General features: G+C 38.7%; 77 protein-coding genes. 24 read left to right on the plus strand and 53 right to left on the minus strand.

All coding sequences use genetic code 11. From position 1 onward, the window contains the following. Positions 1–55: 55 nt before the first annotated feature. Entirely contained in the window at positions 56–652 is a 597-nt protein-coding gene (locus tag H5180_RS10815) for a phospholipid-binding protein MlaC (protein ID WP_145241007.1), read from the minus strand. Between the two features lie 238 nt (positions 653–890). Here H5180_RS10815 and H5180_RS10820 point away from each other — a divergent pair, with 238 nt between their 5' ends. Both H5180_RS10820 and H5180_RS10825 read left to right on the plus strand, forming a co-directional pair. Further along, positions 891–1,433 carry an acyloxyacyl hydrolase gene (locus tag H5180_RS10820; RefSeq protein WP_145241009.1) on the plus strand — a complete coding sequence of 181 codons (543 nt, stop codon included), beginning with the start codon at positions 891–893 and terminating at the stop codon, positions 1,431–1,433. A gap of 54 nt (positions 1,434–1,487) precedes the next feature. Then, on the plus strand, positions 1,488–1,634 hold the full coding sequence (locus H5180_RS10825; RefSeq protein ID WP_145241011.1) for a DUF2897 family protein: 147 nt from the start codon (positions 1,488–1,490) through the stop codon (positions 1,632–1,634). A gap of 39 nt (positions 1,635–1,673) precedes the next feature. On the opposite strand, the gene metE is transcribed toward H5180_RS10825, so the two are convergent. Next, positions 1,674–3,947, minus strand: a complete 2,274-nt coding sequence (gene metE, locus H5180_RS10830) for a 5-methyltetrahydropteroyltriglutamate--homocysteine S-methyltransferase (protein ID WP_182734936.1) — start codon at positions 3,945–3,947, stop codon at positions 1,674–1,676. Between the two features lie 289 nt (positions 3,948–4,236). Between metE and H5180_RS10835 the strand changes: the two genes are divergently transcribed. Then, the gene (locus H5180_RS10835) at positions 4,237–5,124 is read left to right on the plus strand and encodes a LysR family transcriptional regulator (protein WP_145241014.1); all 888 of its coding nucleotides are present in this window, start codon (positions 4,237–4,239) and stop codon (positions 5,122–5,124) included. Positions 5,125–5,176: 52 nt separating this feature from the next. Further along, complete coding sequence (locus tag H5180_RS10840) at positions 5,177–5,941, plus strand: ElyC/SanA/YdcF family protein (protein ID WP_149982829.1); 765 nt, start codon at positions 5,177–5,179, stop codon at positions 5,939–5,941. A 34-nt stretch (positions 5,942–5,975) separates the two neighbouring features. On the opposite strand, the gene H5180_RS10845 is transcribed toward H5180_RS10840, so the two are convergent. Continuing rightward, on the minus strand, positions 5,976–6,728 hold the full coding sequence (locus H5180_RS10845) for a Nif3-like dinuclear metal center hexameric protein (RefSeq protein WP_149982830.1): 753 nt from the start codon (positions 6,726–6,728) through the stop codon (positions 5,976–5,978). Positions 6,729–6,878: 150 nt separating this feature from the next. On the opposite strand from H5180_RS10845, the gene H5180_RS10850 reads away from it, so the two are divergent. Then, positions 6,879–7,250: a hypothetical protein gene (locus tag H5180_RS10850; protein ID WP_145241020.1), complete on the plus strand. Its 372-nt coding sequence runs from the start codon at positions 6,879–6,881 to the stop codon at positions 7,248–7,250. 33 nt (positions 7,251–7,283) lie between these two features. Here the strand turns inward: H5180_RS10850 and H5180_RS10855 are convergent, their stop codons facing one another. Further along, positions 7,284–7,757 carry an HPP family protein gene (locus tag H5180_RS10855; RefSeq protein WP_182758210.1) on the minus strand — a complete coding sequence of 158 codons (474 nt, stop codon included), beginning with the start codon at positions 7,755–7,757 and terminating at the stop codon, positions 7,284–7,286. Positions 7,758–7,856: 99 nt separating this feature from the next. On the opposite strand from H5180_RS10855, the gene H5180_RS10860 reads away from it, so the two are divergent. Next, positions 7,857–8,438, plus strand: a complete 582-nt coding sequence (locus tag H5180_RS10860) for a TetR/AcrR family transcriptional regulator (RefSeq protein ID WP_182734937.1) — start codon at positions 7,857–7,859, stop codon at positions 8,436–8,438. A 47-nt stretch (positions 8,439–8,485) separates the two neighbouring features. Here H5180_RS10860 and H5180_RS10865 read toward each other — a convergent pair whose 3' ends face one another. The 7 genes from H5180_RS10865 to H5180_RS10895 form a co-directional block, all read right to left on the minus strand. Continuing rightward, complete coding sequence (locus H5180_RS10865; RefSeq protein WP_182734938.1) at positions 8,486–11,668, minus strand: amidohydrolase family protein; 3,183 nt, start codon at positions 11,666–11,668, stop codon at positions 8,486–8,488. A gap of 106 nt (positions 11,669–11,774) precedes the next feature. Next, a complete protein-coding gene (locus H5180_RS10870) occupies positions 11,775–12,599 on the minus strand; it encodes a M90 family metallopeptidase (protein ID WP_145241028.1) in 825 nt (274 codons plus the stop codon). A gap of 142 nt (positions 12,600–12,741) precedes the next feature. Continuing rightward, positions 12,742–13,974, minus strand: coding sequence for a M23 family metallopeptidase (locus tag H5180_RS10875; protein ID WP_182758211.1), 1,233 nt, complete (start codon positions 13,972–13,974; stop codon positions 12,742–12,744). A gap of 168 nt (positions 13,975–14,142) precedes the next feature. Beyond that, complete coding sequence (locus H5180_RS10880) at positions 14,143–17,037, minus strand: ligand-binding sensor domain-containing diguanylate cyclase (protein ID WP_182734941.1); 2,895 nt, start codon at positions 17,035–17,037, stop codon at positions 14,143–14,145. Positions 17,038–17,212: 175 nt separating this feature from the next. After that, entirely contained in the window at positions 17,213–17,848 is a 636-nt protein-coding gene (locus H5180_RS10885) for a CatA-like O-acetyltransferase (RefSeq protein ID WP_182734942.1), read from the minus strand. A gap of 93 nt (positions 17,849–17,941) precedes the next feature. Then, positions 17,942–18,982, minus strand: coding sequence for a Glu/Leu/Phe/Val dehydrogenase (locus H5180_RS10890; protein WP_182734943.1), 1,041 nt, complete (start codon positions 18,980–18,982; stop codon positions 17,942–17,944). Between the two features lie 401 nt (positions 18,983–19,383). Then, a complete protein-coding gene (locus tag H5180_RS10895) occupies positions 19,384–20,910 on the minus strand; it encodes a fumarate hydratase (protein ID WP_145241038.1) in 1,527 nt (508 codons plus the stop codon). Positions 20,911–21,075: 165 nt separating this feature from the next. Between H5180_RS10895 and pabB the strand changes: the two genes are divergently transcribed. The 3 genes from pabB (at position 21,076) to H5180_RS10910 (ending at position 24,497) form a co-directional block, all read left to right on the plus strand. Continuing rightward, entirely contained in the window at positions 21,076–22,422 is a 1,347-nt protein-coding gene (gene pabB / locus H5180_RS10900) for an aminodeoxychorismate synthase component I (RefSeq protein WP_182758212.1), read from the plus strand. Between the two features lie 23 nt (positions 22,423–22,445). Continuing rightward, on the plus strand, positions 22,446–23,021 hold the full coding sequence (locus H5180_RS10905; protein WP_145241043.1) for a CoA pyrophosphatase: 576 nt from the start codon (positions 22,446–22,448) through the stop codon (positions 23,019–23,021). A gap of 99 nt (positions 23,022–23,120) precedes the next feature. Further along, positions 23,121–24,497, plus strand: coding sequence for an L-serine ammonia-lyase (locus tag H5180_RS10910; protein ID WP_145241045.1), 1,377 nt, complete (start codon positions 23,121–23,123; stop codon positions 24,495–24,497). A gap of 58 nt (positions 24,498–24,555) precedes the next feature. On the opposite strand, the gene cysB is transcribed toward H5180_RS10910, so the two are convergent. Continuing rightward, positions 24,556–25,533, minus strand: coding sequence for an HTH-type transcriptional regulator CysB (cysB, locus tag H5180_RS10915; RefSeq protein ID WP_145241047.1), 978 nt, complete (start codon positions 25,531–25,533; stop codon positions 24,556–24,558). Between the two features lie 317 nt (positions 25,534–25,850). Between cysB and H5180_RS10920 the strand changes: the two genes are divergently transcribed. After that, entirely contained in the window at positions 25,851–26,609 is a 759-nt protein-coding gene (locus tag H5180_RS10920) for a hypothetical protein (RefSeq protein ID WP_145241049.1), read from the plus strand. Positions 26,610–26,952: 343 nt separating this feature from the next. Here the strand turns inward: H5180_RS10920 and H5180_RS10925 are convergent, their stop codons facing one another. Beyond that, positions 26,953–28,245 carry an NCS2 family permease gene (locus H5180_RS10925; protein ID WP_145241051.1) on the minus strand — a complete coding sequence of 431 codons (1,293 nt, stop codon included), beginning with the start codon at positions 28,243–28,245 and terminating at the stop codon, positions 26,953–26,955. Positions 28,246–28,372: 127 nt separating this feature from the next. Here H5180_RS10925 and H5180_RS10930 point away from each other — a divergent pair, with 127 nt between their 5' ends. Then, the gene (locus tag H5180_RS10930) at positions 28,373–28,828 is read left to right on the plus strand and encodes a sel1 repeat family protein (RefSeq protein WP_145241053.1); all 456 of its coding nucleotides are present in this window, start codon (positions 28,373–28,375) and stop codon (positions 28,826–28,828) included. Positions 28,829–29,330: 502 nt separating this feature from the next. Here H5180_RS10930 and H5180_RS10935 read toward each other — a convergent pair. The 4 genes from H5180_RS10935 to H5180_RS10950 are packed head-to-tail and all read right to left on the minus strand — an operon-like array spanning position 29,331 to position 34,600. Further along, positions 29,331–30,983 carry a hypothetical protein gene (locus H5180_RS10935; protein ID WP_182758213.1) on the minus strand — a complete coding sequence of 551 codons (1,653 nt, stop codon included), beginning with the start codon at positions 30,981–30,983 and terminating at the stop codon, positions 29,331–29,333. Next, the gene (locus H5180_RS10940) at positions 30,973–31,911 is read right to left on the minus strand and encodes an ATP-binding protein (RefSeq protein WP_182758214.1); all 939 of its coding nucleotides are present in this window, start codon (positions 31,909–31,911) and stop codon (positions 30,973–30,975) included. Before H5180_RS10940 ends, H5180_RS10935 begins: the two co-directional genes overlap by 11 nt. Continuing rightward, complete coding sequence (locus H5180_RS10945) at positions 31,908–33,917, minus strand: DDE-type integrase/transposase/recombinase (protein WP_182758215.1); 2,010 nt, start codon at positions 33,915–33,917, stop codon at positions 31,908–31,910. The genes H5180_RS10940 and H5180_RS10945 overlap by 4 nt, the downstream gene beginning before the upstream one ends. Further along, positions 33,914–34,600, minus strand: coding sequence for a TnsA endonuclease N-terminal domain-containing protein (locus tag H5180_RS10950; RefSeq protein WP_182758216.1), 687 nt, complete (start codon positions 34,598–34,600; stop codon positions 33,914–33,916). The genes H5180_RS10945 and H5180_RS10950 overlap by 4 nt, the downstream gene beginning before the upstream one ends. A 448-nt stretch (positions 34,601–35,048) precedes the next feature. Here H5180_RS10950 and H5180_RS10955 point away from each other — a divergent pair, with 448 nt between their 5' ends. Beyond that, a complete protein-coding gene (locus H5180_RS10955) occupies positions 35,049–35,426 on the plus strand; it encodes an MbcA/ParS/Xre antitoxin family protein (RefSeq protein WP_182758217.1) in 378 nt (125 codons plus the stop codon). A gap of 35 nt (positions 35,427–35,461) precedes the next feature. Here H5180_RS10955 and H5180_RS10960 read toward each other — a convergent pair whose 3' ends face one another. The 4 genes from H5180_RS10960 to H5180_RS10975 form a co-directional block, all read right to left on the minus strand. Beyond that, entirely contained in the window at positions 35,462–36,334 is an 873-nt protein-coding gene (locus H5180_RS10960) for a type I restriction enzyme HsdR N-terminal domain-containing protein (protein ID WP_182758218.1), read from the minus strand. A gap of 316 nt (positions 36,335–36,650) precedes the next feature. Then, positions 36,651–42,470 (minus strand): DUF4011 domain-containing protein, encoded by a 5,820-nt coding sequence (locus tag H5180_RS10965; protein WP_182758219.1) that lies wholly within the window; start codon positions 42,468–42,470, stop codon positions 36,651–36,653. 294 nt (positions 42,471–42,764) lie between these two features. Next, a complete protein-coding gene (locus tag H5180_RS10970; protein WP_182758220.1) occupies positions 42,765–43,394 on the minus strand; it encodes an HNH endonuclease in 630 nt (209 codons plus the stop codon). 385 nt (positions 43,395–43,779) lie between these two features. Next, positions 43,780–44,667, minus strand: a complete 888-nt coding sequence (locus tag H5180_RS10975) for a hypothetical protein (RefSeq protein WP_182758221.1) — start codon at positions 44,665–44,667, stop codon at positions 43,780–43,782. A gap of 388 nt (positions 44,668–45,055) precedes the next feature. On the opposite strand from H5180_RS10975, the gene H5180_RS10980 reads away from it, so the two are divergent. Then, the gene (locus H5180_RS10980; protein ID WP_182758222.1) at positions 45,056–45,361 is read left to right on the plus strand and encodes an MbcA/ParS/Xre antitoxin family protein; all 306 of its coding nucleotides are present in this window, start codon (positions 45,056–45,058) and stop codon (positions 45,359–45,361) included. 606 nt (positions 45,362–45,967) lie between these two features. On the opposite strand, the gene H5180_RS10985 is transcribed toward H5180_RS10980, so the two are convergent. From H5180_RS10985 to H5180_RS11000, 4 genes are read right to left on the minus strand one after another with little or no spacing between them, the layout of a single operon-like run. Continuing rightward, the gene (locus H5180_RS10985) at positions 45,968–47,293 is read right to left on the minus strand and encodes an SMODS domain-containing nucleotidyltransferase (protein ID WP_182758223.1); all 1,326 of its coding nucleotides are present in this window, start codon (positions 47,291–47,293) and stop codon (positions 45,968–45,970) included. Continuing rightward, on the minus strand, positions 47,290–48,369 hold the full coding sequence (locus H5180_RS10990; RefSeq protein ID WP_182758224.1) for an SAVED domain-containing protein: 1,080 nt from the start codon (positions 48,367–48,369) through the stop codon (positions 47,290–47,292). Before H5180_RS10990 ends, H5180_RS10985 begins: the two co-directional genes overlap by 4 nt. A 4-nt stretch (positions 48,370–48,373) precedes the next feature. After that, entirely contained in the window at positions 48,374–48,829 is a 456-nt protein-coding gene (locus H5180_RS10995) for a hypothetical protein (RefSeq protein WP_182758225.1), read from the minus strand. Next, positions 48,826–50,049, minus strand: a complete 1,224-nt coding sequence (locus H5180_RS11000) for a nucleotidyltransferase (RefSeq protein WP_182758226.1) — start codon at positions 50,047–50,049, stop codon at positions 48,826–48,828. The genes H5180_RS10995 and H5180_RS11000 overlap by 4 nt, the downstream gene beginning before the upstream one ends. A 227-nt stretch (positions 50,050–50,276) precedes the next feature. Between H5180_RS11000 and H5180_RS11005 the strand changes: the two genes are divergently transcribed. Further along, positions 50,277–51,149, plus strand: coding sequence for a WYL domain-containing protein (locus tag H5180_RS11005; protein ID WP_182758227.1), 873 nt, complete (start codon positions 50,277–50,279; stop codon positions 51,147–51,149). A gap of 162 nt (positions 51,150–51,311) precedes the next feature. Here H5180_RS11005 and H5180_RS11010 read toward each other — a convergent pair whose 3' ends face one another. The 11 genes from H5180_RS11010 to H5180_RS11060 all read right to left on the minus strand — a co-directional run bounded on the left by H5180_RS11010 (position 51,312) and on the right by H5180_RS11060 (position 64,365). Next, positions 51,312–51,665 (minus strand): hypothetical protein, encoded by a 354-nt coding sequence (locus H5180_RS11010; RefSeq protein ID WP_182758228.1) that lies wholly within the window; start codon positions 51,663–51,665, stop codon positions 51,312–51,314. A 9-nt stretch (positions 51,666–51,674) separates the two neighbouring features. Next, positions 51,675–52,595, minus strand: coding sequence for a viperin family antiviral radical SAM protein (locus H5180_RS11015; protein WP_182758229.1), 921 nt, complete (start codon positions 52,593–52,595; stop codon positions 51,675–51,677). Beyond that, positions 52,586–52,951 carry a hypothetical protein gene (locus tag H5180_RS11020; protein ID WP_182758230.1) on the minus strand — a complete coding sequence of 122 codons (366 nt, stop codon included), beginning with the start codon at positions 52,949–52,951 and terminating at the stop codon, positions 52,586–52,588. Before H5180_RS11020 ends, H5180_RS11015 begins: the two co-directional genes overlap by 10 nt. 66 nt (positions 52,952–53,017) lie before the next feature. Continuing rightward, complete coding sequence (locus H5180_RS11025; protein WP_182758231.1) at positions 53,018–53,596, minus strand: hypothetical protein; 579 nt, start codon at positions 53,594–53,596, stop codon at positions 53,018–53,020. After that, positions 53,586–54,518, minus strand: coding sequence for a hypothetical protein (locus H5180_RS11030; RefSeq protein ID WP_182758232.1), 933 nt, complete (start codon positions 54,516–54,518; stop codon positions 53,586–53,588). The genes H5180_RS11025 and H5180_RS11030 overlap by 11 nt, the downstream gene beginning before the upstream one ends. After that, entirely contained in the window at positions 54,508–56,775 is a 2,268-nt protein-coding gene (locus H5180_RS11035) for a CHAT domain-containing protein (protein WP_182758233.1), read from the minus strand. The genes H5180_RS11030 and H5180_RS11035 overlap by 11 nt, the downstream gene beginning before the upstream one ends. Positions 56,776–57,542: 767 nt before the next feature. Then, on the minus strand, positions 57,543–59,186 hold the full coding sequence (locus H5180_RS11040) for a DUF6119 family protein (RefSeq protein ID WP_182758234.1): 1,644 nt from the start codon (positions 59,184–59,186) through the stop codon (positions 57,543–57,545). Positions 59,187–59,672: 486 nt separating this feature from the next. Beyond that, positions 59,673–60,203 carry a restriction endonuclease gene (locus tag H5180_RS11045; protein ID WP_182758235.1) on the minus strand — a complete coding sequence of 177 codons (531 nt, stop codon included), beginning with the start codon at positions 60,201–60,203 and terminating at the stop codon, positions 59,673–59,675. A 2-nt stretch (positions 60,204–60,205) separates the two neighbouring features. After that, positions 60,206–61,132: a restriction endonuclease gene (locus H5180_RS11050; RefSeq protein ID WP_182758236.1), complete on the minus strand. Its 927-nt coding sequence runs from the start codon at positions 61,130–61,132 to the stop codon at positions 60,206–60,208. A gap of 59 nt (positions 61,133–61,191) precedes the next feature. Further along, complete coding sequence (locus H5180_RS11055) at positions 61,192–63,903, minus strand: restriction endonuclease (protein WP_182758237.1); 2,712 nt, start codon at positions 63,901–63,903, stop codon at positions 61,192–61,194. Between the two features lie 96 nt (positions 63,904–63,999). After that, positions 64,000–64,365: a hypothetical protein gene (locus H5180_RS11060; RefSeq protein ID WP_182758238.1), complete on the minus strand. Its 366-nt coding sequence runs from the start codon at positions 64,363–64,365 to the stop codon at positions 64,000–64,002. Between the two features lie 660 nt (positions 64,366–65,025). Here H5180_RS11060 and H5180_RS11065 point away from each other — a divergent pair. From H5180_RS11065 to H5180_RS11075, 3 genes are all read left to right on the plus strand, one after another. Continuing rightward, entirely contained in the window at positions 65,026–65,460 is a 435-nt protein-coding gene (locus H5180_RS11065; protein WP_145241055.1) for a SulA-like leucine-rich domain-containing protein, read from the plus strand. A 40-nt stretch (positions 65,461–65,500) separates the two neighbouring features. Next, positions 65,501–65,980 carry a YchJ family protein gene (locus H5180_RS11070; RefSeq protein ID WP_182734944.1) on the plus strand — a complete coding sequence of 160 codons (480 nt, stop codon included), beginning with the start codon at positions 65,501–65,503 and terminating at the stop codon, positions 65,978–65,980. A gap of 879 nt (positions 65,981–66,859) precedes the next feature. Further along, the gene (locus tag H5180_RS11075) at positions 66,860–68,830 is read left to right on the plus strand and encodes an RICIN domain-containing protein (protein WP_145241057.1); all 1,971 of its coding nucleotides are present in this window, start codon (positions 66,860–66,862) and stop codon (positions 68,828–68,830) included. 40 nt (positions 68,831–68,870) lie between these two features. Here H5180_RS11075 and H5180_RS11080 read toward each other — a convergent pair whose 3' ends face one another. The 6 genes from H5180_RS11080 to H5180_RS11105 form a co-directional block, all read right to left on the minus strand. Continuing rightward, on the minus strand, positions 68,871–69,392 hold the full coding sequence (locus H5180_RS11080; RefSeq protein ID WP_182758239.1) for a YgjV family protein: 522 nt from the start codon (positions 69,390–69,392) through the stop codon (positions 68,871–68,873). Positions 69,393–69,466: 74 nt separating this feature from the next. Continuing rightward, entirely contained in the window at positions 69,467–69,685 is a 219-nt protein-coding gene (locus H5180_RS11085; RefSeq protein ID WP_145241061.1) for a DUF6500 family protein, read from the minus strand. Positions 69,686–69,692: 7 nt separating this feature from the next. Continuing rightward, positions 69,693–70,133, minus strand: coding sequence for a GNAT family N-acetyltransferase (locus H5180_RS11090; RefSeq protein WP_182758240.1), 441 nt, complete (start codon positions 70,131–70,133; stop codon positions 69,693–69,695). 37 nt (positions 70,134–70,170) lie between these two features. Next, on the minus strand, positions 70,171–70,587 hold the full coding sequence (locus H5180_RS11095; RefSeq protein ID WP_182758247.1) for a tetratricopeptide repeat protein: 417 nt from the start codon (positions 70,585–70,587) through the stop codon (positions 70,171–70,173). Positions 70,588–70,832: 245 nt separating this feature from the next. Beyond that, entirely contained in the window at positions 70,833–71,294 is a 462-nt protein-coding gene (locus H5180_RS11100; RefSeq protein ID WP_145241067.1) for a DMT family transporter, read from the minus strand. A 9-nt stretch (positions 71,295–71,303) separates the two neighbouring features. Continuing rightward, the gene (locus H5180_RS11105; RefSeq protein WP_145241069.1) at positions 71,304–71,738 is read right to left on the minus strand and encodes a DMT family transporter; all 435 of its coding nucleotides are present in this window, start codon (positions 71,736–71,738) and stop codon (positions 71,304–71,306) included. A 94-nt stretch (positions 71,739–71,832) separates the two neighbouring features. Between H5180_RS11105 and H5180_RS11110 the strand changes: the two genes are divergently transcribed. Together H5180_RS11110 and H5180_RS11115 are read left to right on the plus strand one after the other, a co-directional pair. After that, positions 71,833–72,768, plus strand: a complete 936-nt coding sequence (locus H5180_RS11110; protein ID WP_149982852.1) for a LysR family transcriptional regulator — start codon at positions 71,833–71,835, stop codon at positions 72,766–72,768. A 199-nt stretch (positions 72,769–72,967) separates the two neighbouring features. Beyond that, complete coding sequence (locus H5180_RS11115; RefSeq protein ID WP_145241073.1) at positions 72,968–73,804, plus strand: AraC family transcriptional regulator; 837 nt, start codon at positions 72,968–72,970, stop codon at positions 73,802–73,804. Between the two features lie 10 nt (positions 73,805–73,814). Here H5180_RS11115 and H5180_RS11120 read toward each other — a convergent pair whose 3' ends face one another. Continuing rightward, positions 73,815–74,405 (minus strand): LysE family translocator, encoded by a 591-nt coding sequence (locus H5180_RS11120; RefSeq protein WP_182732204.1) that lies wholly within the window; start codon positions 74,403–74,405, stop codon positions 73,815–73,817. 184 nt (positions 74,406–74,589) lie between these two features. On the opposite strand from H5180_RS11120, the gene H5180_RS11125 reads away from it, so the two are divergent. Both H5180_RS11125 and H5180_RS11130 read left to right on the plus strand, forming a co-directional pair. Further along, positions 74,590–74,994, plus strand: a complete 405-nt coding sequence (locus H5180_RS11125) for a YkgJ family cysteine cluster protein (protein WP_145241077.1) — start codon at positions 74,590–74,592, stop codon at positions 74,992–74,994. Positions 74,995–75,323: 329 nt separating this feature from the next. After that, complete coding sequence (locus tag H5180_RS11130) at positions 75,324–76,841, plus strand: DUF3360 family protein (RefSeq protein WP_145241079.1); 1,518 nt, start codon at positions 75,324–75,326, stop codon at positions 76,839–76,841. A gap of 59 nt (positions 76,842–76,900) precedes the next feature. Here the strand turns inward: H5180_RS11130 and H5180_RS11135 are convergent, their stop codons facing one another. Then, positions 76,901–77,773, minus strand: coding sequence for an MYG1 family protein (locus H5180_RS11135; RefSeq protein WP_182734948.1), 873 nt, complete (start codon positions 77,771–77,773; stop codon positions 76,901–76,903). Between the two features lie 334 nt (positions 77,774–78,107). Beyond that, entirely contained in the window at positions 78,108–79,196 is a 1,089-nt protein-coding gene (locus H5180_RS11140; RefSeq protein WP_182732206.1) for a mechanosensitive ion channel family protein, read from the minus strand. Positions 79,197–79,332: 136 nt separating this feature from the next. On the opposite strand from H5180_RS11140, the gene H5180_RS11145 reads away from it, so the two are divergent. The 3 genes from H5180_RS11145 (at position 79,333) to H5180_RS11155 (ending at position 82,220) form a co-directional block, all read left to right on the plus strand. Then, positions 79,333–80,313, plus strand: coding sequence for a YihY/virulence factor BrkB family protein (locus tag H5180_RS11145; RefSeq protein WP_182718961.1), 981 nt, complete (start codon positions 79,333–79,335; stop codon positions 80,311–80,313). A 71-nt stretch (positions 80,314–80,384) separates the two neighbouring features. After that, positions 80,385–81,227 carry a pirin family protein gene (locus tag H5180_RS11150; RefSeq protein WP_182758241.1) on the plus strand — a complete coding sequence of 281 codons (843 nt, stop codon included), beginning with the start codon at positions 80,385–80,387 and terminating at the stop codon, positions 81,225–81,227. 21 nt (positions 81,228–81,248) lie between these two features. Beyond that, entirely contained in the window at positions 81,249–82,220 is a 972-nt protein-coding gene (locus H5180_RS11155; RefSeq protein WP_182758242.1) for a glutathione S-transferase family protein, read from the plus strand. A gap of 90 nt (positions 82,221–82,310) precedes the next feature. On the opposite strand, the gene H5180_RS11160 is transcribed toward H5180_RS11155, so the two are convergent. The 8 genes from H5180_RS11160 to dkgB form a co-directional block, all read right to left on the minus strand. After that, positions 82,311–82,886: a hypothetical protein gene (locus tag H5180_RS11160; RefSeq protein WP_182758243.1), complete on the minus strand. Its 576-nt coding sequence runs from the start codon at positions 82,884–82,886 to the stop codon at positions 82,311–82,313. A 97-nt stretch (positions 82,887–82,983) separates the two neighbouring features. Continuing rightward, positions 82,984–83,775, minus strand: coding sequence for a LytTR family DNA-binding domain-containing protein (locus H5180_RS11165; protein WP_145241093.1), 792 nt, complete (start codon positions 83,773–83,775; stop codon positions 82,984–82,986). Then, entirely contained in the window at positions 83,772–84,827 is a 1,056-nt protein-coding gene (locus H5180_RS11170; protein WP_246175609.1) for a sensor histidine kinase, read from the minus strand. The genes H5180_RS11165 and H5180_RS11170 overlap by 4 nt, the downstream gene beginning before the upstream one ends. Before the next feature lie 61 nt (positions 84,828–84,888). Beyond that, positions 84,889–87,411 (minus strand): glycoside hydrolase family 3 protein, encoded by a 2,523-nt coding sequence (locus tag H5180_RS11175; protein WP_182758244.1) that lies wholly within the window; start codon positions 87,409–87,411, stop codon positions 84,889–84,891. A 49-nt stretch (positions 87,412–87,460) separates the two neighbouring features. Next, on the minus strand, positions 87,461–88,237 hold the full coding sequence (locus H5180_RS11180; protein WP_182740495.1) for a family 16 glycosylhydrolase: 777 nt from the start codon (positions 88,235–88,237) through the stop codon (positions 87,461–87,463). 76 nt (positions 88,238–88,313) lie between these two features. Beyond that, positions 88,314–91,016 (minus strand): TonB-dependent receptor, encoded by a 2,703-nt coding sequence (locus H5180_RS11185; RefSeq protein WP_182758245.1) that lies wholly within the window; start codon positions 91,014–91,016, stop codon positions 88,314–88,316. Positions 91,017–91,713: 697 nt separating this feature from the next. After that, the gene (locus tag H5180_RS11190; RefSeq protein ID WP_149982864.1) at positions 91,714–92,001 is read right to left on the minus strand and encodes a putative quinol monooxygenase; all 288 of its coding nucleotides are present in this window, start codon (positions 91,999–92,001) and stop codon (positions 91,714–91,716) included. A 55-nt stretch (positions 92,002–92,056) separates the two neighbouring features. Next, positions 92,057–92,884 (minus strand): 2,5-didehydrogluconate reductase DkgB, encoded by an 828-nt coding sequence (dkgB, locus tag H5180_RS11195; protein WP_182758246.1) that lies wholly within the window; start codon positions 92,882–92,884, stop codon positions 92,057–92,059. Between the last annotated feature and the right edge of the window lie 685 nt (positions 92,885–93,569).

Below are 93,569 nucleotides of genomic sequence, written 5' to 3' on the forward strand. Positions count from 1 at the left end.
CACCATGCAGTTAACACTGCATGGTGCTTTAGGTTGGAGACTTACTTGGAAATGATTACTTACTGTTAAGCTCAGCTGTCACTTGGTCAAGGCCAACTTCTGAAATTCGTTGAATAACTTCTTTTTGCTTTGCACTGAGTAACGAAATACCTTCAGCGACAATATCATATACTTTCCAGCTACCATCTTTACCTTGGCGAAGCTTAAAGTGTAAGTCAATCGTTGGCGCATTATCTGCAATAATTTGCGTCTTAACCGTGGCAAACTCACCCTCTGCAGCATCGTTACTCTCTTCGAATTTTATTTCTTGCCCGGTATATTTCATTAATGCACTAGCATAGGTAGTGGTTAAGTAATGCTCCACTGCACTTATAAATGCAGTCGCTTGTTGGCGATCGATACCTTTAATGTGCTTACCTAATAATTTATAGGAAACAAATTTAACATCTATATTAGGCATTAAATACTGATCAACAATGTGTGCCATGTCACTTTTACTCGCTGTGCCTTGGCTGTTTATTTTGCCAATTTCACTAAACAGCTGATCGCCTACCTGAGTTAATAACTGATTAGGTGACTGTTGTGTTTGCGCAAACAAGGAAGCACTAAAAACTAGCGCGATTAATAATAAATAACGACCAAGTGAAATCATTGTTGATAAGTCCTAAGTAAATCTTGTAGCGTAATTTACGCTGTTCATAAGAGATTAAAAAGCCTCAAAATAGCACCTTATTAGTGCCTGCATGGCATCAATTGATTTAATCTTTTTATTTCATATTGTTAGCTAAGCTCATGCAATAACACACAGAGTCTGTGAATTTATGCCACTTGAATTAGCCTCCCCCACGCCCTTATTTTGTAAATAACGTTTTCATCTAAAGAGCTTTACCATGTTATTTAAAACATTAACTGTATTGATTTTATTATCTATTTCCATGTTCAGCAGACTATCTTATGGTGCGCCCTATACACTTTCCCCTCATGGCTATGCCATTGATTACATTCAGGGGGAAGGTGATGTTAAAGGCTTAAAATTGGCATACCAATACCATGCTCCGGCACTACAATCATTAATTGAAAATACCCATATTTACTTAGAATCAAGTATTAATATTTGGGAATACGGCGCAGATAATAGCCATCAGACAAATGTTGTCCTTGCAATGTCCCCGGTATTTCAACATCTGATCAGCTCAGTGCGCGGTATTCCTCTGTATTTCGAAGCCGGCATAGGAATTTCATTAGTCAATGACACTCACTTCGCCGGCAAAAATGTGAGTACCCACTACCAGTTTGAAGACCGACTAGGCTTTATTGCTGATTTTGGAAAAACCAAAGCTGCGGTGCGTTATTTACACTATTCAAATGCAGGGTTTAAAAGACCAAACCCAGGTCTTGATTTTATTTCGCTGTCGTTTTCTAGACGTTTTTAACCCTAGAAATCTTTGCTACACTGAGTACTTATAAATGACTCATTAGAGATCACCATGCAAATTTGGCATATACTCATCATCATCTTAGTGTTGGCAATCATTATCGGTAATATTTTGCTGATCAAACACTCAGCAAAAATGGATTTTAAAAAACCAACCGATGAAGATGAACTAAAATCAGAGCAACAAAAAAAGCCCTAACTAAGTTTTGTTAGGGCTTTACATCGTAGGAGATGTTCTTTACTGCAGCTCCTCACGCAGCTCTTTGGTTGCTTTAACCATATTATCAAGAGCTTGTCGCGTTTCTTCCCAACCACGGGTTTTCAAACCACAGTCCGGGTTTACCCATAAACGCGCAACCGGTATTTTTCGTGCGGCTTTATGGATCAACGTTTTCATCCATGCAATATCCGGTACATTCGGAGTGTGAATATCATATACACCTGGACCAATATCATTTGGATAATCAAAATTCTCAAATGCTTCAAGTAGTTCCATGTTAGAACGTGAGGTTTCAATGGTGATCACATCGGCATCCATATCTGCAATCGCGGCAATAATACCGTTAAATTCGGCGTAACACATGTGAGTATGAATTTGTGTTTCATCTTTCACACCGCTTGCTGAGACCCTAAATGCATACGCTGCCCATTCTAAATATGCTTGCCATTGGCTACATTTAAGCGGCATACCTTCACGAAATGCAGGTTCATCAATTTGAATAATATCAATACCGGCATTTTGTAAATCGACCACTTCATCACGTAACGCAAGTGCAATTTGATTAGCGATGGTGGGTTTGTCTAAATCATCACGAATGAATGACCAAAACAGAATAGTTACAGGACCTGTTAGCATGCCTTTCATTTTCTTACTCGTCAGCGACTGTGCGTATTTTGTCCACTGAACCGTCATCGCTTGTTCACGTGATACATCCCCCCAAATTACAGGTGGTTTCACACATCGCGAGCCGTAGCTTTGCACCCAACCAAACTGGGTAAAAGCAAAGCCTTCTAATAGTTCAGCAAAGTATTCAACCATGTCATTACGCTCCGCTTCGCCGTGCACTAACACATCTAAATCAAGCGCCTCTTGCTCTTCAACAGCGTAACGAATTTCTGCTTTCATTTGCCTTTGATAATCATCCGCAGATAATTCACCGGCTTTATAATCACGGCGTGCTTGACGAATTACTTGAGTTTGTGGAAATGATCCTATCGTGGTGGTCGGCAGTAGCGGTAAATTAAGTGCTGCATGTTGTTTTTCAATACGTTGAGAAAATGCATGATTACGCTTACCATCTTTTGCGGTGAGTGCAGTTACACGCTTTTGTACAGCTGTATTATTTACACGAGTAGAGGTTAAGCGTGCTTTAATAGGTGCTGAATAAGCAACGAGCTCACTGCTATCATTGCTTTCAAGCGCCGCTTTTAATAATGACAACTCTTGGCCTTTTTGTTTTGCAAATGCAAGCCATGAACAAAGCTCATCATCGAGCTTTTCTTCTTGCTCTAAATCAACCGGTGTATGCAGTAAAGAACAAGATGGAGCAAGCCATAGATTATCACCGCGCTTTAGCGCAATGTCTTTTATGCTATTAAATACAACCTCTAAATCAGTACGCCAAATATTACGGCCATTTACTACGCCTAATGATAAAACTTGATCTGTACTTAATAATATATCTAGTTTTGCAACATCAACATTTGTTGCAACACAATCAAAATGTACGCCATCAACGGGGTAACCTGCAATATCATCAAAGTAGGCAGTGACTGAGTCAAAATAACTAGCAAGTAACAACTTCACGCCTTGACCTGCAAGTGCACGAAAGCTTGTTTTTAATGCCTCTTGATAATCTTCTGTCAGCTCTAAACCTAATATAGGCTCATCAACCTGTACCCATTCAATCCCTTGCTGCGCTAATTTAGCGAACACGTGTTGATAAACAGCTAATAGTTTTTCAAGTAAGCTAAGTTTATCAAACTCCTCACCTGCACATTTTGCTAAGTAAAGATAAGTGACTGGGCCGACCAATACTACTTTTGCATTGTGCCCCAATGCTTGTGCTTGAGTAACTTGCTCGAATAACTCAGTCCAGGTTAGTTGAAACTGCTGATCATGAGTTAGCTCTGGAACTATGTAATGATAATTAGTATTAAACCACTTTGTCATTTCGCTTGCTGCACATGAACAACCGCTTGGTGCGCGACCACGCCCAATACGAAATAATGTATCAAGATCAATGCTACCATCCGCTTTTTGATGACGCTTGGGCACTGCGCCAATCAATAAAGAGGTAGATAACACATGGTCATACCAAGCAAAGTCACCTACCGGTAATAAATCAATCCCAGCATCTGCTTGAAGAGCCCAATTTTCTGCGCGGATCGTCTTACCTTGTTCAAGCAACTGCGCTTGGCTGATTTTACCAGCCCAGTATGATTCTACTGCAAATTTTAGTTCACGCTTTCTACCTATGCGAGGAAAACCTAAGTTATGTAATTGTGCCATGTTGAAATTCCCTTCCAGCTGTTTAGATAGCTAAAACCATAAACCTATACCTGACATCAAACAATTGATGCTTCCTCAGTTTCAACTTGAGGTAAATTCATGGAAATATTTTTTTGCAAACTCAAAAAATATAATGACAACGCTGTCAAACATAATGCTATAGTATATTTGTAAATTTCACGTAAAAAAATTGGGTTTATAGCCATCTAGACGTTGATACATCTTAATTTAAGGCGTATTATGGCTGTAATCTGAGTTAAACTCACCTTTACCATGAGAATTATTAAAGATGATTGATGTAAAACACTTAAAGACCATCGCAACCTTGAAAGAAACCGGTTCCTTGGTAAATACTGCGCGCGAATTATTTTTGACTCAATCCGCTTTGTCTCATCAAATCAAAGATTTAGAAAACAAACTTGATTGCCAACTATTTGAACGTAAAACTCAACCGGTGCGCTTTACCCCACAAGGTATGCTATTACTTGAACTTGCCAGCGAAGTACTCCCGCGTGTTGAAGCAACCAAATGCCGTTTAAAAGAAAGTCTTAATCAACCAATTTCACAATTACGACTTAGTGTTGAATGCCATGCTTGTTTTCATTGGTTATTACCAACAATTAAAGAATTCAATAACTTTTGGCCTGATATCAAAGTTGATTATGAGCGCGGCTTTAGTTATGACGCTATTCCTGATCTGCTCAGTGATGAATTAGATTTAGTACTCACTTCAGACATTCGTGAACCAGATAAACTTGAATACGCACATTTATTTGATTTTAAACTTAAATTAATTGTTGCTCCTGATCATGAACTAGCGAAAAAAGCCTATGTAACGGCACTTGATTTGAAAAACGAGACGATTATTTCGTACCCTATTCCACGAGAGCGTCAGGATATCTTCAAACATTTTATTCAAAATGCACGTTTTGATGGCACCTTGAAAACCGTAGATCAGGGCTTGCTCATTTTTCAGCTTGTCAGTGCCGGAATGGGGGTTGCAGCATTACCGGATTGGTTAGTAACACCATATGAAAGCCAAGGACTCATTAAGTCGATTCCATTAGGCGCACTGGGATTAACCCGTCCAATGTATTTAGCCATGAAAAAGAATATGAAAGATAACCCAGTGTATCGCCACTTTTTAAATACCTGTAAGTTAAATAACGGTCGATAAAATAGGTTTAACCCAGTAGCATACAGAAAACCCCTTTATGTGTGCTACTGTGATGTTTGAACTGAAAAAAATCCTCGGTGCAATGCTGATGCCATTGCCTCTGTTTGCTCTACTGTGCTTTGTTTGCTTATTAATCGCACTGCGTACCAAGAAAGTCAGCGTATTTATTGGTTTAATCGCAATCACCAGTTTATTGCTGATTAGTACCCCTTTTATTGGTCAAAAAATAATTGCTCCGAATTCACAGTTAAAGTATATTTTTGATACAAGTAAACAGCCGATACTCGATAAAATAGTGGTACTTGGTTGTGATATAAATCCTAACCCAAAACTTAACGCCAATAGCCAACTTGGTAATTGTGCTAAAAGCCGCCTAATCGAAGGTATGCGCTTAGCATATGTGTACCCACAAGCTCAACTTATTGTTTCAGGTGGCGGTTACAATAAAGTGACCAACAGTAGTTTGATGCAACAAACCGCGATAAGTTTAGGTATTGATGCGCAGCGTATTAAACAAAATCCTACGGCTATGGATACCGCCGATGAAGCACGGCTTTTAGCACCTGCTCTAGTTGATTTTAAAGTTGCACTGGTAACTTCGGCAAGTCACATGGCACGAGCAAAAGATCTATTTAATAGCCAAGGCGTTGATGTTATTCCCGCCGCCACTGATTTTTACGATTTCTCAGCGTGGCCTCATCACAAACAATATATTCCGAGTGTTGAAGTATTAAAGGCAGTCACAAGTTATTGGCATGAAGTAATCGGTAGTACGTGGATAAGTGTGCGCCGCTGGATTGATCCAGAAGCGCTTTAACATCTCACTCACTTAAAGTGAAGTAGCTGGCAACTCAAACTGGGTTGTCAATATCAATAAAGGTTACATCAAAGCCATGTTGCTCAGCCAATAACTCACCGAGCGCTTTTATGCCATAGCGTTCGGTGGCGTGATGGCCTGCGGCAAAAAAATCGATCTTTTGCTCACGAGAACTGTGAATGGTCTGCTCTGAAGCCTCGCCTGTTAAATAGGCATCAATCCCCTGGCTAGCAGCCAAATCAATATAACCTTGACCACCTCCAGTACACCAAGCGATGGTCTCAATTAGCTCATCACGTACTAGGCTAACTAAAGGTTCACGAGCGAGCACTGTTGATATTTTTTGTGCAAATTGCTCACCACTCATTGGGATTTTTAAACGCCCTTTGACTGCGACACTATTTGCTACAGGCTCCAAACCATCGAGTATTTCTAAATCAAGTAGCTGTGCTAATTGCGCGTTATTACCGATTGCTGGATGCACATCAAGAGGTAAATGATAGGCAAATAAATTGATATCATGATTAAGTAACGCAGCTATGCGACGCTTTTTCATACCGGTAATAGGTTGCGCTTCACCTTTCCAGAAGTAACCATGATGAACCAATATTGTATCTGCGCCATGTGCAATTGCAGCATCGATTAATGCTTGACTAGCAGTGACACCTGTAACAATTTTTTTAATCTGTTCACGTCCTTCGACTTGTAGCCCATTTGGGCAAAAGTCTTGAATAGAATCAGGTCTTAAAATGGTATTTAGTAATTGGTTAAATTCTCTGCGCTGCATTTTTTTATTCCAGATTAGCGTTAAATTTTGTGCAAATTTTGGCGTTTATAGGGCTAAAATGGAAGGAAAATCGCAAAAAATTGAAAAGTAAGTCAAAAATAGGTATAAATAAATATTCTCAATCTGTGTTTACAACGTATAGGGCCTCTGATGAGCAAACTAGACAAAACAGAAGTATTAAATGCCTTTGAAGCAGCATACCAAGCAGCCAATGGTAAGAAACCTGAAATCACCAGCAAACCTGGTTGGTACAGCATCGACGGCGGCAAAAACTTGCGCCTTGCAGAAGTTGCTGAATTAACAGAGCAGCTAACTTCAGGCGATACGTCTGCACAACCTGCAGCAACAGCACCTGCTAAGAAAACTAAAACTAAATCAGCAGTGCCAGCTAAAGCAGCTGTTAAAAAACCACCATTTACTATAACAACAGCTAATGAAGAAGGTTACACTGCCGAAGAGTTTTGGATTGTGTACCTAGCTAAAAAAGATCACGATTGCCGCTTACCTCGCGGTGTTGTGTAATAACTTTAGACTCGTAGCATAAAAAAACCGCTTTTAAGCGGTTTTTTTATGGCCAACAACGTTGAGTTTTGTATTCAACCACCCTGATATATACCCACAGATAACAATAAACACGGTACCAACAAGAACTGGCATAATCAAAAAGTCCCAACTTTGACCACTGACCATAATCAAAATAGGGTTGGCCCCTGCTGCAGGATGTATGGTGTTAGTCAACATCATTACGGTCACAGCTAATCCAGTCGCAATAGCAATACTGATCGGATCCACGCCTATAAAACTAATAAAAACCAAACCTATCACGGCAGTGATGAAATGCCCTACAATAACATTTTTTGCTTTTGCTAAAGGGCTGTTTGGTACACCAAACACCAGTACCGCAGTTGCGCCAAATGGTGCCATAAGCCATACACCATAATTCCCTAAACTTTCTAAATATGCTAATACCGAAAGTGTCAGTGCTGAAAAGATACCCGCGATAACGGCTTTGTAAAATACATCATTCATTAATATTACTTCCTTCAGAGGTAGACCGACTTGTCTACATTTAGATGATAGACAAGTCGGTCTACTTATGTCAAGCTTACTTTTTGACTAGGAGCAACCATGGATAAACGTACCCAGATAATTAATACCGCACTCAGTGCGTTCTATCAAAGAGGGATCCATGCGGTAGGCATTAATGAAATACTTAAAGAAGCAGGTGTTGCAAAAAAAACGCTTTATAATCATTTTGTCAGTAAAGATGAGTTGATCTGTGCGTGTTTAGAGCTCAGAGATCAGCGCTTTAATCAGTGGTTGTATGAACAATTAGAAAACTGCAATACCCCCTTCGAAGTGGCTGATGCACTTTTTAGCGCACTCTCCGCTTGGATAGACAATAAAGTCTCTGAGCTTGGACCTTTTAATGGCTGTTTTTTTATTAATACTGCAGCGGAGTTTCCACACAGCGAGCACCCTATCGCGATGCTTTGCAAAGCACACAAAGAATCAGTTTTACAGTTATTGTTCGATAAACTCTCACACACAGAACAACTTAAAGGTCAGTTAGAAAAAACCATACAGTTAGCACAATTATTAATGACCTTAAAAGAAGGTATGATCTGTCAGGCTAGAGTGACGCACTCCAGTAATACACTAATGCAAGACCCAGTATTATTACGCCAACTTATAGCAAGTAGCATATAAAAAAAGCGGCTATTCAGCCGCTTTTGATTGGTTTATAACACTAATAATTACTTATCTTCAAAGTACAATTTGTCGCGTGCTTTTTTGCCAACTTCATTCATAGTCGCGGCATCAAATAACCGACCGTTGATCATCGTATAATCAACTTTATCTGTATCACGAATATTAGTCAGTGGATTACCATCGATCACCATTAAGTCAGCCAGTTTACCGACTTCCAATGAGCCGATATTCTGATCAAGGCCGATGTACTTGGCCGGATCAAGCGTCGCCGCACGAATAGCTTCCAGTGGACTCATACCACCTTGAGCAAACATCCAAATCTCCCAGTGCGCTGCAAGGCCTTCGCGCTGACCATGTGCACCTAGATTCACTAAAACACCTAAATCTTGTAGCTCTTTTGCTACCCGTGCATTGTTAAAGTGATTATAGTGGTGATCGGGTGCTTTAACACGGCGCATTGAACGTGGTAGTAATTGGTTTTTTGGCACAAATTTACTTAAGCGCGGGTGATTCCACACATCAGTCTTATCATACCAATAGTTTTCTCCCCAGATGCCCCCATATGCCACACCAAGTGTTGGCGTGTAGCCTACATCACTTTGTGACCAAAGCTGCTTGATATCATCATAAATATTCGCCACGGGAATTGAGTGCTCAATGCCCGTATGACCATCAACCACCATCGTTAAATTATGCTGTAATAATGAACCACCTTCTGGCACCACCATCATTTCAAGCTCTCGGCCAGCTTCAATTACTTGTTGGCGTTGTTCACGTCGTGGTTGGTTGTATGATTTAACACTAAACGCGCCAACTTTCTTTAATCGCTCTAAGTGAAATTTAGCATCATCTAACGAATCAATATGTGATGTATAACCTGGCATATTGGCACCATATAAAATAGTACCGGTTGAGAAAATACGTGGGCCTACAATAGTCCCCGCTTTTTGCATTTCGCTGGCTGTAAAAATCTCTGTTGTATCGTTTGATGGATCGTGAATTGTCGTGACGCCTAACGATAGGCCCGCTAAGTTTTTCCAATTTTGCTCAGGAATGATCTCATCGCTGCCTTGTGAACCATGCGCATGCGCGTCAACAATTCCTGGCATAATTGTTTTGCCAGATACATCAATTACCTGTGCGCCTTTTGGAATGTTAATATCAGCAGCTGTGCCAACGGCTTTAATATGTTTACCATCGGTTAATAGTATTCCATTTTCAATGACTTGCTCACCTTTCATGGTAATAATACGTGCGCCCGTTAAAGCTATCATGCCTTTTGGTTCAGCCATTTTGCTACTAAAGCCAATGTTATCGCCACTTTTTACTTTGAAGTCAGCGTCATCCGCTTTATTGATATCAAATAAACCTGCCAAACTTGCATGATAAAGCTCTGGGCCTAGCGTCCAATACAGTTTATCGCTGCTGGCGCTCCAGCTGATATTCTCACCGGCACGAACAGATAACTGCTCAATCGGAAATTGGCTGTCTTTAGGACCAATATTGATGGTTTTACCACTTTGCACTAATGGCGTAACAAACACTTTAAAACGTTCAGCAAAAGCGAGGTACTTGCCATCAGGCGATACTCTAAACTCAGTAGCATGCTCTGACTCATAAAGCTTAGTGATTTTTTTCGAATCAAGTTCAACCACACTTAGCGTTGGCTTAGGCCATGGGCTCATCACAAAAACTCGATCATTAGCTGATGCAAACTGCGGCTGATAACCACTTTTAGAAATCAACTCAGCTTTCCCGCCTTTGCTACTCACTGCATAAATACCCGGATGCAGTGACCAATCAGGGTTTAAGATGCTGCCTCCTGAGGCTTTACGGTACACCACTGTTTTGCCATCAGGGCTGAATGTTGGCTCAACATATTTACCTGGCTCTGTGGTAATATCATCACCGCGACCACTACGCGCAGAGACAACTCGAACAGCACCCTGTTCGTTATCATCCCAGGTTACATAAACTATTTTTTTACCATCACGGGAAAACTGCGGGAACAACTCAAAGTGGTCATCTTGTTTAGTTAAACGCTTTATTTTTCCTGACTCTAAATCGCGTTTATAAATATGTCCTAGCGCTTCAAAAATTGCTGTTTCACCATCCGGCGAAATCTGTACATTACGCAACATTTTTACAGCAAATTCATCGCTATCAATGTTTTGTGTAAAACGCACTGCTTGTTGAATTTTTTTACTGGTTTTTACTTCAAATGGTACGGTTTCTACATCGCCATCTTGCACATCAAGTTTATGAATAGTACCGCCAGCCCAAAATACCAGTTGGTTATTATCTGGTGTCCATGCAATGGTTGGATACACGCCATGAATAGCCCAAGTCTCTTGCATATCACGTTCAAGCTTGTCATATAGCTTAGTATGCTTACCGCTGGTTAAGTCATATAGGTAGAGGCTAGTTTGAAAATCATCTCGTTTAATATACGCAAGCTTCTTACCGTCTGGCGACGGGGTTGGTCTAATCGCGCCGCCCATACCATCAATAATCGTTTCTATCTCACCCGTTTCGCGATCGTAACGCTTGATTTTATATATGCCAGCAACCGAATCTTTTGAATAATGAAAGGTTTTACCCGGCGTCGCATCATGTGAAAAATAAACATATCGGCCATCAGGTGAAAACATCGGCTCACCTAAATCTTTTTGATCATTCTCACGTTTAGTGAGTTGTACACCTTTGCCACCCGCTTTATGATAAAGCCATACTTCACCTGCGCCTAATGAACGGCTCGCTGTAAAATGCTTACGAGCAACAATATAGTCGCCGTCGGGACTCCATGCGGGACTGTTCAATAAGCGAAACGTTTCATCGGTTACCGCGGTTTGATTCTCACCGTTTAAATCCATCAACCAGATATTATCGCCGCCACCTTGATCAGAGGTAAACGCAATATGTTTACCATCAGGACTAAAACGCGGTTGCATTTGCCATGCGATATCAGAGGTCAGTTGAGTGGCAGTGCCACCAGCCATCGGCATAGTGTAAATATCGCCCAGCAAATCAAACACAATGGTTTTGCCATCAGGACTGACATCGATATTCATCCAAGTGCCTTGAGAGACACTAATATTAGCATCAACAAATTGCCCTTGTGGCGCATCCACTTGCCATTTTTTGTCATCATTATCTTGTGCCTGAGCCTGACCATATAGCGCCAGTGACACAGCTACAGCCATTGCTGTATGAAGCATTTTTTTCATCGCCTTCTCGCTTATTTTTATTGCGGTTTTCATCTTATAAACATGATTGCAACAAAAACGGCAGCAAGTTACCAGCGATATCTGATAAAGCGTCGTTATTTGGCGGTTAATGCCATTTTATTGGATCAAACTGATAATAGCCGACCAATAAACTGTATATTTCAGGATCATAATGGCGCAGCTCACTGGGCTTTTCGAGAAAAGTTTCGGTGATCACGGCAAAAAATTCGGCTTCATTTGTTGCACCATAACTATGAATAACATGCGGCATATTATACGCAACATGCGTTTTTAACTGATTATAAGCGCGGCTAAAAACACGCCCCCACTGTTTATAATCTACTTCTTTAGCTAATATAGGCGTGCCTGTGGTTTTACCTGTTTCTTGATCGAGTTGGTGAGCAAATTCATGAAACACTAAATTATGTCCGTCACTGGGTAAGCGGTTCCCTTCAAGCACATCGTGCCAGCTCAGCACTAAAGTCCCTCCAGGCCATGACTCGCCTTGACGAACAGTATTATGATAGCTTACTAATCCGGCACTATCACGAGATGTCTGCGGCGCGTAATAAGCACTTGGGTACAGCAAAATTTCTTTCACATTTTGATAAAGTGGCCATGGTTTATTAAGCACCAACACACACGCATCCGCAGCAATTATTAACTTCATACTCTCGTTAAGAATTAAACCATCACAACCAATAAAGCGTTTTTCATTTAGAAACCAGACAATATGACGCTCTAATTTTTCCCGATCAGCATCCGTCATTTTTTGATAGATAGGCATATACCGTAACAATAATGTTTTTTGCTTTTCATCTAAACGATAATCTTGATACTTTTTTTGCCACAAGCGGTTTTGAATAACCGGCCAACGCCAATAAACAACTACAAACGCAATCAGCGCAAATATTAATAATCCATTTACCATTAAAAGGTCCTATCAACAGGTGTAGCTTATTAATATGTCCTGTGAGGATAAAATTCAATCATCTAGCCTAGCAACAGCTAAAAAAACCGCCCATAACTATGTTATAGGCGGTCAGCTATATTATTTCGTAAAATCAATTATATTAACGATATAAACGGTCCCAAGCACAAGTACGGTAACCATTACGTTCAAAGTAAAAGTTATTACAATTGTCATCGTAGTTGCTATTGCCGACATCAATACGATGACCACTAATATATTGATTATGTAATGACACCTGCTGGCCGTTATACAACAAAGTAAAATGCACGTGAGGACCTGATGATTGTCCCCCTTCACATAGTGCTTGGTAATAATTGTTCGCATAACGACCGAGCCATGCACCTGGCTGCACAAAATCACCGCTACTATACTGCAGATTAGACATATGATAATAGTTGGTTGAATAACCACTCGAATGCGTTACGCGGATATTACATGACGAAAAACGTGTGATAGTACCACCATGCGCCGCTTGAACATATGGTGTATTTGCGCCCCAACCACCAGAGCCATTATTAAAATCAAGCGATGAATATGGATAACCAGAGCCAGTATTAGAGTGAGCCCCACCGCTGTACCAATAATAACCTGATGACCATGGTAAGTTCATTGAAAAACTAGCCGCAGCAAACTGCTGATTGCTACTTTGTAGTGCACTTTTAGAGGATCTTTGTAACTGAGCGCGACTATCAGGGAATAGACGCTCAAACGTCGCTAAAAAGCCGGTCAGATCGCTCTTAGCGAAATTAACATTATCTTTGCTTAATGCTTGTTTTTTAAGAACACTGACCAATGCTACTGTCGCTGCAGTACTGCTGTTGGTATTGACTCTATTAGTGATTTCCTCGCCCGCATACTTTGATGTTTCCGGGGTGGCTTGGCTATCTTGCCACTGTTTATATGCATAAAAACGTTGACTTAACATCATTACCACATCTTCAAGCTGGGCATCAAAACCGTGTTCGTCCGATAAACCTGCAAAAGCATTATTAAGATCTGCGTCAGGATCAGAAAGTAAGCCACTTTGCAGCTCAATCAAGGCTAAGATAACTTTAGGGTTGATACTTGTATAACCTGCCCAGTGCAAAACACGCTCTTTTTTATCTTCCAGTACTGGCGCATGCAGAGCAAAGAAATTATCCCAATCTTCACGCAACAAGTCATTATTGAACACAAACTGAGTATCGTCCACAGCCACCAAGGAGGTTAACTTAAGTGACTCAATGGACTGTGCAGTAAAGTTAAAATCATTCTGCTTATGGCCTTGTGCAAACACCGCTGGCGACACACCTAAAACACCTGCTAATGCTACATATATCATCTTACTTTTCATCTTTTGTTCCTTCTGTTCACATCAAAAGACCCCAAAGCGGGAACAAAAGATATAGCATCAAACCCAATTAAATGTTAATAAAATGTTTTAATATATGTATTAGTATATATTATGTACCCGAAAAGCAATGGCCTGTAGCGTGTTTTCCCAAATACTCTACTATAACTTTTAGAGTGTTATAACTTCGACTCGATTTCGCCCATTACTTTTTGCTTGATAAAGCGCTTGGTCAGCTTGCGCCAGTAACCTGTCATAGTCATTAACTGCCAATGAATCAGCGACTCCAAAACTAACCGTTACCGATAACCCGCTAGCGATGTTTGAAAAATCGTAGTTTGCAATTTGCACACGTAATTCTTCACATAATTGAGCGGCTTGTTGCGCGGTTTTATGAGGGAATAGTAATGTAAATTCTTCACCTCCCCAGCGAGCAACTTGACTATCATCACTCTCATTGAGCTCTCCTAGCATATGAGCAACCACACAAATTACACGGTCGCCAACAATATGTGACCACCCATCATTAATTCGCTTAAAATGATCAATATCCATAATCGCAATAGCGAGAGGTGAACCATGCTGTTTAAAATCAGCAAAATTGTCCGCAAGCCAACAGTCAAAGGCACGACGGTTTGGTAAATCAGTTAGTTGATCATGGGTTGCTTGATGAGCAAAGGCATCTGTTTGTTGTTGCAGATCATTAGTTTGTTGCTCAACCCGCTTAATCAACTCTATCTCTATTTTTTTATAATGATAAAGCCGGTATCTATAAAGCCCGTAGACTAATGCTAATAAACCGATAAAAACCATTATTTTAAAAGTAATTTTTTGCCAAAAATATGACTGAATCACAAACGTTAAGGTTTTATCATTATTTTGCCATTGCCCATTAGGGTAGCCCGAACGTACCTTAAAAGTATACTTTCCCGGTGGTAAATTAGTGTATTCCGTAATGGTTAATTGATTACGATTAACCCACACATTATTATAACCAGTCAATTGGGTCTGGTAATTCAACCGATGAGGCATAATAAAACTTAGGCCAGCATAATGAAAAGAGAGCCGCGAAACGCCAAGCGGTAAAATAATTTCTTCATCTTGCTGCACCAAGGGGGTCATTTTGCCATCTACATACATTGCCTCAATAATTGTCGGTAATGTTTTCTTTGTAGCTTGCTTTAATCGTTCAGGGACGATAGTACTTGCCCCTTGCGCTGTAGCAATCCAAATACTGCCATCTTTGTGCAGCACTGCAGAAGGATTAGACCCGCCATTAGCCTGAGCGCTTAGCATGCCATCTCCTTCATCATATAGCTGATACTGGATTGGCAACGCATTATTTTGTGCTAACTGCGCTAGCCGCTGTTTGACCTGTTTTTGATTTACTTGGATCACACCGCGATTACTAGATAACCAAAACGAATCTCCCTGTGCCACAACTTGAAACAACTTATCAACTGGCAAGCCTTGTTCACGCCCAAGAATACTCATTTCTCCAGTTGGGATATGACACCGGACAAGACCACGGTCTGTCGCCATCCAAATATATTCAGATTCAGCATAAAAACCAAAAGCATATTCAGCATCAAAATGGGCAGGAAACACTTTAGCCGTAAATTTTTCTAAATTTGGGCTAAAAGATGCTACTCCAACGCCGGTTCCAATCCATACATTGCCATAATTGTCTTCACTAAGGGCTATAATAAAATCACCAGGTAAACCATCTGTACTTGAAAACTGCTTCAGAGAGCCATCCACGTCTATTCGTGTCAAACCTGCTGCAGTTCCCACCCATAAGCGCCCTGCACTATCAAATAACAACGCCCTAACTTCATTACTGGCTAAGCCATTTTGACGATCCAGAACAGGATAAACTTTACCATTGATAATCCGCATCAAACCTGAGGTATAGGTCCCGAGCCAAATTTGACCTTGCGCATCTTCGGCTAAACTTAAAACCGATAACGGATCATTCCCATAAGCAGGAGGGAATGTGTTTACTTTATTATCTTCAATGCGATTTAAACCAAGGCTGCTGCCTACCCATAAGCTACCATCAGAATGCGACAACACGGTACGGACATAATCGCCTGTCAACCCTCGTTTTGTGGTCCAAGTCGAAAAAGCGGCTTCACGCAATCGGTATAAACCGCCATTTGTGCCAACCCAAATACTATTTTCACGATCTTGTAATAACGATAAAATCCGATTTGCAGGTAAACCAGCGTCAGCATCAAGTTGTTCAAGTCCTAACGGGCTTAATCGAAACACCCCTTTATTGATCGTACCAAACCAAAGATCATCATGGTCATCTTGTAAAATACTTGAGATAGCCTCATTTTTAAGTTGAGCATGAATACTGATAAAACGGTTGTTTACCTGTTTCCATGCACCTTGTTCACTGCCGACTATGAGCTCACCTTGGCGGGTCAAATACAAGGTGTATATTGGGCTTTGTGGTAAACCGGAATCGGGAGTGATTAAACGCGCTGTTTTATTATTAATTTGATACAAGCCATTGCTGGTTGCAACCCAGATAATACCTGCATTGTCTTCTATTAGACGATAAGCACTGAGGTTTTCTAAAATCGCCGTGTCCGGCGCACTATCAAACTCTCGATATACAACACCTTGGCCCTCAAGGGCTAACCAAGTTTCATCTGAAGGCGTTTTTAATACGTGATTTACCATCGCAGTCGCATTTGGCTTGGCATGCCATTGCCCTTGATATAAATGACTGATCCCCCCTCGAGCGCCCACTATGTATAGACCGCCATCAGCTTGTGGGGCTAAACTACGTAAACCAGAATCTGGTAAACCAGTTATTTCCGTACGTGTAAACAGTTTAAACTCTCGGCCATTAAATCGGGCTAATCCTTCCCAAGTGGCAATCCACACGTAACCATCATTTGTTTGTACCACGCTATTGATACTATTATGAGGCAAACCAGAACGGGTATTCCAGGTTTCAGCAAAGTAGTCATTAAGAGGTAAGCGGGTTTGCTCAGCAGCAAAGCAACTAAAAACAACAAAAAAGAAAAAGCAAAGACCTAAACGAATCATTATACTAAACGCCTTCGTAATTATGGCGAGCTAACAACTTAGCATGAACGCAAATTAAATAGATAATGATTTTCCAGTAGTTAACTATCATTATGTTTTCTTGTATATGAATTATACTAACATAGTCTGAGTTTTATTTTCATTAACTAAATAACACAATTCGTTTACGGCCACGCTAAGCACACAGAGCGTCTATACTCTGCTGCAGCTGTTCAATAAACTTCGCTACATGTAAACCATCCATCAATGCATGGTGCACATCTATTGAGATAGGCATTGTCCCCTTTTGTGCATCAAACTGTCCAAACACTAATTTAGGAATGCCGAAATGATTACCTTGTGTATGTGCATGAGAGAAGCTTGTAAAGTTCAACCACGGTAAAACCGAAATATGGATCAAATCAGTCTGACCTTCGGTTTGCGCAAAAGCAGTTGAGAATAATGGCTGTTGCTTTGCCGCTAAGCTAACTCTGTTTGCATGTATTTGAAAGTCGTTCAACGTAGCTTGTTGTGAAAAGTAGCTAAACCTAAAGGTATCATCATCAGCAAGCTCTACAACACTGGCACGTTGAGCAGCTAGTTGCCAAGGTACACCGTCAATGATCCTCAGTAACATTGGTTGATAAGTATTACTTGCCTGCAATGTCGCATAGATATAGGCATGAAAAAAAGAGCATTGCTGTGATTTACAATGCTGATACAACGCCCCCATATCTAATTGTACACATACATTAAAGTAGGGTTGCGTAAACTCTTTAAACAGTGAGAAATGTTGTTCGCGTGGCCATGTGGCTAAATCGATGGGCGTCATATCTTTAAAAACTATACAGGTCAGGATGACCGTATCGTGAGGGATTTACTGAATAATGTAAAGGCGTGCAATTGCACGCCTATAACGCGTTTATTATAAACCGTTTTTGATGATCTCTTGTGCGAGTTCGTCTGCGATCAAATGCGTTGATTTTTGCTCTTTCTCACTTCGCGAAAAAATTTCAGTTAAGGTTTTGAAGATCCCCTCAACATGTTTATTTGATGCCTCAGCACTGTAACCTTCTGGCGCTGTTTCATAATAAACATTAATAATACCACCTGCGTTAATCACATAATCTGGTGCGTATAAAATACCTTTTTCACGAATGATCTCACCGTGACGAGACTCGGCTAATTGGTTATTTGCACAACCAGCAATAATTGTCGCTTTAATGCGTGGAATAGTCGCATCATTTACTGTTGCACCAAGTGCACACGGTGCATATACATCGACATCAAGGTCGTATATTTCATCAATGCCTACAGCAGTCGCTGCAAAATCATTCACGACTCGATCAATTGCCACTTGGTTGATATCAGTTACAAACAAGGTCGCACCCGCGTCATGCAAATGTTTACACAAGCCATAAGCAACAGCGCCTAAGCCTTGTACTGCCACTTTAATGCCACTCAAGTCTTGGTGACCACGTTGATGTTGTAACGCCGCTTTAATTCCTAAAAATGTGCCATACGCTGTAAATGGTGATGGGTTACCACTTTTACCTTCAAGGCCTAATACATAGTTAGTTTCTTTATTCATGATAGCCACATCATCACAGGTGATGTTTACATCTTCAGCGGAATAGTAACTACCATTTAAGCGCTCTAATTGGCGACCAAATGCACGGAATAATTGTTCAGACTTAATTTCTTTGGCATTTCCAATGATCACAGATTTACCACCACCAAATGGTAAACGTGCTACCGCATTTTTGTAGGTCATACCCTTTGATAAACGAAGCGCATCGACAACAGCGTCGTCATCACTTGCGTAATCCCACATTCTGCAACCACCAACAGCAGGACCTAAATTAGTATTATGAACGGCAATAATTGCACGAAGGCCTGATTCTTTATCTGAACAAAAAACCACTTGTTCGTGGTTATCAAAATCAACTCGATTGAACACAGCCACTTTATCTTACTCCGAAATTTGTAACCCGTGAGAGGGTATGCACGCTGAAATTGCCGAGACTCTACCACTTCATATTACAGCTTGCCACTATATGAGATGATAAAACCTATCAATATCAGGCGCCGTAATGAACAAGCTAAATTATCGCAATTTTAAACATTTTAAATTCAAAAATAGTCACTTTTTAGAATAGTTAATTAACTTAACTAAAAATATAGCATGATAACGTTTACGTGAACGTCAATTTAAATATTATTGTAAAGTTTAAATTACAAGGCAATAAACAGCAACAAGAGAGTAATGATGGGTCTTTGCGGGAGGTTAGGTGGTTTACATCCAACTGGTCAGAGCTGATAAGCGGTATCTGAGAAAACTCAAATACCGCATAATAAAGCGAATACTTATTTTAATTTAGCGTCTAACTCTGCAATTTTAGCTTTCCAAATTGCTGGGCCTTGGGTATGCGCATTTGCGCCTTCACTATCCACTGCGACAGTGACTGGCATATCTTCTACTTCAAATTCATAGATAGCTTCCATACCTAAATCTTCAAATGCCACTACACGGGCTTTTTTGATTGCTTTAGATACTAAGTAAGCTGCTCCACCTACGGCCATCAAATACACAGATTTATTGTTTTTGATAGACTCAACTGTTGCAGGGCCACGTTCCGCTTTACCAATCATGCCAATAATGCCAGTTTTTTCTAGCATCATGTCAGTGAATTTATCCATCCGCGTTGCTGTTGTAGGACCCGCTGGGCCCACTGCTTCATCACGTACCGCGTCAACTGGGCCAACGTAGTAAATAAACTTATTATCAAAATCAACACCTGCAGGTAACCCTTCACCAGAATTGATCATATCTTGCAGACGTTTATGCGCTGCATCACGACCAGTTAATATAGTCCCTGACAGTAATACTGTTTCGCCCATTTTCCATTCATGCGTGTCTTCTTTAGTTAGCGTATTTAAGTCAACACGACGCGTGCCCTCACCCACTTCAAATGTGACTTCTGGCCAATCTTCAAGTTTTGGCGCTTTTAAGTTTGCAGGACCTGAACCATCTAATGTGAAATGTACATGGCGAGTCGCCGCACAATTAGGGATCATAACCACAGGTTTTGAGGCCGCATGAGTCGGTGCGGTTTTTATTTTCACATCAACCACTGTTGTTAAACCGCCAAGGCCTTGTGCGCCAATACCGAGCTTATTTGCGCGCTCAAATATTTCTAAACGAAGTTTCTCTTCGGTGGTTTCTGCGCCACGTTCCATAAGCTCATGGATATCAACTGGATCCATAAGTGATTCTTTTGCCATTACTGCGGCTTTTTCTGCCGTTCCGCCAATACCTATACCTAGCATGCCTGGTGGACACCAACCAGCGCCCATGGTCGGCAAGGTCTTTTCGACCCATTCAGCCACATCATCAGATGGATTAAGCATCACCATTTTACTTTTATTTTCAGAGCCGCCGCCTTTTGCTGCCACCATTACTTCAACATTGCCGCCTGCCACTAAATCAATGTGCACGACCGAAGGCGTATTATCTTTGGTGTTTTTACGGCTACCTGCAGGATCTGCAACAATAGATGCACGTAATGGATTATCTGGATTCAAATAAGCACGACGCGTCCCTTCGTCAACCATTTGCTGTACGGTTAAATCTGTTTTGTCCCACTTAACATCCATACCTACTTTCACAAAACAAGTAATAATACCTGTGTCTTGGCACAAAGGACGTTTGCCTTCTGCCGACATCCGCGAGTTAATTAAAATCTGCGCAATGGCATCTTTTGCCGCTTTACTTTGTTCTTTGTTATAGGCTTTTTCGAGCGCTTGAACAAAATCAAGTGGATGATAAAACGAAATATACTGCAATGCATCTTCAATGCTATCAATAAAGTCTTGCTGACGAATTGTACTCATAGGGGTTCCTTAAATTACCTTTACGTGAGAACACGTAAACTAGGCCAAACCAGTGACGGTGGTTTGTACAGCGCTTAGGCAACGTCACTAAACGCTGCCAAAAAATTATAACTTATGATACCCTCCTAGCCCGTTTCGAGCCAGTTCTTCAGGGTAAAAAAATAGATGATAAAGCAACAAAAAACCTGTATTCAATTAGACATTTCGCTCAACTGCCTAGAGGTTTTCGCCTATTTTGCCCATTTACCTTATGCCGTTCTGCTGGATTCAGCCAACAGCGACCATATAAATAGTCGTTACGATCTGATTGCTATTGCGCCAAAAATGCGCCTAGAAGTTAAAAATAACCACACGTTTATTGATGACAAGGCAACTGAACAAGATTGTTTTAGCATCATTAAAGCACAGCTAAATACTCTAGATAGCAGTAAAACTAAGCCTAACCTACCTTTTAGTGGCGGCTGGCTCGGGTATTTTGGTTACGACCTTGGCCGAGTCATTGAAAAACTTCCCAGCCAAGCTATCGATGATATCGATATGCCACAACTAGCTATTGGTCTCTATATGGATGCACTTATCTATGATAAAAAGCTGCACAGTTGGTTTTATGTCGCACAGCCTGATGTTGATAGATCAGCAATGTATCTACAGGAGTTAGCTCACGCCTCTCCAATTACCTCGCCATTTGAAATCACCCGAGGCTGGTCATCAAATATGAGCCGCGCACAATACAGCGCTAAGTTTGCAAGAATTCAGGGATATTTAAAAAGTGGCGATTGTTATCAAATTAACTTAGCACAGCGTTTTACAGCGCAGTATCAAGGCTCACCGTGGCATGCTTATTGTACTTTGCGCGAAGCTAACAAAGCACCATTTTCAAGTTTTATTAATCATCCTGATGGCGCTATTTTATCTATTTCCCCTGAGCGCTTTATTGCCATTAATGATAATCAGGTTGAAACCAAGCCAATCAAAGGAACGCTGCCACGGTGTCTTGATAAAAAAGAAGATGCGTTACAAGCAACTCGATTACAAAATTCAGCGAAAGATCGCGCTGAGAATGTGATGATTGTTGATTTACTGCGCAACGACTTAGGTAAAGTTGCCAAACCTGGTACCGTGCAAGTCCCGTCACTCTTTGCGATTGAGAGTTTTCCTGCAGTACACCACTTAGTCAGTACCGTGACAGCGCAGTTAGCTGACGATAAAACTGCGGTTGATCAGTTGTATGCTGCTTTTCCGGGAGGGTCAATCACCGGTGCACCCAAAATTCGTGCGATGGAAATCATTGAAGAATTAGAACCGCATCGGCGCAGTATTTACTGTGGTTCAATCGGTTATTTAAGCGCTTGTGGCAATATGGATACCAGTATTACCATCCGAACTTTAGTGTGTCACAAACAGCATATTTATTGTTGGGCTGGCGGCGGCATTGTTGCTGATTCACAAGTGGATTTGGAATACCAAGAAACTTACGATAAAGTAAATAAAATCTTACCTTTATTGAAGTAACCTGTGTGAATAGCAAACAGCTTATGGCTCGTTTTCAGCTAACTGCGCCTGCCAATGAGTATATACAGCCAGCTGATAAGAGACATTTTAAACAACGTCCTCAACGAGCCAGTGCCGTTATGTTACCGCTGATTGATGTAGATAACAGCGCGCACATATTACTATGCAAACGCCCAATGTTCTTAAATCACCATCCTGGGGAAATTTGCTTACCAGGCGGTAAGCATGAGTTGAGCGATGCAAACTTACGCCATACTGCACTGCGTGAACTAAGTGAAGAGCTAAATATCGCCCCATCAAATGTCACTGTCATCGGTCAATTAGGCGATTACTCTACTCTTACCGGCTTTACGATTACACCGTTTGTTGGTGTATTAGCCCCAGATACACATTGGCATGCAGACCAAAATGAAGTGGCCGCCAGTTTTTTGCTGCCCGTCAGCGCACTCGCTGATGTAAACAATTGGCAACCCTTACCTTTTCATCGCTTTGGCAAAACTATTACTTTACAAGGTTTTTCAACTCCTTACGGACTACTTTGGGGAGCCACTGCTAGCATTATAAAAAACTTTACAAAACAGCTTGCCATACCAGTTTAAATCTCTATTGCAAAGGGTTACAAGGGTACAATTACGCGTTATTATGTGCGACCGTTCAAAGGCAGCAATCGTGCTGAGTAAAAGTAGAGTAAAGTTATTATGATCAGTGCATTCGATATGTTTAGTATTGGCATTGGCCCGTCATCATCACACACCGTCGGCCCAATGCGCGCATCGCGTTTATTTGTTAACGAACTACAACAACAAAACTTGTTAACCGATGTCACCAGCATTAAAGTTGAGCTATATGGCTCATTGGGACAAACAGGTATCGGCCATGGCTCAGGCAAAGCAGTTATCCTCGGACTTGCGGGTTATGATCCGGAAACCATTGATGCCGATTTAGTAGACGATATTCTCGCTAAAATTGAAAATGAACAAGTGATCCACTTAAATCAAGTGCATCAAGCAAAGTTTCCAAAACAAGGAGCGATTGTATTCCACCGTCGTAAAACTTTGCCAAAACACTCAAATGCAATGGAGATCATTGCTTTTAAAGGCGACGAAAAACTCCATAGTAAAGTTTACTATTCAATTGGCGGCGGTTTTATTGTTACCGATGAAGAATTTGAAAACGAAAAACAAGCTGCGCTCACTGTCCGTGAAGAAAACCCAGCCCCCTTTCCATTTGGCAGTGCCAAAGAATTATTAGAAATGTGTAAGGAGTCAGGTTATAGCGTATCAAGCTTGATGATGAAAAATGAAAAAACCTTACGCACAGAAGATGAAATAAAAGATGAACTATTCAATATTTGGCAAGTAATGAAAGCCTGTATTGAACGCGGTATGCGCACCGAAGGAATTTTACCTGGTGGTTTGAAAGTAAAACGTCGCGCCCCTAGCCTGTACTTAAAGCTCAATATTGAAGTCAGCAATGACCCCCTTCGCGCAATGGACTGGGTGGATTTATTTGCCCTTGCTGTTAATGAAGAAAACGCTGCAGGTGGCCGTGTAGTTACAGCACCAACTAATGGCGCAGCAGGTATTTTACCTGCGGTATTAATGTACTACCACACATTCATTAAAGAAATAGACCGCGATATTGCAACTCGTTATTTATTAACTGCCGCCGCAATTGGCATCTTATATAAAAAGAATGCCTCAATTTCAGGTGCTGAAGTTGGTTGCCAAGGCGAAGTTGGCGTCGCATGTTCAATGGCTGCTGGTGCACTGACTGAAATTGTCGGTGGCAGTGTATTACAAGTAGAAAATGCCGCGGAAATTGGCATGGAGCATAACTTAGGGTTAACCTGCGACCCTGTCGGTGGATTAGTACAAGTGCCGTGCATTGAACGTAATGCTATGGGAGCTATTAAAGCAATAAATGCATCGCGTTTGGCTATTCGTGGCAGTGGCGAGCAAAAAGTATCATTGGATAAAGTTATTAAAACCATGCTTGATACTGGTAACGATATGAAAACTAAATATAAAGAAACCGCTCGCGGTGGCTTAGCGGTAAATATAATTGAGTGTTAGGTTTATAGTCATTAAAAAAGCCGCAATATGCGGCTTTTTTGTTTTCAACAGATTAAAGTCACTTAACCGGTAATTCTATATCTTCAAACAGCTTATCTACGTCATCTTGATTACGTAGTAAACTCGCTCGCTCAACCCGCTCTTTGGTCAGATGTGGTGCAAAACGCTCTATAAAGTCATACATATACGTACGTAAAAAGCTGCCTTTTCTAAAGCCAATTTTAGTGGTGCTGGCTTCAAATAAATGGCTGGCATCAATACACACTAAATCGGTATCTGCAATTTGATCAATCGCCATTGATGCTACAACACCCACACCTAAACCTAAGCGTACATAGGTTTTAATCACATCGGCGTCAGTTGCAGTAAATACAATGTGTGGTTCAAGTCCCTGCGCATTAAATGCTTTATCAAGTTCTGAACGGCCAGTAAAACCAAATACATAAGTAATAAGTGGATACTGGGCAATATCGGCAACGGTTAGCGACTCTGCTTTTTTAGCTAGTGGATGGTCTTTTGCCACCACAATACTGCGATTCCAGTGATAGCAAGGTAACATCACTAAATCAGAATATAAATGTAGTGCTTCAGTGGCAATTGCAAAATCAGCATCGCCACGAGCAGCAGCATCAGAAATTTGCTGCGGCGTACCTTGGTGCATGTGCAATGACACCGCAGGGTACTTTTTCATAAATCCTTGGATCACACTTGGCAGTGCATACCGTGCTTGGGTATGTGTGGTGGCAATATTCAACTTACCTTGATCAGGTAGTGTATGCTCATTTGCAACCGCTTTAATACCCTCTACTTTAGAAAGGATTTCACGGGAAATATTAATTATTTCAGTGCCCGCGCTGGTAACATGGGTTAAGTGTTTTCCACTTCGCCCAAAAATCTGCACGCCCAACTCATCTTCCAACATACGTACTTGCTTAGAAATACCTGGCTGTGAGGTAAACAAACTTTCAGCGGTTGCTGAAACATTAAGTTTATGATTTTGGACTTCGACGATGTATCTGAGTTGTTGTAATTTCATGGCTGCATTTTTTAGTGTAGTTATACTGCTTATTTATAAATGCTACATCGCGTCAAGCCAAGTTTTTTCTGATTAACAATAGAAAAAGGCTGTCTGGAATCGTATTTATAAGGTTATCTGCTTAGGCTAGCATAATCCCTCGCCTTGAGGTAGCCATCTTTTAAGCTGATGCTCAAAATGAAAAAATATCATACGCAGATAGTAATAAATGATGAGAAAGTGAATTCTTTTTTACATAAGCCGCGCAAAACTATCCTGTTAGCATATATTTAATGTAAGATTAAAATTATTAGTTTGTGAAATTTGAGACCTAAACCATGATCGTTTCTATTATTATTATGTTGATTGTTGCACTGATTGTCATTGCCCTCTGGGTCAGTGCGGTACAACAGCATAAAGAGAAACAAGAAACAGAACGCCGCAAAGACTTAACCAAACAAAAAAAAATCATTGAAGAATCAGAAGACGTTCTATTAAATAGCGCAAACATCCCTATGTCAGAACATATTTTACGTATTCTACAACGGCGTATTCATGATGCTTTAGTCGCTATGGTGCAGCTATCACCCAATTCGAAAGAGTTAAAGAATCGCTTAAAGGAAGCAAAAGAACGTTTAGGAGACTCAATCGACACCACTAACTTAGAAAATTTAGTGTTACCCGATAACGACAAGCAATTAATAGCACTAATCCAAGGTATTAAGAAAGTACGCGCAGTACTTCGTTCAGAGCATGGCAAAGGCAAAGTAGACAGCCAAATTTTTATTGCTGAAGACAAGCGCTTAGAAAAACTCCAATTACGAATTAATATTGAAAGCCAGATTAAACGAGGTATCTCCGCACGCTCTGCGAATATGGTCGGTTCTGCACGCCAATACTTTGAAAAAGCCTACGCTACTGTATCTGCAGTCGCTTATAGCGATGACTATATAACCACTAAACGCCAAGAGCTCGAAGGTTATTTAGAAGCAATAAGCACAGAGCTTAAAGCATCTAATGCAACAGCACTGAAGAAAAAAGCAGAGCAAGAACAAGACGATTTAGACGTACTTTTTGCACCAAAGAAAAAGTGGTAAACCACTTTTTCTTTGTATTAACTTAGGGTCTGTTGACCTTTGCGGATTAATATTTGTTCTGCCTAGGGGCAATTTAATCGCGGCGCGAGGTTTGTAACCTAGTGGGCTAAGTAAAAACCGAGCAAAGCTTCCGCGTCCTGCTCACGCCCCTTACTTACATCCAAAGTAACAAAGAGTTAATTGCCCCTAGGCAGAACCCTTCGGGCAGCGCCTGTTTGGCATTGATGCTGCGTTATCACCTATTTATGGGGAATGACCACATCACATAGGTTCTGCCTTGCCTAAATACCAAACAGACTGCTGAAAATTCAACCTTGATAAGTCAACAGACCCTAGTAACTCACTAAGATAAAAACGCAAATTTGATCACAAACATCGCAGTCAATATCCACACACTGATGCTTACTTGTTCTCGTTTACCACACAATACTTTAACGACTGTATAAGAAATAAAGCCCAGTGCAATGCCATGAGCAATGGAGAATGTTAGCGGTGTCATCAGTAATACCACACTCACTGGAATGGCATCTGTCATATCATCCCAATTTACAAACTTAAGGTTTTGTAGCATTAGCACCGACACATATAAAATAGCTCCCGCAGTTGCATAAGCTGGCACCATTTTCGCCAAGGGTGCAAAAAACATCATCAATAAAAAGCACATTCCTACAACCACAGCTGTAAGTCCGGTTCTGCCACCCACAGATACTCCTGCAACTGACTCTATATATGAGGTTGTGGTCGAAGTGCCCAATACTGAACCGGCAATGGTTGCGGCGCTATCAGCACTTAATGCTCGTCCTAAACGAGGCATATTACCTTGTTCATCAGCAAGACCTGCTTTTTGAGTTACCGCAACTAAGGTGCCTGATGTATCAAATAAATCAACGAACAACAATGCAAAAATGACGCTAAGCATTGACAACTCAAACGCCGCTGAAAAATCAAGTTGCATAAAAGTAGGCGCAATTGAAGGAGGCATAGATATCACGCCTTGATACTCTACCAAACCCAGACTTAGCGCGATCACAGTTACTAATAAAATGCTGATCAAAACACCACTTTTAAAATCACGATAAAGTAGCGCTGCAATAACAAAAAAGCTAAAAATAGCCAACAATGGACCGGCAGCCGTTATATCACCCAGTTGCACTAATGTTGCAGGGCTGGCCACAATGATCCCGGCATTTTTAAGCGCAATTAACGCTAAGAACGCTCCAATTCCTGTTGCAATGGCTTGCTTTAACACCAATGGAATAGCATTAATTATCCACTCCCTGACTTTGAACAAACTCAGGAACAAGAAAATACAGCCCGACATAAACACAGCCCCTAATGCTGCTTGCCAGGTATAGCCCATGCCTAACACAACACCATAAGTAAAAAAGGCATTAAGCCCCATACCAGGAGCCAAAGCTAACGGATAATTTGCCCAAAAGCCCATGATAAAACAGCCAATAGCCGCAGCAATACAAGTTGCCACAAACGCAGCACCTTGATCCATACCAGCTTCAGCCAACATAGCAGGGTTGACAAACACAATATAAACCATAGTAATAAAGGTAGTGAGGCCGGCAATACATTCGCGGCGCACAGTCGAGTTGTGGTCGCTAATTTTAAATAACGCGTCGAGCATAAGTGAGTTTCATTTTAGATGACAATAATTGCGTGATTTTATCATATATTTCAAGAATAACAGGACAATTAACCTGATATTAGACTAAACTGAGCAGGTAAATGACAACAATAATATGTGTGGCACTATGACAGATACCTCGCCAATTGGCTTAGATTTAGAACAACAGTTAGAAAACGTATTATCGTTTATCACCCAACCGAGCAAAGCCCCACACAGTGCGGTTAAAGCTGATACTCCTGATAACACTGTTAATAAAGCCCTGTATTATTTAAAAAATGATCAACCTCCTCTCGCTGCTAAATGGATGCGCTTAGCTGCAATGTCAGGTAATCAGCGAGCCCAATTTTATCTAGGATTATTTTTTATCAAAGGCCAAGGCGTACCTACTAGTGTTTTTCATGGCGCAGTATGGCTAAGTTTAGCCAGTAGCCAAGGCTATGAGCCTGCAACAACCGCCTTAACTGATTTACGTAAACATCTAGCCACCCGCCGCTTTAAAGATGCCCAGTGTTATGCTGCAACACTGTATGAACAAATACACCAACAGCAGTTTGCTCACCTGATCCCCAACTCACCTTGAAAAGGGACTAATCTACCCTTTTCGTTAAAATCAATTGCCACCTCAATTTAAATAATTAATACATTGTTTTGTATAGTATTATTTAATTTTCTGCACATTTTCAAAGCTGATGGTATCAAATAATGTTCTTTCTCATTTAAGCTTGGAATGAGGCATTATCTATAGCGAGATTTTTGATAGGTGTATTTCTCATAGAAACTTGGAAAATTTCTCATTCATAGCTGGAGTCGGTCAACTTTCTCATTGAAAGCTGGAATGAGGAAAATTAAAATTACAATAGCTGTTATTTCAGTAAATTTGAGACGAAAAAAAACCGCTCTGTAAGAGCCAGCTTTGAAATACATATATTTATAATAGATTACTTTACGTGAAAGTGAAAATAAATTTCTTTGATGCCATCTCTAATATGGTATTGATGAAGGGTGTAAACTGATAGGTACTGATATGCTTTTTTAAATGTATCACATTTCAAATATACAGACTTAGTGCGTTTAGGTATGATCTATTTCGGTTTAGTTTGATAAGTAATCACAATTTTAGATAAATCTAATTTTGGTTTTCCAAAGTACGTAAATCTAGACTCCAACTTCTGTAAACAACACTCGTTTAAATCTTCTTTTTTGTAGAGCACGAAGTCAGTCAAATAGGCATTCATGTAAAGCAGACAAACAGGCTCTACTTTACAGCAATCAGTTACTCGCTTCTCGCAATCACGCGATCTTTCAAAATTCGCGCTTCTATTTAGTACTAAATGATTACTGACAAAGTTCCGAATTGAATCAGCATCGATTAACGTCTCATCTTCTGTGAGCGCTAGAAAGTTATCATCTATTAATCGAAGGAGCGTCTTGCTATCCAGCTTGAGCATTTTGATTACACTCTCATGCTCCATATCTTTAAATGACTGCCATTTATTCTTAAGTACTTCTTTAATTCCACTTTCAGATATTAGTAGATAGTTAACGTAACGCAATGAGCTATTTACTTTGAATTGAGATTCAATTTTTCCAGAAATTGCATAATCAACCAACTCATCAACGGTTAAATCAAATAAATTATAAATATCTTTAGGTATGTCTTCGATTTTATAAAATTGTTCTTGTGTTTCAATGTGAGTATTTTGCGCAAAGGACTTAGCTAATATGCTTCCAATAACTTCAATATCAAAGAATGACTTTTCAGCCTGACAGCCAAGATACACTGCTGGGAGAGTACTATTATTAACAACATATATTAACGACTCCTTTTTTATACCTAAAAAATTAGATAACATCAAACCATCAACTTGATAGCTTAATTGATTCAAATCAGCTCCATTATCGAAGCGGCGCTTAGAAGTGAATAATTTAGTGTCAATTTTGGCATTGTGGTATTTTAATAAGATATGCTTAGCTTCAGCTGATGATGTTAAGCCTTTTTTGATATTAAAGGATTCTATCTGAGCTTGAAGTTCATTAATGCCAAATCGAGTAACAAGTTGCCCCATCCATTTTAACTGGCGTCGATGCTTTAACAGTAAATCTTCCCATACATTGCTTAGCTCATCACAACATAATAGTTTGTATACATCTTCGAATAACGCCCTTAAAAATGGGACAGTAACTGTACTGAACTTTAGTTTTGCAGTAATAAAATCCAACGGTCGAAAAACTGACTCAGAGAACTTCATCAGAGCGATTTCAAATAAATATCTTTCGCTATCCTCTAAACTTAAAAGATGCTTTTCAAATAGGTATAGGTCTTCTTTAGAGCTTTGGTCACTTTCCTCTAAAGAAAGCAAATTAAAAGCATTAACTAATGGTGTCTGATGCTTTATACAAATGGTTGTAGGAATATTTTGCCAACTATTATTATGTAAGCTATTTGCTTTAAAACATTCATGACACACTTTTAACTGATGTGATTGTGAGTAATTTCTGTGATGCTCTGGCACTTCAACACCATCAAGTAAGTTATACTCTAAAACATCTTTTTTTACTTGCTCTATGCTATATAACAAATCAACATGCTCACTTTTATATAAGTTCCACTTAAAAGGCACTTTGATTTGATTAGATTTAAGCAATTTGGCAACACTTACAAAGCCATAAAACTGAGCTATCAGTGCGCAAGCTCCATATGGAGTAACTTGAGTAATAGATGTATTACACTTCATAGTTCACTCCGAGTTCTTTTTTTAGAATTATGAATTTTTGAGTGTATGGATTAACTTGCAAGCGACCCTTTATCAATTTTGGCGTGTATGTGCTAACTAAGTCAGACTTTAGCATTTCATCGCGATTTCGATTAGCTGCGAATAAAATCGCTTTACTTAGGGTTTGTGTTAGTTGCCTTAAGTCACCATGAGTAGTCGCAAAAAGAGGTAAGTTAATCTGAGGGTCAGTAAAATCAATGTTTGTAAATCCTATTTTGCCATTAAGCGTGCGCAAGTAACTTACATAAGTTCTGTAATTTTTTTTCGTTGATACAGATAATAATGACTTTTTAATTGTGAGCGCATTTCTAGAAGCAAACTGCTCATTAATAAACAATAAATTTTCTACTTTGGATGTGCCAGCAAAAACTAAATATACATTGAATTCATCAACGAGCTCTTTTAAATAATCAGCAATTTGACGAACTGACTTTATTCCTACCTTTTCAACCACTTGCTGAAATTCATCAAACAATAATACTCGATACCGCTTGGTCTGCATTTGCTTAGCAATACGATTTCGTAATTGAACCTCCGTGCCATCGATAAGACCGGGCTCACCAAACCCTTTAAGTATTGCTCTGTATAAATCCAGTGGGCTCATATTTGACGGAGAGCGTATATAGCAAGCCTGTACAGAATTATTATCCGATGTCGTACAAGCGTGCTGTTCATTAAATTTGTCTTTAAACTTTTTTAATAACGTCGTTTTTCCAGAGCCAGAATCACCTACAATGAGTGTACAACAGCCACTACTAAGCTCAATAACGTTATTTGCCTGCGTTAATAATTGTTCCAACTCTTCCCTATTTTTCGCACAGGTAAACGTCTTTTGGATCAACATAATTGCTTTGGCTTTAAGCGTGATCTCTTCGGGTTCAGTAATCATAGCTCCTCCCCAATTGGAAACTCATCGCCATCACCTATATCAATTTCACTGTTAACATCACTATCCAGAGTGCAATTCACTGCATTCAATATTTTTTCATGAGCATTGTCGGCGCTAATATCAATTGATTTAGTGTTGTCATATTTCTTACGTTTATGTGCCTTCTTACCTGTATCTAATTCGTTTTCCTCTGCTTGCGCTGCTTTTGCTTTTTTGAAGTCTTGTAGCCCCATTTTAGTTCTTTTAGCAGTGTCATATTCATAATGCTTGCGAACTGAAGGTTCACATTCATTGAACTGGGATTTGCGGGCTGCATCTAATTCAGCTTGCTGTGATCCTGCTCCATCATGGTAGTTTTGCGGGCGGATAGGCACAATAAAAAACTGTCTTTCCACTTTAACAACGATACTACTTGTATCTATATCACTGTAGAAACAATCTACTTTTTCAACACCTGATAAGCTAAGGTCTTTGAGCTCGGGGCTAACATATTTTTCATTCTTCAACTTAATTGAGCCATTGGCGTAGAGCGTATGGTTTTTACTTACCCAAGCACGAAATGATCCAGGAATGTACTCTGGACTTGGCTTACAAATTAGCAACGGATTTTCGTTAACTTTGCTACTCCACACATCTATTGGTGCACGTTGATTTAATCCCCCATGCCCTGATTGGTGGTAAGTTTCTGTGATGAACTTTTGAAGCTCTACTTCAAACTCCTGCAATGTCAATACAGCATGTAATTTAGCCGTTTCAGTTTGCTCTAAATGACTATTGTTAACTCGTGTTTTAGAGCCAAGATACCCCGGCAGCTGGGCTAAAAACTCACGTCGTAATGTTCTAAAAAAGCTCTCAATAAACGGTTTTTGCCACGGGCTGTTAGACACTGTAGTAATGGGCATCACACCCAAATTTACTAGCATTGCTCTATATTCACTGCCAATGGCTGCTGTTGTTGCGTCTGTGATAAGTTTGATAGGTATTCCAGAACAGATCCAATTTAAATTTTCTTTTGGAGCCATAATATTTTTTACACATTCAATTGCTAAATCTTCTGATTCTGAGGCTTTTACTCCTACATGTATTGAATAGCCCACAATGCAGCGCGAATATGTATCAATCGCGAACATGGCGACGAGAGTGCCTAAATAGCTCCCCGATTCATTGTTAATACCAAGATTAATGTATACCGCATCCATTTCGACTCGCTCCATGGGAGACACACCGATGTACTCTCTACCGAGTTCATATCGTAGATGTTTTTGCTGTTGCTTACTGAGTGTTTTATTGATACTCATTTCAGCTTCTAAACCATTTAGGCGTCTGTAAATGCTCGCCTTAGATGGGGTTTTTGGGTATCTTTCAGGCTCTTTTTTATTAAGTTCAATAATTTTACAACGTATCAAATCTGCAATTTTGTTAACTGACTTTGCTGTCTTATCACTGCGTACAAAGTAATAATCAGTAAAGTAATCAAAAATTACATCTTCAGTTTCTTCGGTAAAGCGAGTGGTGCCTTTTCGTGAAGCTGCTCCATAGTTTATTAGTACGCGAGGATTTTTGTTTGATTCAATGTAAGCTTTCACTTTTGCTTGGCATGTGCTTCGACTAAAATGTGTTGAGTTATATTTATCCCAATTAAACAATGATCTACTTTCATCAATATTTGCATCTGACATCAAGTGTTTTGCATGTCTTTTGATGTGCTCTTCAGCAAAGTCACACCACATCTCTTGATTTTTAATTTGTTCATTACTTAAAAATAAATTAACTGTTGGGTGATGTATATTACTGTCAAAAACGCACGCTTCATTGTTGATAAGTTTTCTCGTCAACTCTGAATGAGAAAGCACTTTTACAGGACTATTAGGGATTTTCTTTTTCGTATCATCTAATGGGGAGAAATAAATAGAGTTACTTAATGAGTTTTTTTGCAAAGCATCAATGATATATAAGCTTTCATCTATGCGAATTTTCATCCCTTCTTCAAAAGCTAACCTGCTCATAAGGCACCCCCATAAATATTGCTACTTATAATAGTTTCACCACCTATTCCTGATGAAACACCTATATTTACATAATCACGAAAAATACAATATGAAATGATATTTGGATCTATACCTAAGCATTTACAAATATTAACGGCTTCACTAAGTGAGATTGGCTCTGATAACATATCTAAAAAATAATTTAAGGCGTCTTGATCAACATGCCCTAGTGCAATTGCATTGCGCTTAATCATCATCATATTTGACAGGGCTAATCGCGATGGTAGATGTTTTTCTGTCATTACATGGAATGAAAACCCGCATTGATTAAACGCCTTTTCAATGCACCTATGCTTGCGTTCAACTTTTTCATCAATAGTCTCAAACGCCTTAACTTCAATGATTTTAATTGTTTTATTACAATCAACTATGGAAAAGTCAGGTGTGTAGTTTTTAGTTCGTCCATTATCGATATACTTAATAGAAAATGGCTGACTTTTCACAGCTATAATTGTTTGGTCAAACTCAAACATCACTGCGAAATTAGCTTCATTGAATGATTCGAAAAAATGCGGTGATGAGTCTTTTGTTGTTGGGCATAACCCTGAGAGGTTGCATCGACTAAATCGCTTTAAATTGCGGCTCATATCGTCTTTGCGATAAGCATTATCTATGTATGTAAATTTATTTCTTTGTTTCACACTGATTATCCCCACAAATGAAATTTAACTTTAGCTTCATTTATGATGACGTCAAATACCGTCATTGCAAGAAATAATAGATTTTTTTGAGACACTAAACCAGAATCAAGTGAATAAGCTACAAAAAAAGATATTTACTAAGTTAAACCATTGATTTTCATATGCATAAAAAAACACAAAATAAATAGTTAAAATAATAACTAAATAACTACCTGCTATAAGAAAATCAGGTTTAGAAGAATAAAATATAACAAAAGCATACTAACGAGTCTCAAAAGTTAGTAAAGCAAAAACGCACTTAATCCCTATTGGGTACAGCATTCCTAGTAATTAACACTCTCCATCCAACATATAAGCAAGTCCAAGAGGGATTTACTTATCGGCAACTATTGAACTTCGCATATTTAGGCTATAAATAAGAGTATCAATCACAATACACAAATCAGATATGACACGTTCAAATGTGAATTTAGAATCAACAGAATCAGCACTGGTAGCTTTAAAAGCGTTCTTTAGCATCATGACGCAGTGGCGCGTTAGTGAAGAAGAGCAGCGTATTTTGTTGGGTAACCCCACAAATGAAGTTTTTGAAACATGGAAATGTGGTGAGGCAACATCACTAGAAAAAGATGTTTTTATGCGAATTTCCTACGTGATTGGTATCTATAAGAACTTGATGACACTTTTTCCTAAACAAAATCAGGCTAATGAATGGCTTCACAAGCCAAATAAAGCTTTTGACGGCTCGACGGCGCTAGGTTTAATGTTGCTAGGGCAAACAGTGCATTTGCGGGAAGTGAGACGTTATTTAGATGCTCAGCTTTGATATTATATGATCACGACACCTAAAAAGCCTGTATATCATTCTGTTTTAGAGGAAAAAATTATCGCACCTAACTCTCGTCCAAAGTTCTCTGATCCAGCTATATCGGGCAGTCTATAACGCCTCATATGTGGCCCTTTATCATGTGGTCTTGGAGGGGCGATAGAGTTTAATCTATTAGCAAACGCCACCAATCTGGTTAAAACTATTATGTCAGGATTCTTTTTTCCTAGCTCTATGCGACCAACACGACTCGATGATTCAGAAACTGATTCATTGAAAAAAGATACTCTTGATGAGCGAAACTCAAAGCGGCAACCTAAAGGCACTTCACCATACATTTGATTAAGCGAGTCAATAAGTGAGTCTAAGAACGCTAAATCTTCTGGCGTTGCTCTATTTAATTTAGATGCCTCAAAACGACACTCTTCTATACTTTTAGGTGCAGTGACTGTATTAGATAATCTAACTGCCTTGGTCAATTTAACAGGACTAACAGGTTTTATATTAGATACAACATTTGTCTGGCCTTGAGACCACTCAGCCGAGTAGCTTTCTTTTCCTCTAATAAAGTTAATAATGCTCTTGAGTGCAGAAGTATTGATTTGATTCATATCCCCATTCCAAATTGAGTGAACGATATGAAAATTGTTATAGCACAAAATCCAATCAAAACCATTACTAACTACACCACGTACGCCATCCTCTAAATACTTCTCAATATGCTCCGGTGCAATGTTCTTATTCGCACGCTTTGCTTCAATCATAACGACTGGCTTTTCATTATCAAGTAGTGCAATGTCAACAGACTGAGAAGTTCTATGCGCACTAGTCTGATTAAACTCAAAGTACGGTTCCAGATTAATTGAAGTGTTAGCAAAATCAACTATTGGGGCAATCAAGCGGTACATAGACCACCTCTCTGATTTCTGTGGCTTTGAGAGGTGGGTTTTTAGTGCTGAAATTAGTTCGCCTAAGTTATCCAAATATTCGCCTCACTCATGTTGGATTGCTTTATTTCTTTCTATTACTGGCATCAAGTAATAAGCGCATTCAAATTGAACTTTAAGTTACCTTAATAGCTTTATTACATAGTTATCAAGCAGTCCTGAAGAGTAGTCCACTCTAACCTCATAACAACCGCCATTATTGTCACTTCTAGAAATTTATCACTCCACTTTTAAGAACACTTTTAACTACAAAACATCCTTTGAAAATAGATAGAACCTATTCAAGTAACGAAAGCCACTGCTCAAATTGCTTAATAGTAGTTTCATGTTTTCTTTTTAGACCCAATTCAGAGCACATCTCTTCTATCGGGTTTAATTTATTATTAGTTTTAGCATGAATAGCTAAGCCCAAAGCTTCTTCATATGCTAATTCTTTCCAGTTTCGTTCATAGCCAAAAGCATTAACACCACGCCAATTTATTAGCTCACAAGTATCTTCAGGTGAAAGCCAGACCGTTGGGGAATAACCGGCGTTATCTTTGATTCCAGCCCATGGAGTTATAAGCTCACGAATATAGTCGACTTGCTTTTTACTTGTACGAGTTAATCCATGTAAATTAGCAATTTCTAAGGCAAGAGTATGCAATGTTATCCCCGGCCTCTCTCTCAAAGTTTCTTTCACAAGCTTTTCTAAACGAGCTTTATATTCAGGCTTGAAGTAATTATTTGCATCGAACTCATCACTTGCAAGGAGCGGTACGCCTCTAGAAATTATATTTTTATTTGGTAAGGTATCTTGCTCTATTGCATTGTGCTCATAATCTTTATGGGTCATTTCTGAATCGACTTCTGCTTCTGCTTCTGCTTCTGCTTCTAACAGCCTATCTTTTTCTCTTTCAAGCTCAAGTATTTCATTCAACTTAAGATCAAGTTTTTTAATAGCTGTTTCAGCATCAACAAAATAATCTGTTGACCACAGTCTAACTATATTCCAACCCAAGCTTTCGAGTATAATTTGCCTTACTCTATCTCTATCCCTAGCTGCTGGTGAGCTGTGATATGTTGCCCCATCACATTCTACTCCCGTAATATAACAACCGGGCTTGTCTGGATGAAGAATACCTAAATCAACTCTGAATTTACTGACACCAACCTGAGTCTGTACCTTCCAGCCTAATTGTCGCAAGTCGTTAGCCACTGCTTGTTCAAAATCACTATCGAATTGATCAACTCCGTGCTCAGCTCTAACAGTTTCGGCAAGTGCTACAGGACCTCTTTCTGCAAACTCTAAATAATGTTTTAGGTGTTCGATTGCAGTAGATGAAGTACGGCTCAAATCAATCATTGATGAACTAAAGCTGCTAAAAACAATTACCTCTGTAGTCGCTCGTGTGATAGCAACGTTTAACCTACGTTCACCGCCTTGCTTATTAAGCGGTCCAAAGTTCATGCTCATAGTCTTCGCTTCAGGCTCAGTTGGACCATATCCTAAGCTAAGCATGATAATGTCTCGTTCATCACCTTGTACTGACTCTAAGTTTTTGACGAATACAGAATCACTTGTTTCAGACTCATGAAAAAACCTCTCAATATCAGGGTTATTCCGTCTAGCTTCATCTAATAAATCTTCAATTGTACGTTGTTGCTCACTATTTAATGTCACTACACCTATAGAATAGTTTTGTAATTGTTTATCAAGCAAACGTCTTGTTATTTCATTAACAACAGCTTGTGCTTCTTTGACATTATTTCTGCCTTTACCTTTTGCATATAGACCATTAACTTTATGCAAGGAGACTGCGGATTCTTTTGTTTCTGATGAAGGATAAGTCACTAATGAGTTTTCGTAATACTTACTATTTGAAAACGCAATAAGAGTCTCGTGTTTGCTACGGTAATGACCCATAAGCCTTTTAAGTGGTAATCGTGCAGCTAAAGCTTGATCTAAAATAGACTCAAGATCTTCTTCATCAGGGGCATCAGATATACCAGCTGAGAAAAAATTTGTTGGAGGCATTTGCTTTGGATCACCAACAATAATAACATTTCGGCCTCTTGCAATAGAGCCAACTGAATCCCATGTTGTCATTTGCGACGCTTCATCAAAAACGACTAAATCAAACCCTTTGAAGTCTGCTGGCAAAAATTGAGCTACTGACAGTGGCGACATCATCATGCATGGTGTTAACTCTAGTAATGATTCGCCTAACTCATTGATTAAAGAACGAATTGGAATGTGCCGTGTTTTCTTCTGAATCTCTTTTGCTAACACACCAAAACGCTGATCATTTTTAGAGTCTTTAATTTCCTTACTAGGTGCTCTATTCGAAGCAAGTGCAATAATATATTCACTGGTTATCTTGGCTATTTTTTCATCTAATTTACAAAAAGCTTCAATTGTTGCTTCATGGGTTGAAGCTTTAAACTCTCTTAGTATATGACTTTCATCGATCATAAGCGGGGCCAACCAGCTATAATAAGCCAACTGAAATTGCTCTGATAACTCTGAAGATGTTACAACACCTGTGCTTAATGCTTGTTCAACAGTCTTAAGACCAACACTATAAATATCAGCTCGTGCGCTGTTCCACTCACACCAGCTTTTTAACTTTGTTTGATTTTTAGTGACTTTAGCCAGTGACTCGCTCAGTTCAACCAAATTTGAATCCAAAGAAACGACAATATTAAAGTCGACCAAATCTTTTTGTACTTTTTCAAATTTATTATATGCAGAGTTAAATTCACCTAATGTTGAAGCCAACATTGAATTATCTAAATAATCTCTGCCATCTACGAAATGTTTATTTATAAGGATAAGAATATTTGTTGGATCATTTGAAAGAGGAAAAACTTCGTTTAACTTAGCTTTCACTAATCTAGCAAATTCAGCTACAGCTATTAACTCTTCTGAAGTTGTTGACCAACCTTTCCAAATATTCATATTTTCAAGCTCAGTTACATCTCTAATGATTCCTTCAGCAATATCTTTGGCTTGTAAGAGAGTCGGTAAATCCGATAAATTATTAAACTTATGAAATCCTAGACTGTTTGCTTGTCCATTAATCTTCCACTTAGCAAGAACAGTTTTAAACCAACTATTACCCGCAGCCTCATACTTTGAGTACCACTCTCTAATTGGGGCAGTTAATAATAGCTTTTCCGATATCGAACTATCTTGCTTACTAATTAATTCATCTAACTTTTCTTTACGTGTTGCAATCTCTTCTATTAACTGCAATCGTTCATTAAAACCCGACTTCAAAACAAAAGAAATATTACGGGCTTTAGCTAACTCTTTTAACTCATGTAACGACTTTAAGGCGGACAAGCTTTTACCGGTTATATCAGGGGCTTTTAATTCTAAAAGAGCTAAAACAGCATTAAATTGCGTGGAGATACCCCCAAACTCAGTGGACCATTCACCAATTTTTTGCACAAGCTGGCTTTGCCAAACATTCGACCATGAGGAAGAATTAACACATGAAAAACTAGTAATATCCAGATCATAGATGTCTTCAAATGCAATTTTAAGCTGTAGAACCGCGTCTTTGAGTGTACCTAAGTCATTTTCTAATGTTTTATCTGCACCCAAATCAAGAGGCCAATCTAAGCTGAATTTAATATTATCTTTGTTTAAAGCAAGTTTAGAAATTGCGTCACGAACAGAGATATCTGACTTCGATTTTTTATGAAGTTCTCTTACATAATCATTTAGCTTATCTTTTTTATCCTTTAGATCAGAGATGTGCATAGCCCAAGTTTCAGGATTCAACCCTTCTCTAAATTGCCATGCTTGACCAAGTTGATCTAGCACAGCTTTTTTGTTTGCTTTATTACTATGTAACTCTAAACAAAGGTGATCCAATCCAACTTTTTGCAACCTTTTGTATACCACGTTCAAGGCCGCCATTTTCTCGGCAACAAATAAGACTTTGCGACCTTTACCAATATTATGAGCAATAATATTAGCAATAGTTTCTGACTTCCCTGTTCCTGGAGGCCCCTCAAGAACAAAGTCTTGCTCTTTCGCTGACGCATCAACAGCGACTAATTGCGAACTATCACAATTCAATGGAGTAAATACTTCAGCAGGATCTATAGCATCGTCAACTTTATGTTGTTCAACAAACTCTGCCATTTGAATATACGGTTCTTTTGGATTGTCGACTAAATGTTGAACAAATTGATTTTCTTTTAAAACTTCTAACCGGTCTCTTAAATCTTTCCACATTAAATATTTTGCAAATGAGAAAGAAGATAGAACTAACTCTTCTACAACTTCAAAACCTTGCTGCTCACTGACTGCTTGCCTAACTTTATGCCAAATAAAAGGAACATCTATCCCGCTATCGTCTTCAGGTAATTCATTTTTAAACTCATTTAAGTTGATATCGTGCTCAGACAATAAAAACTCAATCAAAGTAAGATTAAAAATAGAATCTTCACCTTGTACTTGCTCTATATAGATAGGAGCACGTGCACTTTTACGGGTTAAATTCACAGGTATTAATATCAATGGAGCTTTGAAGCTTCGGCTATCGACCGCGTTCTCTTTCCATTTCAGAAAACCTAGAGCTAAAAATAAAGTATTTGAACCACTTTCTTCTAAATCATTTTTTGCCTTTCTAAAAAGCTCAATCGCACTTTTCTCAACTCGCTTAGGTGGCTGATTAGCTAACAAAACTTTATTTTTTAACTGGTTTAAAGCGTACTCTTTATGAATTTCTGAACCTGTTTGGAAGCGAAATAGTTCACTGTCACGATCAGAGTCAAAATATGGGCTCTCTTGCGTTGATAAAAACTTAAATTTAGTCCCATCAGCTAACATATCTTCCATATTCGCTATGTCTGGGCAATATAATTTAATTGATACCGATCTGTCGTTAAAGTTTAATAACCGGTTACGTTTAGTTAAATCAAGAAGCTTCCTACACCATGATTCAATGCGCGTCTCTGGACTATCTTCAACTATACGTTCTTCAGCTCGCACTGGTGGTAATGGAGGGATTTCAGGCAAAACAAGTTCTATACTTTCACTTGTAGATTCACTTTCAATTCGTGCTTCCTCAATTGTAGATAATGGCTTTATTGATTGTGATCTTGCCTGAGCAATATCTAAAACCATTACAAACTCTTCTTCTTTATCCTCGTCTAATAATCGACGAGCATGTTCTTTAGATTGCTCAAAGGTCACAGCTGATGCGTTAGTAACAAGCGTAGTTTCAAACAATACCAAGTCTCTATTATCAAAACGCTTTCTTATATCTTGAGGATCATCATTACAAAGGATGGGGAGTTTTTCATCGATGAGCCATGCACCAGCAAAGGCATGGCCGTGAGTAATGGCAACAACGGGATTTAAGCCCATAGCTTCAATACAGCTGGAAAATAGAATAGATGAATCCAAACATGCTGCCATCTTAGATTGACTTATATCAGCAGCTAAGCGAATTCGTTGGCCCGTTTTAGCAAAACCTTGTGGTGGACTAACATATGCAAGTTTTTCCTGAAAAATAACGTTCCAGAGTGCTGCCAACATTAAATAAGGCTTCTCTCTAGTATTAGACTGATACCCATCAACAGAACGCCCATGACCGCTATTTTCTAGAACTAAAGCCACCTTTCGAACTAAAGACTCTACATATAAACCATTAGGTTTTACAAAAGCAGCGAGTAAATCTGGCTGACGAGTTTCACCGCCCCAAAAGTTCGCAGGTAATACGCTTACGTTATGCAAACTCTCACTTAAGACTTGCCCATCACTATCCACCAATTCAAAATTAAGGTGTAAAATAACTTCTTCTGTTAAACCAAATAATGTCTCGAAAGGAAATTTAAGTTCTTTAAGCGGTAACTTAATTGACTGACCAGAAGTGACTTCATCAATAAGCCATTCAATCGTAGTTAACCAGCCGTCAATAGCACATAATCTCAATTTAAGGTTTTGAAAAACTGATTTATTATCAGACTCAGGTACTATGATTTGGATATTACGCAGCACTGAATATGAATTTTGCTGAGCAGCTAATGAAAATGTTGAAATAACATCAATATCTAACTGAATTTGATCTTGCTGGAGTAAATCGGTTTCTTCCATGAGAGGCCTTAATCCTTGTTCTTGCTAGGGTAGCAATCATATATTTATTCAATGTAACTATAACATAGAGGTAGGTCAAGGCATGTGTGATACGCTTACAGAGAGCACCGTCAGGTACTTGGGAATAGAAGTTGATGATGCTTAGAAGTATCAAAACAGATAGATGCTTAAATTTGAACCTATGCCAGACTCGAAGTTAGAGTCTGACACTTACCAGAAGCTGACGTTTACAATCTACATCATGTAAAAGATAAGAGTTAACCCTTGCCATTAAAGCAAGCAACCTGCCCCTTCTTATCCAAAATGCTCCTGTCGGTGACAGTTCGGGCATAATGCAATGGTATTCTCAAGCGTATCATCACCTCCTTGGGATAACGGGATAACATGATGTACTTCAAGATAAGGAGTCCCATTTGAGGCCCTATTGAAAGGAGCTGCGTTTTTACAAGATTGGCATTTTCCTCTAGCCCTAACTAACTGTTCTGCAATGACATCCGCATTTCTAACATAGATCTCTTGTTTTACGGTCAGAACACAAGGTTTTCGAGGTGCTGACTTTAGGCGCTCGAGCCGTTCGGTACTCTGTCTATTTTCTGAGTCTTCAACCCTCTCTTTCAGGTCATCAACGATATCTGTAAGTGAATAGCCAGTTTTAATAACAGTGAAACCCAGACTTTCCAAATGCGGACTTATTGTTTTTTGAACACCTTGTGAACGTCGAGTCTTCAATTTTTCACCAAACTGCAACACATACGCACCATAAACAAGAGGTTTGCAGTCATAGCGTTGCCCTTTATAAACTAGGAAATATTCCTTCGATTTAGAAAAGTCATATTTTTCTAAAAATTTGGTTCTACCTAATTTGTCATATTCTCTTATCGCTGCAATTACATATTCTCTTTGTGAAACTTTCAAATACCACATATAAACTCCCTAGATGTGAAACAATCCAACATAAAAATCCAACTCGTGTTTATGCTTTAAATTTACTAATTCATTTTCCGAAGGCGCACTATTGATTTTCATTGAATATAAGTAAATATTTAACCTAAAAATGAAAATAACTTACTAGACTTTCGTGAGCAAATTTAGTTGACCACTACATAGAGGTGACCAATGTGCAATTTTTGCACTTTGGTCAATATCTCAAACTCGCTCTTAGCTGAAGTGCGGTTGAGTGCCTCAGGGCGTGAAGCGGACATTGGTAACGCCGCCTTAAGCTATGGAGTAACAGTTGGCTAAAATGTGAAGCAAAACGGAACCAGCCAACTGTTACGAATCTGACTTTAAGACCTTGATAAATATGCTATTACGACAAGCCGTAAAACTTGCTAATACCTGTACCTAAGACATTAGCAGCGGTAGCCAAAGAAATAGCCCAACTTCCGTTCGCAGCTTTAGAACACATGTTACCAATCCACGAACTTACGTTAGAACCAATTTGAGCAGTATCACTAATAGGTCCGTCACTTTCTATTGCATCCTTTAATTCTGCGATATCATTTTCTGGAACATTATGCTTAGACAAATACTTGGTTAGCTCTTCAAAATTATTTGACTCACTAATAGTCATTTCTAAATTTTGGGTAAGCTCACTGTCAGTAATATCACCTAAAACACCTTGGAAGTTCTTTATATTAATATTTCTACTCATATGCGCCTTTTTAACTTCTTCATTACTAAAACTAAGCCCTTCTCCAGTTACCCCTTCTTGTTCTAATTTCAGAGCCCATTGCAAAATAGTGTTACGAACATTATCAACGACAGGAACCAATGATGTTGCTGAAAAGCTAAGGCGAAATGGGTATTTAGCCTGAAAAAGATCTTGTAATGCTGACAATTGAGAGCCAGTAAAGGGAATTAAAAATCCTTTGTCATGTTTGCTAATAATGCCTTCTATTTCAGCTATTGATTGACGAAAATGAAACACAGATAAAGTATCTTCCATTTCGTTGTCATCAATTTGAACAGGGATTGGACCTCGAATTATGTTTATAGCCTGTAATTCGCCTTTTATACGACGATACATTGGAACTTCATTACCAGAGTTATAACCATTCATCTCAGCTTCAATCCATTGCCTTGAGTCTTCAATTGACAGTTTTATAGCAATAGTAAATGCTTTTCGAAGTAAGGATTGAATTGAAATATTGTCATTCATTGCGTCTGCTTGCAATTCTAAAATTATTGAACTCATATATCCCCGTAAATTTAACCGCTTTATCAGAGGGCAACTTCCCTATTTTTAAGCGAAGATGTCCTTATTTTATGAGCTACTATTAATAGCAAATAGTATAAGTCATTACCAGATATAAATATTATACTTAGGATGGGTTATGTTGTTATGTAAAAAAAGGGGACAGTTTCCTCTTAGAATTACTTAGCTAATTTCGGTTAACCCTGACTGATCACAATTCGCTCCTAGCCCAACTTCGCCAAAGTGCCATGAGCGGACATTCAAAAAATAAATGGCAAAAGGCAAGACGCGACCCCATGTTCCGTTATAGCCCAACTTCGCCAAAGTGCCATGAGCGGACATTCAAAAAATAAATGGCAAAAGGCAAGACGCGACCCCATGTTCCGTTATGAAGAAGTGGTGCGTTAGTGAAGTAGAGCAGCGTATTTTGCTCGGGGCGCCTGATGAATTCACATTTGAGAGGTGGAAAATAGGTAACGTAACAACGCTAACCAGTGATGTTCTGGAACGCATTTCTTATGTGCTTGGTATTTATAAAAATTTAAGAATACTCTTTTCTGAAAAAACACAGGCCAATGAATGGATCAATAAGAAAAACGAAGCTTTTGGTGGTGTTTCAGCGCTAGATTACATGTTGCTTGGGCTAACAGTGCATTTACGCGAAGTCAGGCATTATTTAGATGCTCAGCTTTGACTCGACCGAATCTTACAGTCGTGTATGTGCCATGCGGACTGTCGTGGCCTTAGACTCTTGTTAGCACTTAGCTATATTTTCTATCATAATGACCTCTTAGCAATTAATTTTAGGGTACCACTTACTTGGCTGTATGTGTGCACTGATCGTCTTTGATGCCATAACCTGAGCATCCCCAAAACTCACCAAATTTTCCACTTCGCTTTTCATTGGACGACCACATTTTTCACAAATTTTCATTGAATCTAAACAAGCTGGGTTATTACAAATACTTTCACTTCGGGTATCAATCGATGGAGCATGACATTTAGTGCAAACTCTAGCTTTCCCAACTTTACAGCCTCTGCCTGTACTACAGGCATAAAAGTTTTTAAATTTTCCCTTTATTAACCTCATCACACCTGCTAAGTTTGAAGAAGCGTACTATTCTGAGTCAAAAACTGTCTAGTGAAAGCTGGGAAGTCCATATTTCTGCCATCGTGGACATTAAAAGTTGCGACATATAAATATCCATCTTCCTTTACTAACTTGCCAGCATACGCAAAAACGGAATGAGTTATTAACAGAATTAATACTAAAATCCTTTTCATTATGACTCCTCTTTCTCTAAGCAATCTTCACAAGAATCGGACCACTTCTAGCAATACAAACGCCTTGCCTAACGGCAACAGCTTCAACCCAATGAGTACCTTTATAAAGTGTAGACTCTTTGTGAACATTATTTCCCAAAAAGAACTTACCTCTCAGGCAATCGTTGTTAGCAGCTTCAACTCCAGTATTGACCACCTGCCAATAAATATCTGTTTGTAGATCTAACGCATCTTTTACATTAAACCTAATCCAATGGTGCTTTGGAATGACACTATATGCCGCCAAATCTCCTATAGAAGTTGACGATTTTTCTTTTTGTAAAACAGCTTTCACACTTAATTTAGAAAGCGTATTTACTGTAGGCCACTTAAGTTTCTCGCAATGACTTGGTAACGAATTTGAATTACTTACGGATTTCAACAAAACACTTGGTGCAAACTTATCTCCAAAGATCCGCCGCCAAGCTTTGATTGACTCATCTTTATCCATTTCATGGTATGCATTGTTAATCCAGCCGTTGTATTTCTTTACCTGATTTTTAAAGTTTTGAAATTTATTCTCATCCCAATGGCGATTAAAATTTTCATCACCATCAACAGGGTTGTTTACGATTGGCATAGTGTCATGCTCATCCAGCCATTCATCTAAACGATTGAATAGTGTTTTGAGCGCTGTTGGTAAGTCTTTAAATTTGTGTGTCCCAAACAACTCTTCGGACCATTTAATTTGCGAAGCAAGTAATGTTGTTAACAATATAGACTTCACTGAGAATGTTTGTTTAAAATCTCTTAAATATTTACAAAGGCGTATAACTTTGATCAGGCTATTATTACCTGTGACTGCATTTTGTTGTCTAACCCATTTGCTATATTCTATGCTAGAGCATGGCTCAAACTCATTTGTTAATTTGTTACAAACATATTCTGAACTGACTAATAAGTTAGATTTTCTTATGCAAGGGACGATATCGATATGAAATTCACCAGCATAATTAATATTAACGCACCTTGTCTGGCGCGAGACTTTTCCCCTATAAGAGGCTGAAGTATTCAATGTTTTATATACTTCTTCTATATAGTCTTTAGGCTCCCAACCTTTGATATGCTGAAGATACAAGACAACATCTGCATCAAAGGTGCTCCTTTTGGCGGTTGGCTTAATAATAGTTCTGTGAGCGTAGCTTCCCTGTGGGATAGCTTCGATAAAAGCTTTATTAAAGCTATCGCTTCCTTGAATAAAACTGCTTATCGTCGCTACTCGCTTTTCTAATATATTAATTCGAGATTGATTCAGGTTTACTTCTCTTACTAAAAAATCATTTAAATGTTTAACTAACTTCATGCCACCACCTTATATCCATTCTTACCATCGTTTAACACAACCCCCCAAGGATGTTTCTTATTTTCACTTTTGGGGTTAAAGTGATGAAAAACGATCTTCGGCAAATGGCCTTGGTTTAGTACCGATCCTATTCTGAAAACAAGAGATGCTTGCGCTGTTATTAGAATGTCTAATTTTTCTAAGTTAGGATAATTAGGAATAATGTTACTGTTAATAAATTCCAAAATGCTTTTAGCTAATCGCTCTTGCTTTACTGAACTACTCGCATTGTCATACTTATACTCACCCGAAGCATATGTGACTTCAATCAACGCATTTTCGCTAAACTCATCCTGAATAACATTCTTTCTAATTGGAATGCTAAGTGATATTGCAATTGTTAACGCAGTTGCCTCATAACCTTTGCTATCAACTTCTTCAAACTTCAACAATTCGCCATCATCAAACTCATTATTAAAATGCCATTTTTTCTTTTCACGATCCCAGTCTCCGACGTGTACGTTTTGCATATTACTAATGACATGCCCCGCAGCAGCAACCATTGGAACTGGTGCTACACCTCCATACAGAATATGCTTTTTTGCATTATTAAGTGTATACCCAGAGTCCTGAATATACTGCGGCAATCTACGAATGTTCTGTAACTGAGCTTCTAATTCACCCATATCATTTGTTTGGTGACTATTTACGTGAAGTATTGAAAATGCCTGTGACCGGATACGTTTTAATGCTTTAGGTAAATAATTTTGAATATCGTCAATTCCATGATCAACCAACCCCATATGTCTAACTGCTATCAGTTGGGAGTCATCTGCTTCTTTCTTTTCTCTATATTCACCGTATAAAAGTAATACCAATGACACAACAAACAGCAAAATGAAGAAGCCAGAGTCATTTCCGCCGATTGTAACTGTAACACCCCAAGCCTGAATTGGAATTTGCGCACTGAACGTCTGCGCACCTAATTCACCAAGCGAAGCTAAAAGCATAACCTTAGCAAACCACATTATTGACGGTTTCCGTGATGCCTCTAAAACGCTCTTCAGAAAACTTAAAAAAACTTGAATAAATTTCATAAAGCTATAATACCTTTCCTCTTTCAAAAGACTCTCGCGATTCAGGGTGTTTACCACCACCATACCACTTACCCGTTGCCATCCACCCACTAAAGTACACAAACCACAAGCTAGCCCACGGTACTATTGTGTCGCTAATATACTTACTTGATGTCCATTCATTTGAAGAGGGATAAAACAAGCAAAGCTTTGTTTCCTTTTCATTAAAAATATAAATATGGGGAGGCACTTCACCAACAGTCATCTCATATAAGTTAGGCTCAATTACAAAAACTTGAGGGGAAGTCTTTACATCGTATATCAGTTTAATTTTGAACTGCCCGTGTGCAACACCAACATTAAGCTTGCAATGCCATACAAGCTTCCCATTCTTGATATAACCTTTTCCTTGCGGAAATTTTGCTTTCAAAAAGTAGTGTTGCCTATCCAAGCTAATCGGTTTATCAAAAAATGGTTTCAAAGCAATTTCCCGAAGAAAGTATTTGCCTTGACAGGCGTCGTGGTTGCAGCAACAGAAATAGCTCCTGTTTTAGCTACAAATAGTTTATTTTCTGCTCTACTTTCATTGATAAATTCAAAATGCTTATCAACGGCAGCTTCTGAAGGTTTCTCGCCAATTAACTGATCTAATTTTTTTCTGATTAGAGGCAGTGATTGTACACTGGCTAATTCTCTTAATTTATCAACGAAGTTGGTGTGCCAATAATGAAATGCTTCAACCCTTTTTGTATCTACATTCCATTTTTCTGCAAAGTTCTCATGTTCATTTTTTGGGTTAGTTACCCATATCTCTATTCTGCTATCAACGACCTTTGTTTCAATGTAGCTAGTCATTGATTCAACAACAGTAAGTAAAACTTCCAACTCATTGCCATATAATTGATTAGTAACTGCGTCTCTATAAGCTCTTGAAGCAAGCGTTGTCAGAATGATTGATATTGGTGCTTTTCCCTGATATTGCTCATCCTCATGAAATAACAAATCTCTATGTCGCTTCATTATTTGCACAGCTCTTCTTAAGATGCCTTTAAAAACTTGATGTTTGGGTAGATCCTCAACATTTATTGATTCCATCGAAGCTGTCGCATATCTAAAGTCCTTTTCATCAGAATACGCTGGAACCATATTGGCAATGATGTCAAAATCTTCAGCGTAGCCTTTAGGATTTGAGGCTTTCCAAGCTTTTAATTTTTTATCTGGTACTGAAATAGCACCATATTCATTGGCATTATTTTGATCTGGTATACCGGGAGTAATATCTAGGTGAAAGTTGTCTGCATAATTAATACGACACCCGCGATTTAACTCACTAACCAACCCGTCATAGTTACCATTTTCTTTTAACCTATCAATAACCTTTCTACGGCACTCATCAGGATGTATATGTTCTGCGTTAGGAAGAAAACAAATAAAATCTAAGTCAAACTCAGCTCTAAATGGAGGCTTTGTTGTTGTTCCAATTCGTTGACTTCCCTGAGGATAAATTTCAGCATTATCAAATATTTTGTCTTCACTTTTAGCTAACCATTCACCAACTGACTGATAACTTTTTTCAACCCTCTCTCTTTTACTTTCTGAAAGCTCTAGTGATTGACAAGCATATTCCAGCAGTTCAGTTAACAGTCTTAACTGTTTTGTTGATAGTGATGCAAAATTATTTTTGTATAGTTTGGCAGTCATCGGGACCCCTATTGATATTATTGTTTACTCACCTCCATATAAACTGTACTTTTTTCATCCAATAAAAGCATAACAACAACTATGATGTATCACTAGGATACAGTCAAGGTATTATTGAGTTTATTTTCCCACTCTCTGAGATATGCAATAATAATCTTTCCTGTACATTGAAGCGTTAGTTATGGTATAAATCCTCCTAAATTAATGGTTGTACAAGAGTTTTATAAATGACTGATCTTAAAAAGATTCCTAGCAGTCAGATTGAAAGGTTACGATATATAGAGTTTTCCCTGAAATTTTTAGGGGTATTTTCTAGAGCTGATTTGATTGAAAGATTTGGTATTGGAACGGCTGCTGCAAGTAGAGACATAGCAAAATATAAGGAATTAGCGCCTCAAAATTTTGATCATTCTTCAAATTCTAGGAACTTTGCACTAAATAATAACTGGAAATCTTTATTTGAATTTGAATCGTCTGAAGTATTAAATCAACTTACAGGTAGAACCCTGCACACCACTAATCGGATATATATTTCAAATGATATTCTCGATATGATCGATAGCCCAAATATTGAGTTAGTTGCAGCTATCTCAAGAGCTATTTTCAATAAGAAAGCTATTGAAGTAGATTATTTTTCGAAATCTAATGGATTGAGTACCAAAATAATCGTACCTCATGCATTCGTTTATAACGGAACTCGCTGGCATATGAGAGGGTATGACAGAAAAAGGGAAAGGTTTGCTGATTTTGTCATTTCAAGATTTCAAGCAGCTAGAAGTAGTGATGTAGATGTGTACGACAATGAACGTCAAAAACAAGATGATCAGTGGAATAGAATTGTTAAATTAGAAATCATCCCCCATCCCGATTTTTCTAACCCAGAAGCATTAGCTAATGAGTTTAATATGAAAAATGGTGTGTTAGAGAAGAGAGTAAGAGCATCATCAGTCGGTTACTATCTACAAAAACTCTATGTAGATTGTGCCAAAGAGGCCACTAAAGGTGAACATTATTTCCGCCTTAGACTTAAAAATAGATTGGCTCTTTATGGTGTGGAAAATTTAGGATTGGCTCCTAATTTTGACGGGTTTGAAGAATAGTCTTTAATTACCATTTAACTAAAGACTATTTTCGGGAATATTACAAAGAAATGTTCATGTTATGCTTAACTTTGTAATGAGATGAATAAGTTATAACTTGAACTAATACAGTTATTGCTAGTTTCACCTATTACAAAAGCACTCTACAAATCCGAAGCTGAACTAAAACCTATCTTTAGTAAGGTGCCAACCAGCTCCATACCTACATTTGTATGGTCGAAGGCTTATACCTTGCTCATCATAGATGATATCAGCACGTAATCGAGCTTCACGCTTAGATCTATATGCATCTTTAACAGTCCCGTCTCCACCTGTACAACGCTCACATTTTTGACTTGGGGTTTGTCGATTTTTTGGCGATAAATGCCAATAATTACAATTCCTACATTTATATGGTGCTAAATCATTGCCGTAATTTTCTTTTGCATAATTAGCAGCTTCCTGCGCCTCTTCTTCAAATAAATATTCAGATAGTGGCTGACCAGATACTTTCCCAAAGCAAGTTTCACTCTTCATATCAGCCCCTTAATAATTAATTACATCAATATCAATGCTGCGATACCTTGATAGAAATGTTTTAGGATTAAACTTAATCTGAGTCAGCGCATCTTCAATACCGCAATTAATTATACTATCGCTGTATTTATAACCTTTATTACCCGATGAATTCTGATAGAAGCGACCATGAGGATCTATCATTAAATAAGATTCTGTCATAGTTGAATTAGATTCCGGAAAAAGTGGTAATCCTAAGCCACTATGTCTTTTTACAAATTGATGAAATTTATCTTTTGAAACCAATAATTCATTATTATCAGACGGCATGACATGTAGAACCTTCCATTTGTAAGGCTGTATTTCATCAATCAGATCTGAAAAATCCTCCTCCCAATTTAGACTGCTTACGACAGTGTTTATTTTAGTTTTTACTCCGTGTTGGCTATTAACTAAGTTTTTAATAGATAGTTTTAAATCGTCGGCGCTTAACGAATTACCCTTCCTATCTATTCGACCAATTTCCTTGCGTGTATTTAAGTATTGGCTATCAAAACTAATACCTATCATATCTAACAAATTTTCAGGAAAGTCTATTTTGTTATTTATTAAATAATGACCATTAGTAATAATCGACGTTTTAAACCCCTTCTGCTTAGCTAGTTGCAAGGCGATATAAAAGGTACTTCCTAACATCATTGGCTCACCGCCTGCAAAATTCAGTCGAACGTCTTCGTAGTGCAACTCACTCTTTAACGTTGGTGAGCCTTTGATAAAATAATTAGCTAAATGATCAAGGAGACTTTCTATATCTTCTAAAGAGCGGTGTAATTCTTTAGGACGCCCCCACTTTGCAAAGCAGTATTTGCAGCTGTAATTACAGACTTCAGTTATATGCCAATTAATCACTAGCTCTTTAATAGATGCATTTTGAGTATTAATTAATTCCATTGTTTAGCTCCTCCTAATCCATTAGAGAAAGAGCTGTTTCTTTTGAAATTTAGTTCATAGTTTTGTCTATTAAATAACTGAAAATTAAATTTATCAGATGAGCGTATTAAAAGTAGTCGGTAGTTTCTTCCAATACGAAACCGTATAAGAGAGTTATTACACTTTATTTTTTGACCACCAAACCACGAATATGGCTTACCTGTTGCAATGGCATTAATTAAACTTTCAATTTTACTTCGCTGGTTAGCTGAAAGGTTTTTCCATAAGCAAGTGTTGAAACTATTAATAAATAGTTGAGGGCTATTTTCTTTTTTTAACTCTTTTTCAAAGGTTAAAGGATGTTTTGATGATGACATATTTGAGCACCTTTTTGTTGTTGGTGCTCCTATACGCTAATGAAAGTATTTTTTTTCGCTTTTTATTTATGAAGGCAGTAAAACAATAGTCGTGACAGATTTTGCATCTCTTAAAGCTAATTCAAGCTCATTATTTTTGCTATCAGCATCTACAAAAGTAAGTAATACAGCGCCTTCATGTGGTAAAAAATCCCAAGCATCACTTGAGTTAATCCACCCATCACCGCTGTTATATGAATAATAAATACTAATTAATGCTTCAGTATTAAATTTAATTTTTAGCTCTGACCCTAGCTCGATAACTTGTTGAGTCCCCCACTCAACAGCAACTTCTAATGAACTACTCTCATCATTAACTTGAGCGTTACTTAAAGTAGCGCTAAACAAATCAGGGCTAGGGCTGAAAATACTGATAGAGGGAGCATCAAAGCTTTTTTTTGCGAAAGATTTCACTTTTTTATAATTAGTCACCAAAGAAGGCCATTTAACGACAAAACGACAAAACGCATCTAATTTTTCACGGCGCTTTACAGCATTACTCCAAAGCTGCTCAGCTTCAGGATGACTCAATAACTCAGTCCATACTGAGTTCTCAGACTCTATACCTTGCACCATTTCATCCAAAGTTAGTTTATCAAGTTTCATCTTGTAACTCCTTGAGTGATGATGGTTTGGCTTTAAGCAATTTTAATTTTTTCATACAAATTAAGCGTTCAGGGTCACTTTTGTTTATTTCATATACATCTAACAATGCACTTTTAGCAATCGATTTAAATAGTGAGCGCTCTAAAACATCGCGATCATCAATGCTAGATAATATTTCGTGAAATTGATGAATGATATTTTTAATTGCTATTCTAACCTTATGTTTTTCCTGATGTGACTCAGTTTTATTCGCTACATATTGAGGCCGATTCAAACCTTTAATTAGATACTTTTTTTTATAGTAATCAAAGTTTCCAAATCGACTATCTAAATTTAAAAACAAAGTTAAATACCTAAAAGACGCATCTGCTTTATAACGTGTTTTTTGAGTGTCTGAAACCTCATTTTTTATCTCATCTAAATCAGCATAATTTTTTAGGCTCTTTGATGAAGCTAACTCCCTTAACAGTTTCTTATTAGCAAGCAACCAATACCCAATGATGTCAGGTGCTACACAATGATTTAATTGTCCTAAATTGCTTGCTAACTCTCTTATTTTTAAATCATTATCTACAGACTGGGAAGATTGATAGTTCTCTTCTAGCTCGACTTTAACTCTATTTCCGGTATATACCTTTCCTGCTGTTTTATACTTAGCCCAGAAAGCTATCTGGGAGAACAGACGAATGTCCTTAGGTATTCCAATAGGTAAATTACTAACCTCAAACTGCTCTGCACAAAATAAGTTAATAATTTTATTTTTAGCCCTATCTTGACTCTGAAAAGCCGAATACGCAGTCTGTTCGTCGAATTCTTCTAAACCCTGATCTATTGTTAATTCAATTATTACCCTATTAGATTCTATATATTCATTGCGCCCATTGAGGGACCAATCATGAATAAGAAGTAAGTCATCTTGCATGTTTTACAAAGCCTGATTTTAAATTCAATTTTAATAAAAGCGCATTTACTTGATGCTGTTCGTCAGATGATAAATTTACTTTTGGAATAAAAATGTTTGTCTGCTCATTTACACCGCAAAACCGCAACCCCGCCCAAGCAGATGGGTGCTTAAAGTTATATTCTAAAAGATTAAAATCAATTTCACTTGAGTTCTTTATTTTACCCGAAAGCACAGGCCCCATTAGAGCATCTAGTGATTGGTTTGTAGAGTTACATCCAATTGAACACAAATAATCCTTTTCACCGTTTAATTTGATTCTACGTAGTTCCTCATCCGCTCCCAGCTCGACCCACCACTGCTGCGCGCTAAGCAAAGCTTCTGAAGCCCCCATACCATTTATAACGAGGTTATCGTACTTTGATTTTATATGCGCGGTAACAATTTCAGGAATTGGCCATAATGAACCTATGGCTGTTTTGGCGCCATATTCTAGCATTCTCATATCTAAGCCAAGAGCTTCATTCACTTGGCTCGAAAAAAAGTTTAATGGTATATTCGCCCCGCTTTGACAAGCCCATAGCTCTATTCGCTCAGATCCTCTCACCGCATCACGCATTTCAACATCACGAAGCGTATAGTCGCGAATTAACAAAGATGGTCTCTCAGGGTATTTATGCTCACAGTGACCGTAAAAGCTAAATACCTCTGATTGAGTTAATTGATTAACAACATTCTCAATAGTTTGAGTATCTTTATAGATTATTTTATTTTGCACTGCGACATTTTCAAATAAAGTACCGCCTCCGCATACATTCGTATCACATGTTTTTTTATCAAAATAGTTAACTCGCTGATATAAATACATGAGTGAAGGCAACCAGTTAACTTCATTCACTAAATTATACAGTTTCTCACCAACTTTACCTGTCGCGGACCAAGGTATGTGTGATGCAAAGAAAGAAGGGAGTAATGAAACTTTTAGCAAATGGCTAGGAAGTATCGCTTTCCAATCAATAAAACTTAGATCCCACTCTATATTCGCATCTTTGTTATTAGCTACAAATGCAGCAATATTATTAACAAGATCCTCCGGCATATTAAATGAGTAGCCCTTTGCTATAATTTCGTTATTTTGCAGATACGCAACAATAACCAACGCATCATCATAATGATCTTCAATATCTATCTTTACTAAAACTTGCTCAGGGTGAGAGTAAATAGCTTCAGTTAAATCGTCCAAAGTAATTTGATAGGTACGCTGTCTTGCTTTTAAATAATCAGGGTCTAACTCATCGGTTAGCTTTCCCAGTTTCTTAAAATCTGTTAAGCATATATTTGCTTTTTGTTTTAAATAATTTATGGGGTCAGTCGCTTTGCTCGCAGACTCTACAATAGAGGCATATAACCTTTTATCAAATAACGAAGCATTATCTATGTTGAATTGTTTTTTTTCTTGAGGCTTCATTAATAAGGCAGAATCAAACAGCCATTGTTTTAAATGTTTTTTTTCTGTCTTTCCCCCCATAAGCGCTAATTCATTTAAACAATAATAAACACTACCTAACTGCCTCTTAGCACTCAGTAGTACTTGCGTTACTGGATTCTTGGAATAAAGCCAGAATGTGCTCGCGCTCTCGCAAAAACGCATTCCGCTTGAGTTTTCCAATGTAATAAATGCGCGCAAAGCAGCATCTCGTCTTACTAAAACCCTAGCTAAGCCTGAGCTTGCTTGCTGAATCAATACACTAACCCTATCAGACTCCTGATCGGTTTCGGTTGATTGTCGGCTTTTCATTAATGATTGTAGTTTTGCAGATAATATTTTTATATCACTATCTGATTGGCTTTTATTTGCGCTCATCACCAGCTGCATTATCTCAATGGTAGGGTTTGATATATCCAAGTAGGGGTTAGCTCCCATCAAAACCGAAGGATCAATACCAAACATTGGTGCCATTTCAAGAATTTCATGGCATACAGCTTTATGCTGATCATCTTGAGAAAAGTGATTTAATCTTACAAATGTAAGCAATAAAACTTGCTCAGGTTTCATACTCATATAGTTTTCTAACCCTTGATTGGGAAAGTTAGCTCGCGACCAGCTAAGTGCCTCCAAAAAACATTGATATGATTTTAATTGGGCATCACAGGCTTCACCTTTTCTTTCTATATCAAATAACGTTGCTGATAAATTTAGATAGATAACCGAAAGCTCGTTTAAACGAACAAAAGAAGGTAGAGGCTTTTCTAATATGCTAATAGCAGCCTTATGCAAGCTTACTGACTCGATTAAACTTTCTTCACCACCAAGGTGCCATAAGTGTTCATTAGCGGCTCTTCGGTACGCAGCCCCTAACTGAGATAAACTTGATGCGTGTTTCTCTGGAAATTGCTTGCGCTGTTTACTTTCAATAGCGCGATTAAAATACACTTCAGCTTTTTTTAAGTTTGAGTGCGGTGCTCCTGCAATGTGTGCAAAATGAGTAAAGTAAAAAACACCTAAGTCATGACATGCAGCAGCCTTTGCATATTCATTTTTTGCAGCTATTTTTATAGCTCTTAAGAAGCTTTGCTCAGCTTGTTTTAAATTGCTGGCTTCTGAGCTAGTACTAGATAATCGAACACCTTCATCAATACATTTATAATAGCTAGGCTTTACTTTTTTAGACTGTATTTTATGTTGTGATAAAGCGTAGTTCATAAATTCCTTTTGACCTTTGAAATCCATTTTTTACCTTTTTTAATTTTTAGCTAGACCTGTTCCCGCAAAAATTGCTCAGCGAAATTGATAGGAATGATTTATTTTGCAGGATAAGTCAGGCTTATAGTTGGCCATAAGACATTACCGTGCGTGAATAATATCTATTTGATCACAGTCACCCGGTGGGTTGAAGGTTGAAAAAAACAATTAAGATTAGGAAAATAAGCTCCTAAAAAGAGTAGTTCTAAAGCCTCAAGGCCAAGCTAAGCGGCGTGAAATAGTTCACTAACATTTGTGGGGCACGAACGGATGCCAACTGTTTTTACATCCGTTTGAGCGCCTTATGCTTCGTTTTCATCTGTGCTAGCAGGTGGTTCTCTTCTTTCTTTAGCTACACCACATATAGTTACTTTGAAACCTTTTTGAGTAAGGTTCTCGTATGCTTTTACTAAGTTTATTTTACTGAAAAATGGTAGAGCTGATTTTACTGTCGAATTATCATCACCTAAAACAAGATATACAACCTCATAATCTGAGCTACTAATTCCATTTAATGGAATTAGTGAGTCTAAATCAGAGCGAATACTTCGTAGTTTTATTCTTGCCTTTTTTCTGAACTCTCTATCTGAAATTGTCACTTCAGCAGCAACATAACCTTGTGCGAATAAATGGCTTAGACCTGATGAACCGCCTTTTTTGTGTTTGACATGAATTAGTTGTTTATCGTCTGTCATTAAATCACAGAGCTCGATTGCTGATGTTGTAGTTCTACTTTGTATTAATTTTTTATCGAGTAAATGATATGATTTTAATATTGCAGCTCGCTCATTATAGTCACCTTCAGATTCAATTTTTTCTTTGTCTTCATGTGTCCAATTATGAACTGTCGGAAACTCTAAATCTGATATTTGAATTTGGGCGAGAGCACGATCTAACTCAACAATGAAATCGTTATCTATTTCAAACCAATCCCCTGAAAAGAGAATGAAAGTTTTACTTGCATCGGTATGTTCAAAATATAAACTTTTGTATAATGAATGTTGAACTTCATTTGAATCTAAATCGTAAATAAATAGTTTATGGTTTTTTAACGTATTTAATGTAATTGAATCATCACCAAGACTATTTAAGTAATCTTCGATAATCAAAGTAGGATAAACGGTATCTTTAGAGCGAGTAAAACTGAAACCAGATATTTTGTCCCATGAAACGACTTCAGGTGCAGTAATAGCCAAGTCTGTCGCATTTTTAACATCAATTGCGGCTCTTAAAACCTCATCAAGCTCGCTTTTCTTAGTGTCATTTTTCAATCTTCGAATATTATCAACCCACGAGAATTGCTCCTTGTAGGATTCTTCTGTGTAATAAGAAATCAAAGATTGAGATGTTTCAATTAAATCTTCAAACTCAATGTACGCACTAAATGAATACACATAGTCACCACCTGAAATGGATTGAAATGAAATCCCCTCTTTGGCATTACCTGTTACTGCTCTCAATATATCTTTAGAGACATCAATACCAAAGACATCTACAGAAGAGCTTCTAACTGCTTGCGTTCTTTTTTGAACAGCAGAACGATCCACAGTAAAAATATCAACACTCTTTAAACTATCGTGCCTCAAAGTATTTAGAGCTGTTCTTATGCCAAAGTCAGGTAAAAAACGATCTTGATCCAACATAAATCGTCCATAGCCAAATGTATACGCCACGACTCGGTCATTAACTTCTATTAGTAAAACCGCCGAGCTTGACCTATTTGATAATTCCAAATTTCCAGTAATACCAGAATTAATAAATGGTGTCCAAGTAGGTTGTTTTTCTTCTGTAGCTTTTACATATAACCGACCAGATAAGTTTTCACTACCACTTAATTCGAAGTTTTGATAATTTCCAGAAGATAGGAAGTTTTCAAGATCATCGTATTCAGTATCAGGTTTTGATAAAAAAGCTTTAAGGCTTACATATGGTTTTTCAACACTCAATTTAGATCCCTCTAATGTAAAACTCGAAATTTGATAGGAAGCATCACAACTTTACCAGAGGGTACTTTCCCTAATTTAGCGCGAAAACGTCCTTATTTTGTGAACTCATATAAATAGCAAATAGTGTAAGTTATTACCAGCTATAAACATTATGCTTTCTGTAACTTATATATAAGAAAAGTTTCCTCTTATTCTTACTAGGTTAATGACTATATCTCGCTCTAAGCCGAACTTCGTCAAAGTGCCATTTGCGGACATTGGTAACGCTTTATTATAAGCAAACACGATAGATGTATTCACTAAAAATCCGCTCTACTTCTTCCCTTATTGGAGTAAAGAAAAACTTTTTTCCAAGTAAAACTAAACATTGGTTTTCAGTGTCAATTAATTTGAATATTTTTCCAACTGCTTCTGTAGTGGTCAACTAATTTTGGCCACAGTTTTAAAATTTTGGTATATAACCTCAGATTCATTTGGCGCTACAGCCTAAAGCACTTTGTGAACATACAGCCCGCAATATCGCTTCTTTATTAGTGCCCTAATATCATCAAGAGAAGTTAAAGCGCGAATATCATCCATTGTGATAACAATAACTCTTATTCCATCTTGCAAGGCGCTAGTTAAAATCCCTACTGCCCCAGGATCGGTGCCATCACCTCTCACAAAACCGCCAGTAACTCCGTTGGCTGCTACAAAAATTCCAGTAGTTAGTGCACGCCTTCTTACTTTGTTTACGAAGTTATCTAATACTGGGGCGCCAACTGTAGCACTCCAATTTTTACATTCAACCAGTATGATTGAATCCCATGGGCGTAATATTTCTTCAGTTTGAGCGTTCCAAAGTACTATGTCTATTTCTTCAGAAGGCATCCGAATATCATGCTCAGTAACATCCACACCATCTAGGTGTTCAAACATATATATCGACAAAAGCTCGAAGGACTGACCTTTCTGCTGATTTGTGGTCGCTGCATCAACTTGAGTAATTAAGGCTCTAAAATGATTAATATCAAACATCTCTAGAACTCCTGACCGTAAAGGAGCTCTCTAACTTTTGATTTCACGAGAAATAGTAAGTCACTAGGATTTCTTACGTTTATAAGATCGTCTCGATCCAACGCGATAGCGTTGATACCCTCTTCAACACGAAACCTATTAAGTAAATTTTTAGTCCTTTTATCATTTAATCCAGTAGTTGCTAGAATAAGCCCTTTAATTCCTGACTTTTTACTCATATGGAGGAACTGATGGAGCATTGAGCTATTCATTGATCCAATAGCTTTAATTTCTACTGCTATTGGATTTCCTAAAATGGACAGCTCTGAGTCTTCTTGTGAGTTCCAAATTACAAGATCAAACCCCCGATCTCTTCTGCTATCAGACTCAATAACTTCCCAGCCTTCGATGCCCGCCGCGATCTCTGCAAACCACCTCTCAAACAATCGGCCTCTTCTAGAACCCTCCGCGGCAAACAAATCACGAAAATTCCTAGACGAGCTAAAGTCCAGAGATACAGAATATTGCTTTTGCTCACTTCTAGGACCGAGATAACCAGATTTTTTTCTAGTCGCATCTTCGATAGCTTCTTTGAGTTGAAACATAAAATTGTTATTAAAAAGGCTACGTTGAGATGTACTTAAAATACGCTGCCCTCGGATCTCTGGAGGTAGAGAGTATTCGTGGTCGGTAACGATAACTACAGGCTTTCTGGCCCCATGTGCAAGCCCTATTTGATAATAGAGGCTATCATTTTTATGATTCACGAAAGCAATCAACACATCACATAGATTGATTAATCCCCAAATAGCTCCCGAGATGGTCTCTTGAAGTTGAAAGTCTTCAATTGTTTCGATTTCATACCCTTCAATTTCAGAGATATGCTTGAGTGCATTTTTTAGCTCGTCTGCTTCATAAGAAAAGCTATTCAAAATTCCAATTCTTTTCATTCTTCACTCATATATTTCGAATAATATCTGTGAGCCGCTCAAAGGGCATAACGCAGCGATCATGCACCTGTCACTTGAATTGCTTTGTTATATTCATTTTCAGTCTCAATAATGTACATCGCCCAAAGATATAGCGCTCTTGACGTCTTATTCCGATAAACTTGACTATTGAGACCATCAAGTATGCTACTAATATGATTTTTAAAGCTTCTAGATTTTATACTTGGATCTTGAGCTAAAGCATCATAAGCAACGCTAATTTTTTCCATTTTTTTAGCGCAGTTGGCAATAATAATCTTTCTCTCTATAGCAGTACTACGCTGTGCTTTTTCTCCAAAATCAGTAAGTGTTAATGAATCAGTAGAATATATAAGTAAACCAAGCGATTTTGAATCGTATAGTAACTTCTGTTCCCTTTTAGACTTGTTTAAAACATAGTTATTATTAACAGAAACAACGAATTCTTCCAGATCAGAGGGATGCATCTGGGGAGTATATGACAGAGCATTTTTTGCCCGCCTCATCATTGCTGCACTTACATTCGGTATCTCAACATCAGCAAAATCTAACCAGCTTAAAAATGTCTGACCATATGCTTCAAGTGTTTTGTTTGCAAATTTTGTTGATTGAATTTTAGTGTCAATAATATTCGAAAGATCTGATAAATTAATTTCACGGCCTTGAATCTTTCTTAATTCAAGCGTAAATGAGTGTTTCTCCAATTTATCGTGAATATAGTCTTGGAAATAGTTTTTGTTGATATCAGAATTATCGACCCTTACTGAATATATTCCTTCTTTATAATTGACTAGCCCTATACTTCGCAGCTCTCTTAGCTTATTTAAAGCCGCCCCCTCTGCGCCTGAACTTGTATTCTTATCCATAAACTCTTCAATGCTAAGGTTTTCTCCATGAGCAAATGCTAGAAATGCTTCATAAACCGAATTTACGGGTTGCCTTATTAAATACGTCTCTCCAATAGGGGGGATTTTATCTTGCACAAGATAATCTCTAAATATGTCCCAATAAATGTTATACTTAGTACCACTTTTAATTACAAAACGTTTGTGTATCAAATGCTGAACGGTTTCGCTCTTTACTACCTCATCAAGCTCAGTTATATCAAGTGCTTGATCATCAAATGCACGCTTTGCGATAAAGCGCAAAGCTTTAACTTCATCCGTACTCAGCTCTTCTAAGTCCGATTGAAAGAGGCTTTCAACGTGGAAATCTTGTTCATATAAATCATCAACCTTAAGACCTTGTGTAACTTTCTTCTTAATATGAATGCAGAGTTTTTTAACTAACCAAGGATATCCTTGAGAGTTATCAACAACCTTTCTTACAAAGTCTATATCAAACTTTTCTGAGATATCCTTTTCAAGCTGTTTGATTATTGACTTACTCTCAGACGAGTCAAACTCATCAAGCGTTATTTTAAATGCATGATCTCGCGATTGCTGCCATAAATGATAAGCTTCATTTTCTATCGGTATATTAACTTCAGATTTCCATGAGAAACCTAAAATGATATTTGACTTTAGGTTATTAATATCCAAAAGAAACTTATAAAAGCTTTTGAACACCCCTTCTTTTCTAAAAACATCTTCAAACTGGTCAAAAATCAATACCAATACCCTTGATTCATTTTCCAACCACTCAGCTAATTCTTGAGAAAGTTTATCGCCAAGAATATCAAAAGCAGATGGGATTTTTATATCTGAGTATTTTTCTGGTATAAATTTCTCTTTTACAGCTTTATTAATAATTAATTCATATGCTAGCGGAAGAAAATTATTTGAATTTGCACTTCTTGAATCAATAACTGAACTCAAATATTTTTTCCTATAATGTTGATTTCTGCAACGCTCTCTCAAATCACTCATTAAGGAGCTTTTCCCCCAGCCCGACTTCCCATCTATATAAAATACACGTTTACCTATCTCATCATTTTTTACGTCATTTAAAAACCCAAATATCTTGTCTTTTTGCCTCTTTCTACCAACAAAGTATTTTAATGATGCAGGCTTATAATCATCCCAACTATCTGAACTTTGAATTTCAGTTACAGTTTCCATATCTGGAATTTCAAGGTTCCTAGAAACGATTTCATTTTTTTCATTCGACAGGGGTCTCGGCTGGTAAACTTCGAGAGATTGTATTTCGTCGATATAATCTTGAATTTCGTGAACCAAGGCATCGTCTTCAAGCCCAGATAAGTCATTCCCGTGTAAAACAGAAAAGTGTGTAGGAACGGTTCCGGAAGATAGAATTGGAACCCAGTAAATACCTTTGTAACTGTAAAGAAGGATTACTTTAGAAACATTAAGTGTCTTTTCATTTAGAACAAAATCGGCTACTGAACCAGAAGCAACAAGTAGTTCGATTACTTTTTCAGCGTTCCAGAAATAAAGATTTTTATATCTATCGTCAGCTTGAATTTCTTTAATTAACCCACCAACTTGTCGTTCAAAGCTTCGCGTATATAAAAAATACCCGAAATCAAACTTGTCAAAACTAGCGCTAAATACAAATTTTTTAATTTCGTCACTGCTGAGGCTTTGTTTAGCTTTGCACTCTACCAAGCACCGTTCATTAGAACGATCCATGTGCTCACAATGAAGGTCAAACTCTCTACCAGTAAACTGAATATTACCAGAAACTTTGTACCTTTGTGTAGTAAATATGGTGTTCGCGAGTTTTTCAAAAAACGCGCCTCTTTCATGGCCTTTATTCTCTTCTGTAGGCCAAATTACAATTTCTTTTAACATTTCATGTCCATATTTAATATGCCTTAAAAAATATAGTGCCCAAAGCAGCAAGCACCGCTTTTTGGCGTCCGCTGCCTTTGTTTGTTAGTGACAACCTTAGTCACGAAAAAATGACTCTTTGGAGTGAGCATCTGCGGAAGCTTGCCCTTCACAGCTTTCACAGTATTTTCCGTCATTTTGATAATACTCCACTAGATCATCGTCATCTAAGATATTTTGGCACTCTCTCGGAGCTTCTTCAAACTCATGGTTATAGCCGGAGCATTGAACATCCTCAATTAAATGGCGGATGCAATTATCAAAATGATACTTTTGATTACTGGATAGCTTGTCGTATCCATTACCGATAGCGTATTTAGCAATACCAACAACCGTATTTTCATCAGCGCCATTATCTTGTGCAGATGATTCTAAAACTTCTACTTGGTTATCAACTATTTCATTCAGGGCATTTAAGTTCATAAACTCTCCTTTTTATGATGTTGGTCAGACTAGAAAGACCACTAAAATTTAATAATGCGCTCATCGCAGATTTTTGCTGACTTAACGCTTATTTATCTACTTTTAACAAATTACCTAAGGTATTACTATGACTAAGTTTTCTAAACTATAAAGTAGAGTTAAATAAAACAATATGCGCGCGCCGGTCATTTTCATAAATATATAAGAAAAAAGCAGTTTGACCAATCAATTAACTACGATATTTAGCAATTCACAATGTCCGGTTATCGCTCAAACTTGCCTTAAAAATTCTGAGTACTAAATTTGCAACATCCTGAATAAGTGTCGATCACTATATATGCTGTATTAAATACAAAAAAAGATATATTATCGATTTAGAGCTTGTGGGTTTAATTTTTTCAAGTTCAGCCTGTTTGTAACTCAACACGCGAATTCCACCCTTTATGAGAAAAACCCAAATAGGGAACTAAATTACCACACCTACAGCCCTTGCCACACATAACTCTCTATTCCAGATGTGTGATAAACAATTCCAGAGCAACGTGCAAAAGAACAATAAATTTAAAAATCGTTCAAAAAGATAGCAAAAAACACTTGCACACGAACACTGTATAAACTACTGTATATAAGTACTGTATAAACAACCAGTGAGTGAAACTTATGTTACAGCCAATTACCATCAGAACAGTTAAAAGCTATCAACAAGATAATTTAAGCGCATCAGTAAATTTGATTCAGATAGAAGATGAGATCTCTGCAACTTTTGAACTTCTAAAGGTGTTACACCATTACAATAATAAAAACGCATGGACGTTACTGATTGCACCGGATCACGTACCAAGTAAAGCTTTACTTGATTCATGTTCTATTGATACCAGTAAACTATTAGTGATTAGGCAAAAGCATCTGGTTAATTTAGAGTATGTACTAAATTCAGCACTACATAACGGTAACTTTGCAGCGGTGATCACCTGGACAGACATTGTGAAAGACAATCAAATAGCTAACCTGTCATTAAAGTTAGACCAAGCGAGTGCAAAACTATACTGTTTTACTAAAACCCAACAAGCTACAGAGATAGCATTAGCACAATAAGCTGTTAAAATGCCGTTTTTTAATAAAGCGTATTTTAATTATGACCTCACTCACTGACAGTCTTTGCTTATGTGGCAGCGAACAAAGCTATAGCGATTGCTGTGAAAAATTGCACTCAGGCAATATACAAGCAACAAGCCCAGAGCAACTAATGCGCTCTCGCTTTGTTGCTTATGCTTTAAAAAATGCTAAGTATATTTACCAAACTTATGCACAAGAAAAACAAGCAGCAAACCCAATCAAAGAAATTGCTGATTTTGCTAATAGTTGCCGCTTTATAAAATTAGCCGTGATCAGTGCAGACCAGCAAGAATACACTGGTTGTGTTGAATTTTGTGTTAGCTATTTTTATCAAAACTTGTTTTGCCAACTACATGAAAAATCAAGCTTCATAAAAGAAGATGGGCAGTGGCGTTATCTCGATGGTGATATCTTCCCTGTTGCAGATATAAAAATTAGCCGCAATGATGAATGCCCGTGTGGTAGCGGTAAAAAATATAAAAAATGCCACAGCGTATAGCACTTTCTTAGAGTGTAGTTTTTACCGTAAGTATTTTATAAATAATCATAAATTCAAAAAAATCGCGACCCAACGTGGTCTGTCTAAGTGCGATTAACTCTTTGTTGCTTAACCTAAATTTTGGTTAATGTGTTTTCTAACGCATTGATTTAAAGCACTAATATTACTTTTACTCTCCAGCCGAAATTTTCAGGGAAAATAAGGCGAATTTACGCGTCAATAGCATGCCTATTACAAGTAAATTTAACGCAGTTAACATTGAAAAATAGCCGCTGGAGATGGATTTATTATCCGAAGCTCAGATTACTTCCGCCAGTAGAATAACGCGGTAGCAGTTATCGATCCAACTAGGTTACAAACCTCTTGTCATGATTAAATCACTCCTAGATTAAACAAATTTTAATTCTGAAAGGTCAACATGCTCTAGTACTTCACAACAACACCTATAAACAACTAACTCATCCATAAAACATATATATACTGCGTTAGAACCAGCCCCGTAGCATGCTAAGATCTAGTCATATCAAAAAACAATAAAGGAACAAATGTTAAATAAATTTCAAGTATCAAAAAAACACTATAATAAAAACTAGAAAATAAATCGTTATTATTTTTATATTTTTTTAAAATAATTAAAACAAAGCCTAACCTATTGATTTTAATTAAATATATTTATTTAAAACGCATAAAAACAAAACTAAATAATGAAATTAAAACTAATCAATCAGTAATTAGCATTGCAGAAAGTCATATTTAGCGCAATAATGCCACCGGTAGCACTGCAGTGCAAGCATAGATAGGACTTGATTGTGTTAACATTTTTAACAATTAATTTATTTGATTGTTTTGATCTGAACATACAATAATTAGGAACAACCAATGAATAAACGTACGTTATTTAAATATTCTTTGCATGCTTTGGCCATAACAACTGCTATATATGGAAACAGTGCACTTGCTAATGCGTCAGGCTTTGCCGCAACGAATGGTGGTACAACCGGTGGTGCTGGTGGCGATGTTGTTTATGCAACAACTGGAACCCAAATTCACCAGGCTTTATGTAACCGAGCATCAAGTGACACACCAATTATCATCCACGTTGAAGGCACCATAAATCATGACAACACCAGTAAAGTATCTGGAGATAGTTGCAATACTGGGCCAGATCTAATTGAACTAAAAGAAATTAGTAATGTTTCTATTATCGGTGTTGGTAGCGGTGCTCTTTTTGACCAATTAGGCATCCATATTCGTTCATCTTCAAATATCATTATTCAAAATGTTCACGTTAGAAACGTCAAAAAATCAGGCTCCCCCACCTCCAACGGCGGTGATGCGATTGGCATGGAGTCAAACGTCAGAAATATTTGGGTCGATCACGTTACACTTGAGGCCAGTGGTGGCGAAAGTTCAGGATATGATGCTTTGTTCGATATGAAGAGTAATACCAAATACGTGACATTATCTTACAGTATTTTGCGCAACTCTGGACGCGGTGGTCTCGTTGGCTCAAGTGATAGTGACAATACTAACGGCCCTGTTACTTTTCATCACAATTACTATGAAAATATTAATTCTCGCACGCCTTTACTAAGACACGCGACAGCGCATGCTTACAACAACTACTACTATGGACTCGTGTCATCGGGCATGAATCCACGAATTGGCGGTAAAATGCGCGCCGAAAACAACTACTTTAAAAATTCCAAAGATCCACTCGGTACTTTTTATACAAATGATATGGGTTACTGGCAAGTCAGTGGCAATGTTTGGGATAATATCGATTGGTCTGAACAAGAAAACAAGCTTCACCCAGCAGGCCCTAATCCGACCTCAACCACAACAATCAACATTCCTTATAACTATCAACTTGATAATGCACAGTGTATACCCAACATCATTGCAGCAACGGCTGGCGCGAACAAAGGCTTGCAAACATCGAATGGCCAATGTGGCTCGACTACCCCAACTGATCCAACACCGGATCCAGATCCAATACCTGAGCCAACGCCATCAGGGGAAAATCTTGCTATCAGTGCCGGTGTTGATGGCAGTTCTAAAGCCAGTGGCTCGAGTTATGGCAATGTGAACGACGGCGATATGTCAACTTACTGGTCACCGTCAGCTACCACGGGCACGATCAATATTAAAAACCTTAACACCACCATAAATGCGATTAAAATAATTGAAACCCCAGCCAGTAAAGGAAGCATTACAGCTTGGTCTTTAGTGAACTACGATACAGGTGTAACACTTACTAACGGTGGTGCTGTGCCAAATGTAATCACTTTTTCTAACACTAACTTATCCAAAGTAAGTTTTGTGATTCATTCCGCCAATGGCGTACCGCAAATTGCAGAGTTTGAAGTCTACAATGGTTATACCGACGGCAATAATGGCAACCCAACCAATACACAAGTCAATGGTACTTACCGCATTACCCCAAAACACAGTGGTGCATCATTAGATATTGCTAACTGTCAAAGTGAAGATGGGGCAAATGTTAGGCAGTGGTCTTGGCTTAATAATGATTGCCAAAAATTTAATATTTCAACAGTCGATGGGGTGTGGCATCGTATTTCACCAGTCAATGCTCCTTCTAAAGGGTTAGAGGTCTATACGCATTCAACTACAGCGGGTGAAAATATCAATATCTGGACATACACAGGGAGCTATAACCAGCAGTTTCGTTTGCAAAGTGCCGGCTCTGGTAAGTGGCGTATCATCAACCGAAATAGTGAGTTGTGCTTAGACGTCGCAGGCAGCAAAACTGCCGATGATGCTAATATTCTGCAATGGACATGTACCTCAGGAGCAGAAAATCAAATGTTTGAGTTAACCAGACAATAACTAACATTTACTGTGAAGGGCTTTGTTAAGCTCTTCATTATTAACCGTGTTCAGTCAGCGCCTCACGGGTAAAGCGTTGTTTATGTAGTCTATAGATAGTCGATATATTAATAACAATTACAGTCGCTTCCAATAACACGCCGCCAATAGATCCAACAATTATATTATTTGCCAACCATAGGCACGATCCTGCAAACAGCAAAACACGCATTTTGATGCCCGTTAAGCAAAATAGTGCAAAACAACCCAAACAAGCGGCAACAATCGCAAGGTAATCCGTCCATTGCTGGGCTGTTAGATAACCGATAACCACGGTTAAAATAATAAAAATGGCTGCTATCCACAACGATTTTACCCGCATTGATACGGCTGTACGCCCCGCTGAAAATAAACAGCACAATGATGAAGTGATAGCATTGAGTAAATAAAAGTGCAGTGCATGATTTAGATTCATCACCACCATCATTATTTTTAAACGACGATCATCCTTTTGATAAAAGCACACCAAAGCTAAAACAAAGCTGAGTAAACCAAACCCTTGGGCAATCCAACTATCAGCCACCAGCACTACACCTCTCTAAAATAAATATCTCAACCGCTATTGTGGTTAATATACAATCAAACATCTACACGCTATTACAGATTATTTTCAATCATGGTTTTAATGATCCGCGCTTTAACAAAGTGATCTAATTGGTGGGTTTGTATCCACCATGTCGCAGCTTCCATAAGTAATTCTGGATCATCATTTTTGTTGGCAAAAAAAGCATAAAACGACAGCCCAACATTATCTCCCTTCGCCGCTATTTTTTTGTCGCAAACTTGAATGATCTTAGTCCTTAATTCGTCGCGCATTACGGTGTTACCTCACTTCACTTTTTAAACTGCATTGCATTTCAATAAGTTGGTGTTCGCCAACTATTTCAACATCTTTAATATATTTAAAACCATAACTTTCGTAATAGCCTTGCAGATAGGCATGTGCATGAATTTCAATGATCTCAAGGCCAATTTTACCAGCATGTGATAACAAGGCATTAATAACCAATTTAGCAATGCCGGATCCTCGGTATTGCTTTAACACTGCAATCCTTGCCATAACGCCACACCGTCGATTACGTTTCACTAACCGCGCAGTAGCGACTAAAGCACCGCCATCTGTTACCACCACATGCACAGCTCGTTCGTCGAAACCGTCTAAATCTAACTGCTTAGGAATACTTTGTTCGATCACAAATACCTGGTGGCGAATAGCATGCGCTTGCGCAATCAGTTCAGGGCTAGTGCCTAGCGTAACATCCATTTATTGTGACCTCTTAAACATAATCAACGAGCTAATTTTACTGTAATTGTTGTAGTAGCTGAGCTATTTCAGCCTTCAGCGCTTTATCAGGAATTTTATTTGCGCTAACCTGCGCAGCTTGTAAACTTACGATAGCAGCTTCGGTTTGCCCTAGTTCAACATGCATAGTTGCCATCGCATAACCAATTGACGACATATAGTCTTTAGCATTAATAGCTGTCGCTTTAGCTAATGCTTTTTCATAGATCAACAACGCATCGGCAAACTCATCGGTAAAATCAGCGAGCGTTTCCCACTGTACAGGATGATCTTTCTCAGTATTTTCATGCTCAATACACAGTGCTTTTAGCTGCCCATAGAGTGAATCGAACGTGACTTGATCTTGCTGCTGTGCAGCATTCATTAGCTCACCGGCTAAGTTCAATACTGATTTATACAGTTTTGTATTCATTATTCTTTCATTACCTTTTGTTAGAAATTACAGCCAAATTAACTATCTTGCATGGCTAAGAACAACAACTCAAAGCGAAACGAAAGAAAATACAAGGCCGAGAGCGTACTATTCTAATACACTCGAGACTAAAATGATTCATTCTAAAGCGTATCAAGCCTAAGGCGGGGAAAAAATCTCAGCTCAAATCAGGTGATAACCCCCCTGTTACAAGTTATCACCTCAGCCAAATTTTTATTGTTTCAAGGCTAACTCTCAGTTTTTGCTGTATCTTTACCACTTGCATGAATAAAATACAGCGCAATACCCAAACATATTACAGCGCCAATACGACTTGGCGAAAAAGCAATCACATCGTTACCAAGCCAACCAAAATTATCAATTAACATACTCATAAATAATTGACCGAATATTACCGCAACCGTTGCGACTGCGGTGCCAATTCGCTGCACAGCAAACACCATTATCACGATATAGGGTACTCCACACATTGCCCCTAATAATTGCCACTTTGGCACATCCAACAGGGTTAGCGCATGCCTAGGTTCAAAATAAAAGATAAGTAACCCGGTGATCAACGCACCCACCGAAAAGGTTAAAAATGCGCAGCGAAAAACACCTACTTTACTTCCTAATTGGCCATTAATGGCAGCCTGAATACTCAAGGTTGCACCACCAATCACCGCCAGAATTATCATAATTATAGTCATTAGCGTCCCCTAACCTTGTGCCATCAGAATTAATGCAATGACAATAAAAAATAGTGCCATAAGCCGTTTACGGTCAATCTGGCGATGTTGACTACCAAATAAACCATAATGATCTATCAGCAAACTTTTCGCTATTTGTCCCATCAAGATACTGATCATCGTCATAGCAATACCTATCACAGGTGCTGTGAACGTCAATATAACGACATAAACAGGCCCCAACACGCCACCTAACAATGTCCATGATGGTTGTTTGAAAAAAGATGGGCTATTCCGAGGACTAAAAAATAGCATCAACATAAAGGTAAGAGCAGCACCAACACCAAACACACTAAATGTGGCCCATAATTCTCCAACCTCACCACCTAAAGGGCCCAATAAGCCTGCTTCTACAGACAGCCCCATTCCTCCCATAACGACAATTAAAATCAAAATAAACTGCATGCAAATCTCCTATTAATAAGGAATAAATAATAAGCTAGAGCTTTAACGCGAAAAATGGGATTATATAAGAAACACTTTTGCAGGATTTGCACAAATGAATGATTTCAGTTCGATCAATATCAGAGCGTTAAAATTTTTTATCGCCGTGTATAAATGTAAAAGCTTTTCTGTTGTTGCTCGACATGAAAATGTATCGCCTTCTATGGTCTCTAGAGTAATTTTGCAACTTGAAGATGCCCTTGGTCAGCAACTTTTTTACCGTAACACAAGAGCAATAATGCCAACCGAAGCGGGCCGAATTTTTCATGATTATGCGCGCTCAATGACCGAGCAACTCAACGAAGTACGTAACGAGCTGCAAGATAGAGCAACTCAACCCAAAGGGTTAATAAGAATTAATGCGCCGGTTTTTTTCGGACAAAAACACATAGCGCCTTGGCTTGGTGAGTTTTTAAATCGCTATCCGAAAATTCAAGTAGAGTTGACTCAAACCGATGATTTTATCGATCCGCATATTGATGCCGCTGACGTGATTTTTCGTATCGGATCTCTTGCAGATTCATCGTTACATGCTAAAACATTAGGACTGCAAACTTATCATTTAGCCGCATCCCCTGCTTATCTGAAAAAATATGGCACACCAAAAGTACCGGCTGATCTTAGTCAGCATCAGGGCTTAATTTATAGCGGTTCATCGGGGCAAAATCGTTGGTTATTCAAAATTAATTCGTCATGGCAGCAGCAAAGTGTAATACCGACTTTAGTATCTAACAACGCTGAAACGCTGTTTATCGGGGCTTTGAACGACATGGGAATTGTATTATTCCCTGATTGGTTAATTGGTGAAAGCTTAAAAACAGGCGCTCTTGTTTCACTCTTAAGTGAATTTGCGCCAACAATAAAAACAGGACCACAAAACATTACTGCAATTTACCCTAATACACGACAACCACCGTTAAATGTTCGAGTATGTATTGATTACTTTAGTGAAGTTTATGGCAACCCGCCGTACTGGAAATACCAAAATTAAGTATCTGCGTTATGCTCTAACGGGTGCAAACAGACCAATAGTGATACCTAAAAAAACACACCCGCTCAGCACACAATTGCATGTAGCTAAGTGACGCAGTTACTCACTGATTTTTTGGTGAATAATTTAGTCTGAGGGTAGATTTATACACTACAACTAGGGGTATACTGGAAATAGGTTTTCAATTGTGGAAAATAGTATGCTCCCAACAACACACCCTATTTTTTGGCGCGACCCCGAGTTACCATTTGTAGAGCTGCGCCAAGTATTAGATGGCCGCAAAGTCACTTATGCTCCCCACTCCCACCAGCAATGGTCAATTGGCGCAATTTTAGCGGGGCAAAGTGAATTCATTTGTGAAGATCGTCTACATCAAGTAACACATGGTAATTTAGTATTAATGAACCCTGATGAAGTCCACGCCTGTAATCCAAAGCAAAACTCAGTGTGGGCTTATTACATGATGCATATAGATAAAAATTGGTTAGCAGCGTTATTGTTCGAGTCTGGCGTCACAAAGCAACAAAACTGGCAAGGAAGTCGCTTGGATACAGTGCTACTACCACAGCTTTATCAGGACTTTGTTATCTTGTGCCAAAACCTAATGACAAATACGTTTACCGCAGCACAAAAGCGCACGTTGCTAAGTAGTTACTTCGTGCAATTATTTACGTACCTTGATTGCGTTGAGCCATTACACGAGCAAACGTTATTACCTGCAAATAAGCTATATCAAGTAGCGAACTACCTGAATGAGCACTGTTTTGAAGACCAATCAATTAATGCAATCAGTAAACTTTTTGGCTTTAGCAGCAGTTATTTAGTGCGCGCTTTTAAACGTCATTTTAATATGACTCCGCACGCTTATCGGTTAAATCGTCGTATTCAATTAGGTCAGCAAGCACTAAAACAAGGCCAGCCAATAGCAAGTATCGCTCACAGTGCAGGCTTTAGTGATCAAGCGCATTTTCAGCGGGTCTTTAAACAACGCGTAGCGGCAACTCCCGAGCAATATCGCCGTACTTTATCACTGTAAATTAAAACCACTAAATCAATAATAAAAAGCAGCTGCCAGCCAGTAATAGTGCAAGAATTTTATTCATCACTCGCATTTTAGCTGGGCTTTGAAAATGCTGCCCGAGCCGTATACCTAGCCAAACCCAACAGCCAAGTGATAACCAACAAATAGGTAAATATAAACTTGCAAAAGTAACCAGTTCAAATCCTTGCGCCCCTGGACTATATGCTGCAATGCCTGATAAAGAAGCCAACCACGCTTTAGGGTTAAGCCATTGCATGATCACACCTGTCATAAAGGTAGGGGCATTTTGCTTAGCGTCAGCTGTGAGGCCGCCATCATCGATAAATAATTGATAACTGAGATAAAGTAAAAAAGCGATACCGAGCCACTGTAATACACCAGTGATCCAGGCTAATTGCGCAATGAGATAATGCAAACTAAAACCAATAAACAAAAATAATGCAATGAAACCAAAGGTAGCACCAGTCACAAATATTAAGCCTCTTTTTGCCCCATATCGCGCACTACTACTTAACGAAACAAGGTTAACTGGCCCGGGTGATATAGACGCCGCCAAGGCAAATAGTGCCATTGAGATGATCACTGATAAAGTCATAACGTATACTTAGGTTATTTAAAGTGGCGTTTATTATCTGTTGTTGCAATAAGCCATGTATTGAACAAAATTGACCTTGTTGTAAATAAAATAGCATCTGACAAATTACCCCTGCAAAAACACAGCTGCACTAAAAACAATCGGTGATACACTAGAATTAGTCCATCTTACAAATTAGCGAACCATGAAAGAATGTAATCAATGTGGTAAATGCTGTATTAAATACGGTGGTGGCGATCTGAGCGCCACGCAAGAAGAGATTGATCTATGGGAGATATTTAACCCCGAAATCTTTGAGTTCGTTAAAAATAACCAAATATGGCACGACCCACAATCGGGAGTAAAACTAAGCCAATGCCCTTTTCTTGAAATAGCACCAAAAATAAATCCCCTCGCCGCAAATAAATATACCTGCAGTATTTATTTAGACCGCCCTGAAGATTGCCGCCACTATCCTAGCCTTATCACCGAAATGGTAAGAGACGAATGCGAAATGATTGAAGTAATCGATTTAGATAACTATAAAAAAGCACAAAGAAAACTTGATCTATTAATGCAAGACAGTCGCCCTGGCGGCTATACAGAATAAAACAGAGCTTAGCTTTGAGTGAGCTCCTAGCCATTAGACTAAAGACTTAGCACCCAGTAATTCATTAATGCGTGCCGTATAACTGGCTTTTTTAAAGCAATAAACAACAAATATGAAAATAAGGTATTGATTATTAACAATAGAAATTAACTTTTGAATATTTTCTTCTCTGCTGGCTATACCTGCGCCAAGCTACTTTAATCCGTCATGCTCGACCTTTGCCTAATCGTAATTGATAAACCTCTACTTTATTCTATCGATTCAATATTCATTGCTTTATACAAGCTGTTTTTTTATTTTGAGTTAGCAACAATGTTGCAGGAGAATTCATGACAACCACGCCAAAAGATGACACGTCATCCCAAGCTGAGCAGGTAAGCGATACTCAAACCGTTTCCGATAGCTATAAAAATCTTCATAAACCAAGCTCTGAGTTTGCCAGTCGAGACGATTATCTCGAGCATGAACTGCAAATTATGCAGCCAAAGCGCTGGCGTCCTAACTTGCCTTTTCGGGATTACCGCTTCGAATTTGAAGACACAATTCCCGCGATGGCAGGGACAATTGGTAAAGTTGTTATGGTAGGCGCTATTGCCGCCACCTTTGCCGCACCGCTTGGTTTAAGTGACGCCTTTGTGTTAGAAAACGTACGCTATGAGTTACTCATAGTGGCTATTTTTATCATCTTGTTTTCAGGTTTTATTTTACCCACTGCTAACTTAGCGGGAACCCACGGACCACTCATTCCATTAATTCCCATTGTTGTTGCGGCAGGCGGACACCCAATGGCATTCGGGCTACTCATTGGCGCCTTAGGGTTACTGCTTGCCATCAGTAAAGGCGGCAGTTTGTTGGCACGACTAACCAGTAAAGGGGTGTGCGGCGGATTATTACTTTACTTAGGATTCATAGGCACTATATCGCAAGTAAAGAAACTGTTTGCATGGGCTGAACAAATTCAAATGACCCACATTGCCTTCATCGTTATTTTGGCCACTATTTTACTGTACGCGCTACTCGAACATTTTAAAAAACGTTGGTTAGCTGTGCCGCTCAGCTGCCTTATTGGTGGTTTAACGGCCTTTGCCTTAGGTGCGCCGTTTGAATTTAAAACCGCCCCCGGGTTACCAAATATGAACCCTATGTATTGGTGGGGTGAAAACACCGGTTGGATGTTAGGTTTGCCGACTCTTGAAAGCTTTGTAGTCGTATTGCCCTTTGCCATACTGGCAGTGGCCATGTGGTCGCCAGACTTTTTAGGCCATCAAGTATTCCAAAAGATCAGCTACCCAAAACGTACTGAAAAAGTGCAAATGAACATTGACGATACTATGCTCAGTGCATCAGTTAGGCAAACCTTTGGCTCTATTTTAGGTGGGTCTAACTTCACCTCATCATGGGGCACGTATATTGTGCCTGCCGCGATTGCTAAGCGCCCTATTCCAGCGGGTGCAATTTTAACCGCACTTTTTTGTGTAATTGCAGGTATATGGGGTTATCCAATGGATCTCGCCATTTGGCAACCGGTACTGTGTGTAGCGTTAATAGTGGGTGTATTTATCCCACTGCTTGAGGCGGGTATGGAAATGACTCGCGAAGGTAAAACCACGCAATCAGCAGCTATTGTGGTATTTGCTTCAACGTTAGTAAACCCAGCGTTTGGCTGGTCACTGACCATGCTGCTCGATAACTTAGGCTTAATTGGCTGTAAAGAGCGCAGCTCTGAGCTGACCCATATGAGTCGCTGGATCATTCCGCTGTTTATGTTTGTATTATTGACCAGTGTTATGGCCATGGTGGGCATGCTGCCAGGTATTCCAGCGTTGCTAGAAAACTTTAGGCACTAATACAAAAAGGGGGGAAGCCAGTACAGCGCTCCCCCCTTTTTAATAACCGTGACTTCGTTTTATTCGTCTTGCAACGCCATAGCAGCAAGTTTCATGGTACTTGCAAATGATTCTGCGCCTGCGATAAACAAGCCATTGTGGCAAAACATTGCGTCATCAATGCCCGTTTGCGCTTGAAATGCAGCATCTGATAAACCAGCCCATGCTTTTGGTAGTGACTTTCTGTCTTCAAATGAACCCGGTTCAACAGGCACCGTTTGCAAAATCCATTTGCCTGAATGCGATGGATAAACCATGTATAACGCTTCTTGCGATAAAGCATGCACGGTTTTTTTCCACGGCGTGTATTGCTCTAATACAATCACTCTTGCATCATCTGCGTTATCAATCGCTTTAGCGACGATTGCTTTAGCATTAATGCCGCCACTGGCTGCTGCAATAAAACGTGTTAAAACACGCGATGCAAATTCAACCGCCTCATCAAAACAACGATCAAAGTCACTTTCCTCTTGCCATGTTGGGTTAAACATTGAAATTGTTTGGCTAAGACTAATCCCTTTCGATACACCTTCAACATGACCGCAATCAATCGCATCAATGGTCGATACCAAACCAGCATCAACTGCATTCGCAACATCTTGGTCACCCTGACACAGCTCTAAACCATATTTTTGCCAAATTAAACCAAATGATGAGTATGGGATGCCATTTTCACGCTCACCGGCACCGCCACGTTGGTGATGATCAAAACGTCCAGCAGCTGGGTCATATTCGCCGCCAACATCAATCACTATGTCAGCTTGCGCGATTAATTCTAAATCACGGGTACGTATAAGTTTAAAAGTAGGAAGAATATGCCTAAGTGCGGCGATACTAAACACATCATCCGCATGAAAATTACCGTTATGAGTTGCTACTGTTATATCATTCATTTATTTAATATCATTTTAGAAAGGAGTAAGAAGACGGCGAAATTTAAACTGATCCGTTAGCACAAAATAGATAAGTCAAAATTACAAGCACAACAGTATACGCTATCGGCGAGCAGCCCACAAAAACAGTGAACCACTTTGTGGTAATTAATCGTCTAGAGGAAGATAAGCGACAGTAATAACAAAGCAACAGTAGATTGATGGTAAAAACATAACCAATCCATACATGAACTGTCTTCAGTAAAACTTTCTCCTCGAGCGATACCTCAGTCTTTGCTAAATAAAATTGCCGAACCCACGGCCATTAAACTAAGTATATTATTTAAAGAGCAAGTTAAATAATATTGTTGCCTTGCTCAGGATCGCGAGAGCGCTCAGCTTGTTCACGAATTTCATCAGCATCACTGCTCACATCATCAATACCAGCATCCAGATGCGCAATCGGTTTGACTTTTTGATCTTGCGTAGTGGGTTGTTCCGGAGTCTTTTGTGCTTGCTCACTTGGTGCATTTAAAATAATCCGTTCACGAGCATCATCAGGCATACTAATACCATGCGCGTTAAAGCTATTAACCATTTCACGCATCAATTGCGACGCTACCTTAACCGGGCTGTTTTGCTCACTATTAACCCAAAAGTAAATACTGAGATTGATAGTGGCTGAGCCTAATTCATCAAGTAACACCTGTGGGGCCGGATCTTTTAGCACAGCAGCTTGTTTATCCATTAAACTCAGCGCTAACTGCTGAGTGTTACGTATATCGTTATCGTAACCTATGCCTATTTTATAGTGACCGCGCATTTTCGGATTAGCAGTAAGGTTTTTAATCACATTTTTATAAACAGTCGCATTAGGTATTTGAATATGATTACCATCAAAATCAACTAATGTGGTCGCCCGCGCAGTGACCTTTTTTACTACCCCTAAGCAGCCATCGACTTCAATAACATCATCAATACGAAAAGGACGTTGCACACTTAATAGCATGCTCGATATAAAGTTCTCTGCAATATCACGAAATGCAAAACCTAAGATTAGCCCGACTAATCCAGTACCGCTCATTATCGCCACGGCAAATTCACTTAAGCCTGCTAAGCGTAAAAATAAATAAACTCCAAACAAAATGATCACAGTACTAATAAAGCGACGAGCAACAACATGCAATAACCGCCTTTCACTTACATAGCCAATAGGTTTCACTAATAAATAAGACACAGGCTTTGCTAAAAAATAGCACACGATTATTGCTGCTATACCTAAAGTGAGAGCGGGTAACATTTGCCAAGCACTTTGTAAAAAATGCGCAATTTGTGAGTTTATACCTTGCCAAGATACTGGCGCTAAAGGATCCGCGTTGGTACTCGTTGTTTGTATTTTTAATGCGCTAATAATTTGATTATTAATACTATTCATTATTTCCATATGTAACTCATGCGCTCTTTATTGATGAAACCATTAATTCTGTAGAAGCAAATTAAACGCCAACTTAAGCTGGCAAGCACCTTGCACCCTAACTTCTAATAAATAGTGACTAATAACCATCAGCAAGGAATAAAATATGGCACATAAACCACGTGGCTACACAGCAGATAAACCAACCGAGATCCCCTTGCTGGGCTGGTGGGATATCAGCAAGCGGGTATATCAAAGTATGTCGCAAGATAACTTATCCTTTGTTGCCGCTGGTGTCGCCTTTTACGCATTACTCGCTATTTTTCCAGCACTGGCAGCCTGTGTTTCGCTGTATGCTTATTTCGCCTCTACGGCGGATGTTAGTGAACAGATTAGTAAGTTTATTACTTTATTGCCACCAAGCAGCCGAGAAATCGTTCTACAACAGGTATCTGAAGTTACCCAACAATCACAAAAAGTGTTAAGTGTTAGTGCAATAAGCACGTTGTTATTAACCACATGGAGTAGCAGTAAGGGCTGCCAAGCACTGATCACAGCCTGCAATATTACCTACCATGAGCAAACCAAAAGGCAGTTTTTCAAAGCGCTTTTAGTGCGCTTTCTATTCTCTATTGGCGCTATATTGGTCGCAGTAATCGCATTATTAATCATTGGTATATTGCCTATCGCACTCAATATTGTTGGTCTAGAAAACAGTATCGATACGGTGATCAAATTACTCACTTGGCTATTACTAGCAGCGACTTTTCATTTTGCTTTAGCTTTTGTATATCGTTATGCACCCCATAGAAAAGCGGCAAAGTGGCGTTGGGTTACAACTGGTTCAGTAATGGCGACAGGACTTTGGATCATCGCATCATTAGGGTTTTCATATTATGTATCACAATTTGCCTCGTACAATGAAACCTATGGTTCTTTAGCCGGGGTCGTGATCATGTTGATGTGGTTGTATATCAGCGCCTATATCATTATTTTTGGCGCTGCGATTAATGCCAGCACCGAACAACAAACCATGGTTGATAGCACCGTAGGACCTGCACATCAGTCTGGCAATCGCGGGGCTTTTGTAGCGGATAACCTAACGAAAAAACAAAAATCAGAACGTTCTGTTAAAACGAATGAATAGTGCTATTTTTACCCATGGTTGTTTAATTTTATTGTGTTTAAATAATACCATACAAGATTCGGAGCAAAGCAATGAAAGTAATAAAACAACTCAATAGCCATGCAACCCAAGATGGTGATGGCGTAAATATTAGCCGGATACCAGGCTTTGATGGTAAGCATTTAGATCCTTTTTTAATGATCGACGAATTAAAATCCGACGATCACAGTGACTTTATGGGTGGGTTTCCTGCCCACCCGCATCGTGGTATCGAAACCTTTACCTACATTATTAAAGGCGGCTTTGAACACCAAGATCAAATGGGCAATAAAAAAGCTATTCGCGCAGGTGATGTGCAATGGATGAGTACCGCCTTTGGCGTTATCCATAGCGAAATGCCACTTGCCGATGCGATTGAGGGGATGCATGGCTTTCAAATTTGGCTCAATATGCCAAGCACTGAAAAGCTCAGAGCACCGAAATATCAAGATACTACTGAGCACCCTGCACCTGAACATAAAAATAGTCAAGGTGTTGAACTAAAAGCACTGGCTGGCAGTTGGCAATTTGACCAGCAAACTCAGGTTTCAAGCCTACAAGAACTAGCAGCCAATGGCATGCTAGCAGATGTAACATTACCTGTAGGCACTGAGTTTGCTCATCCACCACTGACACAAAGCAAGGTGATGATTTATATTCATACCGGCTCTATCAACACCGAACAAGGTGGTCCAGTAATGGCTGGCAGCCTACTTATTTTAGAGCCCGGTAGTGATATTAAATTTAGCTCGCAAAGCGGCGCTGGGGTACTTATTTTAGCCGGTGATCCGCTTAATGAACCTATTGCTCACATGGGCCCGTTTGTGATGAATACGCAAGATCAATTACGAGAAGCAATTAGTGATTACCAAAGCGGTAAATTTGGTAGCTTTTAAAACACGATATAGGAGTCAATTATGGGATTACTAGTCAACGGTAAATGGCAAGATAAATGGTACGACACCGATAAAAGCGATGGTGAGTTTAAACGCGAGTCTGCACAATTACGTAACTGGGTAACCAAAGATGGCAGCGCAGGCCCAACTGGTGAGGCGGGCTTTAAGGCACAGAAAGGCCGTTATCATTTATATGTTTCATTAGCCTGCCCATGGGCGCACCGCACCTTGATTTTTAGAAAATTAAAAGGCCTTGAAGACTATATTGATGTCTCTGTGGTTAGCCCAGATATGTTAAATAACGGTTGGACGTTTGATAAAAACAACCACAGCACTGGAGATGCACTTTTTGATAAGCAATTTATGCATCAAATATACACCGAAAATAAAGCAGATTATTCCGGAAGAGTAACTGTGCCTGTGCTTTGGGATAAACAGCAAAATAAAATAGTCAGTAATGAATCTGCTGAAATCATTCGCATGTTTAACAGCGCCTTCAATGATTTAACTGGCAATAAACTAGACTTTTACCCAAATAACTTGCACGCTGAAATCGATGCAATTAATGAGCTGGTGTACAACAACATTAATAATGGCGTGTATCGTACTGGGTTTGCGACCACTCAAAAAGCCTATGAAGAGGCATTTAATGACTTATTCACTGCATTAGACAAAGTCGAAAGTATTTTACTCAAGCAGCGCTATTTGGTGGGCAACACCCTAACCGAAGCAGATTGGCGATTATTTACCACGCTAATACGCTTTGACAGTGTGTATGTTGGGCATTTTAAATGTAATCTGCGTACTATCGAAAATTACCCGGCACTGAGTGAATACTTACGTGAGCTTTATCAAGTTGCTGGCGTTAAAGAAACCGTTGATTTTTATCATATCAAACGACATTATTATTTTAGTCATACCATGATCAACCCAACGCAAATCGTCCCTAAAGGGCCCAATATTGATTACGCTCGCGAGCATAATCGCGGTTAACCAATTTATACTACCCCTGCAAAATGGCAGGGGTAGTTTAGGCCTTTTGATAACCACCACAAATCACAATAATGCCTTTTAAAGCTTTGATCACCACTGTATTGTATTGATAATATAACCAAAATAACTTTTTTCACCGACCAGATTTACTCTTTTATTCTTGAGCGTTAATAATTCAGCTTTATCTAAATACCATCTTATTGAATGTGTTTCTTCACTTGCTAAATCGGAAAACTTTAATTCTACGCAGTGCGGCTCATAGTCACTACTACATGTTGTTGCCTCGACTAATAAATATTCTTGCGACCAATACTCAGCCAATTGATAATTTGCCCATAACTGTATTGGGATATTGATGAATGTCCAAAAGTAAAAGTAAATAAACACGGGACTAAAAAGCAGCGTAAAATACTTAACTAAACGTCCCTCAGCAATAAAATGCTTATCTAAGCTTTCCTTCACTTGAGCAAAATTCTTATACTGACTAAAAAAGTAACCAATCGTCAGCACTGTCAGCGAGGGTAAAACCCATTTTAAAATAAAATTGTAATTAGCATTAGGGATAAATGCGGGATCCACACTTTCATACCAGATGAAAAAAACGCAAGGCATAAAACAGGTAATCAATAATATTAAAATAATCCAAAAAAGCTGAGGTTTTGCCATAGAAATTTAAAGTCCTTATAATTTATGACCTGAGATAGCGTAACAAATGCCTATTATACAAACTGTTGCAGTTATAGTTTACTACTCTCAATATTTATTATTTGAACAAACTCTTTAAATTTTTACTATAGGTACGACTGACTTTAAGTGTTTTACCACTTTGTAATACAGCCGTGTATTCAGAGTTTCTAAGTGGATTAAGTTGCTTTATATGGCTTAAATTTACAATCGTTGATTTATGTATTCGCAGGAAATCTTCAGGCAAGGTGTTTTTTTCAAGCTCTTTTAAACGAGCACGCATTACGTGTGTTTCAGCAGGTGTGTGTACACACATATAATCCCCCGCCGCATCAATCCATAAAATATCTTTAAACGGAATAATTTGAATTGGGTTTTTAGCATCTTGAATAACTAAATTCTCGGCTTCAAACTTATAGTCAGAATTACCCGCCACTTCTAGTGGCTGCGATTCATTGATCACCAGCGATTGGTGCACTTCAATAAGTTCGGTTTTTCTGTTTAGCTTTTCTGTTTTAATAACTCTTTCAATGGCTTCTGCAAGGCGAGCTAACTTAACGGGCTTAAGTAAATAATCCAGCGCCCTCACCTCAAAAGCTTTAACAGCATGTTGATGAAATGCCGTAACAAAGATAACCGCAGGGCAGCTCTCTGGTTGAAAATGTTTAATTAATTCAAAACCTGACTTTGTTGGCATTTCTATATCTAGAAACACTAAATCTACATCATATTCGTTAAGTACTTTAATTGCTTCATCAACACTTTGTGCACTGCCAATCACTTCAATTTCAGCAAAGGCTTCTAAGCGAATACGCAAACCTTCAATAGCACTGTATTCGTCATCAACGAGTAACGTTTTTAATTGAATCATGATTGCAAACCATTAATTGGAAGAGAGATACAAAACCACGCACCACCGGTAGTCGCATTGCCTTTTTCAATTCGGTGACTATTACCATATATTAATTTTAAGCGTTGCTCACAATTAGCCAAGCCGATGCCTCTTTTGGTTTTTTTATTATCATCAAAGCCTTTACCAGTATCAGCAACTTTAATGAGCAATGCGGATTTTGTTTTTTCAACATTAATTGTGATCACCATTTTTTGATCTGCTCGCATACCATGTTTTAACGCGTTTTCTACCAATGGTTGAATTAATAAAGAAGGTATTAATAAATCGTTGCATGGTTCATCAACGCTAATATTAACCTCTAGCTTGTCAGCAAATCGGCATTGTTCAATATCTAGGTAGGTTCTTAACATTGCGATTTCTTCTTTGATAGCTACTTTTTCAAGTGGGTCGGTATATAAACTATGGCGCAATAAGTCACATAGTTTTTCAAGCATGTTTACTGCCTGCAAGCTTTCTTTTTTCAATATTAACGTGCAAATGGCGTTAATACTATTGAACATAAAATGCGGGTTAAGCTGATATCGAAGCATTTTTAGCTGTGACTCTTTCGCTAAATGGGTTGCTTCTGCGGCCTTTTGAGTTTGCTCAAGATTATCTAAATAAATTTTGATCCCGTAATAAAAGGCAGTCCATGTTGAAAGCATGGTTAACGAGGCTGACGTCCATGTACCAAAGTCAAACCATGACATTGAAAGCCACCAGTTACCATATAACCACTGCAAGGAAATCCATTTAATTTGCGTCCAGAGTAATGTTGCAATTAGAAGCAGCATAATACGTAACGCGACTTTAACTTTGAGCTCTTGCTGACTAAAACAGTTGTAAAATCGTCTTAACGTTAAAGTGATCAAAAAGCCACACGCTACATCAATAATTAAATGCGGTATATGTATTGTCCATGGCTCTTCGCTTGGTATTTTTATCATTAATTCGGTCAGCATTGCATAGACAATCCAACCACAACTTTGGAATAACCAGAACAACTGACTTCTAGGGTTATTACTATTCACATTATTAAATCCAATGTTATAGGCTGTTGATTAATAAACGTTAATCAACAGCCATAGGGTATTACTTTGCACACGTTAATGATAATGAGTCATTACTCGGTTTTATAGTCAACGCCACATCAGCAATTGCTAAACTTAAATTTTGACTGGTAATGCGCAGCGCGTCTGTTATTTTTTGCTCAGCAAGTCCGCTATCACCACAGTGCAAAGGGATTGCTAGAGTATGCCAACTTTTGTCTGTCATTAATTGTGAAAACGATGAAAAATCAATATTCCTTAAGCAATGATTTTCGCTACACATGACTTGCAAGTTTGCTCCTTGTTCAGGAGCTTTATCTATGCGCATTTTTAATTCAAGGTAACCTGCACTAAATTTACTATCTAGCTGTTTAGGCTCTAGGTGACTCAAGCTAACAGCGGCTTGTGCGCGCCAATTAAAGCCACGGCCATCTTCTTGATAAGATAAATTGACTGATTGCATAAGTAAACTTTGTTTATCGCCACTGGTTGCTGATGCACCACTGGCTAACACCTTTTCTGTGCTTGTATCTGCCAGTTGCCAAGTCATATTTTTGGCTAAGTTTCTTACAAACAGGGGATGTGAGTCACTATTAACCATTTTTTTAGGGCTGGTTTTCTCACTCAAAACAGACACATTTATTTTGTCCTGATAAGTTAAGCCATAGCCATAAGCAAATAATGGATCATAGTCAGCATCGTTTAAGTTTAACGTAAATTGGTCATCATATTTAGGCCATGAAAAACTCAACTTACCGCTGAAATCAAACTGGGCTTTACCTTGGCTATTAGTTAATAGTACATCTGCAACGCCCTCACCTTCAGAGCCTGGTAGCCAAGCAGCAACAAAGGCATCCGATGCGTTGAGCTCTTTATTAACCCACAACGGGCGGCCGCTTAAGAATACCGTTACTACAGGAATATTATCAGCTTTAAGCTGCTTTAATAACGCAAGCGCATGTTTAGTTTCATGCTGAAACTCAAGCATCTCGATGTCACCAAACCATTCTGCATAAGGTTCTTCACCGATCACCACGATGGCTACATCTGGCTTGCTAGTATACTCACCAGACTCGCTCAAAGTGATCTCACCACCCGCTTTTGTTACTTGCGACTGTAAACCCGCATAAATAGAGGTCGCATTTGGAAAGTCACTATTGGTATTGTCTGTGCCCTGCCAAGAAACGCTCCAGCCACCCGCTTGCATATTAATTGCATTCGCGCCTTTGCCGGCAACTAAGATGCGGCTACTCGCTTTGATTGGCAGCACGTTTTCGTTGTTTTTTAATAGAACGAGTGACTTACGAACCGCTTCTCTTGCCAAAGTACGATGCTCATTAGCACCTAACCACTGCGGGTGTTGTGATTCAGGTCGCGCTGATGGTTTGCTCTTCGAAAATACCCCCCAACGGATTTTAGCCCTTAAAAAGCGCCTAACGGCATCGTTAATTCTTGATTCTGCGATTACACCGTCTTTCACTTGCTTAACAGTATTATGATAAAACGCTTCAAAATGCTCTGGCACCATGATCACATCAACGCCCGCGTTAATTGCTTGCGCACATTGCTCTAAATCGCAGCCTTCTACAAACTTGTGAGCATTCCAATCACTGACTATAAACCCATCAAAACCAAGTTGGTTTTTAAGTACATCCGTTAATAAATGTTTATCGCCATGTACACGTTTGCCATTCCAACTATTAAATGATGCCATCACTGATTGCACACCTTCATTAATAGCCGAAAAATAACCTGCGCTGTGAATATCTCTTAATCCTTTTTCATCGATAAGCGTATTTCCGCGATCAACGCCTCGCTCTGTACCACCATCGCCCACAAAATGTTTTGCGGTTGCAATACGGTTACTGCCTTTTAAAAAGTCAGCCCCTATATCACCTTGAATACCTGTCACCATACTACCCGCATACAGCCTAACTAATTCAGGGTCTTCTGAGTAACTTTCATAGGTTCTGCCCCAGCGATCATCTCTGACTACAGCGACAGTAGGAGCAAAACTCCATTCAATCCCAGTGGCAGACACTTCTTTTGCTGTTGCTTGGCCTATGCGCTTAATTAAGTCGGCATCGTGCGCAGCTCCTAAGCCAATATTGTGCGGAAATAATGTAGCGCCATACACATTGCTATGTCCATGCATGGCATCAGTACCCCAAATAGTCGGTATTGCAATACCGTCTTTCGTTGAGTCCATTGATGCTAGGTACATTTCATCGGCATATTTTAGCCATGTGGCCTGATCAGCGCGTTTGTCGCCATAGGGCGCAGTATTACCGCCATTGAGGTATGAACCAAACCCATATTTGCGCATTTGTTCAACACTTAAATAACCAATTTCGGGCTGAATCATTTGCGCCACTTTTTGCTCTATGGTCATCTTTGCCAGTAGTTGTTCAATTTGCGCTTCTACAGCGGGATCGCGTTTAAGTTTAGTGTTTACATAAGGCCAGTTGACTTGCTCACGCTCTGCACTGAATGAATATTGACAAGTAAGCGCCCCAACTACGGGCAATAAGCAAAATAATAATTTAGAATATTTGATTTGAGACATTAAAAACCTTCGAGATTAAATTCTATTTATAGATACAAACTTCTTAATTTTATTGGGGAATGTACTCAATAAAATCATAGTACGCCCACGAAGGGCTGCCGTAGTATTGACCTGGGAAGTAATAGCCTTCGGTTGAGTTATCACCATTCCATTGGTTAATCATTATTTTTGTATTATCCATCGGCCATGCATACGCGGGAATTTCATTTTCAGCTAAATGACCATCGCCATTGTCTTTGTAGAGCACTCTTAATGTTTGCTCATTTCCTTGAGCGTCGTATAGGTACCAACGAATCGAGTTGCTAGACCAATCAAAGCCAATAGTTAATAAGTTCTCTCTGTAATCAAGCCCAAACTGACTTAAGTCGATGTCCTTTTCCCAGCTTTGATAAGTGCCACCTTGCGGCTGATAAATCACATTGGTATGAACAACGTTCCCAAGGGAGGGTAAAAGCTCAATATCTATCTCTTGCCATGCTCTGCCGGGTGAATCCCACCACGATGTGTAAGTAAAAATGGAAGACACAGTGCCTTGCGTATTCCCTGACTTAACACTGCCTTGCACCTTGCCAAAGCCATAGAAATTATTACTTTGCAGCTCAGCACATGCGCCTTGTGATAATGAAAGCGTGATCCCCTGTTGGCTTGGGTTAATCATTGCAGGGGAAAATTCACAGCCAAAAGGCGAGCCATTGTCGCCACTTCGCGCATTCCAAATGGTATTATCGTAACCCCATGAAAAATTATCTTTAAAATAATTGGCATATGTAAAAGGTGAAATAAACACACAACCTGCAACTAACGAGCTAATAAGCTTAGTTTTCATTATTGATCCTTATTTAAATTGTATACCTCCCACAGTGGTATATTGACTGTGGGAAGTTTAATTGTGGTTAGGTTATCTAGAATGAAAAACCAGCTCTTACACCGTAATACCTTGGCATACCAAAGCTGCCTTTTGGAATTCCTTTGCTAGTATTATTCCAATATTGAATAGTTTCATCAGAGGCATTATTAACGAATACTTCTGCGTACCAGCTTTGTCCTTGCGGCTCATATTTAATTGACGCATTATAGACTGCAAATGCATCTCGGCTATCGTCAATGTATTTTGTCGCCTCGTCCGACACGCTAAAGTCCATATCATCTAAGTGTTTATCAACATTCCATACTGTTGAGTACGATTCATCTTTCCAGCTCGCATTAAGCCAACTATGGATAAAACCATATTCACCTAAATCAAATGTATGTGTGTAGCTGATGTTTGCCGTGAACTTAGGCGTCATCGCTAGGTTATTGCCTTTAAGATTGGTTGATAGCAGTGTATTTTCAGGATTTTTTGATTCCTCATAAGAAATATCAAAAAGATACTCAGCATCGTAATCCCACTTAGTATTCCAATCGTCCGTCACTTTGGCATCGGTCCAGGTTACATAACCGGTGATACGCCCGCTTGGATATGGCTTCCAATCAAACTCAAGCTCAATACCTTTGATTGTTGAACTAGGAACATTTTGTGTGTAATAAGCAATCACAGGCTTGTTTTGAAAATCAAGTACAGGCTCGCCATTACTATCTAAAACGGGAGAGCCATCTTCATCTTCTACCACAGATAAGCGTTCTACGTTACCGATTGAGCCCACTGATGCGTATTGCATGTCGGTGTAATCTGTGTAGAAAAATGCGGCTTTCAAGTTTAATGAATTATCAAAAAAGCTCGATTTAGCGCCAAGCTCCCATGTAAGTACTTCTTCTGGGTCGAACTTAGTTTCAAAGCGTGTTACGTCACCGGTTCTATCATTTACGACTTCATATACATCACCAATTCCACCAGCTTTAAAACCACTGGCAAGGTAGGTATAAACCATCGTTTCAGGTGAAATGTCGTAGTCTAAACCAACACGAAAGTCATGATGCTGCCAACTTCCTTTATTATCGTTTGCAAAGTATGACGCATAAATTGAAGGATCTTCGTAGTAATCAACTGGTAAGTTATTTAGATCCGTTCTATTTAACCAACCTACGGCGCAGCCATCGGCATTAGAGCAGCGATATGTTTTACCCCCTTTATCTTCTTTCGTTTCATCACTAAAACGATAACCAAGTGTTAGATGTAATTTTTCAGTTAAATTGTATGTACCTTGGCCAAACAAAGCGAATGCGTCTGTAGAGCGATCAGGTTGATCCCAAAAGGCTTTATCGTCCATTGGGTTATCGTAATAACCTAAGGTCGTGGTTTTTTCGTGGAAATAGTTAGCACCAACAATCCAAATAAAATCGCCGTATTCGTCAGATTGTAATTGCACTTCTGTAGAAAAAGATTCAGCACCAGTGCCATCTAAAAAGTACGTTGCCCCATCCCAAGGATCGAGGCCGACTTCGCTATCTTGTGCTGAAGAGCGTTCCATATCCTCATAGCCAAGTAGCCACACAAGCGAATATTCATCATTTATATCGTAGTTAAGGGTATTTCTAAGATAGGTGATATCTAAATTAAGCTTACCAGGCACATTCACAACAGCTTGATATGTATTATCACTGGGTAAAAAGTTTGTGCAATCGCCGCCCAGCTCTTCACTTCTACCGCGAATTTTATCGCAATTAACTAAATCGAGATTATTGTTGCTGTTATTAACGTACTTTTGAAAAACGGTATGATTTGAAAAGCCACCATCTAACGGCTCCCAAAGCGTACTAATTCTAAAAGAGTATTCATTAGCGTTGTTATAAAAGTCGTCTTTTTCTGCGGGGGTTAATTGGCGAACTTTTTGTGCCTCTGGATTTGTGCCTGCGCCATCAATCCACCAGTTTTCTCGCTGCGTGACTGTTTGACCAATACCCTGATAAGAATCCTCTGATATAACAGGAGCATTGAGTATATCGTCGCTTAATCGTCTTGAGTCGTATTGGTTAGGATCGTAGTAACCCTCAAGGTAAGAATCTCGTTTTAATCCTTTGCCAGAAAACCGTACTGCAAATTCGTCATTAATTGGAATATTAATTACGCCATCAATATTTTTGCTGTTGTATTTTCCTGCTTCAACGTTCACATTGCCATATAAATGAGTGAATTCAGGCTTTGCTGAAATAACATTAATGCTACCAACTGTAGAGTTTCGACCAAATAATGTGCCTTGTGGCCCCCTTAATGCCTCAACTCGTTCAATGTCATACATCAGAGCTAGCGCTCCTTGCATTCTTGGCGAATAAATACCGTCAAGGTGAACGCCAACAGCAGGGTCGCCAAGCTCAGTAATATTGGTAGAGCGTACGCCACGCATCGAGATAACAGGTGCTGATTGATCCGTCGCTGTGGAGATATCTAACCCTGGCACTAGATTAGCAATATCTTTAACACTATTTACGCCATTTTGCCTGAGCTCAGCCTCCGTTAATGCTGTAATAGCAACAGGGGTTTCCATTAACTTTGTTTTACGTTTGGTTGCTGTTACAGAGATAACCTCTAAGGAGGTACTTTGTTTTTGCGCAGTGTTGCTTTCATTCGTATTCGTTGGATTATTCGTAGCAGCTTGTTGGGCATGTAACGGGAATGAGCAAGCCAATGCTACGGCAATTGATAATGCTTTTTTATTTATTGTGTGCATATTCGACCTTTTGATGTGTGTGTAAAACGTTAAGGTTTGTTACTTTTATTTAACAGTCTCACAGTATCCATAGGGTCTTTTTTGATTACTAGTCAAATACGCTAAGGCGAGTTAGATATAATACAAGCCGAAATTAAATCTTGGACAATAAATAAACTGACTCCTTGATTTAGTATCGACAGTCAAAAAAATTAAAAAATTATTGCATGAAAGTAAAACTGACCACCGATGCCATAAACACAAAGAAAGCGGATATAATCAGTGTGTGATGAAAAATACCATGGCATAACTTTATATACCCAAAAACGCAGGTCAATACATTAGGTAAGTTATCAAGGCTCACTCATTGTCACCTGCTAAGGCGTGATTAAAGCCATGCTTAACATGCTAAGCTCGATATAAAATACGTGGCTTTAAACACTGCCCCTATATACCCAAACCACCTCAAGATGCGAGTTTCAGTTGGAATTAAAAGCGATTTAGGCAAGGCATTGATTGCAAATAATAGTGGTTCTATTGTTAAAATCAATAACGCAGTATAAATCGCTTTTAAACCAACCCTTTGGGCGTTTCACAGGCACTTACTCTCAGCGTTGTTACTTCTTAAAAGGGACGGCCATTGTTGCAAAGTAACGCCTTGATATTAAGCACCTGTGAAACGCTGAATTCTGCATCTTGAGGTGGTTTGGGTATATTATTAACCAATCGTTTTATACACATCAATATTACTGTGAGTAAGTAGAGCACCAGCCTGTTCACCAAACGTTTTAAAATGTGGCGCTAACTTATGCTCTTCAAAGTGCTCATTTGTAGCCCATTGTTCAGTTACAATGTAATCGGTTTGCGTGTCATTATTTTTCACAGCCAGCTCGTAGCGTAAACACCCTACTTCTTTGCGCGATAACTTTTGTAAGTTATCAAGTGCACTAAGTAACGTAGCTGCATCAGCGTTTTTACATGACAGCATTGCTATAACGGTTAACATAGTTATTCCTTTGCATTAAAAAGTGCAGACTCACTGCACTTTATATTGAACACGCTTAAAACGTGTCTTGATCCCACTGCGGTGCAAAACTTGGGGTTGCTTGACGGTCGCCGCAATCGAGAGCATCAATACCCGCAATGTCTTCTTCATCAAGTTTTACGGCTTTATCATTAAAGTTATCTTCAAGATTTTTACGCTTAGTTGATGACGGAATGGTCGTCATACCCTTGGCGTTTACCCATGCAATAACCACTTGTGCAGGGCTTGCATCATGCTTCTTAGCAATATCAATAATGGTATGATCGTTTAACACTTTACCTACCACAAATGGCATATAGGCGGTGACATGAATGTCATGCTGCTGACAAAAAGCACGTAACTTGGTATTGGTTAAATAAGGGTGTACTTCTATTTGGTTGGTGAATATTTCACGTGAGTCCAGTGTTTGCATGGCTTCTTTTAAATTCGCAATAGTGAAGTTCGATACACCAATATGCTTAGTTAATCCAAGCTGCTTTGCCGTTAATAACTCAGTTAAATACTCGCTCATTGGTTCATCGTTTGATGGCGCAGGCCAATGGATCAACAATAAATCGACAGAATCGAGTTGCAGCTTGTTAAGAGACTCTTTCACACTGGCGATAAAATCGCTTTTATTCAGTTTGTTATTCCACACTTTGGTGGTAATAAATAGCTCGTCTCTAGGGATATTGCTGTCTTTTATCGCTTGGCCAACTTGCTCTTCATTGCCATAAATCTGTGCGGTATCAATATGGCGAAAGCCAACTACTAATGCCATTTTTACAGATTCATAAGCTGTTTTTCCTTCTAAGCGGAATGTCCCCATGCCTAAGTCTGGCATTTCAATTACACGTTGTGTCATAACTTTATCCTTATAAAAATAATCGGTTTAAATACAAACTCATTAGATTTCTAACCTAAGTTTTTCGAAATACACCTGTTACTTTGTTCATTTAAAATTTTTGACCTCGTAAAAGGTATGAGGCCATTAACCTTAGTTTCAAGGGCTAGAGCCTGTTTATCTTTCACAGTTACTTTTACATCCGTATGTTTGGTTTTTAGATAAGGCAGTATTAATGTAAGTAGATAGCCAGAATAAAGTGCGGAAGTTTTACTTAATTTTTTACTTAATCCACCAGATTAAAAACCTAGCGCCGTGATCAAACAGCTTATAAATTGAACAGCTTTTAATCCTGGGAGGTTAACCGGCCCTAGAACCTAATAATTATATTTATAAATGACTGCTTTATAAAAAATTGAAAGTGCATCTCTCAAGGCCGCTATTTTCAACACTGTTAGCGCTGAAAGTAGTGGCTCAAAGTCGATTTATTCTACTGCGCTTTAGGGCGTGTTGACCTTTGTGGATTAAAATTTGTTCACTCTAGGGGCGATTTAATGGCGGCGCGAGATTTGTAACCTAGTGGGCTAAGTAAAAATCGAGCAACAAAGAGTTAATCGCCCCTAGGAAGAACCCTAAGGGCAGCGCGTGTTTGGCATTGATGCTGCGTTATCGCCTATTTATGGGGAACAACCACACTACATAGGCT

This window comes from Pseudoalteromonas sp. SR41-4 (assembly GCF_014163985.1).
GTDB lineage: Bacteria > Pseudomonadota > Gammaproteobacteria > Enterobacterales > Alteromonadaceae > Pseudoalteromonas > Pseudoalteromonas rhizosphaerae.

Coding starts and splice junctions, on each gene's coding strand:
- H5180_RS10815 (WP_145241007.1), bottom strand. CDS start 652: ATGATTTCACTTGGTCGTTATTTATTATTAATCGCGCTAGTTTTTAGT.
- H5180_RS10820 (WP_145241009.1), top strand. CDS start 891: ATGTTATTTAAAACATTAACTGTATTGATTTTATTATCTATTTCCATG.
- H5180_RS10825 (WP_145241011.1), top strand. CDS start 1,488: ATGCAAATTTGGCATATACTCATCATCATCTTAGTGTTGGCAATCATT.
- metE (WP_182734936.1), bottom strand. CDS start 3,947: ATGGCACAATTACATAACTTAGGTTTTCCTCGCATAGGTAGAAAGCGT.
- H5180_RS10835 (WP_145241014.1), top strand. CDS start 4,237: ATGATTGATGTAAAACACTTAAAGACCATCGCAACCTTGAAAGAAACC.
- H5180_RS10840 (WP_149982829.1), top strand. CDS start 5,177: ATGTTTGAACTGAAAAAAATCCTCGGTGCAATGCTGATGCCATTGCCT.
- H5180_RS10845 (WP_149982830.1), bottom strand. CDS start 6,728: ATGCAGCGCAGAGAATTTAACCAATTACTAAATACCATTTTAAGACCT.
- H5180_RS10850 (WP_145241020.1), top strand. CDS start 6,879: ATGAGCAAACTAGACAAAACAGAAGTATTAAATGCCTTTGAAGCAGCA.
- H5180_RS10855 (WP_182758210.1), bottom strand. CDS start 7,757: ATGAATGATGTATTTTACAAAGCCGTTATCGCGGGTATCTTTTCAGCA.
- H5180_RS10860 (WP_182734937.1), top strand. CDS start 7,857: ATGGATAAACGTACCCAGATAATTAATACCGCACTCAGTGCGTTCTAT.
- H5180_RS10865 (WP_182734938.1), bottom strand. CDS start 11,668: ATGAAAAAAATGCTTCATACAGCAATGGCTGTAGCTGTGTCACTGGCG.
- H5180_RS10870 (WP_145241028.1), bottom strand. CDS start 12,599: ATGGTAAATGGATTATTAATATTTGCGCTGATTGCGTTTGTAGTTGTT.
- H5180_RS10875 (WP_182758211.1), bottom strand. CDS start 13,974: ATGAAAAGTAAGATGATATATGTAGCATTAGCAGGTGTTTTAGGTGTG.
- H5180_RS10880 (WP_182734941.1), bottom strand. CDS start 17,037: ATGATTCGTTTAGGTCTTTGCTTTTTCTTTTTTGTTGTTTTTAGTTGC.
- H5180_RS10885 (WP_182734942.1), bottom strand. CDS start 17,848: ATGACGCCCATCGATTTAGCCACATGGCCACGCGAACAACATTTCTCA.
- H5180_RS10895 (WP_145241038.1), bottom strand. CDS start 20,910: ATGAGTACAATTCGTCAGCAAGACTTTATTGATAGCATTGAAGATGCA.
- pabB (WP_182758212.1), top strand. CDS start 21,076: ATGATAAAGCAACAAAAAACCTGTATTCAATTAGACATTTCGCTCAAC.
- H5180_RS10905 (WP_145241043.1), top strand. CDS start 22,446: ATGGCTCGTTTTCAGCTAACTGCGCCTGCCAATGAGTATATACAGCCA.
- H5180_RS10910 (WP_145241045.1), top strand. CDS start 23,121: ATGATCAGTGCATTCGATATGTTTAGTATTGGCATTGGCCCGTCATCA.
- cysB (WP_145241047.1), bottom strand. CDS start 25,533: ATGAAATTACAACAACTCAGATACATCGTCGAAGTCCAAAATCATAAA.
- H5180_RS10920 (WP_145241049.1), top strand. CDS start 25,851: ATGATCGTTTCTATTATTATTATGTTGATTGTTGCACTGATTGTCATT.
- H5180_RS10925 (WP_145241051.1), bottom strand. CDS start 28,245: ATGCTCGACGCGTTATTTAAAATTAGCGACCACAACTCGACTGTGCGC.
- H5180_RS10930 (WP_145241053.1), top strand. CDS start 28,373: ATGACAGATACCTCGCCAATTGGCTTAGATTTAGAACAACAGTTAGAA.
- H5180_RS10935 (WP_182758213.1), bottom strand. CDS start 30,983: ATGAAGTGTAATACATCTATTACTCAAGTTACTCCATATGGAGCTTGC.
- H5180_RS10940 (WP_182758214.1), bottom strand. CDS start 31,911: ATGATTACTGAACCCGAAGAGATCACGCTTAAAGCCAAAGCAATTATG.
- H5180_RS10945 (WP_182758215.1), bottom strand. CDS start 33,917: ATGAGCAGGTTAGCTTTTGAAGAAGGGATGAAAATTCGCATAGATGAA.
- H5180_RS10955 (WP_182758217.1), top strand. CDS start 35,049: ATGACACGTTCAAATGTGAATTTAGAATCAACAGAATCAGCACTGGTA.
- H5180_RS10960 (WP_182758218.1), bottom strand. CDS start 36,334: ATGTACCGCTTGATTGCCCCAATAGTTGATTTTGCTAACACTTCAATT.
- H5180_RS10965 (WP_182758219.1), bottom strand. CDS start 42,470: ATGGAAGAAACCGATTTACTCCAGCAAGATCAAATTCAGTTAGATATT.
- H5180_RS10970 (WP_182758220.1), bottom strand. CDS start 43,394: ATGTGGTATTTGAAAGTTTCACAAAGAGAATATGTAATTGCAGCGATA.
- H5180_RS10975 (WP_182758221.1), bottom strand. CDS start 44,667: ATGAGTTCAATAATTTTAGAATTGCAAGCAGACGCAATGAATGACAAT.
- H5180_RS10980 (WP_182758222.1), top strand. CDS start 45,056: ATGAAGAAGTGGTGCGTTAGTGAAGTAGAGCAGCGTATTTTGCTCGGG.
- H5180_RS10985 (WP_182758223.1), bottom strand. CDS start 47,293: ATGAAGTTAGTTAAACATTTAAATGATTTTTTAGTAAGAGAAGTAAAC.
- H5180_RS10990 (WP_182758224.1), bottom strand. CDS start 48,369: ATGAAATTTATTCAAGTTTTTTTAAGTTTTCTGAAGAGCGTTTTAGAG.
- H5180_RS11000 (WP_182758226.1), bottom strand. CDS start 50,049: ATGACTGCCAAACTATACAAAAATAATTTTGCATCACTATCAACAAAA.
- H5180_RS11005 (WP_182758227.1), top strand. CDS start 50,277: ATGACTGATCTTAAAAAGATTCCTAGCAGTCAGATTGAAAGGTTACGA.
- H5180_RS11010 (WP_182758228.1), bottom strand. CDS start 51,665: ATGAAGAGTGAAACTTGCTTTGGGAAAGTATCTGGTCAGCCACTATCT.
- H5180_RS11015 (WP_182758229.1), bottom strand. CDS start 52,595: ATGGAATTAATTAATACTCAAAATGCATCTATTAAAGAGCTAGTGATT.
- H5180_RS11020 (WP_182758230.1), bottom strand. CDS start 52,951: ATGTCATCATCAAAACATCCTTTAACCTTTGAAAAAGAGTTAAAAAAA.
- H5180_RS11025 (WP_182758231.1), bottom strand. CDS start 53,596: ATGAAACTTGATAAACTAACTTTGGATGAAATGGTGCAAGGTATAGAG.
- H5180_RS11030 (WP_182758232.1), bottom strand. CDS start 54,518: ATGCAAGATGACTTACTTCTTATTCATGATTGGTCCCTCAATGGGCGC.
- H5180_RS11045 (WP_182758235.1), bottom strand. CDS start 60,203: ATGTTTGATATTAATCATTTTAGAGCCTTAATTACTCAAGTTGATGCA.
- H5180_RS11050 (WP_182758236.1), bottom strand. CDS start 61,132: ATGAAAAGAATTGGAATTTTGAATAGCTTTTCTTATGAAGCAGACGAG.
- H5180_RS11055 (WP_182758237.1), bottom strand. CDS start 63,903: ATGTTAAAAGAAATTGTAATTTGGCCTACAGAAGAGAATAAAGGCCAT.
- H5180_RS11060 (WP_182758238.1), bottom strand. CDS start 64,365: ATGAACTTAAATGCCCTGAATGAAATAGTTGATAACCAAGTAGAAGTT.
- H5180_RS11065 (WP_145241055.1), top strand. CDS start 65,026: ATGTTACAGCCAATTACCATCAGAACAGTTAAAAGCTATCAACAAGAT.
- H5180_RS11070 (WP_182734944.1), top strand. CDS start 65,501: ATGACCTCACTCACTGACAGTCTTTGCTTATGTGGCAGCGAACAAAGC.
- H5180_RS11075 (WP_145241057.1), top strand. CDS start 66,860: ATGAATAAACGTACGTTATTTAAATATTCTTTGCATGCTTTGGCCATA.
- H5180_RS11085 (WP_145241061.1), bottom strand. CDS start 69,685: ATGCGCGACGAATTAAGGACTAAGATCATTCAAGTTTGCGACAAAAAA.
- H5180_RS11090 (WP_182758240.1), bottom strand. CDS start 70,133: ATGGATGTTACGCTAGGCACTAGCCCTGAACTGATTGCGCAAGCGCAT.
- H5180_RS11100 (WP_145241067.1), bottom strand. CDS start 71,294: ATGACTATAATTATGATAATTCTGGCGGTGATTGGTGGTGCAACCTTG.
- H5180_RS11105 (WP_145241069.1), bottom strand. CDS start 71,738: ATGCAGTTTATTTTGATTTTAATTGTCGTTATGGGAGGAATGGGGCTG.
- H5180_RS11110 (WP_149982852.1), top strand. CDS start 71,833: ATGAATGATTTCAGTTCGATCAATATCAGAGCGTTAAAATTTTTTATC.
- H5180_RS11115 (WP_145241073.1), top strand. CDS start 72,968: ATGCTCCCAACAACACACCCTATTTTTTGGCGCGACCCCGAGTTACCA.
- H5180_RS11120 (WP_182732204.1), bottom strand. CDS start 74,405: ATGACTTTATCAGTGATCATCTCAATGGCACTATTTGCCTTGGCGGCG.
- H5180_RS11125 (WP_145241077.1), top strand. CDS start 74,590: ATGAAAGAATGTAATCAATGTGGTAAATGCTGTATTAAATACGGTGGT.
- H5180_RS11130 (WP_145241079.1), top strand. CDS start 75,324: ATGACAACCACGCCAAAAGATGACACGTCATCCCAAGCTGAGCAGGTA.
- H5180_RS11135 (WP_182734948.1), bottom strand. CDS start 77,773: ATGAATGATATAACAGTAGCAACTCATAACGGTAATTTTCATGCGGAT.
- H5180_RS11140 (WP_182732206.1), bottom strand. CDS start 79,196: ATGGAAATAATGAATAGTATTAATAATCAAATTATTAGCGCATTAAAA.
- H5180_RS11145 (WP_182718961.1), top strand. CDS start 79,333: ATGGCACATAAACCACGTGGCTACACAGCAGATAAACCAACCGAGATC.
- H5180_RS11150 (WP_182758241.1), top strand. CDS start 80,385: ATGAAAGTAATAAAACAACTCAATAGCCATGCAACCCAAGATGGTGAT.
- H5180_RS11155 (WP_182758242.1), top strand. CDS start 81,249: ATGGGATTACTAGTCAACGGTAAATGGCAAGATAAATGGTACGACACC.
- H5180_RS11160 (WP_182758243.1), bottom strand. CDS start 82,886: ATGGCAAAACCTCAGCTTTTTTGGATTATTTTAATATTATTGATTACC.
- H5180_RS11165 (WP_145241093.1), bottom strand. CDS start 83,775: ATGATTCAATTAAAAACGTTACTCGTTGATGACGAATACAGTGCTATT.
- H5180_RS11175 (WP_182758244.1), bottom strand. CDS start 87,411: ATGTCTCAAATCAAATATTCTAAATTATTATTTTGCTTATTGCCCGTA.
- H5180_RS11180 (WP_182740495.1), bottom strand. CDS start 88,237: ATGAAAACTAAGCTTATTAGCTCGTTAGTTGCAGGTTGTGTGTTTATT.
- H5180_RS11185 (WP_182758245.1), bottom strand. CDS start 91,016: ATGCACACAATAAATAAAAAAGCATTATCAATTGCCGTAGCATTGGCT.
- H5180_RS11190 (WP_149982864.1), bottom strand. CDS start 92,001: ATGTTAACCGTTATAGCAATGCTGTCATGTAAAAACGCTGATGCAGCT.
- dkgB (WP_182758246.1), bottom strand. CDS start 92,884: ATGACACAACGTGTAATTGAAATGCCAGACTTAGGCATGGGGACATTC.